Genomic DNA, 113,243 nt, shown 5'->3' on the forward strand with positions numbered 1-113,243 from the left:
CCGCCGGCCCACCCGGAGCACGGCCCCCGGACCGCCACCAGCCCGGCTCCGGCCGGCCCGTTGGCGGGCGGCTAGGACGGCATCCGCTGAAGCGGGGGGGGGGCCCCCCCCCCCCCCCGGGGCCCCCCCCCCCCCCCGGGGGGGGGGGGGGGCCCGCCGCCGTATTGTCTAAACAGCCCGGGAGGCTCACCGCCACCGTGATGATGTAGGCAGCACCGGTCTGCCCTGAAGGAGCACCACATGACCCCGCCCGTCGTCCACTCGCTGCGCGAACAGATCCGCGAGCACATCGTGGAGGGGATCGTCAGCGGGCGCTGGAAGCCGGGCGAGCGGATCGTGGAGCGCCGCATCGCCACCGAGCTGGAGGTGAGCCAGACGCCCGTACGCGAGGCGCTGCGGGAGCTGGAGACGCTCCGGCTGATCGAGTCGGCCCCGAACAAGGGCGTCCGGGTCCGCAACCTCACCGCGGCCGACCTGGAGGAGAGCTACCCGGTGCGGGCCGGTCTGGAGCAGATCGCCGCCGAGCTGGCGGCCCCGCTGCTCGGCCAGGACTGCTCGGCACTGGAGCCGCATGTGGCCGCGCTGTACGAGGCGGACCGGCTGGCCGACGGCGAGGCCCAGGTGCGGCACACGGTCGGCTTCCACCGCGAGATGGTCCGTGCCGCCGGGAACGCGGTGCTGCTGCACACCTGGGAGGGGCTCGGCATCGAGGTGTTCACGGCCCTCTCCATCCGCTGGCTCGGCACGGTGCAGAAGTCGTACGCCGAGGAGCACCAGGCCCTCATCGACGCGTTCCTCGCCGGGGACCCGCAGATCGGCGCCCTGGTGAAGGCCCATGTGCTGGGCTGCGCTCCACGCGCCTGACCTGACCGGCAGGCTTCGATCATCTGGCGCGCGACCTGCTCTTCCGTGCAGGTCAGCGCCCTATTTGCGCGCTATTTCGCGTCACTCCGTGCCCCCTTTCGAGGCACCCCATGCCACTTTTCTTCGTATCGAGAAGTTTTGCCTTCAATCCTTTGATCGATCATCGATCAGCGCCTTACAGTTCACTTCGCGGGCCCACCGGCCCCATCGCTCTGTCCTGCCAGATAGGGCCTTCTCCACCCCCCTCCTCTCCGGAAGGCGGCGATCATGACCGACCCCGTAGGAAAGCTTCCGAGCGAGCTCGACCAGCTCCCGGACCGTGACCCCGAGGAGACCGCCGAATGGGCGGCCTCCCTGGACGCCGTCACCCAGGCCGCCGGCCCGCACCGCGCCGCGTACCTGATGCGCCGCTCGCTGCAGCACGCCGAGGGCGCCGGTCTCGCGCTGCCCAAGCTGCTGGAGACCGATTACGTCAACTCCATCCCGACCGCCGCCGAGCCCGCGTTCGACGGCGACCTGGAGATGGAGTCGAGGATCACCGCGTGGAACCGCTGGAACGCGGCCGCGATGGTGACCCGGGGAGCCCGGTTCGGAGTGGGCGGCCACATCGCCACTTTCGCCTCTGCGGCCTGGCTCTACGAGACCGGCTTCAACCACTTCTTCCGCGGCAAGGAGGGGGACGGCTCCGGCGACCAGCTCTACATCCAGGGCCACGCCTCCCCCGGCATCTACGCCCGCGCCTTCCTCGACGGCCGGCTCAGTGAGCAGCAGCTGGACAACTTCCGCCAGGAGTCCGGTGGCGAGGGCCTGCCCTCCTACCCGCACCCGCGGCGGCTGCCCTGGCTGTGGGAGTTCCCCACGGTGTCAATGGGCCTCGGCCCGCTCTCGGCCATCTACCAGGCGCGCTTCAACCGTTATCTGGCCAACCGCTCCATCAAGGACACGGCCAACTCGCACGTCTGGGCCTTCCTGGGCGACGGCGAGATGGACGAGCCGGAGTCGACCGCGGCCCTGGCGTTGGCGGCCCGTGAGCAGCTCGACAACCTGACCTTCGTCATCAACTGCAACCTGCAGCGCCTCGACGGCCCGGTCCGCGCCAACTTCCGCGTGGTCCAGGAGCTGGAGGCGCAGTTCCGCGGGGCCGGCTGGAACGTCGTCAAGACGCTCTGGGGCAACGCCTGGGACGAGCTGTTCCAGCTGGACACCACGGGCGCGCTGCTGCGCCGCCTGCGCGAGGTTCCGGACGCGCAGTTCCAGACGTACGCGACGCGTGACGTCGCCTACATCCGCGAGCACTTCTTCGGTGCAGAGCCCGCTCTCGTCGAGCTGGCGAAGCTGCTCACCGACGCGAAGATCGCCGAGTGTTTCTACACCTCGCGCGGTGGCCACGAGGCCCGCAAGGTGTACGCGGCGTACAAGGCGGCGATCGAGCACAAGGGCGCGCCGACCGTGATCCTGGCCCAGACGGTCAAGGGCTACACGCTCGGCAAGGGCTTCGAGTCCAAGAACGCCAACCACCAGATGAAGAAGCTGTCGATCGACGAGTTCAAGGGCATGCGCGAGCTGCTCGGCCTCCCGATCCCCGACAGCGCCTTCGAGGACGGCCTGGTCCCCTACGGCCACCCCGGCGCCGACTCGCCGGAGGTCCGCTACCTCCAGGAGCGCCGCGCGGCGCTCGGCGGTCCCGCCCCCGCTCGCCGGATCCACGCCTCCGCTCCGCTGCCGCAGCCCGAGGAGCGCGCGTTCAAGGCGCTGTACAAGGGGTCCGGCAAGCAGGAGATGGCCACCACCATGGCCTTCGTCCGCCTGGTGAAGGACCTGATGCGGGACAAGGAGACCGGCAAGCGCTGGGTGCCGATCGTCCCGGACGAGGCCCGTACCTTCGGCATGGAGTCCCTGTTCCCGTCGGCCGGTATCTACTCGCCGCTGGGCCAGACCTACGAGCCGGTCGACCGTGACCAGCTGATGTACTACAAGGAGGCCAAGGACGGCCAGATCCTCAACGAGGGGATCACCGAGGCCGGGGCCATGGCCGACTTCATCGCCGCCGCCACGTCGTACGCGACGCACGGCGAGACGATGATCCCGTTCTACATCTTCTACTCGATGTTCGGCTGGCAGCGGACCGGCGACCAGATGTGGCAGCTCGCCGACCAGCTCGGCAAGGGCTTCATCGTCGGTGCCACCGCGGGCCGTACGACCCTGACGGGTGAGGGCCTCCAGCACGCGGACGGCCACTCGCACCTGATCGCGGCCACCAACCCGGCCTCGCTCAACTACGACCCGGCGTTCGCGTACGAGGTGGCGGTGATCGTCAAGGACGGTCTGCGGCGCATGTACGGCCCCGATGCCGAGGACGTCTTCTACTACCTGACGGTCTACAACGAGCCGAAGCCCCAGCCCGCGATGCCCGAGGGCGTCGAGGAGGGCATCGTCAAGGGCCTGTACCGCTTCAAGGAGGGCACGCCCGCCAAGGCGGACGCGCCGCGCCTGCAGCTGCTGGCCTCCGGCACGGCGATCCACTGGGCCCTGGAGGCCCAGGAGCTGCTGGCCGCCGACTGGGGTGTCACGGCCGACGTCTGGTCCGCCACCTCGTGGGGCGAGCTGCGCCGCGACGCGCTGGAGGCCGACGAGGCGCTCCTCCGCGGTGAGGTGCAGGTGCCGTACGTGACGCAGGCGCTCTCCGGTGCGCCGGGCCCGGTGCTGGCGGTCAGCGACTGGATGCGCCAGGTCCCGGACCAGATCAGCCAGTGGGTGGAGCAGGACTGGTCCTCGCTCGGCACGGACGGCTTCGGCCTCTCCGACACCCGCGAGGCGGCCCGCCGCCACTTCGGCGTCGACGCGCAGTCGATCGTCGTCGCCTCGCTGGCCCAGCTCGCCAAGCGCGGGGAGGTCCCGGCCTCGGCGGTCAAGGATGCCCGGGAGCGCTACGGCCTCTGAGCCCTCCTCCCCTACCGATCCGAAACCCCCGCTCACCGGGGCGAGCGCGTCCGACAACGTGCCCGCCCCGGCGGCCGGGGGTTTCGGCGCGGTCGGCCGGGCTGCGGCGGCCCGGCCCCTGGCCTTCGGCGTGAAGGGCGCCGTGCTCTGCCGCCACAATGGGCGCATGCGTGCTGCTCGGCTGATCAAGATGGTCCTCCTTCTTCAGTCTCGTCCCGTCATGTCCGCGGCCGAACTGGCGGCGGAGCTGGAGGTGTCGGAGCGCACGGTGACCCGCGACGCCCAGGCGCTCTCCGAGGCCGGCGTGCCGGTCTACGCGGAGCGCGGCCGGGCGGGCGGCTACCGGCTCATCGGCGGCTACCGCACCCGGCTGACCGGCCTCGCCCGCAACGAGGCGGAGGCCCTCTTCCTCTCCGGCCTGCCCTCCGCACTGCGCGAGATGGGCCTGGAGGGCGCGGCGTCGGCCGCCCGCCTCAAGGTCTCGGCCGCGCTGCTGCCCTCCTTGCGTGACGCCTCGGCCTCCGCCGCCCAGCGCTTCCACCTGGACGCCCCGTCCTGGTACCACGAGCCGGAGCCGCCCGACCTCCTGCCCGCGGTCGCCGACGCCGTCTGGGACGACCGCCTGCTCCGGGCCCGCTACCGCAAGGGCGGCGGCCGGGGACACGGACGCGAGGGCACGGAGGTGGCGCGGGAGCTCGCTCCGTACGGGCTCGTCCTCAAAGCCGGTGTCTGGTACCTCTGCGCCAGGGTCGCGGACGACTTCCGGGTCTACCGGATCGACCGGTTCACCTCGGTGGAGCCGGTCGACGAGCGCTTCGACCGGGACGAGGGCTTCGACCTGCCCGCGTTCTGGGAGGAGCGGGCCGCCGACTTCGCCCGGTCCCTCCTCCGTACCGAGGTAACCGTACGGGTGTCCGAGAGCGGTGCGCGGCAGCTCGCGTACACCGGCGACCGGGCGGCCGCCGCTACGGCCCTCTCCGAGGCCCCTCCCGCCGACCCGGACGGGTGGCGCACGGTGGTCCTTCCCGTGGAATCACTGGACGTGGCATACAGCCAGCTCCTTTCGCTGGGTCCCGAGTTGGAGGTCGTGGCGCCGGAGTCGCTCCGGAGCCGGTTCGCCGAGGCGGCCGAACGCCTGCGCGAGCTGTATCGCTGAAAGGCTTCTTTTCGCCGTCTGGGCGTGCGAGGGGTCCCGGCAGGCTGGATGCTGGACCCGTGATGGACGAGACGGAATTCTGGGAGCTCATCGACAGCAGCCGCGAGGGAGCCGAGGGCGACCCCGAGGAGCAGGCCGATCTGCTCGTGGAACGGCTGGTGCGGCTCGACCCCGATTCCGTGCTGGACTTCGCCCGGCACTTCGAGGCCCGCTACAACCGCGCCTACCGCTGGGACCTGTGGGGTGCGGCCGCCGTGCTGCTCGGCGGTGCGAGCGACGACGCCTTCGACTACTTCCGGTGCTGGCTGATCGGCCGGGGCCGGGAGGTGTTCGAGGGCGCGCTGCACGACCCGGACGGTCTGGCGGAGCTGCTGGACGACTTCGACGAGGAGATCGACGGGGACGGTGAGGAGCTGGGCTACGCCGCCGACGAGGCGTACGAACAGCTCACGGGTGTGGTCGCGCCCGATCTGGGACTGCCGCCGCAGCCCACCGAGCCGCTGGGCTCCCCGGTCGACTTCGAGGACGAGGAGACGCTGGCCGCCCGCTACCCGGAGCTCTGGGACCGCTTCGCACCCAGTTGAGCCGCCGAGCTGAGCCGGCGAGCTGAGCCGGCGAGCTGAGCCGGCGAGCTGAGCCGGCGAGCTGCTGGATCCCACCGCTCAGGGCGCCAGCGAACGCCCCATCAGCACGTCGTCGACATAGCGCCCGTGCAGGAAGAACTCCCCGCTCAGCACCCCTTCCACGGCGAATCCCTCGGAGGCGTACAGCGCCCGGGCCGGGGTGTTGTGCCCCAGCACGCGCAGCGTGATCCGGTTGGCGCCCTGCCGCCGCGCCTCGGCGCACGCGGCCCGCAGCAGGGTCCGCCCGACGCCGGCCCCGCGCGCCCAGGACGCCACGGCGAGGCCCTGTATCTGGCGGACATGGGCGTTGCAGGCGAGAGGCGTGGGCGGGACCAGGCGTATGTAACCGGCGATGCGGGTCCGGCCGGACCCGGACTCGGACCCCGACTCGGCCCCCACCCCGGACTCGGCCCCCGGCTCAGACCCGGACTCGGCCATCGTCGCGGCCTCGGCCACGAGGAAGTCCTCGGGCCGGTGGCGCTCGTCGAAGAACGGCTCGTACGGCGGCCGGGGCCGCGGCACCACCGCGTGCAGCGTGGACCAGGTGGAGCGGTCGAGCTCGCCGAGGGCTTCCTCGTCGGTGGGCCGGGCGGGACGGACGGAGAGGGAGTGGAGGGTGGTGGTTGCGGACATGACGTCACTGTCCCATGCCGGGTTCTTCGTGCTCCATGGTGTTTTCCCCCGTATCCAGTGCCGTGTTTCCCCCCATCCCTGGGGCAGGATGGCACCATGCCGACCTCCCGTATCGCCGTCACTGGATCGTCCGGACTCATCGGAGCGGCGCTCGTGCGCTCGCTACGCGCCGACGGGCACGAGGTGGCCCGTCTGGTGCGAAGGCCCGCCCGGTCCGGTGACGAGGTGGAGTGGGACCCCAAGCGCGGTTACGTGGACGTGGCCGGGCTCGTGGGCTGCGACGCGGTCGTCCACCTCGCCGGGGCCGGGGTCGGCGACCACCGCTGGACCGACGACTACAAGCGGGAGATCCGCGAGAGCCGGGTGCTGGGCACGGCCGCGATCGCCGAGGCCGTCGCCTCGCTCGACACCCCGCCGAAGGTGCTGCTCTCCGGCTCGGCCATCGGCTACTACGGCGATACGGGCGACCGGGCCGTGGACGAGAGCGCGGCGCCCGGAGAGGGCTTCCTGCCCTCCGTCTGCGAGGAGTGGGAGGCCGCGACAGCCGCCGCCGAGGAGCGCGGCATACGCACGGTGCACGCCCGCACCGGACTGGTGGTGGCCCGCGAGGGCGGAGCGTGGGGGCGGCTGTTCCCGCTGTTCAAGGCGGGGCTCGGCGGGCGGATGGGCAACGGCCGCCAGTACTGGAGCTTCATCGCGCTGCACGACCATGTCGCCGCCCTGCGCCACATCCTGGACACCGAGTCGCTGACCGGCCCGGTCAACCTGACCGGTCCCGACCCGGTCACCAACGCCGAGGTGACCGCCGCGATGGGCCGCGTCCTGCGCCGCCCGACCCTGTTCACCGCCCCGGCGCCCGCGCTGCGGGTCGCGCTCGGCGAGTTCGCCGGCGATGTGCTGGGCAGTCAGCGCGTGATCCCCGGCCGGCTGCTGGACTCCGGCTTCTCGTTCGCGTTCCCCGGCATCGACGCGGCGATCCGTGCCGCCCTGCGCTGACCCGGCCCCGCGACCCGGGGGCGGGACGCCCGGCGGCCGCGTGTGCGACCCCGTGCCCCGGTGCCCCCGGTCACGCGCGTCTGACCCACTATCAGCCATCCTCCTAACCTCGATGCGAACTCCGGCATTCCGGGGACCTGTTGGGGGCAAGAAGCCCCCACCAGTCGCACCGACTCGGGGAGGGCCTTGTGCGCAGCACGGCACACCACGCGGACGTGATCATCATCGGGGCCGGGATCGCCGGCCTCTCAGCGGCCCATCTGCTGACCGGCGCCGGAGTCGGCGTCAGTGTTCTGGAGGCGGCCCCCACCGTGGGCGGCCGGCTGACCACCCGTGAGGTGGACGGCTTCCGTCTCGACCAGTTCGGCCCCCTGCTCTGCACCTCCTGGCCGGAGCTGACCTCCACGCCGGGCCTCGGCACCCCGGAGCTGCGGGAGTTCGCTCCCGGGGTGCTCGTGCACAGCGAGGGCCGTCGCCACCGCACCGGTGACATACGGAGCGCGAGGGGCGCACTCAGGGCCGTACGCACCCGATCGAGCGCCCCCCACGCCTCGCCGGGCGGGTACGGGAGCCACTTGCGGCTCGCGTCCCGGAGCGGCCCGGGTGCGAAGAGCCCAGGCCTCCGCAGCGGCCCCACCATGTCCGAGGCGTTCGAGCGGGCCCGGCTCGGCGCCGCGCTCTCCCGGCTGGCCACCACGCCGACGGCCCGGATCCTTGCCCGCCCCGAGCGGACGACGCTGGCCGCACTGCGGGCCGGCCAGATGCCCGCCCGTACGGTGGACGGCGTCCTGCGCCCGCTGCTCTCGGCGCTGCTCGGCGACCCCGGTCTCACCACATCGAGCCGGTACGCGGATCTGGCGCTGCGCGACTATGCGCGGGGCGGACTGTGTGTACCGGCGGGCGGTTCGGGAACGCTGCCGGATCTGCTGGCCGCCGCGCTACCGCCGGGCACGGTACGGACCGGGGTACATGTCACGGCCGCCGACATCACCACCGTACGGACCAAGGAGCACGGCGAACTGGGGTGCCGTTCGCTGCTGCTGGCCACCGGCGCGGGGGCGGCGGCCGAGCTGCTGCCAGGGTTGCGGGTGCCTGCCTTCCGCCCCGTGACGGTCCTGCACCACACCGCGCCCACGCCGCCGCCGACCGGCAGGTCGCTGGTGCTGGACGGCGACCGGTCGGGGCCGGTGGCGTACACGGCGGTGATGAGCGCGGTCGACCCCTCGCGCGCGCCGGAGGGCCGGGCGCTGATCACCTCGACGGTGCTCGGGACGCCGCCGCCGGACCTGGACCGTTCCGTACGGGCCCAGCTGGCCCGGTTGTACGGGACGCCGACGGACGACTGGGAGCTGCTGGCCGCCCACCACGACCCGGAGGCGGTCCCCGCGATGGAGGCCCCGCACGACCCGCGCCGGCCGGTGCGGGTGCTGGCCGGACTGTACGTGTGCGGCGACCACCGGGACACCAGCTCGGTCCAGGGGGCGCTGCACTCGGGGCGCCGGGCGGCGGAGGCGATCCTGACGGACCTGGGGGTGGCTCCGGCGCGTCAGGGAGGCGCGCGGGTGCCGGAGGCGGCGTAGGGGGCGCGGTGCAGAGGAGGCGGCGCGTAGGGGCGGGCGCCCCTTTCGAAGGCGCCCGCGCGCGTCTCAGCCGAGCGCCGCCACCCGGTCGCGGTAGCCGCGTACGGGCGCGGCGTCCCGGTACGGCTCCAGGCTGCGCTCGAAGGCGCGTACGTACTCGGCGGCCCGGACCGAACGCATCTCGGAGGCCTGCTGAGCCGCCTCGGCTCCCAGCTGGCAGGCCTGCTCCAGCTCACCGAGGCCCAGCCGGGCGGAGGCCAGCACCACCCGGCAGAAGAGCCGGCTGCGGGCGTAGGCCGGAGCGCGTAGCTGGAGCGAGCGCTCCGCGTGCTGGGCGGCGGCCCGGTACTGCTGGAGGTCGCGGTGGCAGTGGCCGAGCTCGTGGGCGAGCTGCGCCTCGTCGAAGAGGCGGGCCCACAGCGGTGCCTCGTCGCCGGGTCGCGCGGTCTCCAGGGCGTGCTCGGCCCGGGTCAGCGCGGCGGTGCAGGCCCGGGCCTCGCCGAGGATCCCGTGGCCGCGTGCCTCGACCGAGTGGAGCAGGGCCTGCACGAGCGGCGGTGCGGCGGAGCCGATGCCCTGCTGGGCGACGCGCGCGAGCTGCACGGCCTCCCTGCCGTGGCCGAGGTAGACGGCCTGGCGGCTCATGGTGATCAGGACGTACGCCCCGTAGCCGCGGTCTCCGGCGGCCTGGGCGAGCCGCAGGGCCTGGACGAAGTACCGCTGGGCCAGGCCATGGGCGGCGATGTCGAAGGAGGTCCAGCCGGCCAGCCGCGTCAGGTCGGCGATCGCGGCGAAGAGGCGGCGCCCGGTGGCTTCGCCGTAACTCCCGCGGAGCATCGGCTCGGCCTCGTGCTCCAGATAGCGCACGAGGGCCTGGCGGGCGTGGCCGCCGCCGTAGGTGTAGTCGAGAGTGCGGAAGAGCTCACCGACCGAGCGCAGGGCCGCGACATCACCGTTGCCCACCCGGAGGCCGGGCCCTCGCTCGGTCTGCCGCTGACGGGGGACGACGGGGAGCGTCTCCGTACCGGACGACGCTCCGGAAGCGGACGTTCCGCCGGGCAGGGCTCCCACTCCCGTACCCATGGCTGCTCCTGGCCTGGCCGTTCCGGACGGGTCCGTCGCCGTGGAGGGGCGGCCGCCGGCCGGGACGGGGTGACCGGTGGTGGGCCTGCCGACCGGGCGTACGGGGCCGCCGGGGCGGGCCACGCCGCGGGCGTCGGTGCGCAGGGCGCCTACCGGCCCGTCCGTACGGCCGTGTGCGGGTGCCGGGGCTCCGGCGCCGCCTCTGCGGTGCGCGGCGGGCGGCCGGTCCGCCCCTCCGTCGCGGGCCACCCACTCGTCGGCGCGTCCGATCAGCCAGTCGCGGCTGGGGACGACCAGGCCGGCGGGGGTGAAGGCGATCTTGCGCAGCTCGGTGTGCGTCCCCGAGTCCTTGCGCCACAGGCCGCTGACGATGTCGACGGCCTCGGTGGGCGTGGCGGCGAACTCCAGGCCCGCGTAGACGGGCGCACAGGCGTCGAGGCCGAGGTCCTGCGCGGAGAGCCGCCGCCCGAGGCGCCGGGTGAAGACCTCGGCGATCAGGGCGGGCGTGGTGCCGCGCGGCTGCTGTCCCCGCAGCCAGCGGGTGACCGAGGTCTTGTCGTACCGCAGGTCCAGTCCGTGTTCGAGGCCGAGCTGATCGACCCGGCGGGCGAGGCCCGCATGGGAGAACCCGGCTTCCGCGATGAGTGCGGCGAGGCGGCGGTTGGGCGTGCGCTGCGGGGGTCGTTCCGACATCAGCTGTACGGTCTCCTGCCTTCGGGGGCCCGGGCAGCCCCTGGGGAACGGCGCGAATTTAGCGTCCACCGGGGCGGTCGGAGCCACCCTTTGCTCCACGTTCATCCGATCGTGTGAGGATTGCGGACAGAGCTGACAGAAGGGGCCGGACCTCTCTCAGGTCGGGACGCGCGCGCTCCGCCAGGCCCCGACACCTGCCGGTGGGCCGGACGGGTGACGGTCGTACAGTGGTTGAGGGCGCGATCAGTGCAGGGTGCCGTCATCCCGGGGACACCCCTTCGGGCACACGGCGTCCGACGTAGGGAGGCATCTGTCGTGAGCGAGCTGCGGTTCGTCCGTCTGGGCTTCGGTGACGAGGCCGTCGAGTACACGGAGGCCTGGCAGAAGCAGCGCGAGGTGCACGCGGCCCGGTTCGAGGACCTGGTGCCGGACACCTGTCTGCTCCTGGAACACCCGCCGGTCTACACGGCGGGCCGTCGTACGGCGGACAGCGAACGTCCGCTGGACGGCACCCCGGTCATCGATGTGGACCGCGGCGGCAAGATCACCTGGCACGGCCCCGGCCAGCTCGTCGGCTACCCGATCCAGAAGCTGCCGCGTCCGGTCGACGTCGTCGCGCACGTCCGCCGCCTGGAGGACGCGCTGATCCGTACGGCCGCCGACTTCGGGGTGGAGACCTCGCGGGTGGAGGGCCGCAGCGGTGTCTGGGTGCTCGGCGATCCGGTCGAGCAGCGGCAGGCGCTGGGCGGGCTCGCGCTGGACTTCGACCCGAGGCTCCAGGACGAAGAGTTCGACCCGCGGCTGAACGGTCCGGAGTACGCCCCGTCCAACGCGGGCCAGCGCCGCGAGGACCGCAAGCTGGCCGCCATCGGGATCCGGGTCGCCAAGGGCGTGACCATGCACGGCTTCGCGCTGAACGTGAATCCGGACAACACCTGGTTCGACCGGATCGTGCCGTGCGGCATCCGGGACGCGGGGGTCACCTCGCTCTCGAACGAGCTGGGCCGGGAGATCACCATCGAGGAGGTGCTGCCGGTCGCAGAGAAGCACCTGCGGGACATCCTGGAGAACGCGGAGCTCGCACCCCGCGAGATCGAGCGGTCGACCGCACAGCCGGCCGGGCAACCAGTCGTACAGCCTGCCGAGCAGCCGAAGGCCGCAGCCCCGGCGTGACGCGATGTATTACCCGAAAGTAGTACCGACCAGTAGCCCCGACCGCCGCCACCGGCCGGGGAAGGGCCGGGGAATAGGCCCCGTCGGCCGCAGGTTGGCCAGGCGTAAGGCCGTTTGATTTACGGGCGTACCCTGGTGTTCGCCGAAGAATCCCATGCGAATCCCACGCAGCAGAAAGCAAAGGGGAGCCGGAGTGTCCGCTGTCGCACCCGACGGGCGCAAGATGCTGCGCCTGGAGGTCCGAAACAGCCAGACCCCCATCGAGCGCAAGCCCGAGTGGATCAAAACGCGGGCGAAGATGGGCCCCGAGTACAAGCAGCTGCAGAATCTCGTGAAGGGCGAGGGGCTGCACACGGTCTGCCAGGAGGCGGGCTGCCCCAACATCTTCGAGTGCTGGGAGGACCGCGAGGCCACCTTCCTCATCGGCGGCGACCAGTGCACGCGGCGTTGCGACTTCTGCCAGATCGACACGGGCAAGCCGCAGGCGCTGGACCGTGACGAGCCCCGCCGGGTCGGCGAGTCCGTCGTCAAGATGGACCTGAACTACGCCACCATCACCGGCGTCGCCCGCGACGACCTGGAGGACGGCGGATCCTGGCTGTACGCGGAGACCGTGCGCCAGATCCACACGCAGACGGCGGAGCGGGAGGCGGGCGCGACCAAGGTCGAGCTGCTGATCCCCGACTTCAACGCCGAGCCCGAGCAGCTGGCCGAGGTCTTCTCCTCGCGCCCCGAGGTGCTCGCGCACAACGTGGAGACGGTGCCGCGCATCTTCAAGCGCATCCGCCCCGGCTTCCGCTACGAGCGGTCCCTGGAGGTCATCACGCGGGCCCGCGAGGCCGGCCTGGTGACCAAGTCCAACCTGATCCTCGGCATGGGCGAGACCCGCGAGGAAGTCAGCGAGGCGCTCCAGGACCTGTACGACGCGGGTTGCGAGCTCATCACGATTACGCAGTACCTGCGGCCCACCGTGCGCCACCACCCGGTCGAGCGCTGGGTGAAGCCGATGGAGTTCGTGGAGCTGAAGGACGAGGCCGACGCGATCGGCTACTCCGGCGTGATGTCGGGGCCGCTGGTGCGTTCCTCCTACCGCGCGGGCCGTCTCTTCCAGCAGGCGATGGAGGCGCGCGGCGCGGCCGCGACGAGCGTCCCGACGGCCCAGGCCGTGTGAGTCCGCTCACCCGGACTACCGAGCAGTAACCGCAAGGCCGAGGCGGCTCGTACGCTCCCCGCAGGTGAGGGGCGCGGATGGGCCGCTTCGGCGTGCGGGGCACCGGAATGAAGGGTTCATTGGTGTTTGACCCACCGGTCACGCACTGGTAACACCGAGCAGTGACCCTAGGTACACGTGCAGCGGCAGCTTCCACAGCCGTCGCCGTCACTGCTTCCCGTACTCAGTCCGCGCCCCGGTGGCGCATCCACTCCGAGGGGAAACATCATGCAGGCCGCACCGGTCCGCGCCCACGCCATTCCGTCCGTCACCACCGCCCTGCGCGCCGTCGAGTCGCTGCTGCTGAGCAGCGGCCAGCGCACCGCCCGCCGCAACGCCTGGACGGCCGTCCTGGAGGACCGCCGCCGGGCCAAGGACCGGGTGGAGTCCCCGTACGTACCGGACGCGGTGGCCGACCACCGTTCCTAGGTCGCTTCCACGCCACGTAAACTTCGGTACATGGCGAGGAAGGCAAAAACCGAAGGCGCGGACAGCGCCGAGAACGCAGGGCGGCTCAAGCAGATCGCCCTGACCTACAAGATGACCAAGCGGTCCGACAGCAAGATCGGGTTCATCGTCGCGGGCGTGGGAATCGCCACGTTCGGTGTCCTCCTCGGCATCGGCTTCTTGATCGGTCACCCGGTCTACCTGGGCATCCTGGGCTTCGTCCTGGCCGTCCTCGCGATGGCGATCGTCTTCGGACGACGGGCCGAACGTGCGGCCTTCGGGCAGATGGAGGGCCAGCCCGGCGCGGCGGCCGCCGTCCTGGACCGGATCGGACGCGGCTGGACCACGACCCCCGCCGTGGCGATGAACCGCAGCCAGGACGTCGTGCACCGGTCCGTCGGCAAGGCCGGCATCGTCCTGGTCGCCGAGGGCAACCCGAACCGGGTGAAGGGCCTCCTGGCGGCCGAGAAGAAGAAGATGGCCCGCATCGTGGTGGACGTCCCGGTCCACGACATCATCGTGGGCAACGGCGAGGGGCAGGTGCCCCTGAAGAAGGTCCGCACCAAGATGCTGAAGCTCCCCCGCGTCCTGACCGGCCCGCAGGTGACCACCACCAACGACCGGCTGCGCGCGATGGGCGACCTGATGAGCAACATGCCGCTGCCGAAGGGCCCGATGCCGAAGGGCATGCGGATGCCGCGCGGCGGAAAGATGCGCTGAGCGCGCGTACGCGAGAACACAGGACGGCCCCGGACCGAGGATCGGTCCGGGGCCGCCGCGTCTGCCCGTACTGATGGGGCTGACGGAGCTGTGGGGTGGGACTACATCCGGACCTGTACGGCGCGGCCGAGGCGGTCGTGGAGGCCACGCCCGTCGCGGTCCCAGACGAGGGCCGGGATGACGAGCAGCAGCAGGACGGTCCGTACGACGACACGTCCGAAGCCGAGACGGCCGCCGTCCTCGGAGACCACGCGGAGCCCGAGGAGGCGCTTGCCGGGGGTGCAGCCGATGGTGCCGACGGTGAGGGCGCTCATGAGGAGGAAGACGCCGAGCGCCCAGTTCCCCGCCGCCTGCTGGTCACCGCGAGCGAGCAGCCCGTATGCGATCACCATGCAGATCGACCAGTCGATGAAGACGGCCCCGAGACGTCGGCCGAACGAGGCGACGGCCCCCGGCCCCTCCTCGGGCAGCCCGAGCCGCTTGCCTCGATAGCCGAAATCGGCACCCATGTCTTCGGCGGCCGCGCGGGGCCCTGAGAGCCACGATCCGATTGCTTGCCTGTTGTCCACCCGTCCACGGTACTGCGCCCGTGTTTGGACCCGGCCGGGCGGGGCACGGAAACAGCCGCGCGGAGACAGCCGCTGAGATGCCGGTCACCCTCGCCCCGGTTAACTTGGGCGAAACAAATGGGTCATGCTTGAGAAATCACGCCTGCCTATGGTCGGGACCAGCGTGTGCCACCGCACTGGCCGCACCACGAGCTACAACCCCGCCCGTCCCGGGTCGGGAGTAGGAGGAGTTGGATGTTCCAGAACGCCGACGAAGTGCAGAAGTACGTAGCGGACAACGACGTCAAGTTCATCGATGTCCGGTTCTGCGACCTGCCCGGGGTGATGCAGCACTTCACGATCCCGGCAGCGACCTTCGACCCGGCCGAGGAACTCGCCTTCGACGGCTCGTCGATCCGCGGTTTCCAGGCGATCCACGAGTCCGACATGGCGCTGCGCGCCGACCTGTCGACGGCTCGGGTTGACCCCTTCCGCCGTGACAAGACCGTCAACATCAACTTCTTCATCCACGATCCGATCACGGGCGAGCAGTACAGCCGCGACCCGCGCAACATCGCCAAGAAGGCCGAGGCCTACCTCGCCTCGACCGGCATCGCGGACACCGCGTACTTCGGCCCGGAGGCCGAGTTCTACGTCTTCGACAACGTCCGCTTCCAGACGTCGGCGAACGAGAGCTTCTACCACATCGACTCCGAGGCCGGCGCCTGGAACACCGGTGCGGTCGAGAACAACCGCGGCTACAAGGTCCGCTACAAGGGCGGCTACTTCCCGGCCCCGCCGGTGGACCACTTCGCCGACCTGCGTGCCGAGATCTCCCTGGAGCTGGACAAGAACGGCCTCCAGGTCGAGCGCCAGCACCACGAGGTCGGCACCGCCGGCCAGGCCGAGATCAACTACAAGTTCAACACGCTGCTGGCCGCGGCCGACGACCTGATGCTCTTCAAGTACATCGTGAAGAACGTCGCCTGGCGCAATGGCAAGACCGCGACCTTCATGCCGAAGCCGATCTTCGGCGACAACGGCTCGGGCATGCACGTGCACCAGTCGCTGTGGCAGGGCGGCTCTCCGCTCTTCTACGACGAGCAGGGCTACGCGGGCCTCTCGGACATGGCGCGCTACTACATCGGCGGCATCCTGAAGCATGCTCCGTCGCTGCTGGCCTTCACCAACCCGACGGTGAACTCGTACCACCGCCTGGTGCCCGGCTTCGAGGCCCCGGTCAACATGGTGTACTCGCAGCGGAACCGTTCCGCCGCGATGCGCATCCCGATCACCGGCTCGAACCCGAAGGCCAAGCGCGTCGAGTTCCGCGCCCCGGACCCGTCCTCCAACCCGTACCTCGCGTTCTCCGCGCTGCTGATGGCGGGCCTGGACGGCGTCAAGAACAAGATCGAGCCGGCCGAGCCGATCGACAAGGACCTCTACGAGCTGGCTCCCGAGGAGCACGCCAACGTCCAGCAGGTCCCGACGTCCCTCCCGGCCGTGCTCGACGCCCTGGAGGCGGACAACGAGTACCTCCAGGCGGGCGGCGTCTTCACGTCGGACCTGATCGAGACGTGGATCGACTACAAGCGCACGAACGAGATCGCCCCGATCCAGCTGCGGCCGCACCCGCACGAGTTTGAGCTCTACTTCGACATCTAAGCCGCCGGTCGCGCTCGCTGGGCGCCTGAGGCACTGAGCACCGAGGGCCGCCACCTCCTTCCGGGAGTGGCGGCCCTCGCTCGTGCTGTCAGCCGCGCCGAGCCCCGCCCCAGAAGGTCCGGGCCTTCTGAAGGAGTTCCCGGGCCTCTCCGCCGTACAGCGCCGCGTCGCTCAAGGCGCTGAACGCCGCCGGTAGAGGTCGAGTTCGGCGGGCTCGGTGACGTTCAGCCCGCGCCATCGGTCGGTGCACTGCGGGCATCGTCAGGGGCGAGAACGTTCGGTGTTCGCCGCAACGCGCATTTCGGCTGCTTCCAGGCCCAGGGCGACCGGAAGGCGACCCGTCCTCAGCGCCTCACCGCAGCGAAGGCCGCGCCCGTCCCGCCCAGTACTCGTCCGCCGTGATGCCCAGCAGGACCACGTCGTGGTAGGCGCCGGCGAAGAACTCGTGCTGGCGCAGGCGGCCTTCCTCCACGAAGCCGAGTTTGCGGTAGAGGGCGAGGGAGGCGTCGTTGAAGGCGTAGACCTCCACTTCGCACTTGTGGCTGCGCTGTTCGGCGAACATGTAGGTGAGGACCAGTTCGGTGGCCTCGGTCGCGTAGCCCTGGCGGCGGTGTTCGCGGGTGACCTCGATGCCCGTACGGAAGCGACCGGCGCGGGCGTCCGTCTCGCCGACCGACACCGCGCCGACGAAGGCGTGCTCGAAGCGGGTCTCGATGACCAGTTGGTACGCGGCCGGGTCCGGGGTGCGGTCGGCGCGTTCGGCGGTCCAGGTGCGGAAGCTCTCGTCGGAGCGAGGGGGGTCGACCACGTCGGCGTTGCGGGCGTCCACGGTGTGCAGGGCCAGGGCCCGGAAGCCCTCCCAGTCCGCCGGTTCGATGCCTCGCAGGCGTACCCGCTCGCCGGTCCACAGGTCACTCATCGCGCTCCCCCGGTTCGGGGGCGCTGTTCGGCATGATCGCCTCGGTCGTCATCCGGTCACAGTAGAGGCAATCGGCACCGTGTTCGATGCCTTTCCGCGTGGCCTTGCCTGTCGGCCTGCCAGCCGGCAGCCCAGGCAGTCGGGGTGGCCCCGGCGGGCCGCGCGATCCCTGGTCCGCCAGGGCCATTCGCTCTCGGGGCGCGGGCCGCTCGGCTTGCCCCAGCCAGCCAGGTGGAGGAGCCAGGTGAGCAGGGCGGCGCCGAGGGTGATGCCGATGCCTGCGAGGGCGATGGGCGCGGAGGCCGCCGCCATCGCGATGCTACCAGCGGTTCGCCTCCCTGTTCGCCGATTACGGCCCCGATGAGATCGCCGTACTCTCCGACTGGTTCGGCCGTGCCACCGAGATCATGCGCACGTCGTTGGACGAGGTGCGTGGTGGTTCGGAGCGCGGCCGGTAGCGGCGGGGGCACAGGCATGCCTGTGCCCCCGGGCCGTCTTCGGACCGGGGGCACAGGGCTGTCGGCGGGCAGGTGGCGGTGTCAGCGACCGTAGCGGATCAGGGCGCGGACCATGCGGCACGTGGTGTCGGACGGCGGGTGCATGCCCAGGCGCTCGGCGGTGGTCCGTATCCGATGGTTTCCGGCGCTGGAGGGCTGGTAGACCCCGCTGTCCAGCAGGGCGATCGCCAGGCGCATGGCCTTCAGGCGGCGGTTGTGCGAGACGTACCACTCGCGGGGGCGGCCCGCGGGCAGGCGCTTCTTCGTCGGCGGGGTCGGCAGCGGCGGGTGGAAGGGCATCGGGAGCTGTCGGTCGAGCGGCTCGGTCGTGGCTGCGGCAACGGCCATCGGCATCCTCCTGGCAGGGTGGTGGAACCCTCACGAACTCCCTCCATTTTACTGCCCCCCACTGACAATCGTCCCTGGCCAGAGGCGTTTTCCGCAGTCCCTCGCGTAACCTTGGCCCCATGGAGATCTGGATCAATCCGGCCTGTTCCAAGTGCCGTGGCGCGGTCAGTCTGCTCGACGCCGAAGGGGCCGATTACACCGTCCGGCGCTACCTGGAGGATGTGCCGTCGATCGAGGAGATCCGGGACGTTCTGGACCGGCTCGGCCTGGAGCCCTGGGACATCACGCGGACGCAGGAGGCGGCGGCCAAGGAACTCGGGCTCAAGGAGTGGCCTCGGGACGCCGGTTCGCGGGAGCGGTGGATCGCCGCCCTGTCCGAGCACCCCAAGCTGATCCAGCGGCCCATCATCACCGCCGAGGACGGCACGGCTGTTGTGGCACGGAGTGAGGAAGCCGTGCGGGATGCGCTGGGGCGCCGGTAGTAAGGGGCCGGGGACGTCAGCGTTCGTCCGTGCCCGCTCGCTTCGCCGTGGCGAGGGCTATGCGGTTCCAGGTGTTGATCGTGAGGATCAGGGCTAGCAGCCCGGCCAGCTCCTCCTCCGCGAAGTGGGCCGCCGCCCTCGCGTAGGCCTCGTCCGGGACGCCCGCGTCCGCGATCCGCGTGACCGCGTCCGTCAGGGCCAGGGCCGCCTGTTCCCGCTCCGTGAAGAAGTGTTCCGCCTCCTGCCAGACCGCCACCATGTGCAGCCGCTCCTCTCTCTCGCCCGCTCTGCGCGCGTCCTTCGTGTGCATGTGGAGGCAGTACGCGCAGTGGTTCAGGTGCGAGGAGCGGATCTGGACCAGTTCGACCAGCGTGGGGTCCAGGCCCTCGCGGGCCGCCGCGTCCAGGCCGATCACCGCCCGGAACACCTTCGGCGCCGCCTTCGCGAAATTGAGCCGAGCGGTGGGGGCGGGGGTGGCGGTGCGGTTCCGCGGCTTGATCTCTGTCGACTTCATGGGTACGAATCTATGGGCGCAGGCGACCGGTTGTGGGGTGCATTCTGATGGCTGAATCGTGGGTCAATTCCGCGGAGATCCTGGGCAGCGATCTGCCGTTGGAACTCTCCGGTACCGGCAACCGCCGGGCCGTCCTGATGAGCGCCCTCCGCGAGGCCGTGCGCAGTGGGCGGCTCGCCCCGGGTACGCGGCTGCCGCCCTACCGTTCCCTCGCCGCCGACCTCGGCCTGGCCCGCAACACCGTCGCCGACGCCTACGCGGAGCTCGTCGCGGAAGGCTGGCTCGCCGCCCGTCAGGGCTCCGGCACCCGGGTCGCCGAGCGGGCCGCGCCCGTCACCCCGGCCCACCGCCCGCGCACCCCGGAACGCCCCTCCCGCCCCGTCCACGACCTGGTCCAGGGGCAGCCGGACCCCGCCGCCTTCCCGCGTACCGCCTGGCTGGCCTCCGCGCGGCGGGCGCTCGCCACCGCCCCCAACGACGCGTTCGGGCCCGGTGATCCGCGCGGGCGGCCCGAGCTGCGGCGGGCGCTGGCCGGCTATCTGGCCCGGGTACGCGGCGTACGGGCCACGCCGGAGCGCATCGTGATCTGTTCCGGCGCCGCGCACGGGCTGCGGCTGCTGGCGGACGTCATGGGCGGGCCGTGGGCGGCGGAGGCGTACGGGTTGCCGTTCCACCGCGAGCTGCTCGCCTCGCACGGCGTCGGCACCCGGCCCGTGGGCGTGGACGGCGACGGGGCCCGGGTCGCCGAACTGACCCGCCGGGACCGGGCCGTACTCCTCACGCCCGCCCACCAGTTCCCGACCGGAGGGCCGCTGCATCCCGCGCGGCGGGCGGCCGTGGCCGACTGGGCGCGGTCCGCCGGCGGGCTCGTCGTGGAGGACGACTACGACGGGGAGTTCCGCTACGACCGGCAGCCCGTGGGGGCCGTTCAAGGACTCGATCCCGAACATGTGGTGCTGCTGGGGTCGGTGAGCAAGAGCCTCTCCCCCGCCCTGCGGATCGGCTGGATGGTGCTGCCCGAGCGGCTGGTGGCGCCCGTCGTCGCGGCGAAGGGCGAGCGCGAGCAGTTCGCCGGCGCCACGGATCAGCTGACGCTGGCGGACTTCGTGGACTCGGGCGCGTACGACCGTCATGTACGCCGGATGCGCCAGCGCCACCGGCGGCGCCGGGACCAGCTGGTGGCGGCGCTGGCATCCAGGGCCCCGCACGTCCGCGTCACCGGGATCGCGGCGGGGCTGCACGCGGTGGTGGAGCTGCCGCCCGGTACCGAGCGGTCGGTGGTCCGGGCGGCGGCCTGGCAGGGGCTCGCGGTGGAGGGGCTCGCCGACTACCGGCATCCGGGGGCGCAGGAGGCGGACGGTGAGCGGGACGGGCTCGTCGTGGGGTACGCCACGCCCGCCGAGCACGCCTATCCGGAGGCGCTGGAGGCCCTGTGCCGGGCCCTTCCGCCGGCGTAGGACAACCGGCTACCGGGCCGCCTGAGCCTCCGCCTCCGCCAACAGCTCCGTCAGCCGGAGGCCGAAGCGGGCGTCGCAGGCGTGCGGCACCCCCGTACGTACCGCTTCGGCCAGTGCGTCCACCGCTCCCCGGAACGCCGCCTCCGCGCCGTCCCAGCCCGGCACCACGGCGATCCCGTGCTCGCCCCGCACCTCGATGTCCATGCCCGCCGCGGCCGGCGGGGCGCTCAGGCCCAGGGTCACCGTGCTGGAGGCGCCGGAGGTGTGGCGCAGGATCAGGTGGGTGGTGTCGGCGGGGCCACGGGCGGCGGTCAGCTGCTCGACCTCGCCGAGCACCGGGATCAGCGCCGAGAGCGCGTGCGGGCCGACGTCCCAGAGGCCGCCCTTCTCGCGCCGCCACGGCGAGTCGGCGTACTCGTTGGCCGAGCCCTCCGCGTAGAGCGAGCCGAGCCACTGGGCGCGGGCGGTGAACCAGCCGCCCACCGCCGCCTGTTCGGCGATCCACGCGGAGGTCTCCGGCGCGAAGCGGAGCGTGCAGAAGACCACCGAGGCGACCCCTGCCTTCTCCGCCGCCTCCGCGACCGCGCGCGCTCCTTCGACCGTCGTGGCGACCGGCTTGTCCATCAGGATGTGGCGGCCCGCCTCCGCCGCCCGGACCGCGAGCGGCGCCTGGACATCCGGCGGCAGCGCGAAGGCCACCGCGTCGCTCGCCCCCAGCAGCGCGTCGATCCCCGCCTCACCGGTGTACGCCCGGCTCCCGTGGGCGGCGGCGAGCGCCTCGGCCGCCTCGGCCCGGCGGCCCCACACACCGCTCAGCTCGACGCCGGGGTGGGCGGCGAGCGCGGGGGCCTGGGTGTTGCGTGCCCAGGGGCCGGTGCCGAGGAGGCCGATGCGCAAGGGGGTGGACGTGGAGGTGGCGGGTGTCGTCATGGGGGCCAGTGTGCCCGGTGTGCCGCGGCGGTGCGGTGCCACCCGAATGCGGTGGCGGAGAACAGGCAGGCAAGGTTACGTTTCCGGGGCCGGCCGCGGGACTTCGGCTGCGACTACCGGGACGTGCCTGTGAAGCGATGATTTCGTTGTTCGCGCCTCCATTCCCCGGCCGGCGTCCGCAGTCCGCACCGGGGAAGTGCGTGAACACAGTCCGCACCGGGGGAAGTCCATGAGCACGCCGCCCGAGACGCTCGCCGACCTCGTCGCCGCCGAAGACGTCCTGCTCTTCGCCAACGCGGCGATCACCGCGACCGGACAGCGCGAGTTCCGTTCCGGCGCCCTCGACCAGCAACTGTCGCTGGACTTCCTGCACGCCTACGTACGGGTCAACTACCGCCGTGTGTACGCCGCCTCCCTCGCCCTCGACATCAACGACCACAACGCCGCCCGCATCGTCCTCGGCCTGCTGGAGACGGCGGGCGAGGCGAGCGCGGAGGAGCGGCGCACCGAGGGCCGGCTGATCGCCGCCCGGCTGGCGCGGCTGCCTCCGCAGCGCGTCTACCGCCTCTTCTGCGAGGTGCGCCGGGCCGGGATCAACAACCGGCGGACCCGGGCGATCATGCGCGACTGGCTGGCGGCCCGGCCGGATCTGGGGCACGACGCGGTGAAGTACCGGAGCGGTGTGAAGACGGCCGCCCGCCATGTCCATCTGCGCTGCCCGCAGGGCACGGAGCCGCTCGCCGAGATCGGGGCGTTCCTGTTCCGGCCGGGGAAGCTGCCGCGGTACGCGCACCCGCTGCTGGACGCGTGGCGGCGCGCCCACTACGAGCAGGGGGCCGTGGCCGAGCTGCCGTTCACCGTCGCGGAGGGGTTCGCGGCCCGGCACGGGATGGAGCGCGAGGCGTTCCTGAAGCGGGCCGCGCCCCGGATGACCCGGCTGGAGCGGCTGCGTACGCACGCCGTGGCTCAGCGGCCGGACGTGGACCTGAGCGTGATGCCGCTGACCCGGCTGGCGCTGTACGTCCTCGCGCTCCCCTTCGAGCAGCGCGCCGCCCGCCGCACCGAGCTGACCGGTGCGCTGCGCACGGCCGCGCGCCGGGCCGCGGGGAAGCACGCCGGGAGCTGGGGCCGGGTGCACGCGGTGCTCGACGACAGCTTCTCCTCGTCCGGGTCGGGGCAGAAGCGGCGGCGGCCGCTCGCCGTGGCTCTGGCCTGCCACCACCTGTTGGAGGCGCTCGCGGCGCCGGGTGCGTACCGCGGGCTGTGGACCTCGGGCCGGGACGACGCCCTGCTCGTCCGTCCGTGGGGGCCGACCCCGCTGGGGATGCGGGTTCTGGACGCGCTGGAGCCCGGTCCTGGTGGCGCGGAGCCGGACCGTCTGGTGATCGTGTCGGACGGCTGGGACAACGCGCCGGTGGGCCTGGCGGGTGAGGTGCTGCGGGTGTGGCGGCAGCGTCTGGATCCCGGGCGGCGGACGGCGGTGGTGCACGTGAACCCCGTATACGACGCGGACGGTTTCGACGTGCGGCGGCTCGCGGCGGGGGTGCCGACGGCCGGGATCCGGGACGCGGAGGATCTGCCCGCGCTGGTGGAGATCGCCCGGTTCGCGGAGGGCCGGACCGGGGCGGCGGAGCTGGACGCGTATCTGGACCGGCGGGTGGCGCTGTTCCTGGGTGGGAAGGAGCCGGTGGCGTGACCCGGTTGGAGTTGACCGGGCTCACCGCCCGGCCCTCGCAGGTCTGGGGCGGCGTCCGGCTCGTACCGCTGGTGCGTGAGGCGCCGGTGGAGGGGCTCCGGCTGCACCGGGAGGCGTACGAGGGGTTCGGGGCGGGGGTCGTCGAGCTCGGGCCCCTTACGCACCACGTCTCGTACATCCCGCACGGCCTGGTGGCCGACTGGTCCGGTCCGGGCGCCGAAGGACAGGGCGGGCAGTCGGCCGCGTACGGGACCCAGTTCGGTGGCGGGCCGGACGCGCCCCGCACCCTTCGCCTGCCCCGGCCGCCCCTCCGCCGCAGGGCCGAGCGCCGCCCCGGCGACCGGCTGCGGTTCCTGCCGCTCCAGCTGGCCCTGGAGGGGTATCTCGCGCTGCACTTCGGCGGCCCGACGACCGCCTGGGAGGAGTGGTCGCGCCGGGCGCTGCGCGACGGACTGTCGCCACGCGCGGAGGACGCGTACCTCGGGTGGTCGGTGCGCGGGCTCGGGGAGGCGCTGCGGATCTTCGAGATCCACCCGGGCCAGTGCGGGGTCATGGTGTACGTCTCCGACGCGCTCGCCGCCGCCTTCGTGGTGCCGCACCCGGACGACTACCGGCTGCTGCACGCCTCGCTGGTGGAGGACCTGTACGGGGAGCTGGTGCACCAGTACGCGCTCTACGGGGCGCCGGTGGCGGAGTTCGGGGCGCGGCTCGGGAGCGGGGAGCACATCCGTACGCTCGCCGATCTGCGGGCGGCGGCGCGGGGGCAGGAGCGGGCGTGGGAGGAGGCGCACGACGGGCTGTTCGCGCGGGAGCTGCTGGACTCGTCGTACGGGTTCGACCGGGTGTACCGGATGGGCTCGTTCACGCTGTGGCGGTTCCTGCCGCCGTTCGTCCGGGACGGCGGCGGTCAGCACATCGGGGAGACGATCACCGACCACAAGGGGCAGGTCGCCTACCTGAAGACGTTCCGGCTCTCCGACGCGCAGATCCGGCGCGGCTATCTGCTGCACGTCCTCGCGGGCGCGGAGTGGGAGCTGTCCCGGGCGGCCGGGGTGCTGGGTTCGAGCCGGGAGGAGTTGGTACGGCGGATCCGCGCGGCCGGGTTCTCGGAACTCCTCAAGGGCAACGTGTGACGAGTCCCTACAAGGCGGTCTTTTATCGCAGGAAGCCTCGGTAACACGGGGTTCACACTCGGGCAACGGACGGGAAATCGCACCTTGCCAAGCTGCGCGGCATAGACCGCTGCACCCGCAAAGGATGGCGTCCGTGACGTTCAAGGCTGAGTACATCTGGATAGACGGCACCGAGCCGACCGCCAAGCTTCGCTCCAAGACGAAGATCATGGACGGCACGCCGTCGGGCGACGTCACGGACCTGCCGATCTGGGGATTCGACGGTTCCAGCACCAACCAGGCCGAGGGCCACGCCTCCGACCGCGTGCTGAAGCCCGTCTTCAGCTGCCCGGACCCGATCCGCGGCGGCGACGACATCCTCGTCCTCTGCGAGGTCTTCAACATCGACATGACGCCGCACGAGTCCAACACCCGTGCCGCGCTGCGTCCGGTCGCCGAGCAGTTCGCGGGCCAGGCCCCGGTCTTCGGCATCGAGCAGGAGTACACCTTCTTCGACGGGCACCGGCCGCTCGGCTTCCCCGAGGGCGGTTTCCCGGCCGCGCAGGGCGGCTACTACTGCGGGGTCGGCGCGGACGAGATCTTCGGCCGCGAGATCGTGGAGAAGCACCTCGACAACTGCCTGGCCGCCGGGCTCGGGATCTCCGGCATCAACGCCGAGGTCATGCCGGGCCAGTGGGAGTTCCAGGTGGGCCCGCTCTCCCCGCTGGACGTCTCCGACCAGCTGTGGGTGGCCCGTTGGCTGCTCTACCGCACCGCCGAGGACTTCGACGTCTCCGCGACGCTGGACCCGAAGCCGGTCAAGGGCGACTGGAACGGCGCGGGCGCGCACACCAACTTCTCCACCCGGGCGATGCGCGAGGGATACGAGGCGATCATCACCGCGTGCGAGTCGCTCGGTGAGGGTTCCAAGCCGCTGGACCACGTGAAGAACTACGGCGCGGGCATCGACGACCGGCTCACCGGTCTGCACGAGACCGCCCCGTGGAACGAGTACAGCTACGGCGTCTCCAACCGCGGCGCCTCGGTCCGTATCCCCTGGCAGGTCGAGCAGGACCAGAAGGGGTACATCGAGGACCGCCGGCCGAACGCCAACGTCGACCCGTACGTCGTCACGCGGCTCATCGTGGACACCTGCTGCACCGCGCTGGAGAAGGCCGACCAGGTCTGATCCCGACGCCACGGATTCAGCAGGGCCCGCCGGTTCACACCGGCGGGCCCTTTCCCGTGTGTTTCCCCGCTCGTTCGAGATCGGAGGAAGAGAAAGTGAGCAAGAAAAAGCGCAGCGTGAGGAAGGTAACGCCCAGAGGCCGTATCGACGGGTGAGAGGAGTCTGATGCATTGCCGCAATGTCTGCTTCAATGGGGCCATGGCCAGCTTCCAGCACATCGCGTCGGGTCACAGCGACCTTGAGCCGTTCTGGCCTTCCCGTCAGCACCATGATTTCGACCGGGTGTGTTGCCGCGCGTGGAACGCGCAGGCCCTCTAAAGCCGCTCACCCCGGCCTTCGGTCCGCGCGCACGACGTAAGTCCGTCCTCGACGACTCCTCGCGCGAAAGAGCTGACCCTCCATGGCGAACACTCGTACTTTCTCCGCCGCTTCCGCTGCCACCGCAGCCTCGCCGGCGCCCGCTGCGGCCAACCCCACCGCCCGCTCCCTCTCCCCCAACCGGCACCGTCTGCGCGCCGTCGACCGTGACGAGGTCGCACGGCTCTCGGACGTCGCCGACTTCCTGCCGCCGGGCGCGACCTGGCTGCCGGCCCCTCAGCACACGCTTCCCTCTCTGCCGGGCCAGCCGCCGATGATCGGCTACCTGGTACTCGTCCCGGCCGACCAGCAGCCGGCGCTCGCCGGTGTGGTCGCCGCCTCGCAGCACGGCCGCCAGCTCGACCGGCAGGGCCGCGCGCCCTTCCTCCAGCAGCCGGCCCCGGAACCGGCCGAGGAGGCGGCGGCGCCCGGGCCGGTGCGGATCGACTCGACGCGGCGTACGGCCTCCGTCGACGGGGTCACGCTCGACCTCACGTACCTGGAGTTCGAGCTGCTGGCCCACCTGGTGGCACACCCGCACCGGGTGCACACGCGCGACCAGTTGGTGACGACGGTGTGGGGGTACGGGCACGTGGGCGACGGGCGTACCGTCGACGTCCATGTCGCCCGGCTGCGCCGCAAGCTGGGTGCGGAGCACCGGCGTTCGATCCAGACGGTCCGCCGGGTGGGGTACAAGTACACGCCCTGACGGGTCAGTTGCAGGCTCGGTCGGCTCATTGACCATCCGGTCATTGCCTCTCCGGCGGCCCCGGACCACGGTCTCGTACCGCGGTCCGGGGCCGTCCCCGTGTGTCACACCTGCTCGGTTACGGGGTGGCCTCCGCCCCCGTTCACCAGGGGTCGGCACCAGGTCCGGGGTGGTGCTGGCCACACCCCCGGGTGGGTGGCGCACCGGCTGCCGCCGCGGGGCGGTCGGGGGCGAGACTTGCGGGACAACGGGGGCCGGCTCGGGTCCTGTCAGGGGAGAGGGATGACGATGAACGCAGTCGCGACACGGATACGGCCGCCGATGCTGGCGGCGGGACGGGGGCTCGTCCTGTCGGTATACGGGCTGGCGGTCTCCATCACGCTGTTCGTCCTCGCGGTGCTCTCGATCGCCTTCATCCCGCTGGGCATCGGGGTGTTCACGACCCCGCTGGTGCTGGAGGGGGTGCGCCGGCACGCGAACCAGCGGCGGCTGTGGGCGGCCGACTGGTCCGGCGTACGGATACCGGCGCCGTACCGCCCGTTCCCGCCGGACCTTCGCCGAGGCGTCACCGGGCAGGTGGAGCGGACGACGCTGCTGCTGAAGGACCCGGCGACCTGGCGGGACCTCCAGTGGCTGCTGGTCGACATGACGGCCGGGGCCGTGCTGGCGGTGCTGGCCGCGGCGCTGATGGTCTACCCGATCGAGTCGGTGGTGCTGGCGGCGGGGCTGTGGCGGGTGTTCCAGGACGGCAGCCCGTACTGGTACGGGTTCGTGCCGGTGGACAGCCAGCACACGGGGCTGGCCGCCCTGGGGCTCGGCGCGGTGCTCTTCCTCCTCGGCCTGCTGGCCGCCGAACCGGTGCTGCGGGCGCACTTCCTGCTGGCCCGCGTGCTGCTGGCGCCGACGCCCGAGCAGACGCTGGCGCAGCGGGTGGACCGGCTCACCGAGACCCGGCACGAGGCGGTGGACACCGCCGCCTCCGAGCTGCGGCGCATCGAGCGGGACCTGCACGACGGGGCGCAGGCGCGGCTGGTGGCGATGGGGATGAACCTGGGCGCGATCGAGGCGCTCGTCGAGAAGGACCCGGCGCAGGCGAAGAAGCTACTGGCGATGGCCCGGGAGTCGTCGGCGGAGGCACTGACCGAGCTGCGCGACCTGGTCCGGGGCATCCACCCGCCGGTCCTCGCCGAGCGTGGCCTCGGCGACGCGGTCAAGGCGCTGGCCCTGCGGCTGCCGGGGGCCACGGAGGTGACGGTGGAGCTGCCGGGGCGGGCGGAGGCGTCGGTGGAGTCGGCGGCGTACTTCGCGGTAAGCGAGGTCCTGACCAACGCGGTGAAGCACTCCGGCGGCGACCGGATCTGGGTGGACCTGCACCACGGCGAGGGGATGCTGCGGATATCCGTGACGGACAACGGCGGAGGCGGTGCGCGGATCGGTTCGGGCTCCGGGCTGAGCGGAATCGAACGCCGACTCGGTACATTCGACGGCGTCCTGGCCGTCAGCAGTCCCGCGGGCGGCCCCACCATGGTCACCATGGAGCTGCCTTGCGTGTTGTCCTAGCCGAAGACCTCTTCCTGCTGCGCGACGGACTGGTGCGCATGCTGGAGGCGTACGGGTTCGAGATCGCCGCAGCCGTGGAGACCGGGCCCGAACTGAGCAAGGCGCTGGCCGAGCTGGAGCCGGACGTCGCGGTCGTCGACGTCCGGCTCCCGCCGTCCCACACGGACGAGGGGCTGCAGTGCGCCCTGGCGGCCCGGCGGGCGCGGCCGGGGTTGCCGGTGCTGGTGCTCTCCCAGCACGTGGAGCAGCTGTACGCGCGGGAGCTGCTGGCCGACGGCAACGGGGGCATCGGCTATCTGCTGAAGGACCGGGTCTTCGACGCGGACCAGTTCATCGACGCGGTACGGAGGGTGGCGGCGGGCGGCACGGCGATGGACCCGCAGGTGATCTCCCAGCTCCTGTCCCGCCGCTCGCAGGACGAGCCGATGGGCGGCCTGACACCGCGCGAGCGGGAGGTGATGGAGCTGGTGGCGCAGGGGCGGTCCAACACGGCGATCGCCGCCCAGCTGGTGATCACGGAGCGGGCGGTGGCCAAGCACACCTCGAACATCTTCGGAAAGCTCGGCCTGCCTCCTTCGGACGACGACAACCGGCGTGTGCTGGCGGTGCTGGCCTATCTGGACCACGGCTGAGCACCGGCTGACCACCGGCTCATGACCGACGGATCACCGGTTGGTGCCGTATTGGCCTTCTTTGCACGGCAGTTGGGCATTCGGGCCGCTTTCCCGCTGGAGCTTCGCACGAATCGGCCAGGAGGCTGAACAGGGCGCCGGGGCCGCGCGTATGGGACGTCACGCTTCTCCCTCGAAGCAGAGGAGTCCCATGCGACGCACAGCACGTACACCCCGTACGTCCCGCAAGAAACGCTCCAGCCTGGCCAACCGGGCCATAGCTGCCTCCGCCGCCCTGATCCTGGGCGGGGGCGGACTGGTGGCGGTCAATGTCTACGCCTCCGCAGGGGAAGGGCCGTCCGGATCGCCGCCCACCACCCGGGCTCAGAACACGGGCCGCCAGATGTCCACCATCGACTGTCCCGATGCCGGTAACGAACTGCGTGAGGTGCCCGACCAGGCACGCGGCGAGGTCGACCGCGAACTCGCGGCGATGGATACCCAGATCACCGATGCCTACCGGGAGTTCGCCGACCGCAAAGAGCAGATATCCCAGGATCCCGGACTCGCCGAGAACGCCGTGCTCGGCCCGTTGCGGAGCAGGCGGACGGCGAGCCTCGACCGCATCGCCACGGCCATCGGACGCGTCGCGGAGCGGCCCGCGGGGATCGAGGGCCTCGCCGGGTGCAGCCTGCGCGCCGATGACAGCGCGGCCGGCAACCCGGGCGGCGAGAACGGCAGTACCGGTGACGGCGGCAACGGCGGTGACGGCGGCAGCGGCGATGGCGGCCAGGACGACGGCCAAGGGCAGGACCAGGGCCAGAATCAAGGCCAGGGTGACAGGCAGGGCCAAGGGGACGACCAAGGCCAGAGTGACAACCAAGGCAACGGGCAGGACCCGGGTGACGGGCAGGATCCCGGCCAAGGGCCCGGGCAGGCGGGCAACGGGCCCGAACCGTCCGATTTTGTCGACATCCAGTCCGTCCAGCCCAATGTCCAGCGCCCCCGCCAGCGCCGCGGTGCCTCCCGGGGCACCTTCACCACCGACTGCGGCCGTAACGAGAACGGGAAGTTCAACCCGGACAACGTCATCGTCGCGCCCGGCGTGAGCAACGGCGCGCACCATATGCACGATTACATCGGCAACCAGGCCAACGACGCCTTCGCCAGCGACGACGACCTGGCGAGCGGCGCCACCACCTGCCGCAACCAGGGCGACCGGTCGACCTACTACTGGCCCGTGTTGCGCCTGCAGAACGGGCAGGACGAGGCCGACGTGAACGCCGACGGCGGCGGGCGCGACCAGAACGTCGGCCAGATCCAGACGCCGTCCCAGGTGACCCTGAAGTTCGTCGGCTCCCCCGTCGGCAGGGTCACCGCGATGCCGCGCTTCCTGCGGATCATCACCGGCGACGCGAAGGCGTTCACCAACGGCGACGCCAACGCCAACGCCTCCTGGAGCTGCACCGGCTTCGAGAACCGCCAGCTGAAGGACAAGTACCCGATCTGCCCGGAGGGCAGCCAGGTGGTCCGTACGTTCGCCTTCCAGAACTGCTGGGACGGGCAGAACACCGACAGCGCCAACCACCGCACCCATGTGGCGTTCGCGCAGCCGAACGGGCGGTGCCCGAACGGGTTCCGGGCGGTTCCACAGCTGGTCCAGCGAATCGTGTACGACGTGCCGCCGGGGCCCGGCTTCGCCGTCGACTCCTTCCCCGAGCAGCTGCACAAGCCGATCACCGACCACGGCGACTTCATCAACGTCTTCGACCAGAGGCTGATGAAGAAGATGGTGCGGTGCATCAACGACGGGCGCAGGTGCCGCTGATACGACACCTGTGACACCGAGGGGGCCGGTGCCGGTGATTCGGCACCGGCACCGGCCCCCGTGACGCCCGTCCCCCCGACCTGCGCGGTCAGCTCCCGTGGTGACCGGAGTGCCCTTCCTCGCTCCCCCCATCCCCGCTCTCCCCCGAGTGGTGCGGCGAGGCGGTCTCCACCGTCCCCCCGAGCCGGCCGCGCAGCGCCGCGACCACCTCCGCCTCGCCGACGGCGACCCAGCGCCGGCCGACGAGATAGGAACCGCCGTAGTCCTTGGCCTCGTTGATCCACTCGCGCTGGCCGCGGTCGGTGGCGAAGGTGGTCAGTACGTAACGCCCGCTCGCGGTCTTGCAGTTGGCCTGACGGAGCTCCTGGGCGTCGGTCTGCACATTGGGTTCGCAGCCGGCCTTCTCGGCCAGCTGCTCCAGGGTTCCCGTCGCGGTCGGCGGTGCCGAGGGACGGCCACTCCCGGCGCCGTCGGCCGCGTTCTGTTTGCCGTCCGCGCTGCACCCGGTCAGGAGCAGCAGCGCTGCCAGGAGGGTGCCCGCGGCCCGGGAGCCGGCTCCGACTCGCCAATCCGGTTCTGTCGCCATCGGCCCATCCTGCACCCAAATCCGGTCTCAGGTACGGGTGACGGCCAGGCTCGTCACATAGGCCTCCCGGACCGTGCCGCCAGGAAAGGCGTCGGCCAGCAGGGCGCGTTCCCGCTCCAGCACAGCCTCAGCCGAAGCCCGTTCCGCGACCAGGAAGACGGAATGGCTGGCGAGGTTGGCGAGGTGGACGTCGAGCGTCACCTCACGGCTCCACTCCACCTGCCGCGTACGGAAGTCGACCCCGGCGGGGAGCTCGGCGCGGAGCCGGGCGTCGGGGTCGTACGCCGCCACGTGCTGGTCCTCCTGACCCGCGCCGAAGGCGTCCAGCACCCGCCGCCGCTGCTCGCCGATCCACTCCACCCGCGGGTCGGAGTCGTTCCACCACAGCGCGAGCGCCCCGCCCGGTCGCAGCACCCGGCGCGCCTCGGGGACCGAGAGGGCGGGGTCGGTCCAGTGCCAGGACTGGGCGTACGTGATCAGGTCCAGCGACCCGGTCCGCAGCGGCAGCCGGTTGCCGTCACCCCGGACCACCGGCACCTGCGGCAGGCCCCGGCGGAGCTGCCCCGCCATCCCGTCACCGGGCTCCACCGCCGTAACCCTCGCGCCCCGGCCGTCCAGCAGAGCGGTGGCGATCCCGGTGCCGGCACCGACGTCCGCGACCCGGGCTCCGGCCAGCGGGCGGCCGGACAGCTCCTCGACCGCGTCGAGCAGGGCGGGCGGGTAGGAGGGCCGGTTGGCGGCGTAGGAGGCGGCGATCGCGTCGAAGGAGCGGGCCCGGGCCGAGTTCGTCGTCGTCATCCCTCCATCATGGGCCTGCCCCTTCCCGTACAGGGCGGCGGGAAATCCGTGCAGACCCCTGGTCCCACCGGGTACCCGTCAGTACATTGACACCATGTCTAACACGCAGCCAGCGGCGGTCGCGTCGGAGCGGACGGCGCTCAAGGCCCGCAAGGTCTCCTTCGCCTGGGAGAAGACCCCCCTGCACTGGGTGCCGGGCGACCCGTTCACCACGCACACCATCAATGTGCTCCACCTGCTCCTCCCGGCCGGAGAGCGCTGGTTCATCCATGTGTACCGGCAGATCCTCCCGTACATCCATGACGAGCAACTCCGCGAGGATGTCATCGGGTTCATCGGCCAGGAGGCGGTGCACTCGCAGGCGCACGACGACGTGCTGCCGCACATGCGGGAGTTGGGGCTCGACCCGACGCCGTACACCGCGCAGGTCGACTGGTTCTTCGAGAAGCTGCTCGGGGACCGGACGCTGCCACCGGGGCGGCCCTCGCAGTGGTGGCTGATGGAACGGGTGGCGATGATCGCGGCCATCGAGCACTACACCGCCTTCCTCGGCGACTGGATCCTCAACGCCGAGGCGCTGGACCGCAAGGGCGCCGATCCGACCATGCTGGACCTGCTGCGCTGGCACGGCGCGGAGGAGGTGGAGCACCGGTCGGTGGCATTCGAGGTGTTCATGCATGTCGACGGCGGCTACCGCAGGCGGGTGCGGACGTGGGCGGCGGCCTTCTCGGCGCTGGTCTTCCTCTGGCAGCGCGGCGTCCGGTTCTTCATGGAGAACGACCCGAGCCTGCTGGATGGCAAGGCGTCGTTCAAGGCGTTCCACGCCAGCGGGAAGGAGGGGACGCTGCCCAGCACGGGCGCGATCCTGCGGTCCATACCCAGCTACCTCAGCCGCTCCTACCACCCCTCCCAGGAGGGCAGCACCGCCCAGGCCGTCGACTACCTCGCCCACTCGCCCGCGGCGCTCGCCGCCGAGGCCCGTACGACGGGAACGTCCTGAACCATGGCCCTGCCGCGTCTCGGTACCGCCGTCCTCGTCGCCGGTACCGCCCTGCTCACCCGGCGGGCACTGCGCCGCCGGATCGCCCGGTCGCCACTGTGGCCGATGCCCGCGCTGCCCGAGCCGGTCTCCGGGCACTCGCGGCGACGGGCCACGGCCATCCGGCGGCTGACCGTCACCGAGCGGTCCTCCGTCGCCGACGGGGTCGTACAGCTCCGGCTGGAGGGAACCGGGTTGCCGAGCTGGCAGCCGGGCGCCCATCTGGACCTCGTCCTGCCCTCCGGGCTCGTGCGGCAGTACTCGCTCTGCGGTGATCCGGACGACCCGGGTACGTACACGGTCGCGACCCGGCTGGTGGCGGAGGGGCGGGGCGGGTCGCGGGAGGTGCACGAGCAGCTCCGGGAAGGCGCGGAGATCGAGGTGCGCGGGCCGCGCAACCGGTTCCCGCTGGTGGAGGCGGAGGCGTACGTCTTCGTGGCGGGCGGGATCGGGATCACGCCGGTCCTGCCGATGCTGCGGGCGCTGGCCGCGCGAGGGGCCGACTGGCGGCTGGTGTACGGGGGCCGGTCGCGCGGGTCGATGCCGTTCCTGGACGAGGTCGAGAAGCTCGGCGCCGACGGTGACCGGGTGACCGTGGTCGCGCAGGACGAGGCGGGACATCCGGACGCCGCCGCCGCGCTGGCGGACATCGCGCCCGGCACGGCCGTCTACTGCTGCGGGCCCGAGCCGCTGATGGCCGCCGTGACCGCCGCGCTCCCCGAAGGCTGCACCCTGCACCTGGAGCGGTTCTCCGCGACGACGACGGCGGCGGGAGGGATGGACGGGACGGACGCGACGGGCCCGGCGGACTCCGGTGCCTTCGAGGTGGAGCTGCACCGCACCGGCCGTACCGTGCGGGTCGCGGCCGGGCAGTCGGTGCTGGCCGCCGTCCGCGAGGAGCTGCCCCATGTCGCGTACTCCTGCGAGCAGGGCTTCTGCGGAACCTGCCAACAGCGCGTCCTGGAAGGCGAGATCGACCACCGCGACGAACTGCTGACCGACGACGAGCGCGCCGATTCCATGCTGATCTGCGTCTCGCGCTGCCGGAGCGGGCGGCTGGTGCTGGACCTGTAGGAGCCACCCGGCCGCACCCCGGTTAGGCTGTCCGGATGACGACGACCGGGGTACGGCGCAGGATGGGCGTCGACGAGCGCAGGCAGCAACTGATCGGCGTAGCGCTGGACTTGTTCAGCCGACGCTCCCCCGAGGAGGTGTCGATCGACGAGATCGCCGCTGCCGCCGGCATCTCACGGCCGCTGGTCTACCACTACTTCCCGGGCAAGCAGAGCCTGTACGAGGCGGCGCTGCGGCGGGCCGCCGACGAGCTGGCCGCCCGCTTCCTGGAGCCGCTCGAAGGGCCGCTGGGCGCACGGCTGCTGCGGGTGATGGGGCGGTTCTTCGACTTCGTCGACGAGCACGGGCCGGGCTTCTCGGCGCTGATGCGCGGCGGCCCGGCGGTCGGTTCGTCCACGGCCAACGCCATGATCGACGGTGTGCGGCAGGCCGCGTACGAACAGATCATCACGCACCTGGGCGTGGAGGATCCGCCCGCCCGGCTGGAGCTGGTGGTCCGTTCCTGGGTCTCGCTGGCCGAGTCGACCGCGCTGATCTGGCTGGACGGGCGCCGCATTCCGCGCGAGGAGCTGGAGATCCAGCTCGTGCACGACTTCGCGGCGCTGGCCGCCGTCAGCGCCGCGTACGACCGGGAGATGGCGGGCATCGTGCTGCGGGTGCTCTCCCGGGAACCGGCCGAGGGCCCGTTCGGCGACCTGCTGGCGCGGCTCTCGGCGCTCGCTCCGGCCGTCCCGGCACAGCGGCTTCCGCACGAAGGGACCTGAGGCCCTCAAAGAGCCTAGGCCGGCAGGCCGTTGCGGTGCGAGACTCGGCGGGCGGCGGCCAGCAGGGCGTGGATCTGCGGGCCCGCCTGGTCGATGTCGGTCACCGGCTTCGGGAACGGCAGCCGTACGTCGCGGTGGCTGCGCGGGTACTCCAGGCGCAGGGTCACTCCGTACCGGTCCATCGCCAGCGGCACGGCCCGCACCATCCCCCGGTCCGGCTGCGGGCGGACCAGGCGCAGCAGCAGCGGCACCAGCTCGCTGTGGTCGTCGACCAGGTGCGTCAGCATGCCCGCCTCGCAGGCGGCGACCGGGTCCGTCTCCGTCCGCTCCAGCTCCTCCAGCGTGACGAACGTCCGGCCCTCGGCGTCCTCCAGGACCGCCTGGCCGAACTCCATGCAGGTGGAGGCCTCGGTGTCCGTGCTGTACGGCGCCGCCAGCAGCCCGGTCACGGTGACCCGGGCGCGCAGCCGCTCCCGTACCGGAGTGGGAGCGATGTCCGTGAACTCCAGGCGTGCCGGGACGCGCTGACCGGCCGGTGCGTGGCCGTCCTCGGACGGGGCGTGCAGGTGGATGTGGCCCATCGCGCCCGTGCCGTCAAGGCGGCGGACCTCGGTCTGCACCCCGTCGCTCACCACCGTCATCGAGTGGGCGACGACGAGGATCGACCGGACGCGCTCGGCGCGGGTCGGCTGCGTGGCACGGGGGCTGAAAGGACGCATCCGAACTCTCCAGAGGCGGTCAGAAAACCCAAGCGGTCACTTAGGTATGCCTAACCTAACTCACGATGCGCGGGTCGGGGTAGTCCGCCGTCAGAATCCGTCCTCCCGCATCACTCCCCCGGGGCCCCTCGGAGCTGGAGAACGCTGCGCGGCCGGGTCAGAGCCGGAGATCGCTCCGCAGCGCCGCCGCGAGACCGACCTCCGCGTTGTCCGCCTGACCGCGCTCGAAAGCGCGCTGGTAGGCCTCGTCCCCCACCGCCGCCCGGGCCTGGAGCTCGCAGGTCTCGCGGACCGGGCCCAGCTCCGGCGTACCGCGCTGCGGGTGGCCGACCATCCGCCAGTACGCGTGCCCGGTGCCGTACACCCTGGCCGCCTGCGCCCCCGCCCCCTGCGCCGCGATGGCGGCGGCCAGGACGTCCAGGCCCAGCGCGATGCCGAAGCTGTCGCGGAGCCGGTGCTTGCCCGCGAGCATCGCCCGGGCGTGCGCGGCGGAGTCCGCCGGGCGGCCCTGGAGCAGGGCGATCAGGGCGAGCTGGTAGTCGGCGTAGGAGCGGGTCCAGTACTCGCCGCCCCGCTCGCAGGACCGGCGCAGCGCGGCGGCGGCCCGCCCGGACTCGGTGAGCCGGCCCAGCGCGGTGAGCGCGAAGACGGTGATGAGACGGCAGCGCAGCCGGTGGGCGGACTCCACGGGAGGCATGCCCCCACCGGACCCGGAGGCCGCGGCGGCCCGCTGCTCCGCGGGCCCTCCGTCCGGTGGCGCCGTCTCCGTCATCCGCAGCACCCGTTCCGCCGCCTCCAGCGCCGCCGCCGGCTCCCCCGTCATCAGCTGGGTGAGGCCCGAGAGATACGTGGCACCGAGCATCCCCTCGTCGTCCCGGTCGTGCAGCGCGATGGCCGTGCAGAGCGCCCCGTACTTCTCGGCGGTCGCGAAATCGCCCTGCAGCAGCGCCGCGACGCCCAACACCCACTGCAGCCGGGTCCGGTGCGGGCCCTCCACCGGGCCTGACTCCAGGGCCCGTTGGGCGTAGCCGCGCGCCTCCGACAAGTGGCCGCAGCAGGCCCAGAAGAAGCCGACCCGGCCCGCCATCTCCTGTGCGCCCGCCACATCGTGGGCGAGCAGGTGGTCCAGGGCGGCGCAGAGGTCCAGGTGGGTGTCGGAGACCTTGTGGTACCAGGAGATCTGGTCGGGCCCGGTCCAGCCCTCGTGGGCGCGGCGGGCGAAGTCGAGGAAGCGGGCCGCGTGCCGGTCGGCGGCGGCCGGCTCCTCACCGAGTTCGGCGAGCCACATGCGGCCGTACTCGCGCAGCGTGTCGAGCATCCGGTAACGGGTGCCGTCCCACTGGACGACGGACTGCGCGACGAGCCCTTGCAGCGCCCGGTCCACCTCGTCCGGGGCGAGCGGCCCGCCGGTGCAGACCTCGCGCGCGGTCTCCTCGTCGAAGTCGGTACGCAGCACGGTCAGCCGGGCCCACAACAGCCGCTCCAGCGGGGTGCAGAGCTCGTGGCTCCAGCCGATCGTGGTGCGCAGGGTGCGGTGGCGGCGGGGCCAGAGGGAGTCGTCGGCGAGGAGGTCGAGCCGGGATGCGGTGAGGTCCTCGGCGTCGACCGGCGCGTCGAAGCGGGTCCCGATGCGGGTGGCGAGCTGGGCCACGGTGTGGCGGCCGATACCGGCGGCGGCCAGTTCGATGGCGAGCGGGATGCCTTCCAGGCGGCGGCAGATGTCGGCGGCGGCGGCCCGGTCGCCCGGCGCGTCCAGCCCCGCGTGCGGATCGGACGCCCGCAGCCGGTCCTCGAAGAGCTGGAGCGCGTCCGGAGCGCCCTCGACCGGCAGCGGCGGGATCCGCACCACGTGCTCGCCCCGGGTGCCGAGCGGCTGCCTGCTGGTGACCAGGACGGTCAGGCCGGGCGAGGTGGTGAGCAGCTCGGCGAGGAGGTGGGAGCAAGGGGAGCGGAGGTGTTCGGCGGAGTCCAGGACGAGGAGGAGGCGTTTGTCGCCGAGCCACTCGCAGAGCGCCTCCACCGGCATCCGCAAGGTGTGGTCGGCCAGCCCGACCGCGTCGGAGACGGTGGGGAGCAGCAGCGCGTCGTCGTAGAGCGGGGAGAGGTCGGCCCACCAGGCGCCGTCCGGGTAGCGGTCGGCGGCGGCGCGCGCGGCCCGGAGCGCGAGCCGGGTCTTGCCGACGCCGCCGGGCCCGATCAGGGTGGTCATCCGGTGCGTGGCCAACGCGGTCTCCAGCCGGGCCAGTTCGGCCCGCCTCCCGACGAAGCTGCTCGTCTCCTCGGGAAGGAATCCCACCTGGGTCATCATCACACCGTCCGGCACGCTGGGGCAGAGGGCGCCGGTGAGCCGGCCGCCCCGGCCGGGGCTTCCCGCCACGCGGACCGGGCCGGTCCCGCCTCCCCGGCGCGGGGGAGGCGGGACCGGCCCGGTGGTGGACCAGGACGGCTGTCGCGGCTCCATCGCCGACGTCTGCCGTCACCGTAGTGCCGGTCGGTGTCAGCGCAGGACGAAGACCGCCACCGTGCGTCCCGGTACGGTGAAACTGGCTGATTTCCCGTCGTACCTGGCTCGTTTGACCGTAAGATCCGCACCCTTGGTCTGGACCGGGTGCAGGGTATATGTCTTCCCCGCCGGTGCGGCCACCTTCTGCGTGGCGGTCTCCGGGGTGGCGTTGAGGACGACGGCCAGCTTGCCCAGGCGCATGGTGATCACGCCGGGGGTCTCGGCCGGGCCGGAGAGCGGGAAGGACAGGGCGGACTGCACCTGCCCGGCGGTGGAGAGCGAGAACTCCTTCTCGGTGGAGCGGATGGTGAGCAGGTCGCGGTAGGCGGCCGAAGCGCCGTCGATCTGGGCGCAGTTGGGCGCGATTGTCGCGGAGGCCGTCAACAGCGGCTTCGCGTAAGACCACTTGTCCTGGTTGTCGGCGGCGGGCGGCAGGCCCCGGCCGAAGCCGTTACCGTCACGGCAGTCCCAGTGCAGGGCGTTGAACCAGTCGCCGCTGTCGTAGGAGTTGCGGTCCAGCGACTTGGAGCGCAGCAGGTCGGTGCCCGCCTGGGAGAGCGAAGGGCCCTGCGAGAGGACGGAGGCGCCCATCGCGACGACCTGTGCCCTGGCCCGCTCGGCGGCAGTCGTGTCGGCCGGGAGCTTGAAGGCGAGGGTGTCGAAGAGCGTCTCGTTGTCGTGGGCGTCGGAGTAGGCCAGCGCGTCGCCGGGGACGGCCGCGTATCCGGCGGGCGCCCCGTTGTAGTCGACGTCCGAGCCCTTGACCGTACGCCCGGAGGTGTCGGTGAAGGTGAAGTCGGCCAGGTTGCCGGAGAGGCCGACCTTGATCAGGTCCTGGTAGTGCAGCAGCCGGGCCTTCTGCTCGGAGCGGGTGCCGTTGGCGGATGAGGAGTTGGGGTCGGTGTAGAGGCCGGAGGCGAAGCCCTGGACGCCGGGGTCCTCGTCGAAGGGGCCGCCGCCGCGCACGGCGTCACGGGCCCGGTCGGAGAAGGTCGCGATGCCGGTACCGGCCATGTTCTGCTGGGTGGCCTGGACGAAGCGGACGTCGTCCGCGATCTCGCCGAAGTTCCAGCCCTCGCCGTACAGGATGATCTTCTTGCCGTCGACGCCGTCCTTGGCGGGCGTGAGCCGGTCCAGCGCCCTGCGGACCTTGAGGATGTTGTCCTTGGGGTGGTGGCCCATCAGGTCGAAGCGGAAGCCGTCGACCTTGTACTCCCTGGCCCAGGTGACGATCGAGTCCACGACGAGCTTGCCCATCATGGCGTTCTCGGGCGCGGTGTTGGCGCAGCAGGTGGAGGTGGCGACGGTGCCGTCCTCCAGGAGCCGCTGGTAGTAGCCGGGCACGATCCGGTCGAGCACCGACTTGTCGTCCTGGCCGGAGGCGACGGTGTGGTTGTAGACGACGTCCATGACCGTGCGCAGCCCGGCCTGGTTGAGGCCCTGGACCATCTGCCGGAACTCGACCGTGCGCTTGGTGCCGTCGGGGTCGGAGGCGTACGAGCCTTCGGGGACGGTGTAGTGGAAGGGGTCGTACCCCCAGTTGAAGCCGTCCTTCGCGGCGGCCTCGCTCACGCAGGCCTGCTGCTCCTGTGAGTCGGGGGCGTAGACGTGCAGGTCGCACGCGGGCGTGGCCTGGTCCTTCTTCTTCTCGGGGATGGTCCCGATGTCGAAGACGGGCAGCAGGTGGACGTAGCTGGTGCCGGAGTCGGCGAGCTTCTTCAGGTGCCGCATGCCCTTGGAGCGGGTGTCGGTGAAGGCCAGGTACTCACCGGGGTGCTTGGCCGTGCGGTCCGTGATGGAGAAGTCCCGGACGTGCAGCTCCTGGATCTGGGCGTCCCGCAGCGGGGTGGCGGCGGGCTTCTTCAGTCCGGACCAGCCGCTCGGCGCGAGCTTCGGGTCGGTGAGGTCGACGACGAGGCTGCGGGCGGAGTCGGCGGTCAGGGCGGTGGAGTAGGGGTCGGTGACCTTGTTGGTGACCAGCTTCTGGACGGTGGGCGCCCAGACGGTGACCGCGTACCGGTAGGGCTTGCCCCGCCAGTCCTTCTTCCCGGTGACCGACCAGACGCCGGTGCGGTCGTCGCGCTTCATCGGGTGCGTACGGCCGTCGAGTTCGAGCGCGACGGTCGCGGCGGTCGGCGCCCACACGGAGAGCGTGGGGGTCGACTTGCGGAAGACCGGGCCGAGTTCGGCGTTGGTCGCCTTCTTCCCGTACAGGTCGTCCAGAATTCCCGCCGTCTGTACGCCGGTTGCGGCGAGCAGGGCGCCGTTGGCGGCGCGCTGCGTGGCGATGAGCTGGCCGCGAAGGGATTCACGGACGCGGTCGCGGTCACGCGGGTCGACCGTGAAGGCCGGATAGTCCTTCAGGTGCGGGAACGCGGCCTTCTGCGCGTCACTCAGCCCGCCCTGCTGGAGCCGCAGCCACTGACCCTCGTCGGAGAGCGCCCCGCCGACGACGGAGATGCCGCCCTTCTTGGCGTACACGAGCTGCTGGCTGGTGGCGTCGGTCGCCTTCACCTTCCAGACGACGGTGTCCGCGTCGATCCACTGCGCCTCGGCCTTGGTGAGGTCGGGAGCCGCGCCGCCGCCGACCTGCGGGAGCAGGTAGCCGGGCTTGGAGCCGAGCAGCCAGACCTCGTGGCCGTACGTGGCGAGGTCGAGGGACTGGTCGCTGGGGAGGTCCTTCTCGTCGCCCTTGTGCAGGATGTAGCTGAGCGAGGTGGCCCCGTCGGTGAGCGGAACCTCGAAGGTGACCCCGTACGCGTCCTTCTTCACCGGCATCAGCGGCTTGGCCCAGTCGGTGGGCTCCTTGGCGCCGGTCCAGGTGTGCAGCCCCCAGCCGTCGTAGTCGCCGTCGGCGCGGTGGTAGTTGAGAACCGCCTTCGTGGTGTCCTGCGGCGGCGTCTCGGGCGCTTCGACGCCTTGCTCGTCCTTGCCCTGCTCGATCCAGACCTGCCCGGTCACCCCGAGGTCGATGGTCCGCCGCGGCCCGTCCGCCGCACCGTTCTTCTCCACGGTGTACGGGACGGAGTCCGTGCCCTTCTCCAGGTCGAGCCAGGCGAACGCGCCGTACGCGCTCCGCCCGATGAACTCGGCCGTCTTCTCACCGGACTTGAGCTGCCAGCCCTCGTAGTCGCCGTCGGCACGCTGGTAGTGGACGACGGCCCGGTCGCGCTCGATCGCGACGGGCTTCGGCGTCGGCGGGGTCTGCCCGGCGGTGGTGGCGGCGAGAGAGCTGGAGGTGCGGCCGGCGCGGTCGACGACAACGGCCTTGTACCGAAGCGGCGTTCCGGCCTTCACCGACTCGTCAAGGTACTGCGTGACCTTGTACGGGGCGTGGTCGGCAGAACCGAGGGTCTGCCACTTCCCGTTGCCCACCTGCGCCGCGAAGACGACCCGGTTGAGCTGGCCGCCGTCCACGTCGGCGCTGATCTCGACGGTACCGGTGGCGCCGGCGGCCGGAGCCGTCAGAGCGATCACGGGCTTGGCGGCGGGGACGCCGAGCGGCTTGTCCGCGCGCAGCACGATGCTGGAGAGCGCGGGCACGGTGACGGTGACCTTCTTGTCCGTACCACTGCGGACCGCGCCGGAACCACCGTAGATCGTACGGAAGTCGGCTCCGGCCGACTCGGTGGAGAGCTGGACCGTCTTCGGCGTGGCCGCGTTGTTGGAGGCGACGAGGTACTCGTACGGCCGCTTGGCGTCGATACGGGAGGTGGCGTACACCGAGCGGTTGGAGTGGCGCTCGATCTGCACACCGTCCCGCAGCGCCGGGTGCTCCTTCGTGAGCTTGGCGAGCCCGGCGATGGAGCGGTAGACCGGGTGCCGGGTGTCGTACGCGTCCGAGGCGTGGGTGCGGTCGGTGCCGAGCTGGTCGTCGTCCAGGTAGTCGGCGGTCTGCGAGGCGAAGAGGGTCTGGCGGGCGTCCTTGTCGCCGCCCGCTCCGGTGAAGCCCTGCTCGTCACCGTAGTAGATCACCGGGTTGCCGCGGCCGAGGAACATCAGCTCGTTGGCGAGGCGGGCCCGCTTCAGCAGCTCCGCGTCATCGGCGTTCGGGTTGTCCTGCTTGAGGAAGGTCCCGATGCGGCCCATGTCGTGGTTGCCGAGGAAGGTGACCTGCTCGTAGGCGTTGGCCTTGTCCGTGGTGTAGCGGTAGTCCTGGCCGTACACCGAGGCGAGCCGGTCGGCCGGGGCGCCCTGCGAGGCGAACTGCCGGGCGGCCTCCTGGAACGGGAAGTCCAGCGTCGAGTCCAGCCGGCCCCGCGTGACGTACGGCGAGGTGATCGCCGGGTCGGCCGAGTAGACCTCACCGAACATGAAGAAGTCGTCCCGGCCGCGCTTGGCGGCGTAGGCGTCGAGCGCGGTGGCCCACTGGGTCCAGAAGTCCAGGTCGACGTGTTTGACGGTGTCGATGCGGAACCCGTCGATGTCGAAGTCGCGGACCCACTTCTCGTAGATCTTCTCCATGCCCTTCACGACCTCGGGACGCTCGGTCCACAGGTCGTCGAGCCCGGAGAAGTCGCCGTACTCGTTGGACTCGCCGGCCCACGTCGAGTCGCCCCGGTTGTGGTACATGGTCGGGTCGTTGAGCCAGGACGGGACCTTCTTGCCGGTACCGGGCGCCTGCACCGGGGTGTACGGGAAGGAGTCCCGGTCGACCTTCTTGATGCCCTCACGGTCGTCGAAGGGCCGGCCGTCCTTGTCCAGGTACGGGAAGGCGCCCTTGGGCTTGTAGCCGTAGGCCTTCTCCGCGTAGTCGACGGTGTCGGCGGTGTGGTTGGTGATGACGTCGAAGAAGACCTTCATGCCCTTGGCGTGGGCCTTGTCGATCAGCTTCTCCAGGTCGGCGTTGGTGCCGAAGTGCGGGTCGACCTGGGTGAAGTCGGTGATCCAGTAACCGTGGTAGCCGGCCGACGCGTCCTTGCCGGTGCCCTGGACCGGACGGTTCTTGAAGATCGGCGCGAGCCAGATCGCGGTGGTGCCGAGGCCTTTGATGTAGTCCAGCTTCTGGCTCAGGCCCTTGAGGTCGCCGCCCTGGTAGAACCCCTTGTCCGTCGGGTCGAAGCCGTGCTCCAGGCGCGAACCCTTCAGCCCGCCGCGGTCGTTGGCAGTCGAGCCGTTGGCGAACCGGTCCGGCAGCACGAAGTAGAACTGCTCACGCGTGAGGTCGTGCCGGGCCGCCTCGCGCGCGAGCTTCGCGTCGGAGGGCGGGGCGGGCGGTCGGGGCGATGCGGCGGCGGTGGCCGCCGGGACGACGGGCAGCAGCGCCACGCAGAGCGCGGCGATCACCCCTCGCCTGAGGGTGGTTCTGGACACGAGAGGGTTCGCTCCTCGGCTGGTGTGGCAGGAGGGTTGGCTGTGGGCCGGAGGCAGCACGCCTCCGGCCCACGGGGCGATACGGGTCAGCTGCGCCAGACGTCGGCGGTCAGCGTGACCTTTCCGGAGGCCGGGACGGTGGCGGTGCGGTTGGCGCCGCTCTCCCAGGTGACGTTGCCGCCCGCGTCCTTGCGGACGTACTTGTACGCGAACGTGGTCCCGGCGGGCAGGTTCACGTCCAGCTTCCAGACGGGGTACGTGGCCGGGTCGAGCTTCGGCGCGCCTGCCGGGTTCCAGTTGCCGAGGGCCTCCTGGTCGCCGGTGACGTGGATGTTCTGGCCGAGCTGCGTGGTGGCGTTGACGCCGAAGGAGGCGCCGGACTGGCCGTTGCCGGGGCCGGGGTTGGAGCCGCCGCCGGAGCATGTGCGGGCGCCTGCGTGCAGGGCGACAGCGGTCCCGGCGCCGAGCGTGGCGGTGAACTGGCCGGAGCCGTTGACGCTCACTCCGCGGCCGGACTGCACGTCGCAGTAGTCACCGGCCGGCAGCGAGGTCTGGAAGGTCCGGGTCAGCGAGGAGGACTCGTGGTTGATGGCCACGTACGCCTTGTTCCCCCGGCCGAAGGCGATCTGGTCGCCGCCGTTGTCCCACCAGTTGGTGACGGCCTGGCCGCGTGCGGTGTTGCGGAAGCCGACCATGGAGGAGATCTCGCGCCAGTCGTGCTGGCACTTCCAGCCGTCGCTGTAGCAGGCGTTCACCTGGCCGTTGTTGGGCGGCCCGGCGTCGTGGTTGCTGAACTCGTAGCCGGAGTGGACGTCCGGGGAGCCGTAGGGCCAGGCCAGCATGAAGACGTTGGCCAGCGTGTAGGCGGAGCCGTTCTTGTAGTTGAGGGTGTCGCCGCCGCGCTCGGTGTCGTGGTTGTCGACGAAGACGGCGGACTTCCCGGACTCCATGAAGCCCCAGCCCTCGCCGAAGTTCTTCAGGTGGGCCAGGTTCTCGTTGAGGAAGACCTGCTTGAGGCTCCGCCCGTAACGGAACTCCTGGACGTCTCCGCTGCCGAGGTACTCGGACGGCGAGACGGCCTCACCGGCCCCGTAGATCGCCTCGTGCTTCCAGTAGACGTTCGGGTTGGTGAGCCGGGTCTTGATGTTGGCGAGGTCGGTGGCGGGCATGTGCTTGGCCGCGTCGATCCGGAAGCCGTCGACGCCGAGCGAGAGCAGGTCGTTGAGGTAGCCGGCGATCCTGCCGCGTACGTACTCCTCGCCGGTGTCCAGGTCGGCCAGGCCGACGAGTTCGCAGTTCTGGACGTTGGCGCGGTCGCGGTAGTTGTTGATCTCCGACCGGCAGTCGTCCATGTCGCTGCCGGAGTAGATGCCCGGGTAGTTGTACTTGGTGTACGACGAGCCGCCGGTGCCGGTGCCGTTGCCCGCCGCCATGTGGTTGATGACGGAGTCCGCGATGACCTTGACGCCGGCCGAGTGACACGTGTTGACCATGGCGGAGAAGGCGGCCCGGTCACCGAGGCGGCCGGCGATCTTGTAGCTGACGGGCTGGTAGGACGTCCACCACTGGCTGCCCTGGATGTGCTCCTGGGGCGGCGAGACCTGGACGTAGCCGTAGCCTGCCGGACCGAGGGTGTCCGTGCAGGCCTTGGCTATGGAGGCGAACTTCCACTCGAACAGCACGGCGGTGACGTCCTTGTCGCCCGGAGCGGCGGCCTGCGCGGGGGACGCGGTGCCGAATCCGGTGGGGATGACAAGGGCGGCAGCGGCGCCGGCCACGAGGGCGAGCGCGGCAGACAGGGGTCTGCGTGCCATGTCTTTCCTCCTGCGGGGGTGGGGGAAACGCGGGTGACGGTGCAGCCTCAGCCGGCAACGCGCCATGCCCTCAAGGCTCCTGAAGGTTCTTGCTGCAAGAATGCAAACCTTGCCGCGGACCAGACCGTACGAGGCCGCCAGGCACCGGTCAACCCTTTGGACACGCCCCGCTCACATCCACGAAACAAGCCATTTTTCTTCGCGGTTTCTTGCTGCAAGGTCTTTCGCAAGATATTGCGGGCCTGTTACGTTTCACCTGACTCCGGTCCGGTCGGCCGAGGGTTCCGGCGCTTCACCGTGCCCGGACTCCACGCGCCCGGCCGGCCGGGCCGGTCACGACAAGAGAGGCGTCCAGGAGTCGCACAACTCCCCGCCGGCCCTTCCTGGGCCGACTCCTGGACGCCTCTCTGTGCGTGTCCCTCGCGGCCCCGCCTACGCGCGTACCGCCGCCGTCGAGCCCCGTACCACCAGCTCCGGCTGGAAGACGTACTCGGTGCGCTGCACCGGACTCCCGCCGATCTCCTCCAGCAACGCGCCCACCGCGGCCGCCGCCATCGCCTGCACCGGCTGGCGCACGGTGGTCAGCGGCGGGTCGGTGAAGGCGATGAGCTGCGAGTCGTCGAAGCCCACGACCGAGACGTCACGCGGCACGTCGAGCCCCCTCCCCCTGGCCGTACGCACCACGCCCAGCGCCATCAGGTCGCTGCCGCAGACGATGCCGGTGCACCCGGCGTCCAGCAGCGCGCCCGCCGCCACCTGGCCACCCTCGACGCCGAACAGGGTGGAGCAGACGAGCCCTTCGGCCTCCGCCCGGTCCATGCCCAGCAGCGAGATCGCCGCCTCCACGAACCCGTCCCGCTTCCGCCGGGACGGCACGTAGCGCTGCGGGCCGATGGCGAGGCCGATCCGGCGGTGGCCGAGGTCGGCGAGGTGGCCGACGGCCATCCGTACGGCAGCGTTGTCATCGGGCGAGACGAACGGGGCGCTGATGCGCTCGTTGTAGCCGTTGATCAGGACGAACGGCACACCGCGCTCGGTGAGCGCGGCGTACCGGGCCGGGTCGGCCGAGGTGTCGGCGTGCAGTCCGGAGAGGAAGACGATGCCGCCGACGCCCCGCTCCACGAGCTGTTCGACCAGCTCGTCCTCGGTTGCGCCGCCCGGGAGTTGGGTGCAGAGGACGGGCGTGTAGCCGTGTCCGGCCAGCACCTGTTCCACGGACTGCGCGAACGCCGGGAAGATCGGGTTGGTGAGTTCGGGCGTCACCAGGCCGATCAGTCCGGCGCTGCGCTGGCGCAGCCGTACGGGCCGTTCGTAGCCCAGGATGTCGAGCGCCGCGAGCACCCGCTGACGCGTGGTGTCCGCGACGCCCTGCTTCCCGTTCAGGACCCGGCTGACCGTCGCCTCGCTGACCGCCGCCTGTCCGGCGATGTCGGAGAGGCGCGGCGCGGCCGTGGTCCTGGGTGCGGGCAGTGTCACACCGTCCACCACACCGTGGTGTCGGCGGGCAGCACGGCCTCGGAGCCGTCGACGGTGACCGGGGAGCTGGCGAGCAGCACCCGGCCGCGGGCGGCGATGCGGACCGGGGCGCCGGTGGTGTTGACGGTGCAGACGAAGCCGGGGCGGGCGAGGACGAGGACGCCCTCGGGGCCGTCCAGCCACTCCACGTCCGTGCCCGCGCCGAGGCCCGGGTGGTCCCGGCGGGCGGCGATCGCGGCCCGGTACAGCTCCAGCGTCGAGCCCTCCACGCCGGTCTGCGCCTCCACCGACAGCTCGCCCCAGCCGGCGGGCTGCGGGAGCCAGCTGCCGCCTTCGCCGAAGCCGTGACTCGTTCCCTCGCGGTTCCACGGGATCGGGACGCGGCAGCCGTCGCGGAAGCCGTCCTGGCCCTCGGCGCGGAAGAACGAGGGGTCCTGGCGGGCCTCGTCGGGCAGGTCGGTGACGTCGGGCAGGCCGAGCTCCTCGCCCTGGTAGACGTAGGCGGAGCCGGGCAGGGCGAGCATCAGAAGGGTGGCGGCGCGGGCCCGGCGCAGGCCGAGTTCGCGGTCGCCGGGGGTACGGATCTGGGTGCCCAGGCCCGCCGGGTTGGCGAAGCGGGTGGCGTGCCGGGTGACGTCGTGGTTGGAGAGCACCCAGGTGGTGGGCGCGCCGACCGGGCGCATGGCGTCGAGCGAGGTGTCGATGACCTTGCGGAGCTCGGCGGCGTCCCAGGCGGTGGAGAGGTACTGGAAGTTGAAGGCCTGGTGCATCTCGTCGGGGCGCACGTAGTTGGCGGTGCGCTCCACGGTCGGGGTCCAGGCCTCGGCGACCGCGATCCGCCCACCCGTCACCCGCCGCCGCCCCTCCGAGGAAGGCCCTCCGGGCCCCATTGTGTCCGGGTACTCGTCGAGGATGGTGCGCCAGCTGCGGTAGATCGCGTGCACGCCGTCCTGGTCGAAGAAGGGCATCACGTCGTTGCCGAGCAGCTTGAGCTGGTCGTGGGCGCCGAGGTCGGGCAGTCCCTCCGCCTTGACCAGGCCGTGGGCGACGTCGACCCGGAAGCCGTCGACGCCCATGTCGAGCCAGAAGCGCAGGATGGAGCGGAACTCGTCGGCGACGGCCGGGTGCTCCCAGTTGAAGTCGGGCTGCTCGGGGGCGAAGAGGTGGAGGTACCAGTCGCCCAGGGTGCCGTCCGGGTTCACCGTACGGGTCCAGGCCGGGCCGCCGAAGATGGACTCCCAGTCGTTGGGAGGGAGTTCGCCGTCGGTGCCCTTGCCGGGGCGGAAGTGGTAGCGCTCGCGCAGCGCGGAGCCGGAGCCCTCGGCCAGGGCGCGCTTGAACCACTCGTGCTGGTCGGAGGAGTGGTTGGGGACCAGGTCGACGATGATGCGCAGGCCCAGGCCGTGCGCCTCGCGGATCAGGGCGTCGGCGTCCAGCAGGCTGCCGAACATCGGGTCGATGGCCCGGTAGTCGGCGACGTCGTACCCGGCGTCGGCCTGCGGGGAGGCGTAGAAGGGCGAGAGCCACACCGCGTCGACCCCGAGGTCCCGCAGGTAGGGCAGGCGGGCGGTGACGCCGGGGAGGTCGCCCATGCCGTCGCCGTTGCCGTCGGCGAAGCTCCGCGGATAGACCTGGTAGATCACCGCGTCCTGCCACCAGCCGGTGCGGTGGCCCGGGGCGTCGTCGGACGTGCCGGTGGAGGGGGCAGCGAGGTGCTGGGTCATGTCGTCCCTGGGGTGTCTGGGTGGGGAGCGGCGCCGGTGACCGGTCGGGGTGTGTCCGGCGCCGCCGTGACGAATGCGGTGGTGCGTGCGGGTGGTGGCGTCGTCCTGGCGGTGTCAGCCCTTGACGGCTCCGGCGGACACGCCGGTGACCAGGTGCTTCTGCGCGAACAGGAAGACCAGGGCGGCCGGGATGGCGATGAGCACGGAGGCCGCCGTCATCGGGCCCCACTGGGCGCCGTACTGGTTGACGAACTTCTGGAGTCCGCCGGCGAGCGTCAGGTTCTCGTCCCCGACCAGGAAGGCGGAGGCGTACGCCACTTCGCCCCAGGCGGTGATGAAGGAGTAGAACGCGGTGACCGCGAGGCCCGGCTTGGCCAGCGGCAGGATCAGGCGCCAGAAGGTGCCGAACGGGGTGAGGCCGTCGACCTCGCCCGACTCGTCGATCTCGCGCGGGATGGTGTCGAAGAAGCCCTTCATCATCCAGGCGCAGAACGGCACCGAGATGGTGAGGTAGGTGATGACGAGGCCGGCGGGCTGGTTGAGCAGGCCCAGGTTGGCCATGATGTTGTAGATCGGCACGATGAGGACGGCGACCGGGAACATCTGGGTGATCAGCAGCGTCCACATCAGCCCGCGCTTGCCGGGGAAGCGGAAGCGGCTCACGGCGTAGCCGGTGGTGGCGGCGACGAAAACACCGATGACGGTGGAGAGCCCGGCGATGATCGCGGAGTTGGCGAACCAGGTGAGGAACTCGGTGTCGCGGATCAGGTTCGTGTAGTTGACGAACGTGGTCTCGCGGAAGAAGTCCGTGGTGGTCGCGTACTTGGCGGGCTTGAGCGAGGTCAGCAGGACCCACAGCACCGGGAAGACCGCGATCACCGAGGTGACGATCAGCGTGAGGTGCAGGGCGACGGAGGCCAGGGGTGAACGGTCGCCGCGGAGGCGGACCTTGCGCCCGGAGGGGCGTGCGGAGGTGTCGGTCACGGTGGTCACCAGTTGTCTCCCTGGGAGCGCAGGACTCGCCGGTAGACCACGGCGAAGAGCATCAGGAGTACGAGGATCAGCACGCCCCACGTGGAGGACTGCGCGAAGTCGCGCGGGCTGATCTCGAAGGAGAACTTGTACGCCTGGGTGACGAGGATCTGGGTGGCCTCACCGGGTCCGCCGCGGGTCAGCAGGAAGATCACCGGGAACATGTTGAAGGTCCAGATGGTGGAGAGCAGGATCACCGTGGTGGAGACCGGGCGCAGGCCCGGCAGCGTGATGTGGCGGAACCGCTGCCAGGCGGTGGCCCCGTCCATCTCGGCCGCCTCGTACTGCTCCGAGGGGATGGACTGCAATCCGCCGAGCAGGGCGACCATCATGAAGGGGACGCCGAGCCAGACGTTGACGGCGATGACCGCGAACTTGGCCCAGGTCGGGTCGTTCAGCCAAGGGATGCCGTCGATGCCGATGCCGCCGAGGACGGTGTTGAGCAGGCCGCGCTCCTCGTTGTAGAGGAAGCGCCAGGCGAAGACCGAGACGAAGCCGGGGATGGCCCAGGGCAGGATGAGGGCCATGCGGTAGGCGGAGCGGCCGGCGATCCTGCGGTTGAGGATGTTGGCCAGCGCCATGCCGAGCGCGAACGTGATGCTCACGCAGGAGACCGTCCACACCAGCGTCCAGCCGAGCGTGCCGAGGAACTGCGAGCCGGTCAGCGCGTCGATGTAGTTGTCAGCACCGACGAACTCGTAGGTGGCGGGCAGTTCGTTGACGCCGATCGTGCGCGCGACGTTGCGCTCGTTGGCGTCGGTCATCGACAGGTAGATCCCGCGCAGCAGCGGGTAGCCGATGATCACGCTGATCACGACGACGACCGGGGCGACCATGGTCCAGGCGTACCAGTGGGTCGACAGGCCGCGCCGGAAACGGCCGGGGGCCGGTGGTGGGGTGCCAGTACCGCGGCTCCGGCCGCGGGCGACGTCATCGCCCGCGGCCTTCACCACCGACTGGCTGGTGTGGACAGCCATCAGTCGGCCAACCTTCCTGTTACTTCCAGTCCTTCAGGAGCTTGCGGTACGCGTCGCCGGTGGCCTTGGCGGCCTTCTCCGGCGTGGTCTGGTTGGTGAGGACCTTGGTGTACTCGATGCCGAGCGGGGCGAAGAGGCTGCCGCCCTCGGGGATCCAGGGGCGCTCGACGGCGGTCTCGACGACCGGCTTGAAGAAGCCGACGATCTCGCTGTTGACGGCTTCCTTCTTGGCGTACGCGGAGGTGCGCGTCGGCAGCAGGTTCAGCTCACCGGCGGCGGTGGCCTGGGACTCCACGGACGTCATGTACTCGACGAAGGCGTAGGAGGCTTCCAGGTTCTTCGAACCGGCGTAGACGGCGAGGTTGTGGCCGCCCTGCGGGGCGCCGTGCGCGGCGGAGCCGGCCGGGACCGTGGCGATGCCCAGGTTGTCCTTGTCCGTGAACTCCTTGCCGGTCAGCGTGTCGGCGACGGCCCAGGGGCCGTTGATCATCATCGCGACGTCGCCGTTCTTGAACGCCTGCATCATGTTCTCCCAGCCGTCGGAGGCATCCGTCTTCGCGGTGCCGTCCTCGACCAGGGTCTTGACCGCCTTGAACGCCTTGACGCCCTCGGGCTTGTCCACGGTGACGGTCTTGGACTCGGCGTCGACCAGGTCGCCGCCCTCGCCGTACAGGAAGGAGAGGAAGAAGTACGGGTCGTCGCCGCGCAGGTAGAGACCGGTCTTGCCGGTCTTGTCCTTGATCTTCTTCGAGACGCTCTTCAGCTCGGCCAGGTTGGTGGGCGCCTCGACGCCCGCCTTCTCCATCAGCTTCTTGTTGTAGAAGATGCCCATGGAGTCGATGACCTGCGGGACGGCGAAGGTCTTGTCCTCGAACTTGGTGGACGCGACGGCCTGCGGCAGGAAGTCGTCCTGGTTCTTCAGGGCGGCGGTGCCGTCCAGCGGGGCCAGGTAGCCGAGGGAGGCGAAGTCCGGCGTCCAGGCGACCTCGGAGCGGATCACGTCGGGGGCGGAGCTGCCGGCCTGGGCCGCGTTCTTGAACTTGTTCTGCGCGTCGCCGAACGGGACGCTGACGTACTTGACGTCGACCTTCGGGTGCTTCTTCTCGAAGCCTTCGGCCAGCTTCTTGAAGACCTTGTCCTCGCTGCCGACGCTGGAGGTGTCCCACCAGGTGACGGTGCCGGAGAGCTCACCCGAGCTCTTGCTGCCGCCGGTCTCGTCGCCGCTGCCGCAGGCGGTCGCCGCGAGCGCCAGGGCCGCGACCAGGGCGGTGGCCGTTATGCCACGTCGCATCTGAACTCCTTCAACTGCCGTACCGCTCCGTCGCGGCGCCGGGTCGACGTGAACGTAACAAGGATGAAAGACCGCCGAAAGACCTTGCGGAAGATTTCTGCAAGCCCTGCTGATCGTTACATTCGCGTGTCCTCAAGGTTGCCGTCAAGCCCCTTGACGGAACCGGTGGAACCCTGGCAAGGGCAGGCCACGCACGGGATACGTACGCCATCACCACAGTGCGACGATCCGACCGCAGTCTGCGGTGGACGACCGCAAGAGCTTGCAAGACCTTGCCGAGGCATACAGCCCGGACGGGCCCGGTCCAGGGGTGCGTGTGCCCTGCCGACGCACAGTGGGCAATCCGACACCGGCCCGGTACAGTCCACTGACATGACCGCACGGCTTGCCGATATCGCAACTCAGGCGGGGGTCAGCGAAGCGACGGTCAGCCGAGTCCTGAACGGCAAGCCCGGGGTCGCGGCGACCACCCGCGAATCCGTCCTCGCGGCGCTCGACGTCCTGGGCTACGAACGCCCCGTACGGCTGCGCCGGCGCAGCGCCGGCCTGGTCGGACTGATCACGCCCGAGCTGGAGAACCCGATCTTCCCGGCGCTGGCCCAGGTGATCGGCCAGGCGCTGACCCGGCAGGGATACACGCCGGTCCTCGCCACCCAGACGCCCGGCGGCTCCACCGAGGACGAACTCACCGAAATGCTGGTGGACCGAGGCGTCTCGGGCATCATCTTCGTCTCCGGCCTGCACGCCGACACCTCGGCCGACATGCAGCGCTACGAGCAACTGCGCGGCCAAGGCGTCCCCTTCGTCCTGGTCAACGGCTTCTCCGCCAAGGTCCAGGCGCCCTTCATCTCCCCCGACGACCGGGCGGCGATGCGGCTGGCGGTGACGCACCTGGTGGCGCTCGGCCACACCCGTATCGGCCTCGCGGTCGGCCCGAAGCGCTTCGTGCCGGTGCTCCGCAAGATCGAGGGCTTCCACGCCACGATGCGCGAGCAGCTGGGCCTGGCCCCGGAAGCGGTGGAGGAGCTGGTCCAGCACTCGCTGTACACGCTGGAGGGCGGCCAGGCCGCCGCCTCCGCGCTGATGGAGCGCGGCTGCACGGCGGTCGTCTGCGCGAGCGACATGATGGCGCTCGGCGCGATCCGCGCTGCCCGCAGGCTCTCCAAGGAGGTCCCCCGGGACCTCTCCGTGGTCGGCTACGACGACTCGCCCCTCATAGCGTTCACCGACCCTCCGCTCACCACCATCCGCCAGCCGGTGACGGCGATGGGCCAGGCCGCGGTGCGCACGCTGCTGGAGGAGATCGGCGGAACCCCGGCCCCGCACAGCGAGTTCGTCTTCATGCCGGAGCTGGTGGTGCGCGGCACGACGGCCTCGGGACCCGCAGGCGGCTCAGGGTTCCCGTCTCGTCCTTGAGGCCTACGCCCTCGTCCCTGAGACGCAGGATGTGCGACCGGAACCCGACCGGAGGATGATCGGGGGCAGGGGAATCTCTATGGAAGACTCTCTGCCTATGGGTGAGACGGACGTGACTGCGCAGGAAGACGGGAAGACCGGCTGGTCGGACCGCTTCCGTTCCTTGCGATCGCCCGGTCGCCCACGGCTCTGGTTCGAGATCCTGCTCATCGCGGTCAGTTACTGGCTGTACTCGCTCGTACGCAACGCCGTACCGGAGCAGAAGACCCAGGCACTGGCCAACGCGGACTGGATCTGGTCGGCGGAGAAGTCCCTGGGTCTCGCCTTCGAGGAAACGGTCAACCACGCGGTCAACTCGGTGACCTGGCTGATCGTGTCGATGAACTACTACTACGCGACGCTGCACTTCGTCGTGACCATCGGTGTCCTCGTCTGGCTCTTCCGCCGCCACCCGGGCCGGTACGCGGCCACGCGCCTCGTCCTCTTCGCGACGACGGCGGTGGCGCTGCTCGGCTACTACCTCTACCCGCTCGCGCCACCGCGTCTGATGAACGGCGCGAACTTCATCGACACGGTGCTCGTGCACGAGACCTGGGGCTCGATGGCCTCGGGAAACTTCAAGAACATGTCGAACCAGTACGCGGCGATGCCGTCGATGCACATCGGCTGGTCCCTCTGGTGCGGCCTGACGATATTCGCGCTGGCCTCGGCGCCCTGGGCCCGCATCCTGGGCCTGCTCTACCCGACGCTCACGCTGGTCGTCATCGTGGCCACCGCCAACCACTTCTGGCTGGACGCGGTGGGCGGCATGGTCTGTCTCGCCTTCGGCTACGCGGTCTCCCGCGTCTGGTACGGCTCGCTGCCGCACCACCTGCCGAGGTGGGTCCCGTCGAAGCGCGGCGGCCGGCTGGCGGGCGTACGGGCGATGGCGCGGCTGCCACGGGCGTCGGAGGAGCAGGCGGAAGAGCCGGAGGCGGCCGGCGCCCGCAGGTCATAGGTCAGGCCGTGGGGAGGCGGGCGGACGCCATGTCCGCCCGCCTCCCGCTGCCCTACCCCCGGTGTACGACGCGTCCGCCCGTGACCGTGAGCCGGACCGGCGCCTCGCCCAGCTCGTCCGCCGGGGCCTCCACCGGATCCACCCCGAAGGCGGTCAGTTCGGCCCGGAAGCCGGGCGCGATCCGCCCCGCCACCTCCTGCTCCCCCGCCGCGACGGCCGCGTGCGAGGTGCACCCCTCCAGGGCCATCAGCCCGGTCAGCGCCTGTTCCGGGGCGACGGGCTCGGTGTCGTACGCGCCGGGAAGCCGCCGCAGCCGTGCGGTGGCCAGCACCTGGCGTACGTCGTAGTGGGCGATGGGCCAGTCGGAGCCGAGCGCCAGGTAGGCCCCGGCGTCGCGCAGGTCGCGGCACCGCCAGGCGCGGGCGGCGCGCTCGTCGCCGAGCCGCCGGGACCAGGCGTCGGTGTGGTCGGCGCGGGTGTACGCGGTGTGGGTGGGCTGCATGGAGGCGATCACGCCGAGCCGGACGAACCTCTCCGCCACCGCGTGCGGGATCGACTCGATGTGCTCGACGCGGTGGCGCAGCCGCCCGCTCCCGCCGAGCCCTTCCACGGTGTCCAGGACGTGCCGTACGGCCGCGTCCCCGATGGCATGGGTGGCGGTGCGGACGCCGGCGCGGTGGAGGTGGGTGACGGCCCCGGCGTACGCGGCCGGGTCCGGCCAGAACGCCTCGGTGCCCTGGCCGTGGCAGTCGGCCTCCTCCAGCCAGGCGGTGCCACCCTCGACGGTCCCGTCCATGAAGAACTTGACCCCACCGACCCGCCACAGCCGCCCCGCCTCGCGCTGGAGCCGCACCAGCTCCTCCAGCCCTTCCGCGTCCACGCCCGGCATGCACCAGGGCGCGAGCCGGAGCCGTACGGGAAGCTCGGCGTCCTCCTCCACGGCGGCGAGGAAGGCGGGCACGGAACCGTCCCCGAGGTCCATCACATGCGCCCCGGTCAGCCCGGTGGCCGCCATCGCGGAGAGCAGCTCCACCAGCCCGGCCCGCCGCTCGGCCACGGAGGGCCGGGGCAGGAAGGGAGCGAGGAGGTCCATCGCGGCATGCTCGACGAGGTGTCCGGTGGGCCGCCCGTCCGGATCGCAGACGACTTCGGCACGCTGGGCGAAGGTACGCGGCCCGGTGACGCCGGCCCGTTCCAGGGCGGTGGCGGAGGCGAGGGCGGAGTGCCCGTCGTAGAGCCGGAGGAAGGCGGGCGCGCCACCGAGGGCGTCCTCGACGAGGGCGTGGCCGACGGGCCGGTCCCCGAAGGCGTTGTGGTCCAGTCCCCACCCGATCACCCACCCCTCGGTGCGCGGGGCGGCGGCGAGGGCGGCCCGGAGCTGGTCGAGGTCGCGGACGGCGGTGAGATCGGTGCCGGTGGCCGTCTCCAGACCCCAGACGGGGTGGCTGTGGGCATCGGTGAGTCCCGGCGTGAGGGTGGCCCCGCCGAGATCGAGCCGCTCGGTACCGAGCCCGCGCAGCTCACGCAGGTCGTCGGCGTCCCCGACACCGATGATCGTCCCGCCCCGGACGGCGACGGCGGTGGCGGCGGGCCGGTCCGGATCGAGGGTGCGGACACGGGCTCCGGTGATGAGGAGGTCGGCTGAGGACGGCACGGTGGAGGCTCCTTGGAGGCTGGTCAGAGGGTTACGGAGGTGGAGACGGGTTGCGCGGGCGGGTCCGGGAGGCCGTCGCGGCCTTCCTCCGTCGGCTCGGCGGCGAAGGAGGCGTACACCTCGGGCCGACGGCGCCGGAGGCGGCGGGCGAGGAGGAGCCCGAGCAGGAAGACGCCGGGCACGAGCGCGACGAGGAGGACGTCACCGGTACGGGCCCCGAAGGTGCTGGAACAGTACGAACGCGCGGTCCGCCCGCTCCTGGAGGTGGGCTTCCCGGTGGCGGAGGTGATGACGGTGGTCACGGCCCTGGAGAACCTGGTCCTGGGCTCGGCACTGGACCTGGCGGCCCCGGAGACGATGTGGGACTGCCGCAGGACCCGTCGGGGACGGAGAGCCTGGCGGAGGCCCTGGCGGCGACGGGGCCGGGGCGAGCGGACGCGGCGTTCGAACTGGCACTGAAGGCGTTCGTGGACCACTGCCGGGCTCATCCGGGCCCGCCTAAATCCAGCCCGTCCGCCCATTCCAGCCCCTCCGGCGTTTGAGGAGCGGGGCCGGGGCGGAGCCCCGCGAGGACGCGCGCCTAGCGCCTGTCGGCAAACTGCCGTCGTCGGACGACAGGCCCTAGACCACCGCTGCGTAGAACCGCTCCTCCACCACCGCCCGAGCCCTCCGCGTGATCCGCCGGTAGTCGTCCAACATGTCCCCGACATGCCCCGGCTCGTACCCCAGGTACCGCCCCACCGCAGCCAGCTCCCGAGGGTCCGACGGGAACGTATCGCCGGACCTCCCCCGCACCAGCATCACCGCGTTCCGCACCCGCGTGGCCAGCACCCACGCCTCGTCCAGCATCTGCGCGTCCTCCGCCGGGATCAGCTCCGCCGCGCACGCCGCCGCCAGCGCCTCGCGCGTACGGGTCGTCCGCAGCCCCGGCTCCGCCCACCCGTGCTGCATCTGCATCAGCTGCACGGTCCACTCGACGTCGCTCAGCCCGCCCCGCCCCAGCTTCGCGTGGAGCGTCGGGTCCGCGCCGCGCGGCATCCGCTCGGACTCCATGCGCGCCTTGAGCCGGCGGATCTCGCGTACGGCGTCGTCCCCGAGCCCTTCCGCCGGATAGCGCAACGGGTCCACCAGCTCGATGAACTCGCGCCCCAACTCCGCGTCGCCCGCCATGTGTTCGGCCCGCAGCAGCGCCTGGCTCTCCCAGGCCAGCGACCAACGCCGGTAGTACGCCCCGTACGACTTCAGCGTCCGCACCATCGGCCCGGTCTTGCCCTCGGGCCGCAGGTCGGCGTCGATGAGCAACGGCGGGTCGGCTGTGGGCAGTTGGAGCAGCCGCCGCATCTCCCCCACGACCGCGTTGGCCGCCCGCGCCGCCTCCTCGTCGCTCACGCCCTCGCGCGGCCGGTGCACGAAGAGGACGTCGGCGTCGGAGCCGTAACTCAGCTCGTGGCCACCGAAGCGGCCCATGCCGATGACGGCGAACCGGGTCGGCAGGGTGTCGCCCCACTGCTCGCGTACGGCGGCCCGCAGCGCGCCCGCGATGGTGGCGGCGTTGAGGTCGGTGACGGCGGAGCCGACCCGGTCGACGAGGGCCCCGTGGTCCTGCTCGGCCGGGCTGTCCTCGGTGCCGTAGGAGCCGATGATGTCGGCGGCCGTCGTACGGAACAGCTCCCGCCGCCGCACCCCTCGTACCACCGCGATCGCCGATTCCGCGCCCCCCGCACGCCCCACCGCCGCCAGCACCTCCTGCTCCAGGTGCTCGCGGGTGCGCGGCGTGAGCCCCTCCGGGTCACCCAGGATCGCCACCGCTTCCGGGGCCCGCATCAGCAGGTCCGGGGCGAGGCGGCCGGCGGAGAGGACCCGGGCGAGGTTCTCCGCCGCCGCCCCCTCGTCGCGCAGCAGCCGCAGGTACCACGGGGTCTTGCCGAGCGCGTCGGACACCTTCCGGAAGCCGAGGAGCCCGGCGTCCGGGTCGGCCGAGTCCGCGAACCAGCCGAGCAGCACCGGCAGCAGCGTCCGCTGGATCGCCGCCTTGCGCGAGACCCCGGAGGAGAGGGCCTCCAGATGGCGCAGGGCCGCCGCCGGGTCCGCGTACCCCAGCGCCTCCAGCCGGATCGCGGCCGCCTTGGTGCTGAGCCGGGACTCGCCCGGGGCCAGCTGGGCGACGGCGTCCAGCAGCGGCCGGTAGAAGATCTTCTCGTGCAGCCGCCGCACCACCGAGGCGTGCCGCCGCCACGCCTTGTTCAGCTCGGCGACCGGGTCGGTCCGCATCCCGAGCGACCGCCCGAGCCGCCGCAGATCCGCCTCGTCCTCGGGGACCAGATGGGTGCGGCGCAGCCGGTAGAGCTGGATGCGGTGCTCCATGGAGCGCAGGAAGCGGTACGCCTCGTCCAACTGAGCGGCGTCCGCGCGGCCGACGTATCCGCCCTCGGCGAGCGCCCGCAGGGCCTCCAGCGTGGTCCCGCTGTGCAGCGAGGCGTCGCTGCGCCCGTGCACCAACTGGAGCAGCTGCACGGCGAATTCGACGTCCCGCAGCCCGCCGGGCCCGAGCTTCAGCTCCCTCTCGATCCGGTCGGCGGGGATGTTGTCGACGACGCGGCGGCGCATCTTCTGCACGTCGGGGACGAAGTTCTCGCGGTCGGCGGCCTGCCAGACGAGCGGCGAGACGGCGTCGACGTACTCCGCGCCCAGCTCCGGGTCGCCGGCCACCGCTCGTGCCTTCAGCAGTGCCTGGAACTCCCAGGTCTTGGCCCACCGCTGGTAGTAGGCGAGGTGCGAGCTGAGGGTGCGGACGAGGGGCCCGTTGCGGCCCTCGGGCCGGAGGTTGGCGTCGACCTCCCAGATGGTGCCTTCGGCGGTGGTCTCGGAGCAGATCCGCATCATGTGGGCGGCCAGCCGGGTGGCGGCCTGCATGGCCTTGTGCTCCTCGACCCCGTCGCGCGCCTCGCCGACGAAGATCACGTCGACGTCGGAGACGTAGTTCAGCTCGTGCCCGCCGCACTTGCCCATCGCGACGACGGCGAGCCGGCACTGCGCCGCGTCCTCGGGGGCCGCCGTACGGGCGATGGCGAGGGCGGCGCGGAGGGTGGCGGTGGCGAGGTCGGCCAGTTCGGCGGCGGTCTGGGCGATGCCGGTGGTGCCGCAGACGTCGCGGGCGGCCAGGGTGAGCATGCACCGGCGGTAGGCGACGCGCAGCGAGTCCGGGTCGACGGCGTCGGCGAGCCCGCGCTCGAACTCGGCGACACCCGGGTTGAGGTCGACCGACTCGTACGTGACGAGCGCCTGCCAGTCGCGGGGATGCCGGGCCAGATGGTCGCCGAGCGCCTCGGACGCGCCGAGCACGCCGAGGAGCCGGTCGCGCAGGGGCTTGGCGGTGACGAGGGTGTCGAGCAGCACCTGCCGCTCGCCCTCCTCCTCGGCCTCCACGAGCCGGACGAGGCCGCGCAGGGCCAGATCCGGGTCGGCGGTGGCGCCGAGCGCCTCCAGGAGGACGGGATCGGACCGTACGGAGGCGAGGTCGTCCTGCTCCAGGAGCCGCTCGGCGGCGGACGGGTCGGTGAATCCGTGCCGCAGCAGCCTGGTGAACGTACTGCTCCTGCGTCCCGGCACCGTCGTCATTGCACGCTCTCCCGCCGCCCGACCCGATCTGCGTAACCGCTCGGCCGCTCTCTCACCGCGCCCAGCTCTCCGAGCCTAGTCCTGTGCCGATGAATTCGGTGCGGGGGCGGAGTCCACCTACGGGGAAAGCACCTGCCGGCACCCCCTGACGCACTGCGGAGGAACCATGTCCACCACCGAGCAGCCACCCACGACCGAACTGGACGCCCGCTACAGCAGCGAGGGCGCGACGGCCCGCCCCTGGCCGGAGACGGCCGCCGTGCTCACCGACGCCCCGCTGTACTGGCTCTCCACCGTCCGCCCCGACGGCCGCCCGCACGTCACCCCGCTCATCGGCGTCTGGTCCCAGGGCGCCCTCCACTTCTGTACGGGCCCGGCGGAGCGCAAGGCCCGCAACCTCACCGCCAACCCCGAGGTGGTCCTGACGACGGGCGCCAACGCTCTCGACTCCGGCTTCGACGTGGTGGTCGAGGGCCGGGCGGACCGGGTGACGGACCACGCCCGGCTGACCGTCCTGGCCCGGGAGTGGGAGGCGAAGTACGGTCCCGACTGGCACTTCGACGTGGCGGACGGCAGCTTCGTCCAGCCGGAGGCGGGCCACGCGCACGTGTTCGCGGTCCACCCCCGGACGGTGTTCGGCTTCGGCAAGGGAGAGCCGTACAGCCAGACGCGCTACCGCTTCACGTGAGCCGCTCCGGGGCCGTGCCGATGACGACGGTGGCGTACAGCTCCTCGCAGACCACGACGCGCGGGACGAGACCGGCGTCGCGGAGAATGCGCTCGGCCGCGTCCCGCTGCCGCTCGCCGGCCTCCACCAGCAGGCTGCCGCACGGCGCGAGCCACCCGGGCGCCTCGGCGGCGACGCGGCGCATGACGTCGAGCCCGTCGCCGCCACCGTCGAGGGCGACGCGCGGTTCGTGGACGCGGGCCTCGGCCGGGAGCAGCTCGACGTCGGCGGTCGGTACGTACGGGACGTTGGCCAGCAGCACGTCGACGCGGCCGCGCAGACCGACGGGAAGGGGGTCGAAGAGGTCGCCCTCGTAGACCTGCCCGAGACCGCCGATGTTGCGCCGGGCGCAGCGTACGGCGGCGGGTTCGACGTCACAGGCGTGCAGCTCGACCGGCCCCAGCGTGGCGGACGGCTCGGTGGCGAGCGCGACGCCGAGCGCGCCCGAGCCGCAGCAGAGGTCGACGACGACGGCCCGGCGGGGCGCGAGGGCGGCGGCCTGCGCCACCAGGAACTCGGTACGGCGGCGGGGCACGAAGACCCCGGCGTCCACGGCGATGCGCCGGCCGCGGAACTCGGCCCAGCCCAGGACGTGTTCGAGCGGAATCCCGGCGGCGCGGTCCGCGACGAGCCGGGCCAGTGCGGCCGGGGAGGCGGCGGCCTCATGGAGGAGACGGGCCTCGTCCTCGGCGAAGACGCATCCGGCGCGGCGGAGGGTGGAGGCGGTGGCGGAGAAGGAACTCACGGGGTGAACCGACATGCGGGGCAATGCCTTTCGGGAAATCCCATGGGCGCTCCGCGATCGGTTGGAGCCGTCCGGCCGGCTTACGCCGGTCGGTCGACGCGATCGTGCGAGGTGAGCACCCGGCCTGATCGAGCGTTGATGGGTCCCACCTCCTCGGTCCGTCCCCGTACCGGTGCACGGGGGGTCGTAACAGTACAACAGCCCGCGCCCATGGGCGCGGGCTGCCGTCCGGCCGGCTACAGATCCACGCTGTCACGCAGCCTGGTCGGCGTGAGGAACAGCGACGCGACGACACCGACCACCGCGATCCCGGCCGAGATGAGGAAGATGTGCCCGGTGGCGTCCCCGTAGGCGGCCCGGACGACCTCCTGGATCTGCGGCGGCATCGCGGCGACGTTGAGAGTGGACCCGCCGGAGGCGGATGCGGCCGGATCGATGCCCAACCGTGTGAGCCCGTCGGCGATCTTGTTCGCGACCTGGTGGGCGAGGACCGCGCCGAGGACGGAGACGCCCATGGTGCCGCCGAGGGAGCGGAAGAAGGTGATGGCTCCGCTGGCCGCGCCGATCTCGCTGAGGGGCACGGTGTTCTGGAGGACGAGCACCAGGTTCTGCATCGACATGCCGACACCGACGCCGACCCCGAGCATCCCCAACGACACGGCGACGAGCGGTGTTTCGTGGTCGATGAAGGAGAGCCCGAGGAAGCCGAGGGCGAGGACGACGACACCGGTGACGATGTACGGCTTGACCTTGCCGGTCCTGGAGACGAGGCGTCCGGCGACGGTGGAGGAGACGAGCACGCCCGCCATGAGCGGGATGGTGAGGAGCCCGGCCTCGGTCGGCGAGTAGCCGCGGCCGATCTGGAAGTACTGGCCGAGGAAGACCGCGCCGCCGAACATCGCCATGCCGACCGCGAGGCTGGCGACGATGGCGAGGGCGGGGTCGCGGCGCCGGACGACGTGCAGCGGGACGACGGGCTCCTTGACGCGCACCTCGACGAGGACGGCCGCGCCGAGAATGAGGAGGCTCCCGCCGACCATGAGGGCGCTCTGCCAGGAGATCCAGTCGAAGTCGCCGCCGACGAAGGTGACCCAGAGGAGCAGGAGGCTGACCCCGGCGGCGATGAGCGAGGCGCCGAGGTAGTCGACCTCGGTGTCGGGCCGGCGGACCTCGGCGAGATGCAGGGTGCGGGCGAGCATCACGGAGGCGAGCAGCGTGAAGGGCACGGCGATGAAGAAGCACCAGCGCCAGCCGAGCCAGGAGGCGTCGGTGATGAACCCGCCGAGCAGCGGCCCGCCGACGGTGGCGACGGCCATGACACCGCCGAGGTAACCGTTGTAGCGGCCGCGCTCCTTGGGGCTGATCATCGCGGCGATGATCACCTGGACGAGCACCTGGAGCGCGCCCATGCCGAGCCCCTGGACGGCACGGAAGGCGATGAGCTGCTCGGTGGACTGGGCGAACCCGCAGGCCACGGACGAGACGACGAAGATCCCGATGGCTATCTGGAGCAGCAGCTTCTTGCTGAAGAGGTCGGCGAGCTTGCCCCAGATGGGGGTGGAGGCGGTGGAGGCCAGAAGGGTCGCGGTGACGACCCAGGTGTACTGCGACTGGGTGCCGTCGAGCGACCCGATGATCTGCGGCAGCGCGACCGAGACCACGGTGGTGCTGATCATGGCGACGAACAGCACGATGAGCAGCCCGCTGAGGGCCCGCAGGATGTGCCGGTGGTCCATGGGTACGGGGGCGGGCGCGGGCGCCCCGGCCGGGGCGGCGGCGGTGTGTGCTGCGCTCACGCGCAACCTCCGGAAGGTTCGTACGGGGGAGGAGAAGACTTCACCATACATGCACACTGCGCAATTTTGCCTACTGAGCAATAATTTCAGGTCCAAGGGATAATGCCTCCATGGACAGCAGCACCGCGGCCCCGGGACTCCGGGAACGCAAGAAGGAAGCCACCCGGCAGGCCGTGCACGAGGCGACCCTGCGCCTGACCGTGGAGCACGGCTTCGACCAGGTGACGGTGGAGGCGGTGGCGGACGCGGCCGGGATCTCCCGCCGGACGTTCTCGAACTACTTCACCAACAAGGAGGACGCCCTTCTCTACGGCGAGGAGCAGCAGATCCGGGCCCTGGTCCGCACGGTCCGCGCCCGCCCCGCCGACGAACCGGCCTGGCCGGCGCTGCGAGCGGCGGTGGCCCAGTTCGCGGAACGGGTCGCACCTCCCGAACGCGACTGGGCGATCCGCACCCGCCTGGCGATGCGCCACCCTTCCCTCCTGGCCCGCCAGTTGGCCAACCACGCGGCCCTGGAACGCGACCTGGCCGAAGCGGTGGCCTCCCGCCCGGGCCCGGCTTCGGCCCCGGTCCGCCCGATCGTGCTGGCGGCGGGCTTCCTCGCCTCACTCCGGATCGCGATGCGCATGTGGATCGAGGAGGACCTGGCCCGGGATCCTGCGGCGGTGATCGACGAGGTGCTGGACGAGATGGGGCGGGGGTTCGGGTGAGGGGTGGCACGCCGATGTCCCGCCCGCCTCTGCGACCTTTCGGAGCCCACCATCAGCACCGCACCTGACCCCATCCTCTGGATCGGCACCGACACCTGCGCGCTCGGCCCCTACCGGGCGGACCTGGTGGAGACGTACTGGCGCTGGGAGCAGGACCCCGCACTCCTGGTCGGTTACGGGCGCCAGCGGCCGGAGTCCCTGGAGGCCCGCACGGAGGGCATGGCCCATCAGCTGCGCGGGGACAACATCCGCTTCACGGTGTACGACCTCACCTCGGGCAGTCCGGCACCGGCCGGGGTGGCGACGCTGCTGCCCGACCCGTCCGTCCGCACGGCGGAGTACGTCGTGATGCTGGCCCCCGACTTCACGGGCCGTCCGTCATCACGGCCTGACGGCCCGAAGGCGGCTCACCGCACCGTGGCACGGAAGCCGCCCTGAGGATCGACCCGGCTCAGAACCGGGAGTCGTCGACGTCGATCTCATACGCGATCTCCCAGCGGATGTCCGGGACGATGATGTCGGCGGTCTCGACCGGACGGCCCTCCGAGTCGAAGTAGATGCGCTCCAGTTGAGTGATCAGGTCGCCCACGGAGATGTTGAGGAAGTTGGCCTGCTCGCGCGTGGCGCGGGCCGGTCGCGGCATTTCGAGTGCGGTGGAGATGTTCACGTTGATGGAGCGCATACGGGCGACCACGCCGATCTTGCCCCGCGGCCCCATCTCCGGAAGCAGGACCTCCGTACCGCCGGTGATGGCCATCGGCTCCCAGCTCGTGGCGAGCTGCGCCGGCTGACCGCCCGCCAGGAACTCGTAGTGGGTCATGACGCAGAGGTCGCCGGGCTCGATCGCCAGCCGGGCGGCGATGTCCTTCGTGGCGGGGACCCGTGCGCGGCTGTTGCACTCCCAGGTGCCCTCGCCGCCGTGGTCCTTCAGGTCGGCGCGGAACGGGGAGCCGTTCCGCTCCTGCCGGAGGCGTGAGCGGACCATCCTCAGGCGCTGGCGGGCTTTGCGGACGTACGTGCCGGAACCGGCGCGGCCTTCGAGGATGCCCTCGATGATCAGGCGCTCCATGGCACGCTGGGCGACGGACTGGCCGACGCCGTACTCCTCGGCGAACCGGGTGCGGGACGGCAGCTTGTCACCGACCGCCCATTCACCCGACAGCACCCGGGCACGGATCTTGTCGGCCACCTGCAAGTACGGGGTATCGCGAGGCATTTCGGCGGCTCCGTGAGGGTGCGGCGTTCAGGGCTCGATATTGACAAAGCTAACCCATCAGGTTGAAGCTGAGTATTCAGCATTACACGGAGTGACATCGGCTTCACCAGGGGAGAAGTGTGCGCTCAGCACAAGCGCGGGCAGCGGCACTGACCGGCATGCTCACCGCGGCCATCGGCACCGAGCCGCGCATGGCCGACACCGAGGCCGGCATCCGCGTCGAAGCGGACCTCCCCACCGAGCTCACCGAGGCCGAGCACGCGGCCGTCCTCGCCGCCCTGGCCACGGCCGACCACTTCGGACACACCGTCACCCGCACCGCCGAATTCGTCTGGGCCGAGATCAGCAGAGAGGCGAACGTGACCACGACCGACATGCCCGACGCGGCCTACCGCGACCTGCTCGCCCATACGACGACGTGCGACGCCTGCCGCGCGGGCTCGGCCTGCTCCACCGCGACGACGCTCGTCCGCACGTGGCGCGAGACCCGCGCGTAGGGGCACAGTTCGCCAACTCATCACGAGAAGGAGGCACTTCATGCGTACGCAGGTACCTCACGCCTTACCTCCGGCCCACCCCGGGAGGCCCCGATGATCGCCCTGTCCGCGACGGACGTCCGCACCTGCGAGGCCTGCTGGACCGCCCCGGTCACGGCGGCCCGCCACACGGAGGCCGGCCGCGACCTGCTCTGCGACGAGTGCGCGGAGGGGAACTACCCGCGCCGCGTGGACCTGTTCCCGCCCCTCGGCATCTACGGCCTGCCGCCCCGCAAGGTCCCCCCGAACGCCAAACACCGAGGCAACCCGCCCCAGCCCCCACCCGATCCGGGCCCACCGCTGCCCAACCCTCCCCCGGCACCGTCACCTCCTGGGACGCCACCGGTGTAGAGCGGCGCCGCCGACCGCCGCCCCGAGCCACCCTGGACCGAAGGTCACCTCCACACCTACCGGTCGATGATGGAGGAGTTCGGCCCAGCGACCGCAGCCCCCTGCGCAGATGCCCTGCCCGGGCGGCAGAAGGCGACAATGGCTTTTTGCGTACGCCATCGGGTACTGGACGCGCGGACGCGCTGCCGTTCCGGACGGGGTACGCATTCCGCACAAACGGATCCCGAGAAAGGCTGCGCCGAAAGTCCGAGGGAGGAAGAAGAGAAAGACCGGGGCAAAGGTTCGGCATTCACCGGTCGCATCAAGTCAATCCTCGACCGGCGCTTCCCCTTCCAGGAGCCTCTCGGCAATGTCGTGAGCCCACTCCTGCGCCCACAACCGCAGGGCGGCGATCTCCGGGTCACCCAGCCCATACGCCGCGAACTCGGTGTCATCAATCCAGTCGGTGCCACCCAGCCGCGCCTCAAGTTCGGTCAGGTCGAAGGAGTCCCGGGCATGTCGCCGTCCAAGCTCCTCCAGCTCGATGTGGCTCCAGCGGTCGGCGGCTGCCCGCACATCGATCAGGTCACGCGCGAGGCCACGATCGGCCAGTGCGCGAACCTTGGTGCCGACAACGTCTTCGAGGGAGAGCACCAGGCCGTGCGCCGTATGTACCGGTGGACGCCACAGTGCCTCCTTGAGGATGTCCACCTCGCACTCCTCACCGTCGTCCGGATCGGTGACGATCAGCCGCGCGGACAGCGGATCGGCCTCCAGCGCCCGCACCTGCCAGCCGCGCTGCTCCAGCCCGTACCGGACGGTGGAAGCGATGTCTTCCATCGGGTCGGGATTCTCGGTGGCCACGTCGAGGTCTTGACTGAGCCGGTCGACCAACCCATGCGCCTGTACGGCATAGCCACCGGTGAGCACAAGTGGGTAGGCACCGCCCACAGCCAGTACGTCTGCCAGCAAGCGGCGATGGAGATCGGTGAGGTTCACGCAGCGGCCCGGGCGCTCAACGCCAGCTCATCGAAGGTGTTCTCCCACACGTCGCGAATATCGCGGCTGATCAGCGTCCGCAGCGTCGGCCACAGGGCGAGGAGCAGACCGCGATTGAGATGGTCCACCAGGTCATCGTGCATGCCCTCGGCCAGCACGATGCGGTAGTAGCTCATCCGCAAGCGGGGCTGATCGAGATCGAACTGAGTCAGTCCCGACCACGCCAGGTGAAGAGGCAGGGACACAGTCCCGTGACTCGGGCCGGCAAGTTCCGCCAGCGTGGCGGGCACCCGTCGGGCGAACCTGGCGCGACGGAGACCGGGGACGTCGGAAGCTGATGACATGCCGCCATTATCGCGCAGAGGCCGATACGAGCGCCTCGCTCAGCACGGTCTCCGACGCGTTGCGACCTCAGGTCCCGGAGGGGGAAGACGATTCAGGAGGTCGTACACGGCTTCGGGCCGACGGAATAAGCACCGTCGGCCCGAAGCTGCATACGCAGACTCTAGGCCTACCCAACAGCCTCCACAACACAGGCAGCGAGTTCTTCAATGCCAAGCCGCTGCATCGCTACGGTGCTTCCCCCCACTCCCGCTTCTTGTTGTGCAGGAAGTGACCCGAAGTGCTTTCAACATTATGGCAATGCATTGATCACCATGGTGGAGCGCGCCACTCTACGAACGACGTCGACGCCCTGGGCCGCGACCTCTCGGCTCTGCCTGGGGCGAAGGTGGGCGGGATGGGAACCCCACGACGCTCGCTCCGCTCCGGCCGGCACTCGCGAACGGCTCCCCTCACATTCCTGGAGTCCGAGCGCCCCGCCATGGGCATCGTCGTGAAGCTGCGGGCTTGGTTCTCGTCTCATGCCTCCGGGCCTATCCACTGCGGGCGCGCGTCGGCGACAGCGCCGAGCGGGCCGGAGGCAGGAGCGCGGGCACAGCCAGAGCCAGGACGCGCGCCCGGCGGAGCGGAGCGCAAGGGCGTGCCTTGATGAGGTCGAGAAACCTGTAGCAGTCCGTACAAACCGAGATAGGCGACCGTCGCACCGTCAGGCTGCTTGCTACGGGGCCAGTAGGCCGAGATCAGGTTGGAGAACTCGGGCATCCCTCCGGACTCGACGCCCCCTAAACGGCCTATAGCTGATCATGACTACGGACGGGTCGCTTCGGTTGAACCGGGCGACCCGCCCGCTTTGTGCTTTCCAAGCCGCTGAACTGCGACTACAGCACCGGCAGCAGGTTCTTCAGCTCAAAAGCGGTGACCTCGCTGCGGTACTCCTCCCACTCCTGCTTCTTGTTGCGGAGGAAGAAGTCGAAGACGTGCTCGCCCAGCGTTTCGGCGACCAGTTCGCTCTTCTCCATCAGGGAGATCGCCTCGCCCAGGTTCTGCGGGAGCGGTTCGATGCCCATGGCGCGGCGTTCCGCGTCGGAGAGGGCCCAGACGTCGTCGTCGGCGCCGGCCGGGAGTTCGTAGCCTTCCTCGATGCCCTTGAGGCCGGCGGCGAGGAGGACCGCGTACGTGAGGTACGGGTTGGCGCCGGAGTCGATGGAGCGGACCTCGACGCGGGCCGATCCGGTCTTGCCGGGCTTGTACATCGGGACGCGGATCAGGGCGGAGCGGTTGTTGTGGCCCCAGCAGATGTACGACGGGGCCTCGCCGCCCGCGCCGGCCGCGCGGGACGAGCCGCCCCAGATGCGCTTGTAGGAGTTGACCCACTGGTTCGTGACGGCCGAGATCTCCGCCGCGTGCGTCAACAGGCCCGCGATGAAGGAGCGGCCCACCTTGGAGAGCTGGTACTCCGCACCCGACTCGTAGAACGCGTTGCGGTCGCCCTCGAAGAGGGAGAGGTGGGTGTGCATGCCGGAACCCGGGTACTCCGAGAACGGCTTCGGCATGAACGTCGCCTGCACGCCCTGTTCCAGCGCCACCTGCTTCATCACCAGACGGAACGTCATGATGTTGTCCGCCGTCGACAGTGCGTCCGCGTAGCGGAGGTCGATCTCCTGCTGACCCGGGGCGCCCTCGTGGTGGCTGAACTCCACCGAGATGCCCATCGATTCCAGCATCGTGATCGCCTGGCGGCGGAAGTCCATGCCCACGTTCTGCGGCGTGTGGTCGAAGTAGCCCGAGCTGTCCGCCGGAGTCGGGCGCGTGCCGTCGACCGGCTTGTTCTTCAGGAGGAAGAACTCGATCTCCGGGTGGGTGTAGAAGGTGAAGCCGAGGTCGGACGTCTTGGCGAGGATGCGCTTGAGGACATAGCGCGGGTCCGCGAAGGACGGCGAGCCGTCCGGCATCAGGATGTCGCAGAACATCCGCGCGGTGCCGGGGGCCTCCGCGCGCCACGGCAGGATCTGGAAGGTACCCGGGTCCGGCTTGGCGATCATGTCCGATTCGTACACCCGGGCGAAGCCCTCGATCGCCGAGCCATCGAAGCCGATGCCCTCGTCGAAGGCCTGCTCCAGCTCGGCCGGGGCCACGGCGACGGACTTGAGGAACCCGAGGACGTCGGTGAACCACAGCCGCACGAAGCGGATGTCGCGCTCCTCAAGGGTCCTGAGGACGAATTCCTGCTGCTTGTCCATTGCCACATCCTTGCAGTTCAGACGGTCCGTGCACCACCGCCCGGGGTAGGGGGACACTTCAGTATCGCGACCCGGGATTTCCCCCAGATTACGCACACGGTGTGAGAGAGAGCACTCGGCCACCCACTACGATCGGCGACCGTGGCGCGCGAGAGCCGTGGCGGCTTCCCCGCCCGCCCGCGCCCATCGGTCGTCGGACCGGCCGTCCCCCCTCCCGCCCCTTCGCAGAAGGACTCGTCGCCATGAGTTTCGGCCCCAGCGGTCCCCTGTACCCCACCCCGCCCCAGCAGCCCTCCGGTGGTGCCCGCTCCACCCGTAACCGGGCCATCGCCATAGGGCTGAGCGCCGCCGTCGTGGCCGGTCTGACCGTGTTCGGTACGTACCTGGTGCTGGACGCGTCCGAGGCCGCGGAGAAGTGGGCCGGCCACTCCCCCGCCCAGGACGACAAGCCGTCCGGCGGAGACAGTGGCGATACCGGCGGGGCCATCGCGGGGCTCAAGTCCTGGGACTCCGCCTCGTTCGGGCGCAACCATGCCCCCGGGGACGTGGACTACCCGATGACGCCTCCCGTCGGCGGCGACCACAACGCGTCCTGGCTCAACTGCGACGGCGACGTATACGAAAAGGCCGTCCCGGACGTCAACGCGGTGCACTCCCTGGAGCACGGAGCGGTCTGGGTCACCTACAACACCCAGGCCTCCGACGCCGACGTCACCAAGCTGGCCGAGCGCGTCCGGAGCACTCCCTTCACCCTCATGAGCCCGTACGCCGGTCAGGAGGGCGCCATCACCCTCACCGCCTGGGGCAAGCAGGTCACGGTCGACAGCGCCGACGACCGGCGCGTCGGCCAGTTCCTCGCGCAGTACGTCCAGGGGCCGCAGACCCCCGAGCCCGGCGCCCCTTGCACCGGCGGGCTGGCCGAGGGGCCGGCCACGGGGCAGTCGTGATGCCCGTAGCCGTCCGGGAGGCCGACAGCGAGGAGCGGGGCCGGACGCGTCCTGTGCGGTGGGTGGTGGCCGCTGGGGTTGCGGTTCTTGCTCTGCTTCTTGCCGGGGTCCTCGCCTTCGCCTTCACCAGTGGCGACGACGAGCCGCGTGTGCCCGGCGTCGATTCCGCCGATGCCGGGTTCGCCCGGGACATGGCCGTCCACCACCAGCAGGCCGTGGAGATGTCCTTCATCGTGCGCGACCGTACGGACGACGAGGACGTACGCCGGCTCGCCTACGACATCGCCAACACCCAGGCCAACCAGCGCGGCATGCTCCTGGGCTGGCTGGATCTGTGGCAGCTGCCCAAGGTCGCCCCGGACGGAGCCGGGCCCATGGTGTGGATGGAGGAGGAGGGGGGTCACGGTGGTCATGGGGCGGGCGGTGCCGCTGCCATGCCTGGAATGGCCTCGGAGGAGGAGCTCGAACGCCTCGGGAGGCTCCGTGATGAGGAGGCCGAGGTCTTCTACCTCCAGTTGATGACCGATCACCACCAGGGCGGCGTGCCCATGGCCGAAGCGTGTGTGTCCCTGTGTGCCGTTCCGGCGGAGAAGCGGCTCGCCGCCGGCATGGTGGAGGGCCAGCAGTCTGAACTGCGGCTCATGCGCGACCTGCTCGCCGACCGTGGGGCGAAGCCCCGTACGTGAGGGGAAGCGCCGTACGTGAGGGGAAGCCCCGTTGGTGAGGGGAGGCGCCGTACGTGAAGGGAAGCCCGTACGCAAAACGGAGCCCGTACGTAAGCGGAGCCCCGTACCACCGCACCCGAACGGGTGGTTGCGGTCGCGCCTGCCCGGCGGGCCGATGACGATGGGTTGCGCTCGGGGCCGTACGGCAGTGCCATCGGCACGCAGGAGGAAATCCCCCATGACGACCGCCAAAGACATCATGCACAGCGGGGCCCGCTGGATCCCCGCGCACGAGACGCTCGACCGTGCCGCGCAGCTGATGCGGGAGCACAACGTGGGCGCGCTGCCCGTCTCCGCCAACGGTGACTCGGACCGGATGGTCGGCATCATCACCGACCGCGACATCGTCGTCGGCTGTGTGGCCAAGGGCCACGACCCCTCGAAGGTGACCGCAGGCGACCTCGCTCAGGGCACGCCGCGCTGGATCGACGCGGAGGCGGACGTGAACGCGGTCCTGGAGGAGATGCAGAACCACCGCATCCGCCGGCTCCCCGTCGTCGAGAACAAGAAGCTCGTCGGGATGATCAGTGAGGCCGACCTCGCCCAGCACCTCACCGAGGAGCAGATCGCGGCCTGGGCCGAGAAGGTGTACTCGCGCAGCTGAACGCTCCCGCCCTTCCGGCAGCGGCCCGGCATCCTCGCAGGTGCCGGGCCGTCGTTCATCCGTATACCCACCGGGGGTAGGGTGGCGCCATGGCGAGCACGGTCGGCGGGGTCCGGAGCGGGAGCGCGGTGTACGGGCAGCTTCTGCTGCTCGCCGCGCTGCTCTTCGGCATCGTCACCATGCATACGGTCGGGCATCCGGCTGAGCATGCCTCCTCGCCTTCGGCAGCCGCGGCTCCTGTGACCGCCGCTGATGCCGCCTCCGACGCCGCTCGTCCCTCGCACCACTCCCCCGACGACACCCCCATGAGCGGCATGGATCCGCTCTCCGTCTGCCTCGCCGTCCTCGGTGTCTGGGGTCTCGCCCTCGCCGGTGCCTGGTTGCTCGGGCTGCGCGTGGACGGACGGAGTTCCGGTACGCCGTTGGGTGCGGGGCTCCTGCGGGCGCCGCGGGCGAATCCGCCTCCTCGGATATCGGTGCTGGCCAGCGTCTCGGTGCTGCGTATTTAGGAGTGGGCGTCCCACCTCCGCCCCTCCACCCGAACCACAGCACTCCAGAGGTGTCTTCAGCATGCCCATGCACCGACCCACCCGACGCGCCGTGCTCGGCGCCGCTCTCGCCGTCGCCGGTACGGGAGCCCTCGCCGGCTGCTCCGACGGCGGCAGCGGCCACGGCGGGACCCACGCTCCCGGCGGTGTCCAGGACTCCGGTACGTACGTCTCCCCCGGCGGCAAGGAGGTCGCGGCGGCCGAGGCGGCGCGCGGCTCCGGTCCCGTACGCGAGGTCTCCCTCACCGCCACCCGTACCCGGCTCGATCTCGGCGGCTCCACCACCGTCGCCTCGTGGGCGTACGGGGACCGGCTGCCCGGCCGTGAGGTGCGGGTGACCGCCGGGGAGACTCTCGATCTGACCCTGGCCAACCACCTTCCCCAGCCGACCTCGATGCACTGGCACGGGCTCGCCCTGCGCAACGACATGGACGGGGTACCGGGGCTCACCCAGCGGGCCATCGCGCCGGGGGGCGACTTCCGGTACCGGTTCGCCGTGCCGCATCCGGGGACGTACTGGTTCCACCCGCACTCCGGCGTCCAGCAGGACCGGGGACTGTACGCGCCGCTCATCGTGGAGGACCCGAAGGAGCCGCTCTCGTACGACAAGGAGTGGGTCGTCGTCCTCGATGACTGGGTCGACGGGGTGGACGGGTCGACGCCCGATGCCGTGCTGGAGGAACTCTCCGGGGGGATGAGCGGCGGGATGGATCATGGCGCGCACACCATGTCGGGGGCCGGGGAGAACGGTCCGGACGGCGGTGGGCCCTCGCGGATGATGATGGGCGCCCGCAGCGAGCTGCTCGGTGGGGACGCGGGTGATGTCGCTTATCCGTACTACCTGGTCAACGGGCGGGTCGGGGACGATCCGGAGACCTTCCGCGCGCGGGCCGGTGACCGGATCCGGCTGCGGATCATCAACGCCGGTGGCGACACCGCCTTCCGGGTCGCGCTCGGCGGGCACCGGCTGACCGTGACGCACACCGACGGGTTCCCGGTACGGCACGCCGAAGGGGACGCGCTGCTGCTCGGGATGGGCGAGCGGTACGACGTGCTCGTCACCGCCGGGGACGGGGTCTTCCCGCTCGTCGCGGTGGCCGAGGGGAAGAAGGCGGCCGCGCTCGCCGTGCTGCGGACCGGGGGCGGTGCCGCTCCCGGCGCCTCTGTGCGGCCCGAGGAGCTGGACGGGAAGCTCGTCGAGGCGGGGCGGCTGGTGCCGGATCCGTCGGTGGCGCTGGCCCGCCGTGCTCCGGACCGGACGATCCGGATGCGGCTCACCGGTGGGATGGCCGATTACGACTGGGCCTTCGACGGGCAGCCGTACAGCGCGGTGCGGCGGCGGCCGGTGGAGGCGGGCGAGCGGGTGCGGATCGTCTTCGACAACGGGACCGCCATGTGGCACCCGCTGCATCTGCACGGGCACACCTTCGCGCTCGGCGGGAACGCCGCCGGGGCCCGTAAGGACACCGCGATCGTGCTGCCGCACCGGTCGCTGACGGTGGAGTTCGACGCCGACAATCCGGGGCTGTGGATGGTTCACTGCCACAACGTCTACCACGCGGAGGCGGGGATGATGACGGTCCTCGGGTACCGGGGCTGACGCTCGCGGCTCCCCCAGCGGGTCGGTGCGGTGAACCGCTCCGACCTGCGGTTCCGGTGGGTCCGGGCAGATTTTCCCCGGCCCACCGGGACATCGCGTCAGAAAGACGATTACACTGGCGGACGTGCCTCAACTACGCCTCGCACTGAATCAGATCGACTCGACCGTCGGCGACCTCGCCGGCAACTCAGAGGCGATCGTCCACTGGACCCGGCACGCCGCCGAGCAGGGCGCCCACCTCGTGGCGTTCCCCGAGATGGTGCTGACCGGATATCCCGTCGAGGACCTGGCCCTGCGGTCGTCCTTCGTCGAGGCCTCACGGCAGGCGCTGCGCGCGCTGGCCGTCCGGCTCGACGCGGAGGGCTTCGGCGAGCTGCCGGTCGTCGTCGGCTACCTGGACCGCTCCGAGCACGCCGCCGCGCGGTACGGGCAGCCCGCCGGGTCTCCCCGTAACGCGGCGGCCGTGCTGCACCGCGGCGGGATCGCGCTCAACTTCGCCAAGCACCACCTGCCGAACTACGGCGTCTTCGACGAGTTCCGGTACTTCGTGCCGGGCGACTCGATGCCCGTCGTGCGGGTCCACGGCGTCGATGTGGCCCTCGCGATCTGTGAGGACCTCTGGCAGGACGGCGGGCGCGTGCCGGCCGCCCGGTCCGCCGGCGCCGGGCTACTGCTGTCGATCAACGCCTCGCCGTACGAGCGGGACAAGGACGACACCCGGCTCGACCTGGTCCGCAAGCGGGCTCAGGAGGCCGGCTGCACGACCGCCTATCTGGCGATGATCGGCGGGCAGGACGAGCTGGTCTTCGACGGGGACTCGATCGTCGTCGACAAGGAGGGCGAGGTCATCGCCCGTGCGCCGCAGTTCTCCGAGGGCAGCGTGATCCTGGACCTGGAGCTGCCTGCGGCCGAGGCCGTGGCGCCGTCCGGTGTGGTGGACGACGGGCTGCGGATCGACCATGTGGTGCTGTCGGACCGGCCCGTGGACGCGTACGAGCCGGAGCTGGCGGGCGGGTACGCGGAGCGGCTGGAGGACGACGAGGAGGTCTACTCCGCGCTGGTCGTCGGGCTCCGTGCGTACGCCGCGAAGAACGGTTTCAGCAGTGTGCTGCTGGGGCTCTCCGGCGGGATCGACTCGGCGCTGTGCGCGGCCATCGCGTGCGATGCGCTGGGGGCGGAGAACGTGTACGGCGTGTCCATGCCGTCCAAGTACTCCTCGGACCACTCCAAGGGCGACGCGGCCGAGCTGGCGCGGCGGACCGGGCTCAACTTCCGTACGGTGTCGATCGCGCCGATGTTCGACGCGTACATGGAGGCACTGGGGCTCACCGGTCTCGCGGAGGAGAACCTCCAGGCGCGGCTGCGCGGGACGACGCTGATGGGCATCTCCAACCAGGAGGGGCAGATCGTGCTGGCGCCCGGCAACAAGTCGGAGCTGGCGGTCGGTTACTCCACGCTGTACGGGGACGCGGTCGGGGCGTACGGGCCGATCAAGGACGTCTACAAGTCGTCGGTGTTCCGGCTGGCGAAGTGGCGGAACCGGGCGGCGGAGGAGCGGGGGCAGACGCCGCCGATCCCCGAGGCCTCGATCACCAAGCCGCCGAGCGCGGAGCTGCGGCCGGGGCAGGTCGACACGGACTCGCTGCCGGACTACGACGTGCTGGACGGGATCCTGGAGCTGTACGTGGACCGGGATCAGGGGATGGATGCCATCGTGGCGGCCGGGTTCGACGCGGAGCTGGTGGCGAAGACGTTGCGGATGGTGGATACGGCGGAGTACAAGCGGCGGCAGTATCCGCCGGGGACGAAGATCTCGCCCAAGGGGTTCGGGAAGGACCGGCGGTTGCCGATCACCAATCGGTGGCGCGAGTCGGCTTAGCGGGGTGGGGTGGTTGCCGGCGGCGTCCGGCGGCCGCCTTCGTCCTCAAGCGCCGGACGGGCTGGGTTTGCCGGGCGGGCCCGGGGGCGATGTGGCCTCGGGCCCGTCCGGCGTTTCGGTTCCGTCCTCAAGCGCCGGACGGGCTGGATGTGCGGGCACGATCGCCGGTGCCTGGTCCGTCCGGCGTGACGGTTCCGTCCTCAAACGCCGGACGGGCTGGAAGGGGTGCCGGACCGGCCTGGAAGGGGTGCCGGGCGGGCTTGGTTGGCCGCCACCACCCGGGAGCCTCCCCCATCGCCCCGGTCCAGGAAGCCCGCCGTCGCCGCTATCGCCAGGCCCGCCACCGCCAGCACCGCGCCCACGAACGCCGGGGACGTCCAGCCCCAGCCCGCCGCTATCGCCACGCCGCCGAGCCAGGCGCCGCCCGCGTTGGCCAGGTTGAAGGCCGAGTGGTTGGAGGCGGAGGCCAGGGTCGGGGCGTCCTTCGCCTTGTTCATGACCAGCATCTGCAGCGGGGTCGTCGTCATGAAGCCGACCGCGCCCAGCAGCACCACCATCACCAGCGCCGCCCACCGCACGTGGACCGTGAACGGGAACGCCACCAGCACCACCGCCAGCGCGCCGAGCGAGCCGTACAGCGTGGGGCGCAGCGCTCGGTCCGTGAGCGGGCCCGCGGCCAGGGCGCCCAGGGTCATGCCGATGCCGAAGAGGGCCAGGACGACGGTGACCGAGGACTCGCCGAAGCCCATCGCCTCCGTGGTCATGGCCGAGAGGTAGGAGTACACCGCGAAGACCCCGGCGAAGCCGAAGACCGCCGTGAGCAGGCCGAGGAGCACCTGGCGGTTGCCGAGGGCGCGGAGTTCGCGGCGTACGTCCTGGTGGGCCTCGACCGGGATGCGCGGCACCAGGCGGGCCAGGGCCGCCATCGCCGCCAGGCCGATCGCCGCGACCACCAGGAAGGTGGCGCGCCAGCCGAGGTGCTGGCCGAGCAGGGTGGCGGCGGGTACGCCGACGATGTTGGCGACCGTCAGGCCGAGGAACATCGTCGCCACCGCCCGCGCCTGCCGGCCCTCGGCGACCAGCCGGGCGGCGACGACCGCGCCGACGCCGAAGAACGCGCCGTGCGGGAGCCCGGCGAGGAACCGGCCCGCGAGCAGCCAGCCGAAGTCGGGCGCGAGCGCCGAGGCGAGGTTGCCCACGGTGAACAGCGCCATCAGGAGCAGCAGCATCTTCTTGCGCGGGACGCGGGAGCCGAGGCCGGTGAGCAGTGGTGCGCCGAGGACGACGCCGATCGCGTACGCCGATACGAGGTAGCCGGCGGTCGGCACGGAGGTGTCCAGGTCGTCCGCCACGTTGGGCAGCAGGCCCATCATGACGAACTCGGTCGTGCCGATGCCGAAGGCGCTCACGGCCAGGGCGAGCAGGGCCAGAGGCATGGGGAATCTTCACAATCTCGCGGCGGGGGCGACACGAAGAACCGTCGCCCGGTATCCGCACCGGGGCGACGGCTCAGTCTTCGCTTATGTATGCGACTTGAACAAATTGTCGCAGACGTTTTATGCCGCGAGGTGAACGGGCGGTTGCGTGGCCCCTGTCACAGCTCCACGCGTGCCGCTATCGGCAGGTGGTCGCTGTCCGTGGCCGCGAGCGTCCACGAGGACTTCGGCTCGACGCCCTTGACCATGATCTGGTCGATCCGGGCCATCGGGAACGAGGCGGGCCAGCTGAAGCCGAAGCCGTCGCCCGCCGCGCCCTGCGTGGAGCGCATCTGGGAGGTGACCGCGTTCAGCGAACGGTCGTTCATCGTGCCGTTGAGGTCGCCGAGGAGGACGACGCGCTCGACCGGTTCGTCGGCGATGGCCTCGCCGAGCGCGTCGGCGCTGTTGTCGCGCTGGTTGGCGGTGAAGCCCGCGTGCAGCTTCACCCGGACCGACGGCAGGTGGGCCACGTACACCGCGACCTCGCCCCGCGGCGCCTTGACCGTGGAGCGCATGGCCCGGGTCCAGCCCATCTTGATGTCGACCGGCCTGGTGTTGCTGAGCGGGTACTTGCTCCACAGCCCGACCGTGCCCTGGACCGAGTGGTACGGGTAGCGGGCGGCCAGCGACTTCTCGTACGTGGAGACCTGCCCGCCCGGCAGTTCCTGGAGGGCCACGACGTCGGCCCCGGAGCCCGCGACCTGCTGGGCGGTGCCGGCGGGGTCGGGGTTGTCGGCGTTGACGTTGTGGGTGGCGACGGTGAGGTCGCCGCCGGTGCCGGACTTGTCGGTGACCAGCCCGCCGAAGGTGTTGACCCAGACGACGGCCGGGAGCAGCAGCGCGATCAGCGCGGTGGCGGAACGCCGCAGCAGGGCCAGGACCAACAGGAGCGGGATGAAGAGCGCGATCCACGGCAGGAACGTCTCGACGAGGCTGCCGAGGTTGCCGACCCGGTTCGGGATCTGTGCGTGCACGGCCATGACGAGGGTCAGCACCACCGAGCAGAGGGCCAGCAGGATCCCGCGCCGCCAGATCCCCCGGTCCCGGCCCGCTCTGTTCAGCAGGCCCCGGAAGCGGGATTCCTCGGGGTGCGGGCGCTCCGCGCTGCCGTTGCCCGTGTCCGCCCCGTACGCCTGCACCATCGCGTCGTCCTCACTGCCTTGCCGTACACATCGCCGCGCCCCTCGACCCTAGGTGATGGGTGGCGTCTTTCCCGCCGTCGACGTCGCTCTGCCGACTTCGCTCTGCCGATTTCCCTGTCGACGGCGGCTCTCCGTCATCAGGACGAGCCGAACGGCACGGGAGGTTCCGGTTTCCGCCCGGTCCGTCGGCGCTTGTGACAGAACGATCACACTCGCCCGGCCGCCGGGGCCAGCCCCTGGAGCAGCGCCGTGATGATGCGGTCGGCGAGGTCGTCGGGAAGGGGTGCGTCGGGGCGGTGGACGGTACGGACGAGGACCGGGCCGACGAAGAGGTCGTCGATCAGCTCCACGTCGAGGTCGTCGCGCAGCTCTCCGGCGGCGACGGCCCGGCGTACGGCTGCCAGCATCGCGGCGCGGCGGGGGGCGATGACCCGGCCGGAGTACTCGGCCCAGAGCTTCGGGTGGCTCTTCATCTGGGCGAAGATGTTGTGCAGCAGCACCGAGGAGCGCTGGGCGAGGCCCCGGGTGCGCAGGGACTCCAGCATGATGCGCAGGTCGGCGAGGCCCTCGGTGCCGGAGACGGGCGGGTCGACGGGTTCCATGTCCCGTACGACGTCGACGAAGAGCTCCTCCTTTCCCGACCAGCGGCGGTAGATCGTCGCCTTGCCGACGCCCGCCGTGCGCGCGATGCGCTCGATGGAGAGGCCCGCCAGAGGCTCTCCGGCCTCCAGGAGGGCGATGACGGCGTCCAGGATCGCCCGTTCGGCCGCGGCGGAGCGAGGGCGGCCGCGGCGGGGCTCCGGGTCCGGTGTCCCGTCGTCGCGCGTGGCGCGGCCGCGCTGCTCGCCGTCGTCGTCCTGGTCCCGCACCTGGTGCCGCCTCTCGCCGTGCCGTCGTACGGTCGTCGCCGTACCGCCGTACGTCCCGATTCTCGCCGACCGGAGCGGTGCGGACGGCCGCGGCCCGGCCCCTCCGGTGACGTCAGCGGCCCACCGGCTCCTGCGTGGGCCGGGGCGCCTGGTCCGCCGGCTCCTCCGGGACCGTACGGCTGCGTCCCGGCAGGTACAGGCCGACGACGACGGCGCCGATCAGGGCGACGGCCGCCGAGCCGAGCGCCGTCACGTGCATGGCGCCGATGAACGCGTCGTGGGCGGCGGCGACCAGCGGCTTTCCGGCCACCGGACCGAGCCTCTCCGCGACTGAGAGCGTGGCCTCGATGGACTCGCCGGCCACGTCCCTGGCCCCGGCCGGAACGGCGGAGAGGTGGCCCTCGATGTCACCCCGGTAGACGGTGGAGAGCACCGAGCCGAGCACCGCGATCCCGAGCGCGCCGCCGACCTGGCGGAAGGTGTTGTTGATGGCCGATCCGGAACCGGCCTTCTCGCGCGGCAGGGCCTGCATCACGGCCACGGTGACCGGCGGCATGATGTGCGCCATCCCGGTGCCCTGGACGAAGAAGACGAGGCACAGCACCCACACCGGCGTACCGGCGTCGAACAGTGCGAAGCACGCCAGTCCCGCGGCGACCAGCAGCATGCCGGCCGTGCAGACCGCTCGGGCGCCGAAGCGGTCCACGACCAGCCGGGCCCGCGGCGCGAAGATCATCTGCGCGGCGGCGAGCGGAACGATCAGCAGGCCTGACTGGAGGGCGCTGTAGCCGCGCACGCTCTGGAGGTAGAAGGCGGAGAAGAAGGTCACGCCCATGAGCGCGAAGAAGACCAGCGCTATCGCGGCGACGGCGGCGGTGAACGCGGGCTTCCGGAAGTACGTGACGTCCATCGCCGGGTGGCTGCTGCGCTTCTCGTGCCAGACGAATCCGGTCAGCACCAGCAGTCCGCCGACGATGGAGAGCAGCACGGTGGTGTCGGTGAAGTCGGCCAGTTCGCCGCCCCGGATGATCCCGTACACCAGCAGGACCAGGCCGACGATGGAGAGCGCGACGCCCGCCGGGTCGACCTTGCCGGGCTTCGGGTCGCGGGAGTCCGGGACCAGGATCACCATGGCGACCAGCGCCAGGATCACCACGGGGACGTTCACCAGGAAGATCGAGCCCCACCAGAAGTGCTCAAGCAGCAGTCCGCCGGTGATCGGGCCGATCGCGATGCCGAGGCCGACGCTGCCGGCCCAGATGCCGATGGCCTTGGGCTGCTCGTCGCGCTCGAAGACGTTCATCAGGACGGCGAGCGTGGCGGGCATCACGAAGGCCGCGCCGAAGCCCATCAGCGCGCGCCAGGTGATGAGTTCGCCGGGCGAGGCGGACATCGCGGCCAGCGCGGAGCCGATACCGAAGACGAGGATGCCGAAGAGGAGGACCTTCTTGCGGCCGATGCGGTCACCGAGGAGGCCCGCGGTGAAGAGGAGTCCGGCGAAGACGAGCGTGTAGGAGTTGATCGCCCACTCCAGCTCGCTCTGGGTGGCGCCGATGCCGGTGGGCGCGGGGCTGGCGATCGTCTTGACCGCGACGTTCAGGATCGAGTTGTCCAGCACCACGATGAGCAGGCTGAACATGAGGACGGTGAGGATCCACCAGCGGCGGCGGTGGATCGCCTCGGGTATGCGGGGCTCGGCGGCAGCAGCGGCGGCAGGGGGTGAGGACGGGGATGGGGACATGGGCCGAGCCTAACGTCGTTTCGATACGAGACCGTCTCGTATTGTTAAAGCTTTGCCCAACGGAAGACCTCCGGACGGAACCACCCGGTGGAACGGAGACCACCCCGCCGGACGGGCCCCATGCGGGCCCACTTCCCGTTTGCCCGGGCGGGATGCCACCATGGAAGGGATCCGGGGACGCCGTCAGGGCGCCTCGAGATGACGAAGGAGCCGTTGGCCATGTCGCTTCAGGCTGCGCAGAACCAGTCTTCCCCCGCAGGAACCACCGCTTCCGCCCCCGACAGCGGCAAGGCACTGTACGGAGGGAAGTCCACGCGCCGCGTCACCGTCCACGACATCGCCGCCGCCACCGAGCGCGGCGAGAAGTGGCCCATGCTCACCGCCTACGACGCGATGACCGCGTCCGTCTTCGACGAGGCCGGCATCCCGGTCATGCTCGTCGGCGACTCGATGGGCAACGTCCACCTCGGCTACGAGACCACCGTGCCCGTCACGATGGACGAGATCGCCATCCTCTCCGCCGCCGTCGTACGGGGCACCAAGCGCGCGCTCATCGTCGCGGACCTGCCCTTCGGCTCGTACCAGGAAGGCCCCGTCCAGGCGCTGCGCAACGCCACGCGGCTGATCAAGGAGTCGGGCGTCGGCGCGGTCAAGCTGGAGGGCGGCGAGCGGTCGCTCGACCAGATCCGGCTGCTGGTGGAGGCGGGCATCCCGGTCATGGCCCACATCGGCCTGACCCCGCAGTCCGTCAACGCCATGGGCTACCGGGTGCAGGGCCGCGGCGACGAGGCGGCCCACCAGCTGCTGCGCGACGCCAAGGCGGTCCAGGACGCGGGCGCGTTCGCCGTGGTGCTGGAGCTGGTGCCCGAGGAGCTGGCCACGCAGGTCACCCGGACGCTGCACATCCCGACCGTCGGCATCGGCGCCGGTGCGGGGACCGACGCGCAGGTGCTCGTCTACACCGACATGGTCGGGCTGACCGGCGGCAAGGTGCCGCGCTTCACCAAGCAGTACGCGAACCTGCGCCAGGTCCTCGGTGACGCGGCGAAGGAGTTCGCCGAGGAGGTCGTGGGCGGCACGTTCCCGGCGCCGGAGCACACCTTCCACTGATCCGCCCGGTCCCTCACAGACCATTTCCCGCACCACCGACAGCCCGCCGACATCCCCCATCGGCGGGCTGTCGCGCGCCCGGAGCACGTATCGGCCGACTGTCGGTGAGCTGTCGGTGGGCGCTGGTCCCATGGTGGACATGGAACGCATCGACACGAACCCCAGGAGCGGCGGAAACGCCGTCGAGGTACGGGGGCTGGTCAAGCACTACGGCGAGACCAAGGCACTGGACGGCGTGGACCTCGACGTCCGCGAAGGCACCGTCCTCGGCGTGCTCGGCCCCAACGGCGCCGGCAAGACCACTCTCGTACGCTGCCTCTCCACGCTGATCACCCCGGACGCCGGACACGCGGTCGTCGCGGGCTTCGACGTGGTGAAGCAGCCGCGCGAGCTGCGCCGCCGGATCGGCCTGACCGGGCAGTACGCCTCGGTCGACGAGAAGCTCTCCGGCTGGGAGAACCTCTACATGATCGGGCGGCTGCTCGATCTGCCCCGCAAGCAGGCGCGGGCCCGCGCGGACGAACTGCTGGAGCGGTTCTCGCTCACCGGCGCGGCCAGGCGGGCCTGCATGGAGTACAGCGGCGGGATGCGCCGCCGGCTCGACCTGGCCGCCTCGATGATCGGCAGCCCGGCCGTGCTCTACCTGGACGAGCCGACGACCGGCCTCGACCCCCGGACCCGTAACGAGGTCTGGGACGAGGTGCAGCGGATGGTGGCCGAGGGCGCCACCGTCCTGCTGACCACGCAGTACATGGAGGAGGCCGAGCAGCTCGCCAAGGAGCTGACGGTGATCGACCAGGGGAAGATCATCGCCCGGGGCGGGGTCGACGAGCTGAAGGCCAAGGTCGGCGGCCGCACGCTGCACATCCGGCCCTCGGACCCGGCGGAGCTGCCCGCGATGGCGCGGGCGATCCGGGAGGCCGGACTCGACGGCGTCGCCGGGGCGCAGGCCGTGCCGGACGAGGGACTGCTGTACGTCCCGATCCTCAGCGACGAGCAACTGACCGCCGTCATCGGACTGCTGGGCGTACGGGGGTTCTCCCTGGCCCATGTTTCCACCGCCCTGCCCAGCCTGGACGAGGTCTTCCTCGCGATCACCGGCGACAAGGCCACGCACCTCACCGACGCCGCTCCCCAGGAGGTCGCCGCATGAGCACCACCACCACCCTGCCCCCCGCGCCCGCCGGACCCGTACCGCCGAAGGCCGCGGTGGCCGAGGAGGGCGGGATCGGGCTGCGGGCCAATCTGCGGCACATCGGGGCCCTGGTCCGGCGCAATCTGCTCCAGATCAAGAAGGACCCGGAGTCGATGTTCGACGTCCTTCTGATGCCGATCGTCTTCATCGTGCTGTTCGTGTACGTCTTCGGCGGCTCGGTCGGCGCCAGCCTCGGCGGCAACCGGCAGGACTATGTGAACTACCTGGTGCCCGGGCTGATGGCGATGATGGGCATGAACATCGCCATGGCCGTCGGCACCGGCGTCAACGACGACTTCCGCAAGGGCGTCATGGACCGGTTCCGGACGATGCCGATCGCCCGCTCCTCGGTACTCATCGCCAAGATCGTGGTGGAGCTGGGCCGGCTGATGGTCGCCACGCTCATCCTGCTCGGCATGGGTTTCGTCCTCGGCATGGAGCTGAACGGCTCGGTGTTGGGGCTCCTCGGGGCGGTGGCCCTGGCCGCGACGTTCGGCGCCGCCGTCATGTGGATCTTCATCCTGCTCGGGCTGGCCATGAAGACGGCCCAGGCGGTCCAGGGGATGGCGATGCTCGTCCTGATGCCGCTGCAGTTCGGTTCCTCGATCTTCGCGCCGACGCAGACGATGCCTGGCTGGCTCCAGGCGTTCACCGACTACAACCCGCTCTCCAACCTCGCGGACGCGGCGCGCGGGCTCATGCAGGGCGGCGCGCTCGGCAACTCGGTCTGGTGGACGCTCGCCTGGGCCGCCGGGATCACGGTGGTGATGGCGCCGCTGGCGGTGGCCAAGTTCCGCAAGAAGGCCTGAGCCGGGGCCGGGTCATTGCCGGTACGTCTCCGCCAGGGCGGTGGCCTCGTCGAGAGTGAGGCCACCGCCGCTCGCGTACGCCGCCGCGTACGCCTCGTCGCCGATCCGGGCCCGTACGGCCTGCTCGGCCTCGGCGAGGTTCCGGCGCTCCAGGGCGGTCGGCACATGTCCGGCGGGCAGGAGCGCCGCCTGGAGGCCGAGCAGCCGGGCGGCGGCCTCCGGAGCCGTGACACCGTCGAGGCCGGCGAGCGCCCTGGCGATGGTCATCAGCTGCATGGACGCCATCTGCGGAGCCATCATCCGGGAGAGCCGGTCCTGCGAGCGGGCCAGCGAGGCCAGTCCGGTGGTGAGCGCGGCGGCGTGGTCGCCGACGAGGTTGTCCAGCCAGGCCAGCGTCCCGAGCACGAACCCGTCGAAGACGCCGATCGTGCGGGAGCTGAACTCCTCGCGCAGCGACTCCAGTTCCCGCCGCGCCTCGGTGACGCGGCCCTGGCGTCCGTACAGGAAGCCCAGGTGCAGCCGGGCGGTCGGCATCGCCCCGTGGCCCGCGAACCGGCCTCCGTCGACGACCTCGCGCAGGATGGACTCGGCTTCGTCGAACCGGTCGAGCTCGGTGAGGGCTCCGGCGTACCGGGCGCGCAACACGGCCACCTGGGCGTGGGCGCCGAGCGCCCGCGCGTGGTCGACCGCGGTCAGGTAGTCCGCGGCGGCCTCGGCGAACCGGCCGTGCCGTTCGTACGCCTCACCCCGGGAGGACAGCGCCTCCGCGGCGCCCCAGTCGTCACCGAGCCGGACGAAGATCTCCAGGGCCTCGTCGGCGTCGGCCAGCGCCTCCCCCGCCCAGTCGGGCCGGTTGGCCAGGATCTTGGCCCGGACCTCCAGCGCGGCGCCCAGCTCCCATTCGTAGCCGAACTCCCGGGAGGCCCGGACCGTCTCGTCCATCAGCTCGCGCAGCTCGTCGGCCTCACCGGTGAGCAGGACCGCGAACATCCAGAGCGAACCGGGCGCACGGCACGCCTGCGGCTGCCCGGCCCGGTAGGTGCGGGCGATGATCCGCATCCGTTCCTGGCCGGGAGGGGTGAGCCACTCCTCCATCGCGTGGTCCATGCTGACCATCCGGATCAGCCCCGCTCCGCGCCGCGCCTCCTCGATCTGCTCCGGCTCCCACGGCGGCGGGCGGTCGGTGGTCCGCTCCAGCAGGGACGGGGCCTTCGTGCCGGGCGGGGCGAAGGGGTCGGGGCCGAGCGCGGCCACCGCACCGGACCACTGGCGGGCGTCGGCGTTCAGGTCGTGCATCATCCAGTACCAGGCCAGCGACAGGACGATGCAGAGGCCCTCCTGCTCCTCCCGGGCGGCGACGGCGTGGCGCAGCGCGGTGCGCAGGTTCTCGTACTCGCGGCGGAAGAGCCCGATGGCCTCCCGCTGGCCGGCGCCGCGCAGCTTCGGGCCGGTGGTGCGGGCGAACTCCCGGTAGTGCACCAGGTGGCGCCGCTCGACGGCGTCCCGCTCGCCCGCCTCGGCCAGCCGCTCGGCGGCGTACTCGCCGACCGTCTCCAGCAGCCGGTAGCGCATCTCCGCGTCCTCGCCGGGCGCGGCGACGACGAGCGACTTGTCGACCAGGGAGCCGAGCAGGGCGGCCACGTCGAGACGGTCGACGGCGGGGCCGCCCGGTCCGGCGGGCAGGGCGCAGACCTCCTCGGCGGCGGTGATCCCGCAGCCGCCCGCGAAGACGGCCAGGCGGCGCAGGACCGCGCGTTCCCCCTCGTCCAGCAGCTCCCAGGACCAGTCGACGACCGCGCGCAGTGTCTGCTGGCGGGGCAGCACGGTCCGGCTGCCGTTGGTGAGCAGCCGGAAACGGTCGTCCAGGCGGTCCGCGATCTGGCGCGGGGTGAGCATCCGCAGCCGGGCGGCGGCCAGTTCGATGGCGAGCGGCAGTCCGTCGAGCCGGCGGCAGATCTCGGCGCAGGCGGCGGCGGTCTCCTCGTCGGCGTCGGTACGGAACCCGGGCCGGGCGGCGGCTCCGCGCTCGGCGAGGAGGCGCAGCGCCATCGGGTCGGGCAGCGGTTCGACCGGGCGGAGGAACTCGCCGGGCACACCGAGGGGTTCGCGGCTGGTGGCGAGGACGGTGAGCTGCGGGCAGTGGGTGAGGAGGTGGTCGGTGAGGGCGGCCGCCGCCTCGACGACGTGTTCGCAGTTGTCGAGCAGGAGGAGCATGCGGCGCCGGGAGCAGTACTCGGTGAGCCGTACGAGAGGGTCGCCGGCGCCGGGCTCGGCCAGAGCCCGCAACTCCTCGGCGCCCGCGCGCCGGAGCACGGTCTCCCGGGCGCCGAGCGCGCCCAGGACGGCCTCGGGCACGGCGTCCGGGTCGTCCACGGGGGCCAGCTCCGCCAGCCAGACCCCGTCGGGCCAGGCGTCGGCGGCGGCCTCCGCGGTCTCCTGGGACAGCCGCGTCTTGCCCGCGCCGCCGGGGCCGAGGAGGGTGACGAGCCGGGTGCGGGTGAGGTCCTCGCGGAGGGCGGCGATGTCGCCGTCCCGGCCGACGAAGCTGGTGAGCCGGGCGCGGAGGTTGCCGGGAGGAGGCGGGGCGAGCTTCCTGGGGGCGGGCTGCTCCACGACGGTGGGTGCGGCCGGTTCCGGGCGCTTCGGATCCGCCGGTTCCGGGCGCTTCGCAGCGGGGTGTTCCGGTTCCGGGCGCTTCGGTTCGGCCGGTTCCGGGTGGAGGAGTTCGGCGTACAGGCCGCGTAGTTCCGGCCCGGGGTCGGTGCCGAGGCGGTCGGAGAGTACGGTGCGGACCTCCTCGTACGCCGCCAGCGCCTCGGCGGTGCGTCCCGCGTCCCTCAGGGCCCTGACGCGCAGGGCCTGGAGCGGTTCGTCGAGCGGGTGGGCCGCGCAGAGGGCGGCCAGCTCCCACAGCGCCTCGTCCGCCCGGCCGAGGAGCCGCAGCGTCTCCAGCCGGGCCCGTCGGGCGGCGAGTCTGCGGGACTCCAGGCGGGAGGCGGGCGCCGTACGGTCGGGCAGGTCGTCGAGCGGCGGCCCGTTCCAGAGCGCGAGGGCCTCGTCCAGGACGGCGAGGGCTTTGACCGGGTCGCCCTGCTCCAGGGCCCGGCTCCCCTCCCCCGCCAGCCGCTCGAACCGGTGCAGGTCCACGGTGTCCGGCTCGGCGGCGAGCCGGTAGCCGTTCTCCACCGACGCGACGGCGCTCCGGCCCAGCGCCCGGCGCAGCCGCCCGACCAGCGCCTGGAGCGCACCGGCCGCGTCGGCGGGCGGGTCGCCGTCCCACACCTCGTCCACGAGGACCCCGGCCGGGACGGTCCGGCCGGGGTGCTGGGCGAGGACGGTGAGCAGGGCACGCAGCCGCGGCCCGCCGAGGGCGACGGCCGTACCGTCGTCGCGGAAGGCCCGGGTGGTGCCGAGGATGCAGTAGCGCACGGGCCCATTGTCCGCGACGGACCCGGTCACGGTGTTGACCGGGTGGAACTCCTGGCCGGGTCGTCGTCGTTCCCGCCGTGTCGGCATCCGTACGGTGTCGCTGTCCCTGCCGCACCGGCGTACCTGCCGTCGTACGTCCGATGTCGCCGCCCCGACCAGCCTCAGGAGCCGTGTGCCGATGACCACCACCGCAGCCACCCGCGGGGACCGGAGGATCAGCCCGGTCTTCCTGGGGATCGCCGCCGTCACCGCCGTCGCGGGCTGGGCCGTGTGGAGCGGCTTCGCGGGCGCGACCGGCTTCGCGGTCTTCCTCTTCGTCACCGGGGCGTGGATCGTCTCGCTCTGCCTCCACGAGTACGCGCACGCGCGCACCGCGCTGCACAGCGGGGACTTCTCGGTGGGGGCGAAGGGCTATCTGACGCTCAATCCGCTGAAGTACACCCACGCGCTGCTCAGCATCGTGCTGCCCGTCCTCTTCGTCGTCATGGGCGGGATCGGCCTGCCGGGCGGCGCGGTCTACATCGAGCGGGCCCGGATCCACGGCCGCTGGAAGCACAGCCTGATCTCGGCGGCGGGCCCGCTGACGAACGTGGCGTTCGCCATCGTGTGTACGGCCCCGTTCTGGCTGAACGCGCTCGACGGGGTCCCGCTCGCGTTCCGGTACGCGCTGGCGTTCCTGGCGATGCTCCAGGTGACGGCCGCGATCCTGAACTCCCTGCCGATCCCGGGGCTCGACGGGTACGGCGTGATCGAGCCCTGGCTGTCGTACAGGATCAGGCGCCAGGTGGAGCCGATCGCTCCGTTCGGGCTGATCGCGGTCTTCGCCATCCTGTGGATCCCCGGCGTGAACATCGCCTTCTTCAACGGGATCGACGCGCTGCTGGGCGTCCTGGGCGTCGACGATCTCCAGCGGTACTGCGGCTACGACCTCTACCGCTTCTGGCGGTCCTTCTTCGGCGAGCAGAACGCGGTGTGCGCGGTGGAGTGAGCCCCGGGACGGCTCAGTGTGCGGCCGCCACCGGCTCCCCGGGACGGACCTCGCGCCGCCGCCTGCCGCGCAGCGCGGCGGCGAGGATCGCCACGACGACACCGCCGAACGCCCAGGCGCCGAGGATCCACAGCGCGCCGGTGGTGGCGTTGCCGTCGAAGTAGACCGTGTTGCGCACCACGGTCGTCCCGGCGCCCGGAGGCAGCGCCTGTCCGATCGCGCTCCAGAACGGCGGCAGCAGCGAGGACGGGTAGACGCCGCCGGAGCTGGGGTTGCCCAGGATCGTGAAGATCAGGATGGTGAGGCCGAGGCCGACCGTGCCCGCCACCGACTGGAGGGCGACGCCCACGGCGCCGGAGGCGAACACCACCAGGGTGCCGATCCCGACCAGCTCCCAGAACGCGCCCGGCAGGCAGTCCAGCACCGGGCCCACGATGATCGCGCCGCCGATGCCCGAGACGAAGCCGTACGGAAGCATCGCCGCGAGCCGGACCAGGGTGCGGCGCAGGGTGGGCTTCTTGGAGCCGGCCGCCATGTTCAGGGCCGAGGCCGCGAGGTAGCCGCCGATGGTCCAGCTGAGGACCAGGTAGAAGGACGACAGGCCCCGCGAGTCGCCGGCGGCGGGCGGCCGGATGTCGCGGACGACGATCGACCGGTTCTGCGCCCGTGCGACCTCCTGGAGGATCTCCGTGGCCGCCGTGGTGGCCGACGGGCCGCCCGCCGAGGCGACGATCAGGGTGTCGGTGCGCCCGGCCGCGTCCATGACGAGGGCGGCGTCGGTGCTCCGGTCCAGCAGCCGGGCCCGCGCCTCGGCGCGGCTCCCGACGGCGGTGACGTGGAGCGGGTCGCCGGGGAGAGCGTCTAGCCGGGCGACCAGGTCGCTCTCGACGGCGGGCGGCGCGACGACGGTGATCGGCACCTGGTGCGGCTTCGGTGCGTGGAAGGCGCCCATGTAGGAGAGGGCGAAGCCCAGCTGGAGCAGGAGCACCCCGAGCATGACGAGCGCCGACCGGGTGGAGACGGCGTCCCGCACCTCCCCCAGGAAGCCCCGGTCGCCGTCGCCCGTCCGTGCGGTCGAGCCGGATCCGTACCCGTCGTCCCTCGCGTCTGCCACGCGGTCCTCCCTCGTCGGCCTCGCCACGGCCGTGGCGAGGCCGTCACATGGTCGGCTCCGGGCGGCGCCGGGTCTCCGGGGCGCGCCCGCGAGGCGGGGCCCTCGACCCGAACGGCTCAGGGCTCAGGGCTCACGAGGGCCGGTGCGGAGGTCAGCGGGGGTCGGCAGCGGCTTCCATGCGCTGCTTGCGTACGTAGAACCACACCATGTTCGACGAGAGCCCCGCGATCAGCACCCAGATGATCCCGAGCAGGCTGCCCTGGACGAAGGAGACCACGGCCGCCGCGACGGCGAGGACGCAGACGACGAGGGCGTAGAGAGCGAGGCGGGGCATGGGGAGCGGCTCCTGTCGGGGAACGGTCGGGCACCGGACGGCGTGGTCCCGTCCAGTGTCCCCCATGCCCCGTTGTGCCCCGCCTCGGGTTCGGGAGCCGGGCCCGGCTCCCGGGCCCGGCTCCGTACGCGTCAGACGTCGGTGGTGCGCAGTCCGGCGTGGGCCTTGTAGCGGCGGTTGACCGAGATCAGGTTCGCGACCAGCGACTCGACCTGGTGCGCGTTGCGCAGCCGGCCCGCGAAGATGCCGCGCATGCCGGGGATCCGGCCGGCCAGCGCCTGCACGATGTCGGTGTCCGCGCGCGCCTCGCCGAGGACCAGGACGTCGGTGTCGATCTCCTCGATCGACTCGTCCTGGAGCAGCACGGCCGAGAGGTGGTGGAAGGCGGCGGTGACCCGCGAGTCCGGCAGCAGGGCGGCGGCCTGCTCGGCGGCGCTGCCCTCCTCCGGCTTGAGGGCGTAGGCGCCCTTCTTGTCGAAGCCGAGCGGGTTGACGCAGTCGATGACGAGCTTGCCCGCCAGCTCCTCGCGCAGGGACTCCAGGGTCTTGGCGTGGCCGTCCCACGGCACGGCGACGATCACGATGTCGCTGCGCCGGGCGCACTCCGCGTTGTCCGCGCCCTCCACGCCGTGGCCGAGCTCGGCGGCCGCGTCGGCGGCGCGTCCGGCGTCCCGGGAGCCGAGGGTGACGCGCTGCCCGGCGCGGGCGAGCCGGTAGGCGAGGCCGCGCCCCTGCGGTCCGGTCCCGCCGAGTACGCCGACGCTCAGCGCGGAGACGTCGGGAAGGTCCCAGGGGTCCTTGGCGGAGGGCTTGGGCGCGCTGCCGCTGTCCTGTGTAGTCATGGACCGACCCTACTGCGAGGTAGGGCCGGGAATCCCGTCCGAGGCCGGCGAAGGCGACCGGGGAAACCGGCTTGCCCGGGGCGTCCCGCAGTGCGGATCATGGCCCCTCGTGACCGAAGCTTCCCCCGGCCTCCCCGGCTCCCCCGCCTCCCCTCCCCCCTCGCGGCTCCGCGCCCTGCTGCCGGACCTCGCGCCGTGGCGCTCCTCGGCCGACTTCCGGCTGCTGTGGATCCAGGGGCTGATCACCTACTTCGGCAGCTTCATGGCCCTCATCGCGCTGCCGCTCCAGATCAAGCACCTCACCGGTTCGCCGCTCGCGGTCGGGGCGATGGGGGCGGTGGAGCTGGTGCCGCTGGTGGTGTTCGGGCTGTACGGCGGGGCGCTCGCGGACGCCGTGGACCGGCGCCGGGTCATCCTGCTCACCGAGGCGGGGCTCGGTGTGCTCGCCGCGATCCTGCTGGTCAACGCACTGCTGCCGGAACCGCTGCTGTGGCCGCTGTACGTGGTGGCCGGCGGGGTCGCCGCGCTGGCCGGGCTCCAGCGGCCGGCGCTGGACTCGCTGATGGCCCGGATCGTGCCGCACGCCCAGCAGACGGCGGCGGCCGCGCTGAACTCGCTGCGCTGGCAGGTCGGGGCGATCGCGGGCCCGGCGCTGGCCGGTCTGGTGGTGGCGTACGCGGGTCACAGCACGGCGTACGCGGTGACGGTGTGCACGTTCGCCGCCTCCGTGGTGCTCTGCCTGCGGCTCTCGCCCGCGCCGCCCGCCAAGGAGGCGGCGAAGCCGTCGTTGCGCGGGATCGTGGAGGGGGCGCGGTACGCCTGGAGCCGGCCGGTGCTGCTGGGGACGTACGCGATCGACCTGGCGGCGATGTTCTTCGCCTTCCCGAACACCATCTTCCCGTTCCTGGCGGACGAGCTGGACGCGGAGTGGTCGCTGGGGCTGATGTACGCGGCGGGCTCGGTCGGCTCGCTGGCGCTGGGGCTGACCAGCGGCTGGACGTCCCGGGTCCGGCGGCACGGGCTGTTCGTGGTCTTCGGGGCGGCGGTGTGGGGGCTGGCGATCGCGGCGGCGGGCTGGTTCTCCAGCGTGTGGATGGTGCTGCTCTGCCTGGGGGTGGCCGGGGCGGGCGACATGCTGAGCGGGCTGGGGCGCTCCACCATCTGGAACCAGACCATTCCGGAGGAGCTGCGGGGGCGGCTGGCGGGCATCGAGGTGCTCTCGTACAGCGTGGGGCCGCAGCTGGGGCAGGTCCGCGCCGGGGCGATGGCGGGGTGGACCGGGACCCGGTCGGCGATCTGGACGGGCGGGGTGGCGTGCGTGGCGTCGGTGGCGCTGCTGACGGCGGCGCTGCCGAAGCTGGTGCGGTACGACTCGGAGACGGACGAGGACGCGGTGCGGAGGCGGGAGGCCCGGGTGGAGGGGTGACCCGGGGTCCCGCCCCGTACCGCGCTGCTCAAACGCCGGAAGGGCTGAAAGATGTCCTCAGTCACCGGACGGGCTCGACTTGCCCCGGTCCTCGTCGTGCCACTTCGGGTCCGTGTCCCACTCCAGGTTGCGGTCGCGGGCCGTGTCCATCGCGTGCTGGGCCGCCTCGCGGGAGGTGTAGGGGCCGAACCGGTTCTGGGCGGGGCACTCCGGGCCCTCCTCGACCTTCTTGTGCTCCAGGCAGTAGTACCACTCGCCCGGCTTGCCGACCGTGCGCTTCTTGAACAGGGCCATCGACTGCTCCTTTCCTTGTTGCCATGGTGCCCCCGGGGCCCCTGGTTAGACTCGCTGGCATGTCTGGCCAGTCGCTTCTCGTACCAGGGGAGATCACTCCCGTCCGTTCCGTTCCCGGAAACATCCGGCGCCCCGAGTACGTGGGGAAGCCGGGCCCGAAGCCGTACACCGGCCCGGAGATCCAGGACTCCGACACCATCGAGCGGATGCGGATCGCGGGCCGCATCGCCGCGCAGGCGATGGAGGAGGCCGCCAAGCACATCGCCCCGGGCGTGACCACGGACGAGCTCGACCGGGTCGCGCACGAGTTCATGGTCGACCACGGCGCCTACCCCTCCACCCTCGGCTACCGGGGCTTCCCGAAGTCGCTGTGCAGCTCGCTCAACGAGGTCATCTGCCACGGCATCCCCGACTCCACCGTGCTCCGCGACGGCGACATCGTGAACCTGGACGTCACCGCGTACATCAACGGCGTGCACGGCGACAACAACGCCACCTACCTCTGCGGTGACGTGGACGAGGAGTCGCGGCTGCTCGTCGAGCGGACCCGGGAGTCGCTGGACCGGGCCATCAAGGCGGTCAGGCCGGGGCGGCAGATCAACGTCATCGGCCGGGTCATCGAGTCGTACGCCAAGCGGTTCGGCTACGGCGTCGTGCGCGACTTCACCGGCCACGGGATCAACTCCTCGTTCCACTCCGGCCTGATCATCCCGCACTACGACAGCCCGAACGCCACCACCGTGATGCAGCCCGGCATGACGTTCACGATCGAGCCGATGCTGACGCTGGGCACCCACGAGTACGAGATGTGGGAGGACGGCTGGACCGTGGTGACGAAGGACCGCAAGCGGACCGCGCAGTTCGAGGAGACGCTGGTGGTCACGGAGACCGGTGCGGAGATCCTCACCCTGCCGTAATCAGCCCATACTGTCCGTTATCGGGCCCTGCGCACTCTCGTCGCGTATTTTTTTACCGACAAGCAGTCGGGAACCAGTTGACTTAGGTAAACCTAAGTAGGAGGATCGGCGTACCGGCACGCGCCGCCGCAGCGTCGCGGCGGTCGCCTGCCGATATTTCCGTCTGTTTCTGGACTTCCCGTCCCCCTCGGCCCCGGAGGCCCGCCTTGGACGCAACCGCCACCGTCACTCCCTTCTCGACGCTCATCCGCACCGCGTCGCACGAGCAGCACACCGAGGCCGAGACCTCGACCTTCATGGGTGACCTGCTCGGCGGGCGGCTGGGCGTCGATGCGTACACGCGCTACACCGAGCAGCTGTGGTTCGTCTACCGGGCGCTGGAGGATGGCGCGGAGGCCCTGCGGAACGACCCGGTCGCGGGCCCGTTCATACAGGCCGAGCTGATGCGCTCCACCGAGCTGGAGCGCGATCTGGCGCACCTGCGCGGCGAGAACTGGCGCGAGGGCCTGGAGCCGCTGCCCGCCACCGCCGCGTACGCCGCCCGGGTCACCGAGTGCGCGCGCACCTGGCCCGCCGGATACATCGCGCACCACTACACCCGCTACCTCGGCGACCTCTCGGGCGGCCAGATCATCCGCGACAAGGCGGAGAAGACCTGGGGCTTCGAGCGCAAGGGTGACGGCGTGCGGTTCTACGTCTTCGAGGAGATCACCAACCCGGCCGCGTTCAAGCGGGGTTACCGCGAGCTGCTGGACGGCGTGAACGCGGACGACCTGGAGAAGCAGCGGATCATCGAGGAGTGCAAGCGCGCCTTCGCGCTGAACACCGCGGTCTTCCGGGAGCTGGGCGAGGTGTTCCCGCTCAGCGCGTAGTACCGCTCATCTCGCCCACGGCCGCTCGGGGTTCAGCCCCGGGCGGCCATCAGGACGCGGCCCCCCACCTCCACCGTGCCGTCCGGCGCGGGTGCCGTGAGGATCTGGGAGCCGCGTCCTTGTGTGATGTTCAGGGCCCGGCCGAGGTGTGCGCTCAGCAGCATGGCCGCCGCGCCGGTCGCCTCGTCCTCGACGATGCCTCCGCCGCGCCTCGGGAAGGCTCGCGCGCGCACGCGTCCGGCCGCCTCGTCCTCCCAGGCCCACGCGTAGAGCCAGCCCTCCCCCGGCGGTGGTCCCGGCAGCGCCTCCACCTCGCCGGCGCTCGCGTACTGCTGGAACGTGCGCGGTGGGGCCCACTCGGGACGCGCGGTGATCCAGGTGAACTCGCCGTCCTGGCGGGCGAAGACGTCTCCGACGGCCAGCTCCAGGATCTCCAGATCCAGCAGCCAGGCGGCGCCGACCAGCGGATGCCCGGCGAACGGCAGCCGCAGCCCAGGGGTGTGGATGTCCACCCGGCCGCGCTCCGGGTCGTCGACGAACACGGTCTCGCTGAAGCCGAGTTGCCGGGCCAGCCGCTGCCGGGAGGTCTCGTCGGGGTGGCGGCTTCCGTCGCGTACGACACCGAGGGCGTTGCCGTGGCGGCCGTCGGGTCCGCAGAAGACCCGCAGGACGTCGATGCCCTGGGGTACGTCGTCGTGGTTCACGTGCGCATTCAAGCACCACCGGTGGCGGGGCGGTGGCCGAGGGAGCCCGACGACGGCCGCGGGGCCGTACCCGGTGGGTACGGCCCCGCGGGTGGTGCGGAGTCGGATCAGGCGGTGGCGTTGCGGCGACGACGTGCCAGGAGCACGATGCCGGCACCGGCCGCCACGACGACGCCGGAGGCGGCGATCAGCGCGCCGGTCGGCGTGTCGGAGCCGGTGGCGGCCAGGGCGCCGGAGCCGCCGACCGAACCGCCGGTGGTGGAACCGCCGGTGGTCGAACCGCCGACCGTGCCGCCGCCGGAGGTGGAGCCGCCCGCGGTGGACCCGCCGGTCGAGCCCGAACCGCCGGACTCGCAGGCCACGCCGTCGCCGTCACCGTCGAGGTGGGCCGCGTAGCCGGGCTCACCCTTCTTGATGGGCGTCACGCCGGCCGCCTCGGCCGCGGCGCAGTTCTCGTACTCCGTCGAACCGCCCGGAGGCAGCGTGGCGTCCTTGTCGAGCGAGACCGCGGCGTTCAGGGCGTCGAGCGCCTCGCCCTTCTGGTACATGCCGCTGAACGCCTTGGAGCCGTCCTCGGTGAGCGTCGCCGGGATGCCCTTGAGGGTCACCACGCCCTCCTTGGCGGTGAGCGCGCCGGCGGGCACCTTCAGGTCGGCGAAGGGCAGGCCGGTGAAGGTGTTGACCTTGCCGGAGGCCCGGTCCTTGGTGGAGACGTCGGCGAGGAGCTTGCCGGTGGTGCCCTGGACGTCGACCTTCAGGTTGCTGAGGGAGAGGTCCAGCTCGAACTCACCGGCGGTCTCGTGGCCGAGGAAGCGCACCTTGCCCTTGAACTGGGCGTTGAGCGTGTTCTTCGCGGCGTCGAGGTGGCCGGTCGCCTTGGTGAAGCGGTAGCCGGCGTCGTTGGCCGTGGCGCCGTCGCTCGTCTCGACCTTGCCGTGGGCGATCGGGCCGACGACGTACGAGCGGAAGGACTGCTTGAGGCCCCAGTCCAGGGTGCCGTCGACGACCGGGCCGCTGGTCGGCTTGGCGGACTCGGTGGGGGTCGGCTTGACGGGAGGCTTGACCGGGGGCTTCACGGGCGGGTCGACCGGCGGGTCAACCGGGGGGTCCACGGGCGGGTCAACCGGGGGGTCCACGGGCGGGTCCACCGGCGGGTCGACGGGAGGCTTGGCCGGCTTGACCGTCAGCGTGGCCGGGTCGATCGGGTCGCCCTCCTTGTAGGCCGAGCCGAAGACCGCCGCGCCCTCCTTGGTGAAGGTGGCGGGGATACCTGCGAACTTCATGCCCTCGGCGCCGTTCGAGGCCACCACGTCGGTGAGGTCGAGGTCGGCCATCGCCAGGTCGTCTGTGACGACGGCTTCCTTGCCCGGCGTCTTGGTGGTGACGTCGACGGTGATCCTGCCGCTCTTGCCGACCGTGAGGACCTTGACGTCGGACAGCTTGATGTCCAGGACGCCGCCGTGCGCCTCGTAGTGGACGCTGCCCTTGAAGGAGGAGGTCACGGCGTGGGTGCCGAGCTCGTACTCACCCTTGTCCAGGGGGAACTTGTACGAGCCGTCCTCGTTCCTGGTGGCACCGTCCGCGAGGGTGGCGGTGCCACCGAGGCGGTCGATCATCGAGCGGAACGACGCACGGACGCCCCAGTCCAGGGTGCCGGACTCCAGCGTGTACGTCTCCGAGGGGGCGCCGGCCTCGGCCACGGTCTGGGCGGGGGCGCCGTCGGCCGCGAAGGCCGGGAGGGCGAAGGTCGCGCCCAGGGCGGCGGCCGTGGCGACGGCTGCCGCGAGGGCTATGGGGCGGCGAGTTGCTGCCATGTCGGTGGGTCTCCTAGGGAAACGGGGGGAGGAAGGGAGGCGTGGGGGGAGGGGATGAGGAACCATAAAGCGCACATGGGGGCGTCAGGAGGTCTGGGGCGCGTCGGCACCGGGGGCCTGGCCGGCCTTGCGGCGGCGCAGCGCGAAGAACGCAGCGGCCGCGGCGAGGAGCAGCACACCGCCGCCGATCGCGGCGTACGTCCCGGCGCCCGGCCCCGAGTCGGAGGCGGCGGCGACCGGTTCGGCCGACGGCTCGGCCGAGGGCTTCGCGGTGGGCTCGGCGGCGGCCGTCGGCTCGCTGCCGAGGTCGGGCAGCGGCGGCAGCTGGGCCTTGTCGTCGACGGCGACGGCGAGCGAGACCGGGTCCATCTCCGTGCCCGCCTTGTACATGGAGCCGAACGCCTCGGCCCCGTCCTCGGTGAGCGCCGCGGGCACCTCGGTGAGGACGGCGAGGCCCTCCTTCGGCGCGAAGTCCTTGGCGGCGAAGGTGATCAGGGGCACGTCCTTGCGGGTGCTGCCCGCGCTCGTGACGTCGGCCGACAGCGTGCCCTTGCCCTTGGCCACGGCGACCGTGACACCGGCGAACTTCAGGTCCAGGTCATGGGCGCCGGTGAAGTGGATGCTGCCGCCGAAGTCCGCGGCCAGCGTCTGCCTCTTCGCGTCGTACGTGCCCTTGCCCTGCGGGAAGCGGAAGAGTGCCCCGCCGTCCTGGGCGCCGTCGGCGAGCGTCCACTTGCCCTGGCCGATGGAGCCGGTGACGTACTCGCGGAAGGTGCGGCGGACGCCCCAGTCGACCGCGGCGTCCTCGAACCGGCCCGCCTTCTCCTGGCCCTTGGCCTTCTCGGCGTCCTTCTTCTCGTCCTCGCCCTTCTCGGTGCCCTCGTCCTTCGTCTCGGACGGGGCCGGCTTCGACTGCTCGGCAGGCGCGCCCTCGGTGTCCACGGAGAGGCTGATCGGGTCGAGCGGCGTACCGGCGGTGTAGTAGCCGGCGAAGGCGGACGCGCCCTGCGCGGTCAGCGTCGTGGGGACGTTGCTGAGGGCGATGGGGGTGGAGCCGCCCTTCATGTCGATGCCGCCGAGGCCGAGCGTGGCGAGCGGCACCTGGGAACGGTTGGAGACCTTGCCGGTCCCCCGCTCCTTGCTGACCATGTCGGCGAAGAGCGTGCCGCTGCCGCCGCTGATCCTGATGGTGGGGCGGCTGATGACGAGGTCCAGCTCGCTGGTGCCGTCGGCCTTCTTGTGGCCGGTGAAGTGCACCCCGCCGGAGAAGCCGGAGCTGAAGGCGCCGGTCGCCGGGTCGTAGGAGCCGTTGGCGGAGTGGAAGCGGAACTGGCTGCCGCCGACCGTGGCGGCGCCGCCGGTCAGGCTCCAACTGCCCTGGGCGATGGGGCCGGTGACGTAACTCTGGAAGGAGGACTTGATGCCCCAGTCCAGCCGTCCGCCCTGCACCGTACGGCCGGCCGCTTGCGCGGTGGCGGCGGGGAGCATCGCTCCCAGCAGCACCGCGAGGAGCGCGACGGCGAGCGCGCGGGCGGATCTGGACGACAGCATGAGGGACCCCTCCGAGGGCTGGATGTGCAGGTAAGGCTAACCTAAGGTATTCCCAGCCCCGGCCGGAACCCCTTCGACACCTCCACACCACCGACACATACGTCACACCTGAACCACCTTTCACAGACCGCGGAACGACAGGACGGTGCCCCGTGCGCATCACGCAGGACCACGGCCCCCATCAGGGCCAGGACGCCGGACGGCTTGCCCGCGGCCGGACCGGCGCCGCCCTCACCGTCCTGGTGGCCCTCGCCCTGCTGCTGACGGGCTGCGGCGGAGGCAACGATTCCGCATCCATGCCCGCCAAGGGCTCCGCCGACGCCGACCGGGTCGAGCCGCTCGCCGCCGCGCCCGCGCCGAAGCTGCCGGTGACGGTGGACTCGGCGGACGGCACGAAGGTGACGGTCGACTCCACCGACCGGATCGTGCCGCTCACCGGTTCGCTGAGCGAGATCGTCTTCACCCTCGGCTTCGGGAAGCAGGTCGTCGCCCGGGACATCACCGCCACCTTCGAACAGGCCGGGAAACTCCCGGTGGTGACCCGCGCCCACGACGTCTCGGCGGAGAGCGTCCTCTCGCTCAAGCCGACCGTCGTCCTCGCGGACACCACGACCGGTCCGCGCGAGGCGATCGACCAGATCCGTGACGCGGGCATCCCGCTGGTCGTCGTCGACCCCGCGAAGGAGCTCGCCGACGTCGGCCGCCGGATCGACACGGTCGCCGAGGTGCTCGGCGTACCGGCGGCCGGCACCGAGCTGAAGAAGCGGACCGAGTCCCGGATCGCGGCCGTCCAGAAGACCATCCCGGACCACGCGGACGGCAAGAAGCCGCGGGTCGCCTTCCTCTACCTGCGCGGCTCGGCCTCCGTCTATCTGCTGGGCGGCGCGGAGTCGGGGGCGAGTTCGCTGCTGGAGGCGGCGGGCGCGGTCGACGCGGGCAAGACCTCCGGGCTGAACAAGGACTTCACCGCCATCACCAGCGAGGCGCTCGCCAAGGCCGCGCCCGACGCGATCCTGCTGATGAGCAAGGGGCTCGACTCGGTGGGCGGCATGGACGGTCTGGTGAAGATCCCCGGCATCGCGGAGACGCCCGCCGGGATGGACCGCCGGGTCGTCTCGATCGACGACGGCGTGCTGCTGAACTACGGCCCGCGCACCGACCGGGTGCTCGCCGAGATCGTCGAGCAGCTGTACCCGAAGGGCGGCACGGGCCGGTGACGACGTCGTACGAGGAACGCACCGGGGAGCCGGAGTCCACGGACCCGGGGGCCGGGGCGGCCCTTTCCAAGGCCCCGGCTGCCGGAGAGCCGCTCTCCAAGGGGGCCCCCGACGGCGCCGCCGAAGCGAAGGCCACCCCCAAGTCCCCGCGCAGCAAGGCCTTCGTGCTCGCCCTCGGCCTCTCGCTCGCCCTGCTCGCCGGCTGTCTGCTCTCCGCCGCGATCGGCGCGTACTCCATCCCCATCGGTGATGTCCTGGCCTCGCTGCAGCACCGGATCGGGCTCGGCGGACAGCCGCTGGACCGGGTCGGCGAGAGCGTCCTGTGGAACGTCCGGCTCCCCCGCGTCGTCCTCGCGCTGCTCGTCGGCGCCTCGCTCGGCTGCGCGGGCGCCCTGATGCAGGGCGTGTTCGGCAACCCGCTCGCCGAACCCGGTGTCATCGGGATCTCGGCGGGCGCGGCGGTCGGTGCGGTCGCCTCCATCGCGCTGGGGCTGACGTTCTTCGGCAACTGGACGATCACCGTCTTCGCCTTCATCGCGGGCCTGGCCACCGTGCTGCTCGTCTACACGCTCTCGCGCTCGGGCGGCCGGACCGAGGTGGTGACGCTGATCCTCACCGGTATCGCCGTCAACGCCTTCGCGGGCGCGTTGATCGGGCTGTTCATCTTCTTCGCGGACAACGCGCAGATCACCCAGATCACCTTCTGGCAGCTCGGTTCGCTCTCCCAGGCGACCTGGCCCAAGGTGCTGGCGGTCCTGCCGTGCGCGCTGGCCGGACTGCTCATCGCCCCGTTCTACGCCCGCAAGCTGGACCTCCTGGCTCTCGGTGAGCGGCCCGCCCGCCATCTGGGCGTGGACGTGGAGCGGCTGCGGATCACGCTCGTGCTGGTCGTGGCGCTGCTGACGGCCGCCGCCGTGGCCGTGGCCGGGATCATCTCGTTCGTCGGGCTGCTCGTCCCGCACCTGCTGCGGATGGCGAACGGTCCCGGCCACCGCTTCCTGGTCCCCGGCAGCGCGCTGGGCGGTGCGCTGGTGCTGGTGGCGGGCGACCTCGCGGCCCGGACCGTGGCCGCCCCCGCCGAGCTGCCGCTCGGGGTGCTGACCGCGCTCTTCGGCAGCCCGTTCTTCTTCTGGCTGCTGCGCAGGACCCGTCGTAAGCAAGGTGGTTGGGCATGAGGACGCTGAGAGAACTGTTCGCGGTACGGAGCCGGGAGCTGCCCTCGCCCGTCGCGCCCGGCTCACCCGCCGTCCAGGCCACCGGAGTCTCGGTCCGGCTGGGCGGGCGGCAGGTGCTGGACTCCGTCGACCTGACCGCGCACGCGGGTGAGGTGGTGGCGCTGGTCGGTCCGAACGGGGCCGGCAAGTCCACGCTCCTGGCCGCGCTCGCCGCCGACCTGGCCCCGGGCAGCGGTGAGGTGCTGGTCGGCGGCCGCTCCACCGCCGAGTGGACCGCGCCCGAACTGGCCCTGCGCCGCTCGGTGCTGCCGCAGTCCGCCGTGCTCTCGTTCCCGTTCCCGGTGGAGGACGTCGTACGGATGGGGCGCGCGCCCTGGGCCGGTACGGAGCTGGAGGACGAGGACGACACGGCCGTGGCGGCGGCGATGGCGGCCACCGAGGTGACCCGGTTCGCCGCCCGTCCGTTCTCCGAGCTCTCCGGCGGTGAGCGGGCCCGGGTGGCGCTGGCCCGGGTGCTGGCGCAGCGGGCCCCGCTGATGCTGCTGGACGAGCCGACGGCCGCGCTGGACCTGCGCCACCAGGAGCTGGTGCTGCGGATCTGCCGGGAGCGGGCGGCGGCCGGGGACGCGGTGGTGGTGGTCCTGCACGATCTGGGGCTGGCAGCGGCGTACGCGGACCGGGTGGCCGTGCTGCACGAGGGGCGGATCGCGGTGGTGGGGCCGCCTCGGGAGATCTTCGACGGGGAGCTGCTCGGCGAGGTGTACCGGCAGCCGGTGGAGGTGTTCCCGCATCCGCGTACGGGAACCCCGCTGGTCGTCCCCGTACGCCGCCCGGCCTGACCCCGGCTTCCCGAACTCCGGTTCCGGGGACGCCAGGTCACGGTGTGGACGCTGTATCCGGTCCGCGCCCGCACGCCGTATGCGGCCCCGGTAGGGTTTCGACGGTCAGTGCGGGCGACGGATGCAGAAGGCGCAGAGCAACGGATGACAAGGCTGGGTCGACTGACGGCGGGGCTCGCGACCGCCACGGCGCTGTGCGTGACGGCGAGCGGCTGTGTGACGGTCCACGGTGAGCTGGAAGTGCTGCCCGGGGCGACGGAGTCCGAGGCGGCCCAGGCGCTGACGGACTTCGTCACCGCCTACAACGCGGCGGACAAGGCGTACGATCCGGCGCTGGACGCGGACCGGGTGACCGGGTCGCTCGGCGCGATCAACCAGGCCGGGCTGAAGGCGCGGCAGACGTACAGCCCGGACGGCAACAAGACGCACAGGCCCCTGGAACTGACGGACGCCACCTACATCATCCCGAAGAAGGCGGGGTGGCCGCGCTGGTTCCTGGCGGACACCGACTCCAACCGGGACGAGGACGGCGGGAAGCTGGACACCCGCTGGCTGGTGGTGTTCGTACGGAGCGGTCCCGACGCGCTGTGGAAGGCGTCGTACCTCGGGATCGTCCTGCCGTCCCAGATGCCGGAGTTCACCCGGGACAAGGACGGGCTCGCCACGCCGGTGGAGCCGCAGAGCACGGAACTGACCGTGTCTCCGGCCGACTTGAGCGTCGCGTACACGGAGTACCTGCAAAAGGGCACGCCGGACGTGTTCGCGGCGGGCACGACGACCTCGCAGTGGCGCGAGACGCGCCGTACGACCCGGCGGCCCGGGTTCTCGTACCAGTACGTCGACCAGCCGCTGACCGGTGGCGCGTTCGGGCCGCTCGGGCTGCGCACCGAGGACGGCGGGGCGCTGGTCTTCTTCAACAGCAAGCACTTCGAGCGGCAGGTGGCGGCGGAGGGGCTGAAGCCGGAGGTCAACGCGGATGTGAAGGCGCTGATGACCGGCGAGGTCACCAACAGCCTCACCAAGGAGCGGATCTCCAGCCAGCTGGTGCATGTGCCGGCGCGCGGCGAGGCCGCAGGCGCGGGCGGCCGGGTACGGATGCTGAACCGGCTGCCGGGGCTGATCGCGGCGAAGGGCGAGTGAGGGGCGCTTCGGAACGCCCCTGGCCCCCGCACCCTCGCCGACTCAACCCGTCCTCAGCAGCTCGACGACTCAGCGGCTCAGAGACTCAACGGCTCAACGGCCAGGCGATCGAGTCGTGGTCCAGCTCGCTCTGCTCGGCGCTGCCCGCGTACCGGGCGCAGGCGTCGGTGAGCGTCTCCAGCAGGGTCAGCGGGTCGGGCAGCTCGTGCTCGGGACCCCGCACCCAGTGGACGTCGAGCTCACCGGGGAGCCGGGCGGGCGGCAGGAGGACGTAGCTGCCGCGGCAGTGCCAGCGCAGGCCCGGATGGGCGTCCATGGTCTCGGGATGGCAGTCCAGCTCGCAGGGCCACCACTCGTCCTCGTCCTCGGGAGTGCCACGGGTGGCGGTGAAGAAGAGCATCCGGTCCTCGCCGGACCGGGCGACCGGGCCGACGTCGATGCCCGCCGCGAGAAGACGCTCCAAGGCGCTGAGACCGGCGGTGAGCGGGACGTCCAGCACGTCGTGGATCATGCCGGTCGCGGTGATGAAGTTGGCCAGCGGCTGGCTGCGGGCCCAGCGCTCGATCTGGGCGCGGTCGGTGGTCGACTGCGTCTGCCAGGCGAAGGAGATGGGGTGCCGGGCGGGGGTGGGACAGCCGATGCGCTCGCACGAACATCGGTAGCCGAGGGGGTGGGCGGCGGGAGCGATGGGCATGCCCGCGTCGGCGACAGCCAGGAGCAGCTCCACCCGGGCCGTCCCGTCCGCTTCGGCTTCCGGTGCTTTGGGACGTCGCCGCAGCCACTGGGAGATCTTGCTCTCTGTGCCGCGGAAACGGCCGGAATCGGCGCCCATCTATCCCCTCACCTCAGCATTTCACCTCAGCGTTGCCTGTCCATGGTCGCACCATCCGGCGGGCGGGGTGGCCAGAGTTCACCAGTGAGGCCGTGTACCACTGCACCGAGTGAGCACCATCACGTCCGATGTCATCACATAACGGATAAGGATCAAGGTCGCGGAGTGAGCCCGCCGAGGGCGTAGTCGACGATCGTGTCGGCGTACGCGTGGGTGAGCGGGAGGGTGCGCAAGAGCCAGCGGTGGGTCAGTGGCGCGATCAGGAGCTCCAGGGCGATGCGCGGATCGGCGTCGGGACGGAGCCGTCCGGCCTCCTTGGCGGCCTCCAGCCGTGTGACATACAACGCGAGCTGCGGGTCGAGCAGCTTCTCGACGAATTCGGCGCCGAGTTTCGCGTCGACGATGCCCTCGGCGGTGAGCGCTCGGGTGGGGGCCTCCATCAGCGGGTCGTTCAGCTCGTCGACGGTGGCGCGCAGGACGAGCTTCAGATCGGCGGCCAGGTCACCGGTGTCGGGGATGCCGTACTCGGCGCCGCCCTCCTTCGCACCACCGCCGGCCCGCGGGTTCGCCTCCTCGGCGGCCCGGGCGGCCAGGTCGAGGAAGGCCTCCATCAGGACGGCCGCCTTGGAGGGCCACCAGCGGTAGATCGTCTGCTTGCCGACCCCGGCGCGGGCGGCGATACCCTCGATCGTCGTACGCCGGTAGCCGCTCTCGCCGACGAGGGCGAGGGCCGCGTCGTAGATGGCCCGGCGGGAGCGGTCGCTGCGGCGGCTGGAGTCGGGTGCCTTGTGGGGTGCCATGGGTCCAATCTAGTACCGAACGAGCCGATACGTATCGTCTTGCCCGAGATCCGCCGGAAACGGGCCACCGGCAGGCCTCCGTAGGACGATCTACCGAACCACCCGATCGGTCCACTGCGGATCCGGCCCGGACGGCGCACCATGGGCTCACGCACAGACCGTGCGCATCCCACCGTTCCGCGGCCCCGGCCGCCGATCGCGAGGAGCCCCAGTTGAACCGTGACGCCACCCCTCGTCGCTACCTGATGTGCGCTCCGACGCACTTCCGGGTCACCTACTCCATCAACCCGTGGATGGACCCGTCCAAGCCCGTCGACCTGCCGCTGGCCCAGACCCAGTGGGAGGACCTGCGCGACCGCTACCGCTCGCTCGGCCACACCGTCGAGCTGCTCACTCCGCGCCCGGACCTCCCGGACATGGTCTTCGCGGCCAACGGCGCCACCGTGATCGACGGGCGGGTGCTCGGCGCGCTGTTCGCCTACCGGGAGCGGTACGAGGAGGCCGAAGCCCACCGCGAGTGGTTCCGGGAGAACGGTTTCGCCGACATCCGGGAGCCGGACCACGTCAACGAGGGCGAGGGCGACTTCGCGGTCACCGCCTCCTACCTCCTGGCCGGCCGCGGCTTCCGCTCCAGTCCGCTCTCGCACGACGAGGCCCAGGAGTTCTTCGGGCTGCCGGTCATCGGCCTCGACCTGGTGGACCCGCGCTACTACCACCTGGACACGGCGCTCTGCGTGCTGGACGCGGCGGCCGACGAGATCATGTACTACCCGGACGCCTTCTCCCCCGGCAGCCGGGCCGTCCTGCGCCGCCTCTTCCCGGACGCGCTGCTCGCCCGGGAGGCGGACGCGGCGGCGTTCGGCCTCAACTCGGTCAGCGACGGCCGCCACGTCCTGCTGCCCCAGGCGGCGACGGGCCTGCTGGACCCGCTCCGGGCCCGCGGCTTCGAGCCGGTCCCGATGGACCTGGGCGAACTGCTCAAGGGCGGCGGCAGCGTGAAGTGCTGCACACAGGAGCTGCGGGGCTAGGGCCTGTCGTCGCCCTCCCGGCCCTCCGGCGGCCAGGGATCGCCCCAGGCGATGTTCCTGGCCGCCCGGTACAGCTCACCGTGGCGCTTGGTGACCGTCGTGCGGTCCAGGCCCTCGTCGCGGGTGCAGAGCTCCAGCAGCACCTGGCCCTTGCGGATCTGCGGCCTGCGGGTGACCCGGGCGGGCGCCGGGGTGGTGGGGAAGCGGGTGGCGGCGACGTAACTGAACTTCTCGTCCTCGTGGCTGAGCGAGCCGCCCTTGACCTGGCGGTGCAGTGAGGAGCGGCTGACCCGGGCCGAGAAGTGGCACCAGTCCGTGCCGGGCTCGATCGGGCAGGCGGCGCTGTGCGGGCACGGGGCGGCGATCCGCAGGCCGGCGGCGATCAGGCGGTCCCGGGCCTCGATGATCCGCGCGTAGCCGTCCGGGGTGCCCGGCTCCACGATCACCACGGCCTGCCCGGCCTCGGCGGCCGCGTCGACCAGCTCGGCCCGGGCCTGCGCGGTCAGCTCCTTGAGTACGTAGCTGACGGTGACCAGGTCCGCCGGCGCCAGCTCCAGCGCCGCGCCGATCCGGGCCCGCTCCCAGCGCACGCCCCGCAGCCCCGGCACCCCGGACGCCTCGGCCAGTTCGCGGCCCAGCTCCAGTGCGGGTTCGGCCCAGTCCAGGACGGTCGTCGCCGCGCCTTCCCAGGCCTCGGCCACCGCCCAGCTCGCCGCTCCCGTGCCGCCGCCGACGTCCGCGTGGGTGGCGGGCGACCAGTCGGGCGCGGCCTCGGCGAAGGCACCGAGGGCGGAGCGTACGGCCTCGAAGGTGGCGGGCATCCGGTACGCGGCGTACGCGACGACGTCGGAGCGGTCCCGCAGGATCGGGGCGTTCGTCGGGGTCTCCCCGCGGTAGCTGGCGATCAGCCGGTCGACGGCCTGCGCGGCCTGCTTCGGCGGCAGCCCGTCGACCAGCCCGGCCAGGGCCGCGCGCAGGGACTGGGCGGTGGGGAGGGTGGCGTTCACCGCCGAATTGTAGGCGGAGGCGCCCCGGCCGGCGCATTCCGCCCGGCCCGGCCAGGGAGGGGTACGGGGGCCCTGCGACGGAGCCGCGTAACCGGTTTTCCACGAACTCCACGCCGTGGATGGCCAGTTGCTACGCTGGCCCGCGCGAGATCGGCACCGGGCGCGCACCGGCCGTGCGCCGCGAGGCAACGGGACGCACCGCACCAGGCACCACATCACGTCCGTTCCATCGGGGGAGCCATGAGGCAGAAGGTCGTGCGGCTGGCCCTCGTCGGCGGGGTCGTCCTCCTCGCCCTGCTCCTCCTCCTGGCGACCTGCGGCTCCGACCCGGAGGACACCGTCCCGGTGAAGCGGGTGATGCCGAGCGCGGGGACGGTCACCCGGCTCACCGTCCCGCCGCAGTACACCACCGGCCGGGGCTGGGAGATCATCGGCTCCTCCCCCGAGGTCGCCGTCTCCCACGCGACGGGCCGCCTCGCCTACCTGGAACGCCTCGACGGCAACCGCTACCGGCTGCGCACCGTCGACACCGCCACCGGCAGGCTCGGCTGGCAGGGCCAGGCCTGGCGGCCGCCGGACCCGCTGCACTACCCGAGGCTCGCCACCGTCACCGCGGGCGACCGGCAGTACTTCGTGACCTGGTCGTACGGGAAGGTCGGCGACGGGATGACCCCGGCGTCCACCTTCGTCTCGCTCGACGTGTACGACGTGACGGACGGCGCCCGGCAGCGCGTCGAGGTGCCGTGGTCCGGCGCCCCGGACGTCGACACGAACGGCCCGGAGATCGTGATCAGCGACGGCAAGGCCAACAGCACACTGGTCGACCCGGTCACCGGCACGGTCTCCGAACTGAGCGCGGACGAGCTGAAGTACCCCAAGGGCTGCCCGTCCTGCAAGCAGCTCACCGAGGTGTACGGGCAGACCGGGGCTGGGCTGCTCGTCGGCGGGACCCGGGAGTTCTGGGTGCGCGGCGGCTGGTTCAGCCGGAACGTGGCGCCGAAGGGCGTCGACCGGGGCAGCGGCGTGGTGACGTCGGTGGCCGGAGGCCGGGTGCTGGCGAAGTGGGCCCTGGCGAAGAAGGCGGAGCGGGCCGCCACCCACGAGCTGTGGACGGTGCACGACGCGGCGACCGGCAAGGCGCTGGTCTCGGTGGAGTGCCACCGGCCCGCCATAAAGCCGGGCCGCTACCCGCAGGCCGTCCTCTCCCCGTCGGGCGACCATCTGATCGCCGGGAACCTGGCCTTCGACCTGGCGGCGGGCCGGGGCCACTGCTTCGAGGCGGCGGACGGCGCCGCCCATCTGACGCTGGCCACCGTGACGGACGACGGCATCGCGTACGGCGCCGAGAACGCGCGCGACGCCGCCGAGGCGCTCTCCGGCGTCGGGCTGCCGGTCGCGGTGGACCTCGCGGACTGGACGGTCGGGCAGCTGTCACGCAACGCCCGGCTGCCGGGACTGGAGACGACGGGGGTCGGGGTGTTCCGCTGGACGGACCGCCAGGAGCGGACGCGCCTGCTCGGCTATCCCCGTACCGACTGACCCTCCGGCCCTCCCGAAAGGGGGCAGGACATCCCCTAGAGGGCTTCCTTACCCGCCCGCTGCCACGGCCGGCAGAGCCCCAGGAAGCAGCCCACCGCCGCCACCGCGCACACCAGCTGCACGACCGCCATCGGCACGGCCGTGTCCTCCCCCGCGATCCCGACCAGCGGCGAGGCGATCGCCCCGATCAGGAACGAGGACGTACCGAGCAGCGCGGAGGCCGAGCCCGCCGCGTGCTTGGTCCGCATGAGGGCCTGGGCGTTGGTGTTGGGCATCGCCACACCCATCGCCGACATCAGCACGAAGAGTCCGGCCGCGACGGGGACCAGGCCCACCTCGCCGAACACGCCCGCCGTCATGAGCAGCAGCGCCACGGCCGCCAGCACGATGACGGCGAGCCCGAAGCCGAGCACCTTGTCCAGGGCGATCCGGCCCACCAGCAGCTTGCCGTTGATCTGGCCGACGGCGATCAGGCCGATCGAGTTGAGGCCGAACAGCAGGCTGAAGGTCTGCGGCGAGGCTCCGTAGATCTCCTGGACGACGAAGGGCGAGGCGGAGATGTACGCGAAGAGGACGGCGAAGGCGAGCCCGCCGGTGACCATGTAGCCGGTGAAGACCCGGTCGGCGAGCAGCCCGCGCATCGTCCGCAGGGCCTCGCCGATGCCGCCCGTGTGGCGGCTGCCCGGCGGCAGGGTCTCGTGCAGCCACTTCCAGACGACCAGGGTGAGCACGATGCCGACGCCGGTGAGCACGACGAAGATGCCGCGCCAGTCGGTGAACCGCATCACCTGCCCGCCGATGAGCGGTGCGATGATCGGCGCGACGCCGGAGATCAGCATCAGGGTGGAGAAGAACCGGGCCATCTCCACGCCGTCGTAGAGGTCGCGCACCACCGCCCGGGCGATCACGATGCCCGCCGCGCCCGCGAGCCCCTGGAGGAGGCGGAAGCCGATGAGGAGTCCGGCGGAGGGTGCGAGCGCGCAGATCGCGGTGGCGATGACGTAGACGACCATGCCCAGCAGCAGCGGCCTGCGGCGGCCCCAGCGGTCGCTCATCGGGCCGACGACGAGCTGGCCGAGCGCCATTCCGGCCAGGCAGGCGGTCAGCGTGAGCTGGATGGTGGCGGCGGGCGCGGCGAGGGAGTCGGTGACGGCCGGGAGCGCCGGGAGGTACATGTCCATGGAGAGCGGCGGCAGGGCCGTGAGCCCGCCGAGGACCATGGTGACCAGGAACCCGGTGCGCCGGGCCGCCTTGACCGCCGGGGCGGTCGGGCCGCCTGCCTCCGGGGCCGCTGGGAGACCGGCGGGGGCCGTGACCTGCGGGGCACCCGGGTCGACGGAGAGGGCGCCGGCGTCCCCGTGCGGGGTGAGCGGCGCGCTGTCGGGTCCGGGACCGGTCCCGGAGGTGGGTATGTGCTCTCGCTGGGCCCGGCTGCCGCCGCTGTCCGGCATTCTCTTCTCCGCATCGTTGAATCCACATCTATGCTCTCAGCTCGGCCGGAGTGGTCGATACCTCTTTTGTTACGGCGGTGGCACGAGCATGGGCGAGACGGTGCGCTGGGGTGTTCTGGCGACGGGCGGCATTGCCGCGACCTTCACGGCGGACGTACAGGCGCTGCCCGGCGCGGAGGTGGTGGCCGTCGCCTCGCGTACGGAGACCTCGGCGCGGGCCTTCGCCGAGCGCCACTCCATCGCCCGGGCCTACGGGAGCTGGGCGGAGCTGGTCGCCGACGACGCGGTGGACGTGGTGTACGTGGCGACCCCGCACTCCGCGCACCACGCGGCGGCAGCGCTCGCGCTGAACGCCGGGAAGCATGTGCTGTGCGAGAAGGCGTTCACGCTCAACAGCCGGGAGGCGATGGAGCTGGTGGGCCTCGCGCGGGACCACAACCTCTTCCTGATGGAGGCGATGTGGACCTACCTCAACCCGGTGGTCCGCCGGCTGACCGAGCTGGTGCGGGACGGTGCGATCGGCGAGATCCGTACCGTGCAGGCGGACTTCGGCTTCGCGGGCGACTTCGCCCCCGGCCACCGGTTGCGCGACCCGGACCTGGGCGGCGGCGCGCTGCTGGACCTCGGCGTCTACCCGGTCTCCTTCGCCCACCTCCTCCTCGGCGAACCGGACCGGGTCCAGGCCGACGCGCTGCTCTCGCCGGAGGGCGTCGACCTGAACACGGGGATGCTGCTGGGCTGGGAGTCGGGCGCCACCGCGCTGCTCTCCTGCTCGATCGTCGGCCACCACCCGACGGCGGCCACCGTCATCGGCACCGAAGGCCGGATCGACCTGCCGCGCGACTTCTTCCACCCGGACCACTTCGTGCTGCACCGGCCCGGCAAGGAGCCGGAGACGGTCACCTCGGGTCCGGGGCCGCAGGGCCTGTCCGGCATGCAGTACGAGGCGGCCGAGGTGGCGCGCGCGGTCCGGGCGGGCGAGACCGAGTCCCCTCTCGTACCGCTGGAGGGGACGCTCGCGGTGATGCGGACGCTCGACGCGGTACGGGACCGCGTCGGCGTCCGCTACCCGGCGGACCGCTGACCCGCCGTTACGCCGCTACGCCGGTTCGAGCCCCGGGTTCCCCGCCTCGGTCACGAAGGAGGCTGCGGTGGTGACCGGCGCTCCGGGCGTGGTGACGGCCGGCACCGTACGGAAGTCGGCGCGGGCCTGCTTCTCCGTGAGCGTGACGAGCGCGTAGCCGCGCCGCCCGTCGTAGTGCTTCATATGCGGGTTGGCGCGGGTCTGGTTCTCCCAGTTGGCGGGCCGCTCCGCGCCGTCCTTGCCGCTGGAGACGGACGTGGTGACGATCTCCGTGCCGACGGTCCGGGAGGCCGGGTCGTCGAAGTCCTTCTTGAGGTCGAAGGCGTAACTGACGTGGACGTCGCCGGTGAGGACCATCAGGTTCTCGACCCCGGCCGACTCGGCCCCGGCCAGCACCCGCTGCCGGGAGGCCGGATAGCCGTCCCAGGCGTCCATGGAGAGCTTGTAGGCCGCGGTGGGCACATCGCGGCGCCGGGCGAAGGTGACCTGCTGCGGCACGACGTTCCAGGTGGCGGCGGAGGCACGCCAGCCGTCGATCAGCCAGCGCTCCTGGGCGGCGCCGGTCATCGTGCGCGCCGGGTCCTCGGACTCCGGGCCGGGCGTGCGCCAGCCGTCTCCGTACGCCTGGTCGCTGCGGTACTGGCGGGTGTCCAGGATGTCGAACTGGGCGAGCCGGCCGAAGGTGAGGCGGCGGTAGAGGCGCATGTCCGGGCCGGTGGGGCGCTGCGGGGTGCGCAGCGGCTGGTTCTCCCAGTACGCGCGGTACGCGGCGGCCCGGCGCAGCAGGAACTCCTCGGGCTCCACGTCGTTCTCCGGGATCTCGCCCGCGTAGTTGTTCTCGGTCTCGTGGTCGTCCCAGGTGACGACGAAGGGGTGGGCGGCGTGGGCGGCGCGCAGGTCCGGGTCGGACTTGTAGAGGCCGTAGCGCAGCCGGTAGTCCTCCAGGGTCATGGTCTCGCGGTTGAAGTGCGCGGGGAGGCGGCGGTCGGTGTAGTTGCGGGCGCCGCCGGTGGCGGTGACGGCGTACTCGTAGAGGTAGTCCCCGAGGTGGAAGACGACGTCGACGTCCTCGGCGGCCAGGTGGCGGTGGGCGGTGAAGTACCCGTCGTGGTACGCCTGGCAGGAGACGGCGGCCAGCGTGAGGGAGCCGGTACGGGTCCCGGCGGCGGGCGCGGTGCGGGTGCGGCCGGTGGGGCTGGTCCAGCTGCCGGTGCGGAAGCGGTAGAAGTAGCCGCGGCCGGGGTCCAGGCCCCGCACGTCCGCGCGGACGCTGTGGCCGAACTCGGCGTGGGCGGTGACCGATCCGCGCCGCGCGATGCGGCGGAAGCCCTCGTCGTGGGCCAGCTCCCAGCTCACCTGGACGCGGCCCGCCGGGAGGCCGCCGCCGGGCTCGTACGGGCGCGGCGCGAGCCGGGTCCAGATGAGGACGGAGGCGGGCAGCGGGTCGCCGGAGGCCACGCCGAGGGTGAAGGGGTCCTCGGTGATCCGGCGGGCGTCCAGCTCGGCGGCTGCGGCCGTACCGGCGGCGGGCAGGTTCATCGAGAAGGCGAGCGCGGCGACGGCTCCCGCACCGGTGAGCAGCCGGCGGCGGCCCAGGCCGCCACGGCCCAGGCCGCCCCGGCCCAGGCCGCCCCGGCCGTCCCGGCCGCTCGTCGGACGGGATAAGGGCGCTGTGGCGGCGGTGAATTCGGCGGATCGGACGGTTCGGACACCCTGGCCGGGCGCCGTGAAGTTCTGTGCGGCTGTCATATGCCCCTCGCTTGCCGGATGCTGCCGGATGCTGTCGGAATCCAGCGCACCGCGGGCGCGCGACGCGCCGTTGTCGCGTGCACAACATCCGCATGGCGGGTCGATGAGCACCGCGTGCCCTGTGCACCGACCTCTCCCGTACGCTCCCGGGCCATGAGCACTGATCGAAAAGTCGCCGTCGTCACGGGTGCGGGTTCAGGGATCGGGCGGGCGGTCGCGCTCGCCCTCGCGGGCGCGGGGTGGTCGCTCGCGCTGGCCGGGCGGCGGGCGGAGCCGCTGGCGGAGACGGCCGCCGCGGCCGGAGCCCCGGACGCGTTGTGCGTCACCACGGACGTCACCGACGAGGACGAGGTGACCGCGCTCTTCACCGCCGTACGGGAGCGGTTCGGCCGGCTGGACCTGCTGTTCAACAACGCGGGCACGTTCGGGCCGGGCGGCGTGCCGGTGGAGGAGCTCGCGGCGGCGGACTGGCGGGCGGTGGTGGACGTGAACCTGACGGGGGCGTTCCTCTGCGCGCAGGCGGCGTACCGGCTGATGAAGGAGCAGGACCCGCAGGGCGGCCGGATCATCAACAACGGCTCGATCTCCGCCCACGCGCCGCGCCCGGACTCGGTGGCGTACACCGCGACCAAGCACGCGATCACCGGGCTGACGAAGTCGCTGTCGCTGGACGGCCGCCCGTACCGGATCGCCTGCGGTCAGATCGACATCGGCAACGCGGCGACCGAGATGACCGAGCGGATGCGGACGGGCATTCTCCAGGCGAACGGCGAGCTGGCGGTGGAGCCGGTGATGGCGGCGGCCGATGTGGCGCGGACGGTGGTGCACATGGCGGAGCTGCCGCTGGAGGCGAACATCCCGTTCCTGACGGTGATGGCGACGAACATGCCGTACGTGGGACGGGGCTGAGGAGGCCGGGCCGTCGTACCGGGCTCCAGGTGTGACCGTTTCTGCCCGAAGTTGCCGCCGGGCGAACGACTTTGCGGATTTCCTTACTCCTGGGAGAGCAAGCGCGTACTCACCGTATGATCGCATCTCGTTACGCCTTCACCAGAACCACACAGAAGGAACACCGCATGCGCATACGCACCGCTGCGCCGATCGCCCTGGCCGCCGCCACCGCACTGGCCGGCTCACTCCTCGCCACGGCGGCACCGGCCACGGCGGCCGCCCACCAGGGCGGGCTGCACTTCGGCACCATCCAGTACGACGGACCCGGCAAGGACGACCGGTCGAACAAGTCCCTGAACGCGGAGTGGGTGAACATCCACAACAACAGCAAGAAGAAGGTCCAGCTCAAGGGCTACCAGGTGAAGGACAACACCGGCTTCACCTACACCTTCGGCAGCTACGCCATCGGCGCGGGCAAGACCGTCAAGCTCCGCACCGGCAAGGGCAAGAACGTCTCGGGCACCGTGCACTGGAACCGTGGCTCGTACGTCTGGAACAACACCGGTGACAAGGCCCGGCTGAT

95 protein-coding genes and 2 pseudogenes (1 of these 97 running past the window's edge) are annotated in these 113,243 nt (G+C 71.7%); 52 read left to right on the forward strand and 45 right to left on the reverse strand.

All coding sequences use genetic code 11. From position 1 onward, the window contains the following. Positions 1–240: 240 nt before the first annotated feature. The 4 genes from ACIRR8_RS00005 (at position 241) to ACIRR8_RS00020 (ending at position 5,544) form a co-directional block, all read left to right on the forward strand. Positions 241–864 (forward strand): GntR family transcriptional regulator, encoded by a 624-nt coding sequence (locus tag ACIRR8_RS00005; RefSeq protein ID WP_018511906.1) that lies wholly within the window; start codon positions 241–243, stop codon positions 862–864. Positions 865–1,131: 267 nt separating this feature from the next. Then, a complete protein-coding gene (gene aceE, locus ACIRR8_RS00010; protein WP_404057234.1) occupies positions 1,132–3,804 on the forward strand; it encodes a pyruvate dehydrogenase (acetyl-transferring), homodimeric type in 2,673 nt (890 codons plus the stop codon). 166 nt (positions 3,805–3,970) lie between these two features. Further along, on the forward strand, positions 3,971–4,960 hold the full coding sequence (locus tag ACIRR8_RS00015) for a helix-turn-helix transcriptional regulator (RefSeq protein ID WP_404057236.1): 990 nt from the start codon (positions 3,971–3,973) through the stop codon (positions 4,958–4,960). 62 nt (positions 4,961–5,022) lie between these two features. Beyond that, a complete protein-coding gene (locus ACIRR8_RS00020; protein ID WP_404057238.1) occupies positions 5,023–5,544 on the forward strand; it encodes a DUF4240 domain-containing protein in 522 nt (173 codons plus the stop codon). 78 nt (positions 5,545–5,622) lie between these two features. Here the strand turns inward: ACIRR8_RS00020 and ACIRR8_RS00025 are convergent, their stop codons facing one another. Beyond that, entirely contained in the window at positions 5,623–6,216 is a 594-nt protein-coding gene (locus ACIRR8_RS00025; RefSeq protein WP_404057240.1) for a GNAT family N-acetyltransferase, read from the reverse strand. A gap of 96 nt (positions 6,217–6,312) precedes the next feature. On the opposite strand from ACIRR8_RS00025, the gene ACIRR8_RS00030 reads away from it, so the two are divergent. Together ACIRR8_RS00030 and ACIRR8_RS00035 are read left to right on the forward strand one after the other, a co-directional pair. Then, complete coding sequence (locus tag ACIRR8_RS00030) at positions 6,313–7,212, forward strand: TIGR01777 family oxidoreductase (RefSeq protein WP_404057242.1); 900 nt, start codon at positions 6,313–6,315, stop codon at positions 7,210–7,212. Between the two features lie 188 nt (positions 7,213–7,400). Continuing rightward, positions 7,401–8,792: an FAD-dependent oxidoreductase gene (locus tag ACIRR8_RS00035; protein WP_404057244.1), complete on the forward strand. Its 1,392-nt coding sequence runs from the start codon at positions 7,401–7,403 to the stop codon at positions 8,790–8,792. Between the two features lie 66 nt (positions 8,793–8,858). On the opposite strand, the gene ACIRR8_RS00040 is transcribed toward ACIRR8_RS00035, so the two are convergent. Continuing rightward, positions 8,859–10,568: a regulator gene (locus ACIRR8_RS00040; protein WP_404057246.1), complete on the reverse strand. Its 1,710-nt coding sequence runs from the start codon at positions 10,566–10,568 to the stop codon at positions 8,859–8,861. A gap of 315 nt (positions 10,569–10,883) precedes the next feature. Between ACIRR8_RS00040 and lipB the strand changes: the two genes are divergently transcribed. The 4 genes from lipB to ACIRR8_RS00060 all read left to right on the forward strand — a co-directional run bounded on the left by lipB (position 10,884) and on the right by ACIRR8_RS00060 (position 14,118). After that, on the forward strand, positions 10,884–11,741 hold the full coding sequence (gene lipB / locus ACIRR8_RS00045; RefSeq protein ID WP_404057248.1) for a lipoyl(octanoyl) transferase LipB: 858 nt from the start codon (positions 10,884–10,886) through the stop codon (positions 11,739–11,741). Between the two features lie 193 nt (positions 11,742–11,934). Further along, complete coding sequence (gene lipA, locus ACIRR8_RS00050; protein ID WP_404057250.1) at positions 11,935–12,912, forward strand: lipoyl synthase; 978 nt, start codon at positions 11,935–11,937, stop codon at positions 12,910–12,912. 267 nt (positions 12,913–13,179) lie between these two features. Then, a complete protein-coding gene (locus ACIRR8_RS00055) occupies positions 13,180–13,380 on the forward strand; it encodes a hypothetical protein (RefSeq protein WP_093686094.1) in 201 nt (66 codons plus the stop codon). Between the two features lie 30 nt (positions 13,381–13,410). After that, a complete protein-coding gene (locus tag ACIRR8_RS00060) occupies positions 13,411–14,118 on the forward strand; it encodes a DUF4191 domain-containing protein (RefSeq protein ID WP_018511895.1) in 708 nt (235 codons plus the stop codon). A 101-nt stretch (positions 14,119–14,219) separates the two neighbouring features. Here the strand turns inward: ACIRR8_RS00060 and ACIRR8_RS00065 are convergent, their stop codons facing one another. Continuing rightward, entirely contained in the window at positions 14,220–14,627 is a 408-nt protein-coding gene (locus ACIRR8_RS00065; protein ID WP_404057253.1) for an RDD family protein, read from the reverse strand. Between the two features lie 294 nt (positions 14,628–14,921). Here ACIRR8_RS00065 and glnA (ACIRR8_RS00070) point away from each other — a divergent pair, with 294 nt between their 5' ends. Further along, positions 14,922–16,331, forward strand: a complete 1,410-nt coding sequence (gene glnA, locus ACIRR8_RS00070; protein ID WP_030080762.1) for a type I glutamate--ammonia ligase — start codon at positions 14,922–14,924, stop codon at positions 16,329–16,331. A 352-nt stretch (positions 16,332–16,683) separates the two neighbouring features. On the opposite strand, the gene ACIRR8_RS00075 is transcribed toward glnA (ACIRR8_RS00070), so the two are convergent. The 3 genes from ACIRR8_RS00075 to ACIRR8_RS00085 all read right to left on the reverse strand — a co-directional run bounded on the left by ACIRR8_RS00075 (position 16,684) and on the right by ACIRR8_RS00085 (position 18,095). Further along, the gene (locus tag ACIRR8_RS00075) at positions 16,684–17,250 is read right to left on the reverse strand and encodes a GNAT family N-acetyltransferase (protein ID WP_404057255.1); all 567 of its coding nucleotides are present in this window, start codon (positions 17,248–17,250) and stop codon (positions 16,684–16,686) included. A gap of 48 nt (positions 17,251–17,298) precedes the next feature. Further along, the gene (locus ACIRR8_RS00080; protein ID WP_404058650.1) at positions 17,299–17,568 is read right to left on the reverse strand and encodes an HGxxPAAW family protein; all 270 of its coding nucleotides are present in this window, start codon (positions 17,566–17,568) and stop codon (positions 17,299–17,301) included. Between the two features lie 221 nt (positions 17,569–17,789). Then, positions 17,790–18,095 (reverse strand): hypothetical protein, encoded by a 306-nt coding sequence (locus ACIRR8_RS00085; protein WP_018511887.1) that lies wholly within the window; start codon positions 18,093–18,095, stop codon positions 17,790–17,792. A gap of 119 nt (positions 18,096–18,214) precedes the next feature. Between ACIRR8_RS00085 and ACIRR8_RS00090 the strand changes: the two genes are divergently transcribed. Further along, positions 18,215–18,577: an arsenate reductase family protein gene (locus ACIRR8_RS00090; protein ID WP_404057258.1), complete on the forward strand. Its 363-nt coding sequence runs from the start codon at positions 18,215–18,217 to the stop codon at positions 18,575–18,577. 16 nt (positions 18,578–18,593) lie between these two features. Here ACIRR8_RS00090 and ACIRR8_RS00095 read toward each other — a convergent pair whose 3' ends face one another. Then, entirely contained in the window at positions 18,594–19,091 is a 498-nt protein-coding gene (locus ACIRR8_RS00095) for a carboxymuconolactone decarboxylase family protein (protein WP_404057260.1), read from the reverse strand. Between the two features lie 47 nt (positions 19,092–19,138). On the opposite strand from ACIRR8_RS00095, the gene ACIRR8_RS00100 reads away from it, so the two are divergent. Beyond that, positions 19,139–20,548 carry a PLP-dependent aminotransferase family protein gene (locus ACIRR8_RS00100; protein WP_404057262.1) on the forward strand — a complete coding sequence of 470 codons (1,410 nt, stop codon included), beginning with the start codon at positions 19,139–19,141 and terminating at the stop codon, positions 20,546–20,548. Positions 20,549–20,557: 9 nt separating this feature from the next. On the opposite strand, the gene ACIRR8_RS00105 is transcribed toward ACIRR8_RS00100, so the two are convergent. Continuing rightward, positions 20,558–21,478: a Gfo/Idh/MocA family protein gene (locus ACIRR8_RS00105; RefSeq protein ID WP_404057264.1), complete on the reverse strand. Its 921-nt coding sequence runs from the start codon at positions 21,476–21,478 to the stop codon at positions 20,558–20,560. Positions 21,479–21,707: 229 nt separating this feature from the next. On the opposite strand from ACIRR8_RS00105, the gene ACIRR8_RS00110 reads away from it, so the two are divergent. From ACIRR8_RS00110 to ACIRR8_RS00140, 7 genes are all read left to right on the forward strand, one after another. Further along, a complete protein-coding gene (locus ACIRR8_RS00110; protein ID WP_404057266.1) occupies positions 21,708–23,174 on the forward strand; it encodes a hypothetical protein in 1,467 nt (488 codons plus the stop codon). Further along, positions 23,171–24,307 (forward strand): ARPP-2 domain-containing protein, encoded by a 1,137-nt coding sequence (locus ACIRR8_RS00115; protein ID WP_404057268.1) that lies wholly within the window; start codon positions 23,171–23,173, stop codon positions 24,305–24,307. The genes ACIRR8_RS00110 and ACIRR8_RS00115 overlap by 4 nt, the downstream gene beginning before the upstream one ends. A gap of 133 nt (positions 24,308–24,440) precedes the next feature. Then, a complete protein-coding gene (gene glnII, locus ACIRR8_RS00120) occupies positions 24,441–25,475 on the forward strand; it encodes a glutamine synthetase (RefSeq protein WP_404057270.1) in 1,035 nt (344 codons plus the stop codon). A gap of 400 nt (positions 25,476–25,875) precedes the next feature. Further along, a complete protein-coding gene (locus ACIRR8_RS00125; RefSeq protein WP_404057272.1) occupies positions 25,876–26,541 on the forward strand; it encodes a winged helix-turn-helix domain-containing protein in 666 nt (221 codons plus the stop codon). Positions 26,542–26,829: 288 nt separating this feature from the next. Further along, the gene (locus ACIRR8_RS00130; protein WP_404058651.1) at positions 26,830–28,101 is read left to right on the forward strand and encodes a sensor histidine kinase; all 1,272 of its coding nucleotides are present in this window, start codon (positions 26,830–26,832) and stop codon (positions 28,099–28,101) included. Further along, the gene (locus tag ACIRR8_RS00135; RefSeq protein WP_404057274.1) at positions 28,086–28,733 is read left to right on the forward strand and encodes a LuxR C-terminal-related transcriptional regulator; all 648 of its coding nucleotides are present in this window, start codon (positions 28,086–28,088) and stop codon (positions 28,731–28,733) included. The genes ACIRR8_RS00130 and ACIRR8_RS00135 overlap by 16 nt, the downstream gene beginning before the upstream one ends. Before the next feature lie 190 nt (positions 28,734–28,923). Next, positions 28,924–30,540: a DUF1996 domain-containing protein gene (locus ACIRR8_RS00140; RefSeq protein WP_404057276.1), complete on the forward strand. Its 1,617-nt coding sequence runs from the start codon at positions 28,924–28,926 to the stop codon at positions 30,538–30,540. An 88-nt stretch (positions 30,541–30,628) separates the two neighbouring features. Here ACIRR8_RS00140 and ACIRR8_RS00145 read toward each other — a convergent pair whose 3' ends face one another. Both ACIRR8_RS00145 and ACIRR8_RS00150 read right to left on the reverse strand, forming a co-directional pair. Then, positions 30,629–31,126 carry a hypothetical protein gene (locus tag ACIRR8_RS00145; protein WP_404057278.1) on the reverse strand — a complete coding sequence of 166 codons (498 nt, stop codon included), beginning with the start codon at positions 31,124–31,126 and terminating at the stop codon, positions 30,629–30,631. Between the two features lie 27 nt (positions 31,127–31,153). Further along, entirely contained in the window at positions 31,154–31,924 is a 771-nt protein-coding gene (locus ACIRR8_RS00150; protein ID WP_404057280.1) for a class I SAM-dependent methyltransferase, read from the reverse strand. Positions 31,925–32,018: 94 nt separating this feature from the next. Here ACIRR8_RS00150 and ACIRR8_RS00155 point away from each other — a divergent pair, with 94 nt between their 5' ends. The 3 genes from ACIRR8_RS00155 to ACIRR8_RS00165 all read left to right on the forward strand — a co-directional run bounded on the left by ACIRR8_RS00155 (position 32,019) and on the right by ACIRR8_RS00165 (position 34,801). After that, positions 32,019–32,924, forward strand: coding sequence for a metal-dependent hydrolase (locus tag ACIRR8_RS00155; RefSeq protein ID WP_404057282.1), 906 nt, complete (start codon positions 32,019–32,021; stop codon positions 32,922–32,924). Positions 32,925–32,927: 3 nt separating this feature from the next. After that, the gene (locus ACIRR8_RS00160) at positions 32,928–34,037 is read left to right on the forward strand and encodes a PDR/VanB family oxidoreductase (protein ID WP_404057284.1); all 1,110 of its coding nucleotides are present in this window, start codon (positions 32,928–32,930) and stop codon (positions 34,035–34,037) included. Positions 34,038–34,099: 62 nt separating this feature from the next. After that, positions 34,100–34,801 carry a TetR/AcrR family transcriptional regulator gene (locus ACIRR8_RS00165; RefSeq protein ID WP_404058653.1) on the forward strand — a complete coding sequence of 234 codons (702 nt, stop codon included), beginning with the start codon at positions 34,100–34,102 and terminating at the stop codon, positions 34,799–34,801. A 14-nt stretch (positions 34,802–34,815) separates the two neighbouring features. On the opposite strand, the gene ACIRR8_RS00170 is transcribed toward ACIRR8_RS00165, so the two are convergent. The 9 genes from ACIRR8_RS00170 to ACIRR8_RS00210 all read right to left on the reverse strand — a co-directional run bounded on the left by ACIRR8_RS00170 (position 34,816) and on the right by ACIRR8_RS00210 (position 51,650). After that, on the reverse strand, positions 34,816–35,520 hold the full coding sequence (locus ACIRR8_RS00170) for a DUF2470 domain-containing protein (RefSeq protein WP_404057286.1): 705 nt from the start codon (positions 35,518–35,520) through the stop codon (positions 34,816–34,818). A 157-nt stretch (positions 35,521–35,677) separates the two neighbouring features. After that, the gene (locus tag ACIRR8_RS00175) at positions 35,678–37,828 is read right to left on the reverse strand and encodes an ATP-binding protein (protein ID WP_404058655.1); all 2,151 of its coding nucleotides are present in this window, start codon (positions 37,826–37,828) and stop codon (positions 35,678–35,680) included. Positions 37,829–38,017: 189 nt separating this feature from the next. Beyond that, complete coding sequence (gene pulA / locus ACIRR8_RS00180; protein WP_404057288.1) at positions 38,018–43,336, reverse strand: pullulanase-type alpha-1,6-glucosidase; 5,319 nt, start codon at positions 43,334–43,336, stop codon at positions 38,018–38,020. Positions 43,337–43,422: 86 nt separating this feature from the next. Further along, a complete protein-coding gene (locus tag ACIRR8_RS00185; RefSeq protein ID WP_404057290.1) occupies positions 43,423–45,150 on the reverse strand; it encodes a carbohydrate-binding module family 20 domain-containing protein in 1,728 nt (575 codons plus the stop codon). A gap of 432 nt (positions 45,151–45,582) precedes the next feature. Further along, complete coding sequence (locus ACIRR8_RS00190; protein ID WP_404057292.1) at positions 45,583–46,638, reverse strand: LacI family DNA-binding transcriptional regulator; 1,056 nt, start codon at positions 46,636–46,638, stop codon at positions 45,583–45,585. Beyond that, positions 46,623–48,350: a glycoside hydrolase family 13 protein gene (locus tag ACIRR8_RS00195; RefSeq protein ID WP_404057294.1), complete on the reverse strand. Its 1,728-nt coding sequence runs from the start codon at positions 48,348–48,350 to the stop codon at positions 46,623–46,625. Before ACIRR8_RS00195 ends, ACIRR8_RS00190 begins: the two co-directional genes overlap by 16 nt. Positions 48,351–48,464: 114 nt before the next feature. Continuing rightward, positions 48,465–49,343 carry a sugar ABC transporter permease gene (locus ACIRR8_RS00200; protein ID WP_404057296.1) on the reverse strand — a complete coding sequence of 293 codons (879 nt, stop codon included), beginning with the start codon at positions 49,341–49,343 and terminating at the stop codon, positions 48,465–48,467. Next, positions 49,340–50,359 (reverse strand): carbohydrate ABC transporter permease, encoded by a 1,020-nt coding sequence (locus tag ACIRR8_RS00205; RefSeq protein WP_388187131.1) that lies wholly within the window; start codon positions 50,357–50,359, stop codon positions 49,340–49,342. The genes ACIRR8_RS00200 and ACIRR8_RS00205 overlap by 4 nt, the downstream gene beginning before the upstream one ends. Positions 50,360–50,378: 19 nt before the next feature. Further along, a complete protein-coding gene (locus ACIRR8_RS00210) occupies positions 50,379–51,650 on the reverse strand; it encodes an extracellular solute-binding protein (RefSeq protein WP_404057299.1) in 1,272 nt (423 codons plus the stop codon). Positions 51,651–52,022: 372 nt separating this feature from the next. Here ACIRR8_RS00210 and ACIRR8_RS00215 point away from each other — a divergent pair, with 372 nt between their 5' ends. Both ACIRR8_RS00215 and ACIRR8_RS00220 read left to right on the forward strand, forming a co-directional pair. Beyond that, on the forward strand, positions 52,023–53,066 hold the full coding sequence (locus ACIRR8_RS00215) for a LacI family DNA-binding transcriptional regulator (protein WP_404057301.1): 1,044 nt from the start codon (positions 52,023–52,025) through the stop codon (positions 53,064–53,066). A gap of 97 nt (positions 53,067–53,163) precedes the next feature. Further along, on the forward strand, positions 53,164–54,063 hold the full coding sequence (locus ACIRR8_RS00220) for a phosphatase PAP2 family protein (protein ID WP_404057303.1): 900 nt from the start codon (positions 53,164–53,166) through the stop codon (positions 54,061–54,063). A 52-nt stretch (positions 54,064–54,115) separates the two neighbouring features. Here the strand turns inward: ACIRR8_RS00220 and ACIRR8_RS00225 are convergent, their stop codons facing one another. The 3 genes from ACIRR8_RS00225 to ACIRR8_RS00235 form a co-directional block, all read right to left on the reverse strand. Then, positions 54,116–55,717, reverse strand: coding sequence for an amidohydrolase (locus ACIRR8_RS00225; RefSeq protein ID WP_404057305.1), 1,602 nt, complete (start codon positions 55,715–55,717; stop codon positions 54,116–54,118). Between the two features lie 23 nt (positions 55,718–55,740). Beyond that, on the reverse strand, positions 55,741–56,019 hold the full coding sequence (locus tag ACIRR8_RS00230; RefSeq protein ID WP_404057307.1) for a hypothetical protein: 279 nt from the start codon (positions 56,017–56,019) through the stop codon (positions 55,741–55,743). A gap of 319 nt (positions 56,020–56,338) precedes the next feature. Next, positions 56,339–59,335, reverse strand: coding sequence for a bifunctional [glutamine synthetase] adenylyltransferase/[glutamine synthetase]-adenylyl-L-tyrosine phosphorylase (locus tag ACIRR8_RS00235; RefSeq protein WP_404057309.1), 2,997 nt, complete (start codon positions 59,333–59,335; stop codon positions 56,339–56,341). Positions 59,336–59,501: 166 nt separating this feature from the next. Between ACIRR8_RS00235 and ACIRR8_RS00240 the strand changes: the two genes are divergently transcribed. Next, entirely contained in the window at positions 59,502–60,023 is a 522-nt protein-coding gene (locus ACIRR8_RS00240) for a pyridoxamine 5'-phosphate oxidase family protein (RefSeq protein ID WP_404057311.1), read from the forward strand. Here ACIRR8_RS00240 and ACIRR8_RS00245 read toward each other — a convergent pair. Further along, the gene (locus tag ACIRR8_RS00245; RefSeq protein WP_404057313.1) at positions 60,016–60,822 is read right to left on the reverse strand and encodes a putative protein N(5)-glutamine methyltransferase; all 807 of its coding nucleotides are present in this window, start codon (positions 60,820–60,822) and stop codon (positions 60,016–60,018) included. The genes ACIRR8_RS00240 and ACIRR8_RS00245 overlap by 8 nt on opposite strands. Positions 60,823–61,043: 221 nt before the next feature. Further along, a complete protein-coding gene (locus ACIRR8_RS00250) occupies positions 61,044–62,543 on the reverse strand; it encodes an MFS transporter (protein WP_404058657.1) in 1,500 nt (499 codons plus the stop codon). Positions 62,544–62,713: 170 nt separating this feature from the next. On the opposite strand from ACIRR8_RS00250, the gene ACIRR8_RS00255 reads away from it, so the two are divergent. Beyond that, positions 62,714–63,313: a TetR family transcriptional regulator gene (locus tag ACIRR8_RS00255; RefSeq protein WP_404057315.1), complete on the forward strand. Its 600-nt coding sequence runs from the start codon at positions 62,714–62,716 to the stop codon at positions 63,311–63,313. Between the two features lie 126 nt (positions 63,314–63,439). Continuing rightward, positions 63,440–63,688, forward strand: a pseudogene (locus ACIRR8_RS00260) (GNAT family N-acetyltransferase); the annotation flags it as partial. A gap of 76 nt (positions 63,689–63,764) precedes the next feature. On the opposite strand, the gene ACIRR8_RS00265 reads toward ACIRR8_RS00260, so the two are convergent. Further along, positions 63,765–64,529 carry a GntR family transcriptional regulator gene (locus ACIRR8_RS00265; protein ID WP_404057317.1) on the reverse strand — a complete coding sequence of 255 codons (765 nt, stop codon included), beginning with the start codon at positions 64,527–64,529 and terminating at the stop codon, positions 63,765–63,767. A 158-nt stretch (positions 64,530–64,687) separates the two neighbouring features. Between ACIRR8_RS00265 and ACIRR8_RS00270 the strand changes: the two genes are divergently transcribed. Together ACIRR8_RS00270 and ACIRR8_RS00275 are read left to right on the forward strand one after the other, a co-directional pair. Next, positions 64,688–65,026, forward strand: coding sequence for a hypothetical protein (locus ACIRR8_RS00270; protein ID WP_404058659.1), 339 nt, complete (start codon positions 64,688–64,690; stop codon positions 65,024–65,026). 93 nt (positions 65,027–65,119) lie between these two features. Next, positions 65,120–65,416, forward strand: coding sequence for a hypothetical protein (locus ACIRR8_RS00275; protein ID WP_404057319.1), 297 nt, complete (start codon positions 65,120–65,122; stop codon positions 65,414–65,416). Positions 65,417–65,722: 306 nt separating this feature from the next. On the opposite strand, the gene ACIRR8_RS00280 is transcribed toward ACIRR8_RS00275, so the two are convergent. The 3 genes from ACIRR8_RS00280 to glnA (ACIRR8_RS00290) all read right to left on the reverse strand — a co-directional run bounded on the left by ACIRR8_RS00280 (position 65,723) and on the right by glnA (ACIRR8_RS00290) (position 68,976). After that, on the reverse strand, positions 65,723–66,394 hold the full coding sequence (locus ACIRR8_RS00280) for a nucleotidyl transferase AbiEii/AbiGii toxin family protein (RefSeq protein ID WP_404057321.1): 672 nt from the start codon (positions 66,392–66,394) through the stop codon (positions 65,723–65,725). After that, a complete protein-coding gene (locus tag ACIRR8_RS00285) occupies positions 66,391–66,738 on the reverse strand; it encodes a transcriptional regulator (RefSeq protein WP_404057323.1) in 348 nt (115 codons plus the stop codon). The genes ACIRR8_RS00280 and ACIRR8_RS00285 overlap by 4 nt, the downstream gene beginning before the upstream one ends. 876 nt (positions 66,739–67,614) lie before the next feature. After that, a complete protein-coding gene (glnA, locus tag ACIRR8_RS00290) occupies positions 67,615–68,976 on the reverse strand; it encodes a type I glutamate--ammonia ligase (protein ID WP_003969536.1) in 1,362 nt (453 codons plus the stop codon). A 242-nt stretch (positions 68,977–69,218) separates the two neighbouring features. Between glnA (ACIRR8_RS00290) and ACIRR8_RS00295 the strand changes: the two genes are divergently transcribed. The 6 genes from ACIRR8_RS00295 (at position 69,219) to ACIRR8_RS00320 (ending at position 75,279) form a co-directional block, all read left to right on the forward strand. Next, positions 69,219–69,923: a DUF3105 domain-containing protein gene (locus tag ACIRR8_RS00295; RefSeq protein WP_404057325.1), complete on the forward strand. Its 705-nt coding sequence runs from the start codon at positions 69,219–69,221 to the stop codon at positions 69,921–69,923. Continuing rightward, the gene (locus tag ACIRR8_RS00300) at positions 69,923–70,609 is read left to right on the forward strand and encodes a DUF305 domain-containing protein (RefSeq protein WP_404057327.1); all 687 of its coding nucleotides are present in this window, start codon (positions 69,923–69,925) and stop codon (positions 70,607–70,609) included. The genes ACIRR8_RS00295 and ACIRR8_RS00300 overlap by 1 nt, the downstream gene beginning before the upstream one ends. A gap of 217 nt (positions 70,610–70,826) precedes the next feature. Next, the gene (locus tag ACIRR8_RS00305; protein ID WP_018511825.1) at positions 70,827–71,252 is read left to right on the forward strand and encodes a CBS domain-containing protein; all 426 of its coding nucleotides are present in this window, start codon (positions 70,827–70,829) and stop codon (positions 71,250–71,252) included. An 89-nt stretch (positions 71,253–71,341) separates the two neighbouring features. Beyond that, positions 71,342–71,761 (forward strand): hypothetical protein, encoded by a 420-nt coding sequence (locus ACIRR8_RS00310; protein WP_404057329.1) that lies wholly within the window; start codon positions 71,342–71,344, stop codon positions 71,759–71,761. A gap of 61 nt (positions 71,762–71,822) precedes the next feature. Further along, positions 71,823–73,400, forward strand: coding sequence for a multicopper oxidase family protein (locus tag ACIRR8_RS00315; protein ID WP_404057331.1), 1,578 nt, complete (start codon positions 71,823–71,825; stop codon positions 73,398–73,400). Positions 73,401–73,524: 124 nt separating this feature from the next. After that, positions 73,525–75,279, forward strand: coding sequence for an NAD+ synthase (locus tag ACIRR8_RS00320; protein WP_404057333.1), 1,755 nt, complete (start codon positions 73,525–73,527; stop codon positions 75,277–75,279). A 200-nt stretch (positions 75,280–75,479) separates the two neighbouring features. Here the strand turns inward: ACIRR8_RS00320 and ACIRR8_RS00325 are convergent, their stop codons facing one another. From ACIRR8_RS00325 to ACIRR8_RS00340, 4 genes are all read right to left on the reverse strand, one after another. After that, positions 75,480–76,715: an MFS transporter gene (locus ACIRR8_RS00325; RefSeq protein ID WP_404057335.1), complete on the reverse strand. Its 1,236-nt coding sequence runs from the start codon at positions 76,713–76,715 to the stop codon at positions 75,480–75,482. Positions 76,716–76,873: 158 nt separating this feature from the next. Further along, on the reverse strand, positions 76,874–77,899 hold the full coding sequence (locus ACIRR8_RS00330; RefSeq protein ID WP_404057337.1) for an endonuclease/exonuclease/phosphatase family protein: 1,026 nt from the start codon (positions 77,897–77,899) through the stop codon (positions 76,874–76,876). Between the two features lie 206 nt (positions 77,900–78,105). Continuing rightward, a complete protein-coding gene (locus tag ACIRR8_RS00335) occupies positions 78,106–78,768 on the reverse strand; it encodes a TetR/AcrR family transcriptional regulator (RefSeq protein WP_404057339.1) in 663 nt (220 codons plus the stop codon). A gap of 112 nt (positions 78,769–78,880) precedes the next feature. After that, on the reverse strand, positions 78,881–80,509 hold the full coding sequence (locus ACIRR8_RS00340) for an MFS transporter (protein WP_404057341.1): 1,629 nt from the start codon (positions 80,507–80,509) through the stop codon (positions 78,881–78,883). Between the two features lie 219 nt (positions 80,510–80,728). Here ACIRR8_RS00340 and panB point away from each other — a divergent pair, with 219 nt between their 5' ends. The 3 genes from panB (at position 80,729) to ACIRR8_RS00355 (ending at position 83,623) form a co-directional block, all read left to right on the forward strand. Beyond that, a complete protein-coding gene (panB, locus tag ACIRR8_RS00345; protein WP_404057343.1) occupies positions 80,729–81,619 on the forward strand; it encodes a 3-methyl-2-oxobutanoate hydroxymethyltransferase in 891 nt (296 codons plus the stop codon). Positions 81,620–81,749: 130 nt separating this feature from the next. Then, entirely contained in the window at positions 81,750–82,772 is a 1,023-nt protein-coding gene (locus tag ACIRR8_RS00350; protein ID WP_404057345.1) for an ATP-binding cassette domain-containing protein, read from the forward strand. Continuing rightward, positions 82,769–83,623 carry an ABC transporter permease gene (locus tag ACIRR8_RS00355; RefSeq protein WP_404057347.1) on the forward strand — a complete coding sequence of 285 codons (855 nt, stop codon included), beginning with the start codon at positions 82,769–82,771 and terminating at the stop codon, positions 83,621–83,623. The genes ACIRR8_RS00350 and ACIRR8_RS00355 overlap by 4 nt, the downstream gene beginning before the upstream one ends. A gap of 12 nt (positions 83,624–83,635) precedes the next feature. On the opposite strand, the gene ACIRR8_RS00360 is transcribed toward ACIRR8_RS00355, so the two are convergent. After that, complete coding sequence (locus ACIRR8_RS00360) at positions 83,636–87,052, reverse strand: AfsR/SARP family transcriptional regulator (RefSeq protein ID WP_404057349.1); 3,417 nt, start codon at positions 87,050–87,052, stop codon at positions 83,636–83,638. A 178-nt stretch (positions 87,053–87,230) separates the two neighbouring features. Between ACIRR8_RS00360 and ACIRR8_RS00365 the strand changes: the two genes are divergently transcribed. Continuing rightward, a complete protein-coding gene (locus ACIRR8_RS00365; protein ID WP_404057351.1) occupies positions 87,231–88,040 on the forward strand; it encodes a site-2 protease family protein in 810 nt (269 codons plus the stop codon). A gap of 13 nt (positions 88,041–88,053) precedes the next feature. On the opposite strand, the gene ACIRR8_RS00370 is transcribed toward ACIRR8_RS00365, so the two are convergent. The 3 genes from ACIRR8_RS00370 to npdG all read right to left on the reverse strand — a co-directional run bounded on the left by ACIRR8_RS00370 (position 88,054) and on the right by npdG (position 90,330). Then, entirely contained in the window at positions 88,054–89,154 is a 1,101-nt protein-coding gene (locus tag ACIRR8_RS00370) for a DUF3533 domain-containing protein (RefSeq protein WP_404057353.1), read from the reverse strand. 151 nt (positions 89,155–89,305) lie between these two features. Further along, positions 89,306–89,488 (reverse strand): hypothetical protein, encoded by a 183-nt coding sequence (locus ACIRR8_RS00375; protein WP_404057355.1) that lies wholly within the window; start codon positions 89,486–89,488, stop codon positions 89,306–89,308. Between the two features lie 131 nt (positions 89,489–89,619). Then, complete coding sequence (gene npdG, locus ACIRR8_RS00380) at positions 89,620–90,330, reverse strand: NADPH-dependent F420 reductase (protein ID WP_404057357.1); 711 nt, start codon at positions 90,328–90,330, stop codon at positions 89,620–89,622. A gap of 109 nt (positions 90,331–90,439) precedes the next feature. Between npdG and ACIRR8_RS00385 the strand changes: the two genes are divergently transcribed. Beyond that, on the forward strand, positions 90,440–91,756 hold the full coding sequence (locus ACIRR8_RS00385) for an MFS transporter (protein ID WP_404057359.1): 1,317 nt from the start codon (positions 90,440–90,442) through the stop codon (positions 91,754–91,756). 57 nt (positions 91,757–91,813) lie between these two features. Here the strand turns inward: ACIRR8_RS00385 and ACIRR8_RS00390 are convergent, their stop codons facing one another. Beyond that, positions 91,814–92,050 (reverse strand): hypothetical protein, encoded by a 237-nt coding sequence (locus tag ACIRR8_RS00390; RefSeq protein WP_387924544.1) that lies wholly within the window; start codon positions 92,048–92,050, stop codon positions 91,814–91,816. A gap of 59 nt (positions 92,051–92,109) precedes the next feature. On the opposite strand from ACIRR8_RS00390, the gene map reads away from it, so the two are divergent. Together map and ACIRR8_RS00400 are read left to right on the forward strand one after the other, a co-directional pair. Continuing rightward, a complete protein-coding gene (gene map / locus ACIRR8_RS00395; protein WP_404057361.1) occupies positions 92,110–92,967 on the forward strand; it encodes a type I methionyl aminopeptidase in 858 nt (285 codons plus the stop codon). 206 nt (positions 92,968–93,173) lie between these two features. Further along, entirely contained in the window at positions 93,174–93,839 is a 666-nt protein-coding gene (locus tag ACIRR8_RS00400) for a heme oxygenase (biliverdin-producing) (RefSeq protein ID WP_404057363.1), read from the forward strand. A gap of 32 nt (positions 93,840–93,871) precedes the next feature. On the opposite strand, the gene ACIRR8_RS00405 is transcribed toward ACIRR8_RS00400, so the two are convergent. The 3 genes from ACIRR8_RS00405 to ACIRR8_RS00415 form a co-directional block, all read right to left on the reverse strand. Beyond that, the gene (locus ACIRR8_RS00405) at positions 93,872–94,543 is read right to left on the reverse strand and encodes a PhzF family phenazine biosynthesis protein (RefSeq protein ID WP_404057365.1); all 672 of its coding nucleotides are present in this window, start codon (positions 94,541–94,543) and stop codon (positions 93,872–93,874) included. A 107-nt stretch (positions 94,544–94,650) separates the two neighbouring features. After that, the gene (locus ACIRR8_RS00410; protein WP_404057367.1) at positions 94,651–96,357 is read right to left on the reverse strand and encodes an HtaA domain-containing protein; all 1,707 of its coding nucleotides are present in this window, start codon (positions 96,355–96,357) and stop codon (positions 94,651–94,653) included. An 84-nt stretch (positions 96,358–96,441) separates the two neighbouring features. Beyond that, a complete protein-coding gene (locus ACIRR8_RS00415) occupies positions 96,442–97,908 on the reverse strand; it encodes an HtaA domain-containing protein (protein WP_404057369.1) in 1,467 nt (488 codons plus the stop codon). 152 nt (positions 97,909–98,060) lie between these two features. On the opposite strand from ACIRR8_RS00415, the gene ACIRR8_RS00420 reads away from it, so the two are divergent. The 4 genes from ACIRR8_RS00420 (at position 98,061) to ACIRR8_RS00435 (ending at position 102,279) form a co-directional block, all read left to right on the forward strand. After that, positions 98,061–99,125: a hemin ABC transporter substrate-binding protein gene (locus ACIRR8_RS00420; RefSeq protein ID WP_404057371.1), complete on the forward strand. Its 1,065-nt coding sequence runs from the start codon at positions 98,061–98,063 to the stop codon at positions 99,123–99,125. Beyond that, positions 99,122–100,300, forward strand: coding sequence for a FecCD family ABC transporter permease (locus ACIRR8_RS00425; RefSeq protein WP_404057373.1), 1,179 nt, complete (start codon positions 99,122–99,124; stop codon positions 100,298–100,300). Before ACIRR8_RS00420 ends, ACIRR8_RS00425 begins: the two co-directional genes overlap by 4 nt. Beyond that, positions 100,297–101,139, forward strand: a complete 843-nt coding sequence (locus ACIRR8_RS00430; RefSeq protein WP_404057375.1) for a heme ABC transporter ATP-binding protein — start codon at positions 100,297–100,299, stop codon at positions 101,137–101,139. Before ACIRR8_RS00425 ends, ACIRR8_RS00430 begins: the two co-directional genes overlap by 4 nt. 144 nt (positions 101,140–101,283) lie before the next feature. After that, positions 101,284–102,279 (forward strand): hypothetical protein, encoded by a 996-nt coding sequence (locus tag ACIRR8_RS00435; protein WP_404057377.1) that lies wholly within the window; start codon positions 101,284–101,286, stop codon positions 102,277–102,279. A gap of 85 nt (positions 102,280–102,364) precedes the next feature. On the opposite strand, the gene ACIRR8_RS00440 is transcribed toward ACIRR8_RS00435, so the two are convergent. Further along, positions 102,365–103,111 carry a bifunctional DNA primase/polymerase gene (locus ACIRR8_RS00440; protein ID WP_404057379.1) on the reverse strand — a complete coding sequence of 249 codons (747 nt, stop codon included), beginning with the start codon at positions 103,109–103,111 and terminating at the stop codon, positions 102,365–102,367. Between the two features lie 152 nt (positions 103,112–103,263). Continuing rightward, positions 103,264–103,911, reverse strand: a complete 648-nt coding sequence (locus ACIRR8_RS00445) for a TetR/AcrR family transcriptional regulator (protein WP_404057381.1) — start codon at positions 103,909–103,911, stop codon at positions 103,264–103,266. 179 nt (positions 103,912–104,090) lie between these two features. On the opposite strand from ACIRR8_RS00445, the pseudogene ddaH reads away from it, so the two are divergent. Beyond that, a pseudogene (gene ddaH, locus ACIRR8_RS00450) lies at positions 104,091–104,939 on the forward strand (dimethylargininase); the annotation flags it as partial. Here ddaH and ACIRR8_RS00455 read toward each other — a convergent pair. Next, complete coding sequence (locus tag ACIRR8_RS00455) at positions 104,936–105,946, reverse strand: small ribosomal subunit Rsm22 family protein (RefSeq protein WP_404057383.1); 1,011 nt, start codon at positions 105,944–105,946, stop codon at positions 104,936–104,938. The pseudogene ddaH and the gene ACIRR8_RS00455 sit on opposite strands and share 4 nt — an antisense overlap. A gap of 240 nt (positions 105,947–106,186) precedes the next feature. On the opposite strand from ACIRR8_RS00455, the gene ACIRR8_RS00460 reads away from it, so the two are divergent. Continuing rightward, positions 106,187–107,485, forward strand: coding sequence for a hypothetical protein (locus ACIRR8_RS00460; protein WP_404057385.1), 1,299 nt, complete (start codon positions 106,187–106,189; stop codon positions 107,483–107,485). Positions 107,486–107,520: 35 nt separating this feature from the next. On the opposite strand, the gene ACIRR8_RS00465 is transcribed toward ACIRR8_RS00460, so the two are convergent. Beyond that, complete coding sequence (locus tag ACIRR8_RS00465; RefSeq protein ID WP_404057387.1) at positions 107,521–108,936, reverse strand: Bcr/CflA family efflux MFS transporter; 1,416 nt, start codon at positions 108,934–108,936, stop codon at positions 107,521–107,523. Between the two features lie 88 nt (positions 108,937–109,024). On the opposite strand from ACIRR8_RS00465, the gene ACIRR8_RS00470 reads away from it, so the two are divergent. Then, on the forward strand, positions 109,025–110,020 hold the full coding sequence (locus ACIRR8_RS00470; protein WP_404057389.1) for a Gfo/Idh/MocA family protein: 996 nt from the start codon (positions 109,025–109,027) through the stop codon (positions 110,018–110,020). Positions 110,021–110,035: 15 nt separating this feature from the next. Here ACIRR8_RS00470 and ACIRR8_RS00475 read toward each other — a convergent pair whose 3' ends face one another. After that, on the reverse strand, positions 110,036–111,769 hold the full coding sequence (locus tag ACIRR8_RS00475; protein ID WP_404057391.1) for an alkaline phosphatase D family protein: 1,734 nt from the start codon (positions 111,767–111,769) through the stop codon (positions 110,036–110,038). Between the two features lie 153 nt (positions 111,770–111,922). Here ACIRR8_RS00475 and ACIRR8_RS00480 point away from each other — a divergent pair, with 153 nt between their 5' ends. Then, positions 111,923–112,678 (forward strand): SDR family oxidoreductase, encoded by a 756-nt coding sequence (locus tag ACIRR8_RS00480; protein WP_404057393.1) that lies wholly within the window; start codon positions 111,923–111,925, stop codon positions 112,676–112,678. A 167-nt stretch (positions 112,679–112,845) separates the two neighbouring features. After that, a protein-coding gene (locus ACIRR8_RS00485) for a lamin tail domain-containing protein (protein ID WP_404057395.1) crosses the window boundary here: on the forward strand, positions 112,846–113,243 show its 5' portion. 82 nt of this gene lie beyond the right edge of the window; only the first 398 of its 480 coding nucleotides appear in the window; the start codon lies at positions 112,846–112,848; the stop codon falls past the right edge of the window.

Origin of the sequence: Streptomyces sp. NPDC101178, from assembly GCF_044767965.1 — a bacterium.
In the GTDB taxonomy this organism is placed as follows: domain Bacteria; phylum Actinomycetota; class Actinomycetes; order Streptomycetales; family Streptomycetaceae; genus Streptomyces.

Excerpts from the sequence above, each read along its gene's own strand:
- ACIRR8_RS00005 (WP_018511906.1), top strand. The coding sequence starts at position 241 with ATGACCCCGCCCGTCGTCCACTCGCTGCGCGAACAGATCCGCGAGCAC.
- aceE (WP_404057234.1), top strand. The coding sequence starts at position 1,132 with ATGACCGACCCCGTAGGAAAGCTTCCGAGCGAGCTCGACCAGCTCCCG.
- ACIRR8_RS00015 (WP_404057236.1), top strand. The coding sequence starts at position 3,971 with ATGCGTGCTGCTCGGCTGATCAAGATGGTCCTCCTTCTTCAGTCTCGT.
- ACIRR8_RS00020 (WP_404057238.1), top strand. The coding sequence starts at position 5,023 with ATGGACGAGACGGAATTCTGGGAGCTCATCGACAGCAGCCGCGAGGGA.
- ACIRR8_RS00025 (WP_404057240.1), bottom strand. The coding sequence starts at position 6,216 with ATGTCCGCAACCACCACCCTCCACTCCCTCTCCGTCCGTCCCGCCCGG.
- ACIRR8_RS00030 (WP_404057242.1), top strand. The coding sequence starts at position 6,313 with ATGCCGACCTCCCGTATCGCCGTCACTGGATCGTCCGGACTCATCGGA.
- ACIRR8_RS00040 (WP_404057246.1), bottom strand. The coding sequence starts at position 10,568 with ATGTCGGAACGACCCCCGCAGCGCACGCCCAACCGCCGCCTCGCCGCA.
- ACIRR8_RS00055 (WP_093686094.1), top strand. The coding sequence starts at position 13,180 with ATGCAGGCCGCACCGGTCCGCGCCCACGCCATTCCGTCCGTCACCACC.
- ACIRR8_RS00060 (WP_018511895.1), top strand. The coding sequence starts at position 13,411 with ATGGCGAGGAAGGCAAAAACCGAAGGCGCGGACAGCGCCGAGAACGCA.
- ACIRR8_RS00065 (WP_404057253.1), bottom strand. The coding sequence starts at position 14,627 with ATGGGTGCCGATTTCGGCTATCGAGGCAAGCGGCTCGGGCTGCCCGAG.
- glnA (WP_030080762.1), top strand. The coding sequence starts at position 14,922 with ATGTTCCAGAACGCCGACGAAGTGCAGAAGTACGTAGCGGACAACGAC.
- ACIRR8_RS00075 (WP_404057255.1), bottom strand. The coding sequence starts at position 17,250 with ATGAGTGACCTGTGGACCGGCGAGCGGGTACGCCTGCGAGGCATCGAA.
- ACIRR8_RS00085 (WP_018511887.1), bottom strand. The coding sequence starts at position 18,095 with ATGGCCGTTGCCGCAGCCACGACCGAGCCGCTCGACCGACAGCTCCCG.
- ACIRR8_RS00090 (WP_404057258.1), top strand. The coding sequence starts at position 18,215 with ATGGAGATCTGGATCAATCCGGCCTGTTCCAAGTGCCGTGGCGCGGTC.
- ACIRR8_RS00095 (WP_404057260.1), bottom strand. The coding sequence starts at position 19,091 with ATGAAGTCGACAGAGATCAAGCCGCGGAACCGCACCGCCACCCCCGCC.
- ACIRR8_RS00100 (WP_404057262.1), top strand. The coding sequence starts at position 19,139 with ATGGCTGAATCGTGGGTCAATTCCGCGGAGATCCTGGGCAGCGATCTG.
- ACIRR8_RS00105 (WP_404057264.1), bottom strand. The coding sequence starts at position 21,478 with ATGACGACACCCGCCACCTCCACGTCCACCCCCTTGCGCATCGGCCTC.
- ACIRR8_RS00110 (WP_404057266.1), top strand. The coding sequence starts at position 21,708 with ATGAGCACGCCGCCCGAGACGCTCGCCGACCTCGTCGCCGCCGAAGAC.
- ACIRR8_RS00125 (WP_404057272.1), top strand. The coding sequence starts at position 25,876 with ATGGCGAACACTCGTACTTTCTCCGCCGCTTCCGCTGCCACCGCAGCC.
- ACIRR8_RS00130 (WP_404058651.1), top strand. The coding sequence starts at position 26,830 with ATGAACGCAGTCGCGACACGGATACGGCCGCCGATGCTGGCGGCGGGA.
- ACIRR8_RS00140 (WP_404057276.1), top strand. The coding sequence starts at position 28,924 with ATGCGACGCACAGCACGTACACCCCGTACGTCCCGCAAGAAACGCTCC.
- ACIRR8_RS00145 (WP_404057278.1), bottom strand. The coding sequence starts at position 31,126 with ATGGCGACAGAACCGGATTGGCGAGTCGGAGCCGGCTCCCGGGCCGCG.
- ACIRR8_RS00150 (WP_404057280.1), bottom strand. The coding sequence starts at position 31,924 with ATGACGACGACGAACTCGGCCCGGGCCCGCTCCTTCGACGCGATCGCC.
- ACIRR8_RS00155 (WP_404057282.1), top strand. The coding sequence starts at position 32,019 with ATGTCTAACACGCAGCCAGCGGCGGTCGCGTCGGAGCGGACGGCGCTC.
- ACIRR8_RS00160 (WP_404057284.1), top strand. The coding sequence starts at position 32,928 with ATGGCCCTGCCGCGTCTCGGTACCGCCGTCCTCGTCGCCGGTACCGCC.
- ACIRR8_RS00165 (WP_404058653.1), top strand. The coding sequence starts at position 34,100 with ATGGGCGTCGACGAGCGCAGGCAGCAACTGATCGGCGTAGCGCTGGAC.
- ACIRR8_RS00170 (WP_404057286.1), bottom strand. The coding sequence starts at position 35,520 with ATGCGTCCTTTCAGCCCCCGTGCCACGCAGCCGACCCGCGCCGAGCGC.
- ACIRR8_RS00175 (WP_404058655.1), bottom strand. The coding sequence starts at position 37,828 with ATGATGACCCAGGTGGGATTCCTTCCCGAGGAGACGAGCAGCTTCGTC.
- ACIRR8_RS00185 (WP_404057290.1), bottom strand. The coding sequence starts at position 45,150 with ATGGCACGCAGACCCCTGTCTGCCGCGCTCGCCCTCGTGGCCGGCGCC.
- ACIRR8_RS00195 (WP_404057294.1), bottom strand. The coding sequence starts at position 48,350 with ATGACCCAGCACCTCGCTGCCCCCTCCACCGGCACGTCCGACGACGCC.
- ACIRR8_RS00205 (WP_388187131.1), bottom strand. The coding sequence starts at position 50,359 with ATGGCTGTCCACACCAGCCAGTCGGTGGTGAAGGCCGCGGGCGATGAC.
- ACIRR8_RS00210 (WP_404057299.1), bottom strand. The coding sequence starts at position 51,650 with ATGCGACGTGGCATAACGGCCACCGCCCTGGTCGCGGCCCTGGCGCTC.
- ACIRR8_RS00215 (WP_404057301.1), top strand. The coding sequence starts at position 52,023 with ATGACCGCACGGCTTGCCGATATCGCAACTCAGGCGGGGGTCAGCGAA.
- ACIRR8_RS00220 (WP_404057303.1), top strand. The coding sequence starts at position 53,164 with ATGGGTGAGACGGACGTGACTGCGCAGGAAGACGGGAAGACCGGCTGG.
- ACIRR8_RS00235 (WP_404057309.1), bottom strand. The coding sequence starts at position 59,335 with ATGACGACGGTGCCGGGACGCAGGAGCAGTACGTTCACCAGGCTGCTG.
- ACIRR8_RS00240 (WP_404057311.1), top strand. The coding sequence starts at position 59,502 with ATGTCCACCACCGAGCAGCCACCCACGACCGAACTGGACGCCCGCTAC.
- ACIRR8_RS00245 (WP_404057313.1), bottom strand. The coding sequence starts at position 60,822 with ATGTCGGTTCACCCCGTGAGTTCCTTCTCCGCCACCGCCTCCACCCTC.
- ACIRR8_RS00250 (WP_404058657.1), bottom strand. The coding sequence starts at position 62,543 with ATGGACCACCGGCACATCCTGCGGGCCCTCAGCGGGCTGCTCATCGTG.
- ACIRR8_RS00255 (WP_404057315.1), top strand. The coding sequence starts at position 62,714 with ATGGACAGCAGCACCGCGGCCCCGGGACTCCGGGAACGCAAGAAGGAA.
- ACIRR8_RS00265 (WP_404057317.1), bottom strand. The coding sequence starts at position 64,529 with ATGCCTCGCGATACCCCGTACTTGCAGGTGGCCGACAAGATCCGTGCC.
- ACIRR8_RS00270 (WP_404058659.1), top strand. The coding sequence starts at position 64,688 with ATGCTCACCGCGGCCATCGGCACCGAGCCGCGCATGGCCGACACCGAG.
- ACIRR8_RS00275 (WP_404057319.1), top strand. The coding sequence starts at position 65,120 with ATGATCGCCCTGTCCGCGACGGACGTCCGCACCTGCGAGGCCTGCTGG.
- ACIRR8_RS00285 (WP_404057323.1), bottom strand. The coding sequence starts at position 66,738 with ATGTCATCAGCTTCCGACGTCCCCGGTCTCCGTCGCGCCAGGTTCGCC.
- glnA (WP_003969536.1), bottom strand. The coding sequence starts at position 68,976 with ATGGACAAGCAGCAGGAATTCGTCCTCAGGACCCTTGAGGAGCGCGAC.
- ACIRR8_RS00295 (WP_404057325.1), top strand. The coding sequence starts at position 69,219 with ATGAGTTTCGGCCCCAGCGGTCCCCTGTACCCCACCCCGCCCCAGCAG.
- ACIRR8_RS00300 (WP_404057327.1), top strand. The coding sequence starts at position 69,923 with ATGCCCGTAGCCGTCCGGGAGGCCGACAGCGAGGAGCGGGGCCGGACG.
- ACIRR8_RS00305 (WP_018511825.1), top strand. The coding sequence starts at position 70,827 with ATGACGACCGCCAAAGACATCATGCACAGCGGGGCCCGCTGGATCCCC.
- ACIRR8_RS00310 (WP_404057329.1), top strand. The coding sequence starts at position 71,342 with ATGGCGAGCACGGTCGGCGGGGTCCGGAGCGGGAGCGCGGTGTACGGG.
- ACIRR8_RS00315 (WP_404057331.1), top strand. The coding sequence starts at position 71,823 with ATGCCCATGCACCGACCCACCCGACGCGCCGTGCTCGGCGCCGCTCTC.
- ACIRR8_RS00325 (WP_404057335.1), bottom strand. The coding sequence starts at position 76,715 with ATGCCTCTGGCCCTGCTCGCCCTGGCCGTGAGCGCCTTCGGCATCGGC.
- ACIRR8_RS00330 (WP_404057337.1), bottom strand. The coding sequence starts at position 77,899 with ATGGTGCAGGCGTACGGGGCGGACACGGGCAACGGCAGCGCGGAGCGC.
- ACIRR8_RS00340 (WP_404057341.1), bottom strand. The coding sequence starts at position 80,509 with ATGTCCCCATCCCCGTCCTCACCCCCTGCCGCCGCTGCTGCCGCCGAG.
- panB (WP_404057343.1), top strand. The coding sequence starts at position 80,729 with ATGTCGCTTCAGGCTGCGCAGAACCAGTCTTCCCCCGCAGGAACCACC.
- ACIRR8_RS00350 (WP_404057345.1), top strand. The coding sequence starts at position 81,750 with ATGGTGGACATGGAACGCATCGACACGAACCCCAGGAGCGGCGGAAAC.
- ACIRR8_RS00355 (WP_404057347.1), top strand. The coding sequence starts at position 82,769 with ATGAGCACCACCACCACCCTGCCCCCCGCGCCCGCCGGACCCGTACCG.
- ACIRR8_RS00365 (WP_404057351.1), top strand. The coding sequence starts at position 87,231 with ATGACCACCACCGCAGCCACCCGCGGGGACCGGAGGATCAGCCCGGTC.
- ACIRR8_RS00375 (WP_404057355.1), bottom strand. The coding sequence starts at position 89,488 with ATGCCCCGCCTCGCTCTCTACGCCCTCGTCGTCTGCGTCCTCGCCGTC.
- npdG (WP_404057357.1), bottom strand. The coding sequence starts at position 90,330 with ATGACTACACAGGACAGCGGCAGCGCGCCCAAGCCCTCCGCCAAGGAC.
- ACIRR8_RS00390 (WP_387924544.1), bottom strand. The coding sequence starts at position 92,050 with ATGGCCCTGTTCAAGAAGCGCACGGTCGGCAAGCCGGGCGAGTGGTAC.
- map (WP_404057361.1), top strand. The coding sequence starts at position 92,110 with ATGTCTGGCCAGTCGCTTCTCGTACCAGGGGAGATCACTCCCGTCCGT.
- ACIRR8_RS00410 (WP_404057367.1), bottom strand. The coding sequence starts at position 96,357 with ATGGCAGCAACTCGCCGCCCCATAGCCCTCGCGGCAGCCGTCGCCACG.
- ACIRR8_RS00415 (WP_404057369.1), bottom strand. The coding sequence starts at position 97,908 with ATGCTGTCGTCCAGATCCGCCCGCGCGCTCGCCGTCGCGCTCCTCGCG.
- ACIRR8_RS00430 (WP_404057375.1), top strand. The coding sequence starts at position 100,297 with ATGAGGACGCTGAGAGAACTGTTCGCGGTACGGAGCCGGGAGCTGCCC.
- ACIRR8_RS00435 (WP_404057377.1), top strand. The coding sequence starts at position 101,284 with ATGACAAGGCTGGGTCGACTGACGGCGGGGCTCGCGACCGCCACGGCG.
- ACIRR8_RS00440 (WP_404057379.1), bottom strand. The coding sequence starts at position 103,111 with ATGGGCGCCGATTCCGGCCGTTTCCGCGGCACAGAGAGCAAGATCTCC.
- ACIRR8_RS00445 (WP_404057381.1), bottom strand. The coding sequence starts at position 103,911 with ATGGCACCCCACAAGGCACCCGACTCCAGCCGCCGCAGCGACCGCTCC.
- ACIRR8_RS00460 (WP_404057385.1), top strand. The coding sequence starts at position 106,187 with ATGAGGCAGAAGGTCGTGCGGCTGGCCCTCGTCGGCGGGGTCGTCCTC.
- ACIRR8_RS00465 (WP_404057387.1), bottom strand. The coding sequence starts at position 108,936 with ATGCCGGACAGCGGCGGCAGCCGGGCCCAGCGAGAGCACATACCCACC.
- ACIRR8_RS00470 (WP_404057389.1), top strand. The coding sequence starts at position 109,025 with ATGGGCGAGACGGTGCGCTGGGGTGTTCTGGCGACGGGCGGCATTGCC.
- ACIRR8_RS00475 (WP_404057391.1), bottom strand. The coding sequence starts at position 111,769 with ATGACAGCCGCACAGAACTTCACGGCGCCCGGCCAGGGTGTCCGAACC.
- ACIRR8_RS00480 (WP_404057393.1), top strand. The coding sequence starts at position 111,923 with ATGAGCACTGATCGAAAAGTCGCCGTCGTCACGGGTGCGGGTTCAGGG.